We start from the raw sequence: 104,250 nt of genomic DNA, 5'->3' as shown, positions 1-104,250 counted from the left end.
ATTTTATGATCTGAGAATAGAGCGGCTGTCCGCTAAAATGTGTACTTTTACCCATGGTTAAATGTTTTTTTGTCGAATACAAATTAACCATTAAGGGCTGACTTTACAAAACGAAATCAGCCCTTTACTTTTTGCCCTCTCCAAAAGAACGGCATATCAATCAAAAAACTTTTATCGGACAGCAATAATACGCTATATAGATTTATCTTTACCATAAGGCGATTATGTCAAAATACCTATTTATAAGTATTGCTACTTACAAACAAAAAAGATATTTTTGCAACTGAGACAAAGGAACATAACTGTAATTTAGGATGTTTATACTAGCATAATTCTTGTTCTGAAGCCGCACAGTCCAAGTAAAGGGTGTGCGCTTCTCATTAAAGCAGGAAATAAATAATTCCTAAGAACCAAATAAAAATAAAGAATGATGGATACAAAACAACTTACAGGTATTCCCGAAACAATGCTTACCACACTTTGGGCGAAGGCCACGGAGACAAAGCGACCAGATGCTTTGTTGAGGGATATTTATGCAACAGAGATCATCAAACATGTGGATTATGATTTCTCTAAATTTAAGAAGGGAAAATTCTCACAGGCTGGTGTTTGTGTTCGTGCAAAACTAATTGATGATGAAGTGATAACGTTCTTAAAAGAATATCCTGACGGTGTCGTAATACAATTGGGGGCAGGGCTTGACGCTCGATATCAACGTCTTGACTGTCCACACTGTGCTCATTGGTACGATCTCGATTTAGAAAAAGTTATCGATATACGGCGTTGTTTTATACCTGAGAATGAGACGAATACTTTTCTTTCAATGTCACTGTTCGACTACAAATGGATAGAAGAGGTAAAGAAGTATAATACCCCCGTGCTGATTATTCTTGAAGGAGTATTGATGTACTTTAAAGAAGAGCAGGTAAAAGCTTTTATAAACGAATTGTGTAGCCGCTTGGATAAAGCTACAATACTAATGGACATCTTATGTTATGTACTCGTAGGGAAAGCTAAACATCATGACGTAATCAGTAAGATGGATGATAATACGGAGTTCTTATGGTCCATACTGCATACCAAAGACATGGAGAAATGGAATAATCGTTTACATCTTATCCGTGAATACTTTATGAGCGATTACGATCATGGACGTTTTCCATTAATATTCCGCCTGCTTTATAAAATTCCGTATTGTTATATTCGCTTCAATCAGCGTATAGTGCGATTGGATATTTATTGAATAGTAAAAGGTCATCTTTCAGATAGAGAAAGATGACCTTTTTTGTGATAATCAAGTAAATATCATAACTAAAAATAGTTTATTTTTAGTTAGAAAATAAAATAGTAACTATTCAGCGATAATAAACGTTGAATATCAAGAACTTATGAACTTAACATTGTGGCAAAAAGGCTTGAAATGACATTCTTTATTAGCATTTGTCTGTATCTATTTATGTAACTTATTGATAATCAATAATAGTTTATACATCTTATCTCTGAATAGTTACATAAAATAAATTATTTTTCTTTGTAATCTCTACTTTTTTGCCGTGTCATTGAGTAATTATCACTACTTAAAAGCTGCCTGTTCATCATAATGGTATTAACTTGTAACTAAAGTTTCCCACCCAAATAAATAGATAGAAAAATAACAGTTTGTCGAATTTTCTTTGTAAATTAGTAATCGCAAACAACTGATTTTAAAGACAAAACAACAAACTGTTATGGAAGCAAAAATAGAGAAAATAAGTGAGTTATCCAAACTTTTGAGTGTTAAAACTCGAATGAGTGATGATTTGTTTCATCTTTTGGCAAGTTTGGCATCGGTCACCTGTTATCTCGCCTGTTATTGGAGAAACAGGACGGGGTTTCGGCTTCGGAGTTAATCCTTTCTCTTTGCCTCTTCCGCATTTTAGGAAAGAGCATTCACAATATATGCAAGCATAAGATATACGAGCTTTCAAATCATGGCAAGAACTGTTTCTATCGCATGATGATTCGCCCGCAGATGGATTGGAGGCGCTTGATGAACCACTTTGCCTTGCGTTATATGTGCCTATTGCGTAAGTATGGCGAAGCACCTCTATCCGATACCACGACCTGTTTCATCATAGACGACACAGTGCTTGAGAAGAGTGGCGTGAGGATGGAAGGTATCAGTCGTGTTTTCGACCATATGAAAGGCAGATGCGTATTGGGCTACAAACTGCTACTTTGTGCCTTCTTTGACGGCAAGACAACCATACCCTTTGACTTTTCACTGCATCAAGAAAAGGGAAAACAAGGCGACTGCGGGCTGACAAAATAGCAACTCAGAAAGGCATATCATACCAAGAGGAATACGGGCAATCCTGATTATAAGCGCTTTCAAGAGTGTAAGATGTCCAAGATGGAAGTCGCCATGGACATGCTTCGCCGTGGATGGAAGATGGGGTTACATGCGAAGTATGTGCTTACCGATAGCTGGTTCACTTGCGAGCAACTTATGGCATGTGTTAGAAGCATAGGTAAAGGGGCGATGCACTTTGTCGGACTTGCTAAAATGGGAAAGACGAAATACACAATATTAGGCAGGAAGAAAAATGCTGCAGAACTCATTGCCACCTATGAACGTGAACGAGGAAAGAACTATCGTAAATACAAATGTCGATATATTCAGTTCAACGGCAACTTAGGAGATATACCAGTTAGAATCTTCTTCATCAAGTATGGTAGAAACTCCACATGGAACGTCCTGCTCACCACGGATACTGCGATGTCTTTCGTAAAAGCCTTTGAAGTATATCAGATCAGATGGAACATAGAGGTGATGAACAAGGAGACTAAGCAGTATCTCGGATTAGGAAGTTATCAAGGTTGCGACTTCAATGGTCAGATAGCCGATGCTACGCTGTGTTACCTTACATATACCGTCATGGCTTTGGAAAAGAGGTTCACAGAATATCAAACCATGGGCGAACTCTTTTCAGACATGGAGGGTGATCTCATGGCACTCACGTTATGGAGGCGAGTTCTTGCCTGTATCGAACGCATTCTTCGCATTTTAGGAGAAGTGCTTGGGATGACGCCCCAACAGCTTATGGCTACAATCAGCGGCAGTGACAAAGAGATGAGCAAAATCCTTGTAATGGCTGAAGCGTTAAAAAAGTGGGATGAAGTATATGGACAGACTACATAATTCCTGTTAGGCATGTGTTAAAAGTCAATGGATATGGGGAACGACAGGCAAAGGTGAATGAGAAAAGCCTGTGTTTTAAGGGGTGGGAAACTTTAGTAACAAAAAAACAAAAGAAATAATATTTTTTTTCATACACCTTAATTCCGCAGCATAAATTCTTGTAAGAACTCCAAGTGTCTGAGAAACAAAGTTCTCAAAACACTTGGATATGTCAGGAATTTCACCTATCTTGGTGCTGTAAACATAACAAGTAAGCAAAAATCTGACATGACAAAGGTAGCAATTAAAAACGAGAATATCACTTCTTTCGGTGGAATTTATCACATTATGGACGTTTTTTCAAAGTTGGGCTTTGAAAAACTTACTGAATCTGTATTGGGCAAACGTGGAAGTAGCGGCAAAGCATTCTGTTATGGAAGTGTTTTCGGCTCTCTCTTCTTCAGTTACCTTTGTGGTGGAGAATGCCTTGAGGACATCAATGTGCTTATCGGACAGTTCAGGCAGAGACCTGGTACGCTATTACCCAGTGCCGACACCGTGGGGCGCGGACTGAAGGAGCTTGCCGAAGAGAATATTGTCTATAAGAGCGAAACCTCCGGCAGGTCTTACAGTTTCAACACTGCAGAGAAGCTGAACACCTTACTTTTACGGATGATACGAAGAATGGGGCTTATAAAGGCAGGCAGCCATGTTGACCTGGACTTTGACCACCAGTTTGTTCCTGCCCACAAGTTCGATGCAAAGTATTCCTACAAGCAGGATTTTGGCTATTTCCCTGGTTGGGCTTCCATCGGGGGCATCATAGTCGGAGGTGAGAACCGTGACGGCAACACCAATGTGAGATTCCATCAAGAGGACAGCATGTCTTTGTACTCTCACATTCCCCATTGGTTTGGGTGGGGGATTTTACGCCTATGCAAGCCCCCCCAAAAAAAACTCGCATCAATGTATAAAGCTCAAAAAAGTCATCTCAATGTATAAAATTATATCACAAGGAATAATACTGCGGAATTAAGGTCTTATTAAAGTTTATGTATTCAACACTATTTGTTTTTCTTATTTTGCAGGTTATTCTGCATCAAACTATCTGCCTTTTGCTTCAATTCCATGTCATAATCATCTGCTTTTTCCTTGATTAGTTTGATAATCTTTTCATTGCGATGAATGTCAAATACATCGTTAAGCCATAGGATTTCCTTTGGGCTACATCCTCCCCAAACTCTGATGATTCGGAATTTCAAGGCATCATCCTTGTATTTCTGTTTACTTTGCCACAAGAAGTAATTGCCGACCAGAGAAACAAAACAAAGCATAGATATTGCCACCACAGTAATAAAGACTTTCGACGACTTGATGTCAAAGCTGTGTCTATGGATATGCTCTTGTTGCTTTGGCTGCTCTTTCTGCTCCTGCCACTCGTGCAACATGGTCAAGACGCTTGCCACCAATTTGTCCATGGATTTAGCCTCCTCGTCCTTGATGCGCACTTGCACACCAATATACTTGTTAATCACTTCTTTTGTTCGCTGTTCATACTGATTGAGCAATTCCTGTTCCTGCTGTTCGTCACGTTGTACAAGTGTGGAGGAAACATGAGGAGAGACCGGACAGTTCTCTTTTTCTTTCAATACTTTTAGTTCCTTGTAAGTTGTCTCCAGTTTGTTTTTGATTTCCTCAAAGAGGACGAATGTATTATTATCTGCCATAGTTATAAATGTATTTTACGTTTTTTCTTTTTCTTCTTTTTGTCAAGTGTGTTGTAAACCTCCGCAGGGACTGTGCCATGAGTTTGGAACAATCCCAATCCTCCTTCTATAAGGTCGTTGGCTATTTCGCTTGTAACATCTGCAACATTAGAGATAAGATTTATCGTTCCTTGTATCTGCTGTTTGTGTTCTCTATCATTCTGTTGCAGGCCAAAGTCTATCTTGGAATAACTGAAACCCCTATCCACTTTAGAGCCATTGAAATGATAGCCGTTCTTTTCAAAAATAATCCCCTGCACTTCCTGTGAGTTGCCTTTGTACTTAAAGCGGACATCTATATCTTGTTTTTCCAAGTGAGCAAGAAGGTCTTTCCAATTCCTGCACCGAGCAATCTCTGCTTTCAACGTTTGATAGATTTCATATTTGGTCTTATCGGGTTCTTTTAAGCGGTGTTCCTTGACTTTGCTCTTGGCAAAATATAAACAGTATTTGTCTATCTTTCCGATAATTTAATGTACCTTTGTATTCCGTAAAACAAAAGCAGTGGCCTATGGAATGTCGAAATGAAGAAATTGATTGTAAACAATCTAAAAACATATATTCAATGAAAGACTATTCATATATCATAGATGAAGCGTGTACTGGAGAAAAAACTCCAAAACTCGTCCGGCAAATCATACCGATCTTGGTCGGATGGGCAAAAAGGAAAGAAACAAATCATACTTATGGTGATTTGAGCAGGTTGCTTGGCTATCAAGATTGGCAACGTATTGGCCATCAACTCGGTAGTGTTCAGTTGGTCTTCCAACAATTGCAGGAAGAAGCCGGTTTGGAGAAAATACCCACTCTGAATGCATTAGTCTCAAATGCGAAGGCAGGTATACCTTCCGGAGGCTTTAGTTATGTGCATCCTAAGTATGACGAGATGGATTTCACGGAAAAGCAGATTATTGTGGAAAACGCAAATAATGAAGCTTTTAACTACGAGAAGTGGGATTATGTGTTGGCTTTACTTGGATTAAAACCTTATCTTAGCCAAGCTGATGAAGATATTATTCGTTCTGGTGCATTTGGATTTGGAGGAGAGAGGAAAGAGCACAAACTGATGAAAGAGTTTATTGCTGCCCATCCAGAAGCTATTGACAAGCAAATAAGCGAAGAAGGTATCTTGGAACATATATTATTGTCAGGTGACAGAGTAGATGTTTTCTTCCCCAAAGCAAATGTTGCGGTAGAGGTCAAGCCCAAACTCGCTCCTAATGCTGATATTCTCCGTGGGCTTTTCCAATGCGTAAAATACAAAGCAATATTGGATGCTGAAGCCGAAGTTAAAGGTGAAATACCTGATAGCGAGATAATCTTAGTCATTGGTGGAAAACTTTCCCAATCAAATAGGAATGTGCAAGAATGCCTTGATATAGAAGTCATTGAAGAATTTAAATACAAAAGCCTTTACAGAAAAACATAATAACTAGTATAACCCTATACGGCGTAGCTATAGTGTACAAAATAAGTTGACAACTTCTAATCCCTAAAGGAGTAAAAAGTTATGAGTCAGCACAATGAAGCCAATAGTACCTATTTTGTTAAATCAGTATGTTGCAAGTGGCATGCGCATACATGATTTCTCATCGTATTATGGCATCTAAAGATTGGTTTTGCAATTAAAAGACAATTATCAATTAATTATGAATTCAAAAAAAGACCACTACAACGGCATTTGAACTTAACAAACGATATGGGTAAAGTCGATTTCCAATTAAGGACCAAAGTTGTCAATTAATTCCTGTACACAGTATTCCTATTCATATTACTAAATGATTTCTTCCGAATCAACGGTTTTGGACACGTTTGTCCAACCAATTAGACACGTCTGTCCATCTCATTGGACAAGTTAGTCCAAACGATTGGACAAACGTGTCCAATATCCCATGTCTTATATATTTCCATAAGAACATGTTAAGGAACTGTCGGCCGTATCTCAAGTATAGGGGGCTCGGAGCCTACTCGTATCTTGCCAACCGCATCAGTGCGGGATACTGTTCTTCATAGCGGTCGAATTCGATGGCAGAGCCGTCGTAGCCCATTTCGGTAAAGGCGAGGCGGACGTCTTGTTGCTCTTCCTCGGTGATGGCGCGGCGCAGCTGCTTCACCTTGTAATAAACGTCAGCGCCGAAGCACGACATGACTTTCCATTTTGCTCCGTGCAGGTCGGCAGCGCGCACGTTGTCGTAGATGCGGGAGATGCCCCACGCGTAGCGTTCCTTGTGGTCGGGGTCGAAGAGCGGACAGGGCTGCGCGCCCGTTATCACAGCCGGGTTCACTATCCTATAGGTTTCATTCCTATTCCCTGCCAGCATCTTGTAGGCAGTATGGTGCAGGCATTTGCCTGCTTTCTCACAATGGGTATCTGCGCAGTGCGCAAAGTCGGTGTCTAATTGGTTGTATTCTTCTTGGGTCATTGAACTGTTTCTTTTTGTTTTTTACCATCGTCACTAGAGATATTATTAAGCTTCAACTCTGAACTGTAGTTCCAGAAATAGTTAATGCTATCTTCTTTGTCTAGTTTTTTGGCTGCAAATCCTTTGCATAGGAATATTACAACACAAGACAACAAGATTATAATAAAAACTAAAACAAATCTCCACAAAATATTATCCTCTAAGAAAGTCAAAATATTATCAATGATACCATAATCTTTGATTGTCTGTTTATCTTTTTCATTAAAAATGAAAGCCTCTTTAATAAAAGTTAGGAACCAGCTGATTGTAATAATTAAGCTAACCATTTGATTTACCTTTGAAACAGAGAAAGGATAATGCCCCGTTACTTTGTATATAGAATCTTTACGGCTTTTTATGATACCAAATATAGGAGTTCCTAAATACGTACTTAATTCCTCAATATGAGCCTCCCAATTCTCTTGCCAAAACTTACTCCCTCGATTTGCCATATACCATAAAAGAGATAATAAGAAGCCTAAAGCAGCAATAAATAAAGATACCCAATGTGATTTTGAATTTGAAAAAACATTATAATATCCAACAAAGATAGCACCAATAAAGAGAACAAAATAGGCTGTGCGTTTCCAATATAAATCAATCTCAAACTTTCTTGTATCAAGTGCTATTTCAAAAGCTTCCTTTATCAGGTCTTTATCACTTTCTTTCCCTAAAGTGCTGATACCTGCGGAAGTATAACACGTTATATATTCCTCTTTTGATATACTTTCTCCTTTTCTCTTTGTATTTGGATCTTGTGTCATAGTGTTTGATGATTCTAAAAAGCCCCAATGGCATTGCTACCATTGGGGCACGGTTATAATTCTTATTTACTTCACTTCTTCAAAATCTGCGTCTTGGATGGTGTCATCCTGCTTTGGCTGCTCTTGCTGGCCGGCTTCGGCGCCTGGTTGAGGACCTGTCTGTTGGTACATCTCAGCGCTGGCGGCTTGCCAAGCATTGTTGAGTTCGGCAGTTGCGGTGTCGATGGCGGCGAGGTCTTGCGCCTTGTGCGCATCCTTGAGTTTTTGGAGTGCAGCTTCGATCGGCGCCTTCTTGTCGGCCGGGAGTTTCTCACCAAGTTCTTTCAATTGATTCTCCGTAGAGAAAATCATACTGTCTGCTTGGTTCAGTTTGTCGATCCGTTCTTTCTCCTTCTTGTCCGCTTCCGCGTTTGCGTCGGCTTCAGCTTTCATTCGGTCGATCTCCTCTTTTGTCAGACCGCTTGAAGCTTCGATACGAATACTTTGCTCTTTGCCCGTTGCTTTGTCTTTTGCACTGACGTTCAAGATACCGTTGGCGTCAATATCAAAGGTTACTTCGATTTGCGGAACGCCGCGGCGAGCAGGCGTGATGCCCGTTAAGTTGAAGCGGCCAATGCTTTTGTTCTGCGCCGCCATAGGACGCTCGCCTTGAAGTACGTGGATCGTCACCTCCGGCTGGTTATCTTCGGCTGTAGAGAATACTTGGCTCTTCTTGGCCGGTATTGTCGTGTTGGCATCGATGAGTTTCGTCATCACGCCACCGAGCGTTTCGATACCGAGTGAGAGCGGCGTTACGTCCAAGAGGACTACATCGCCCACACCGCTTTCCTTATTAAGGATTGCGCCTTGAATGGCAGCGCCCACGGCTACCACCTCGTCCGGGTTAACGCCTTTGGAGGGCGCTTTGCCGAAGAAACTTTCTACCATTTGCTGCACAGCGGGGATACGGCTTGAACCGCCGACGAGGATCACCTCGTTGATGTCGCTCGGTTGCAGACCTGCAGCTTTCAAGGCTTCCTGACACGGCACCTTGCAATCTTCTATCAACTGGTGAGACAAAGCCTCAAACTTTGCCCGTGTGAGTGTCTTTACCAAGTGCTTGGGCACGCCGCCCACCGGCATAATATAAGGCAAGTTGATTTCCGTTGTCGTCGAAGAAGACAATTCAATCTTCGCCTTTTCCGCAGCTTCCTTCAAGCGCTGCATAGCCATCGGGTCGGTCGTCAAGTCGGCACCCTCGTCGTTCTTAAATTCCTCTACCAACCAATTGATAATGACGTGGTCGAAGTCGTCGCCGCCCAAGTGCGTATTACCATTGGTCGAGAGCACTTCAAATACGCCGCCGCCCAATTCAAGAATAGAAATGTCAAACGTACCGCCGCCTAAGTCGAACACGGCAATCTTTGCGTCCTGCTTTGTCTTGTCCAAACCATAAGCCAAAGCTGCTGCCGTAGGCTCGTTCACGATACGGCGCACGTTGAGACCGGCGATCTGACCGGCTTCTTTTGTAGCCTGACGTTGCGCATCGCCGAAATAAGCCGGCACAGTGATGACTGCGTCCTTTACCTCTTCGCCCAAGAAGTCCTCAGCCGTCTTCTTCATTTTCTGAAGAATCATTGCTGAAATCTCCTGCGGCGTATAGAGTCTGTCGTCTATTTTCACGCGCGGCGTATTGTTTTCGCCCTTCACTACCTCATAAGGTACACGCTTTATTTCTTGCTGCACCTGATCGAAAGTTTCACCCATAAAACGTTTGATCGAATAGACCGTACGTGTCGGGTTCGTAATTGCTTGTCGCTTGGCGGGGTCGCCCACCTTGCGTTCTCCGCCATCAACAAAGGCTACGACAGAAGGCGTCGTGCGCTTTCCTTCGCTGTTGGCTATTACTTGAGGTTCATTGCCTTCAAAAACGGCCACACAACTGTTGGTCGTTCCTAAGTCGATACCAATAATCTTTCCCATAGTTATATTTTGTTTTATTGTTGTTACTTATTTATCTGCCCACTAAAATACAAGTGGCGTGCCAAACCTGATATTTGAGGCGTGATATTTGAAATTTCTTTCGCTTTATCACCCTTTGGGGCGAGTATGTCCCTAAATAAGCAAGCGTTGTGCCAAAATGTAATCTTGTCAGTGTATTTTGCGGATCAGTTTGTCTTACTTTGTTGCGATACCCCCTGACGATACGTGGCAGATGAGGCTATCGGTCAATATTATGATGCGATGGCAAGAGGTGGATGCTATGTTTGCAGGAAGTCTGTCCTTGTAGTTTTGTAGTATTACTGAAGAATGGCTGACAAGAGGGCAATGGTGCGAAGCGGCCATTTATTTATTGGCGCGCATAATGCCTTGTTGTTTCGTTTGCCGGGAGCAAACGATAGTTTGGCAGGAAGAAACGATGGTTTGCCGTCACCAAACGATAGTTTGCCGGGAGCAAACAACGGGAAAGCAAGTTGGGCGCATTCCATATAAAAGGTGAATGCGTGGAGAACGTAGAGATTTCGAGGTAGATTCAGGCTCTGTAGGGTCTACAATAGCAATTTCGCAATGGCAGCACAGGCTTCCGCATCGGCTAGCGCGTGGTGATGCTGTTCAAGTTGGTAACCGCAGGCGGCAGCCACGGTGTGGAGCTGATGATTGTCTAAATGGGGGAGTGCGTGGCGCGCGGCTGTCAGCGTATCCAAGAATGTATAGTCGGGATAATCCATTTGATAGACCTGAAAGACGGCTTTAAGGCAGCCCTGATCGAAGCGGCAGTTGTGCGCTACCAAGGGTAGCCCTTCGATAAGCGGTGCGATCTCAGTCCAAACCTTGCTAAACACAGGTGCATTTTCCGTGTCAGATTGACGCAATCCGTGAATGCGTGAGTTCCAATAACAATAATAGTTTGGCTCAGGGCGGATAAGCGCGTAAAAAGAATCGACCTGCTCGCCGCCTCTTACGACGACGAGGCCGATCGAGCAGACACTGCTGCGCGCTTGATTGGCCGTTTCAAAATCTATTGCAGCAAAGTCTAACATACTTTCAGTTGTATATAAATAATAGCGGATGAAGCATTGCGCCAAAGGTAGTCATATTCTTAAGTAACTTGACGTTGTGGGATGTATTTTTGCGTAAGGCTGCGCGCTTTTAAGATATTAGCACGCTTTTTGAGGTGCAACTAATGGGGAAATGGGGCATTTGCTTTAATTTTGCACACGCGAAGAACTAAAAAGTGGCATCGCCGCCATTTGGTACTTTGCATTAGGGCCTCAATCGTAAGGCCTCAATGCGCGCAAGTCGGCCGATCGGCGAAAAATAGAAAACAAATAAAGAATTATTTCGTATGAAATGGTCTATCACGACGACAAAAGAGGGTAAAAACTACCTCTTTCCTTTTCTGCTTATTACCTCACTCTTCTTTATGTGGGGTTTTGCTCATAGTATGCTGGACGTATTGAATAAGCATTTCCAACTATCACTCAATATTTCTATGATGCAGTCGGCGCTGGTGCAGAACGCCGTCTACGGCGGCTACTTCTTGATGGCGCTGCCTGCGGGTAAGTTGATCAGTCGCTTTGGTTATCGGGCCGGCGTTTTGACCGGCTTAGGCTTGTTTGGGCTCGGTGCATTGCTTTTCGTGCCCGGTAGTCTGCTTCCATCAGCCAATTTGTTTTCCTTTTACTTCTTTGTCGGCTGTTTGTTTATCTTAGGTTGCGGCTTAACTTGCTTGGAGACGTCGGCAAACCCATACGTTACGGTACTGGGTGCGCCTGAAGGAGCAGAACGCCGCATCAACTTCGCCCAATCTTTTAATGGTTTGGGCTGGATTCTTGGTCCTTTAGTGGGTATCTTTCTCTTTCGCTCCGGTGCGCAAGACGATGACGTCGTACTGCCTTATGCCGTGATCGGTATTATTGTCTGGCTGGCTGTTTTTGCTTTTGCACGTGTGAAATGGCCGGAAGTGGGTAGCGAAGAATCCGAAGCAAGCGAAGAACTTGTGGGGCGTAGTCTTTGGCAACAGCGTCATTTTACGTTCGGACTTGTAGCCCTCTTCCTCTACGTTGCGGCCCAGACCGGTATCAATAGTTTTTTCATCAATTTTACGACGACTTCCGAAGTGGGACTTTCGAATCAGACCGCTACACTTTTGTTGTCGTTTGGTTGTATGGGACTCTTTATGGTCGGCCGCTTGACGGGGAGTTGGCTAATGGGACGCATACGTCCTGAACGCTTGCTCGCGTTTTATGCTTTGTTGGCTATGGGCGGCACGATGCTAATCGTCTTCTTTGGCGGGAACATCGGCGTGGTGGCCTTATTGGGCGTTTACTTCTGCGAAAGTATAATGTTTCCGACGATTTTTGCCCTCTCCATTCGCGGATTACGCCAGGCAACAAAGCGCGCTTCGTCTTATCTTATTATGACGATAGTGGGCGGTGCCGCTGCACCAACGCTGATGGCTGCCATAGCGGAGCAAACGTCGATGGCTTTTGCCTTTATCGTCCCTTTAATCTGTTTTGTCGTTATTTTTGTTTATGCTGCGAAGTATAAACAATGGGGTAGTGGTAGTTGAGTAAGGATTAACGGAGTGGTGAGGTGGATGAAAAACTCATCTTTTGCAGATTAAGTGTAGTCTATTCTACATCGGCTACACATTATATAATATATAGTAAAGCCGGAGCAGGTCTGAAGATTACTGCTCCGGCTTCGTCATATTACATACCTACGGCTTGTGCGCCCTGGTTGTTCTTTTGCTTGATTACGTCTTGGTTGGAGATCGTGTGATCTGCTTTCTTGACGGCTGCTTTCAAATGGCCGATGCGCCAGGTTGCGCCGACGGCAAACACCATATTCTCGTGCATGGTGAAACGCTGAATGTTGGTGAAGTCTTTTCCGATGGTTTCGTTCGTCATTTTTAATTGTGGGAAGAAAAGATTAGCTCCCACCAACGTTACCGTTAAGCGGTCGTCCTTTAAGAAAGAGCGCGTGAGCGAAAGGCTGTTGAAATGAAATGTGGGTTGCGAGCCTTGTAGCGTGTATCTGCCGCGGAAGTAACCACCCGTGACGCCCAATTTTAGTTTCCACCAAAGATCCTGCGTCAGATTAGCGAAGACCGAGCCGCTATAACCGTGATTGTGCTCGCCGCTTGCGTATGATTTGTAGTCATCATAGTTGAGGGCAGCGTTGACGTTGAGGCGCGTAGTTTTTGTCGCGTTCCACATTACATTGAGGTTGAACGTACCGATTTTTGCGTGAGTGCGGTTGCCATAGGTTGAGTTGAGCAAGCGTCCGTCAAAGAAACTATAATTGGACATTTCGTTGGTCGTTGTCGTATATTTGAGCGAGGCCATTAGGGTTAGGACGCGCCCAAAGCGATTATAGCCCAATTCGAAATTGTGCCAACGTGTGCTGGTCAGATTCGGATTACCATAACTCAGCATTCCCGGAAAGTTGCGAGCCACATAGGGCGAGAGAGCATCTATGCTCGGTCTGTTAATACGCAGGTTATAGTTGGCTTTTATAATTTGGGTGGGGGAGAGATTCCAACTTGCACTGACTGATGGCACGAGATCGTTGAGCGTCTTGGAGAAAGATGGCTTTGAACCATCAGGATACTTTACTTCAATGCGTGAAGTCTCGAAGCGTAGGCCGATGCGCAAGGCGAGTGCGTCGCGCTGATAAGCCCATTCGCCATAAGCTGCGCCGATATTGTTGTTGTGACGATAATGAGAAGAACGAGAAGGGTCCGGCGTCAATGGCGTTGACGTTTCAGAAGGGCGCGTAAGTTCGTCGAAATCGCTGACGTTTCTGCGCGCGATATACTTTACGCCGGTCGACAGCGTCTGACTTGCTGAAAGCGGTGTGGTAAAGTCGATTTGCCCCGTGTGTTCCGGCGACTTCATTGTGCCTTTTGTGAGTTGGTCAAGCAGTCCGGCTTGATTTACGACTTGATGAAACCAATAGAAGTTGTCAGCTGTCGTCTTCCCATTACTATAATGGTAAGAGAGCGTCAGCTTTTGCTGCGGGTGCTTAAAGGCGTGCTGGTAGTCAACGCCGATCTCAATGTTGTCCATTCCATTTTTCAGTGTGCCTGAGCGATGATTGCCGCCCAAGTAGGTGACGCCGTCCTTGAGTAAGCGTGTTTCGCCCGTTACATCTTGATTTTGCCGGAACCCCCACCAGTTGCTTGAAACGCTGAGTAAGTTGTGTGCATCAAATTCATAACTAGCTTCGAGGCTACCCATATTTCCGTGTGAGCGTTGTGTGGCTGTGCCCTCGTTGTGAAAGAGTAAGTAGCCGGGAGCGGAGATTGTTTTTCGCTCAATTAAAAGATCAGTTGGGATGGATTTGCTTTGAAAAAGATTAAGATTGCCGGAGAGCGTCAGCTTACCTTGCTTGACCATTGCAAACAAACTTTCGTTTATGCCTCGCTGACTCGCGCGAATGCCGGGCGTTAACGTGTAGCCGTTCGTGTTGTCTTGCGTCTGCATAATAATGTTGAGAATACCGGAAACTCCCTCTGCGTCGTATTTTGCGCCGGGGTTAGTGATTACTTCCACGCTTTTTACCGCCGATGCCGGGTAACTTTTGAATATTTCTCCGGGATTGCTGCTCATGAGTTTGTTGGGCTGGCCATTAACGTAAACTTTGAAACTCCCACTGCCGTTAACCGTAATTTTATCTTGCCCATCAACGGTCACAAGTGGCACTTTTCGCAGCATATCCAAAAGACTTTGTGTCTTGGATTCCGGATCATCTTTTACGGCATAATTGATGCGATCGCCCGTAGCTTTCACCAAAGGCGCTTTAGCTGTAACTACGGCCGTCTTTAAATCGCTTTCGCTCATAAATAATGCGAGTCGGCCCAAATCAACTTGTTTTTCTTCAGCCAAAACAAAGTCGCGGCTGCAAAATCCTTTGCTCAAAGCGGCAGCTTCGAGCGTATATCGGCCCGCTTGCGTGCAAGTAAGGCTGAAAACGCCTTGTTCATCTGCTACGCCGGTGGCTATTGGGTGCTTGTGCTTCCCTTCTTGATAGAGTCTGATTGTGGCATAAGGTTCTGGCTGTGCGTTGGCAGAATCAACAACAAGGCCTTTGATGGTATAGCTTGCAACTGTTTGTGCTTGTGTCGGTAAGGTGGAAATCAGCACAAGCGCTAAAACCGCAGCGTACATTACGGTATTAAAGGTGTGTTTCATATCATATTCTTTATTGTTAGTTCGCTATTTCGGTGTAAGCAGAAAGGGATAATACAGCAAAGATCGTCGTTTGGAAATCCCGCTATGAGAAGCTCTTAAAAAGGTTTGGCTACACAAATCGCGAGGTTTCTTTCTGTATTAGTTTGCTATTACACAGCAAAAGTAAAGGATTTGATTATCCTAACAAAGGATTCCTAAGTTTTTTTGAGAAAAGCGTTGAAGAAATTATTGGCTTTTGATTCGACAAAGAGAGGAAAAACTGCTGTTTAGTCGCGCATAATTTCGGCTTGTCGACGTATACTTTCTTCATGAATAGCTTCAAAAATGGCCTTGATGAATTGAGGCGTCATTCCGTGAGATGTCCCATGTTCAAAATTGCGTTTTAGGATTTCGTCGTAGCGTCGAGCTTGCACGATAGTTAGATTATGTGCTTTCTTATAAGCTCCTATTTTGCTGCTAACGGCCATTCGTTCAGCAAGCAGATGAATGAGAGAACTATCAAGGCGATCTATTTGTGCTCGCATCTCATCTAATTGTACCGCTTCATTCCTTCGATCTCGTATGACAAGCTGATTGAGTAAGGACTTCAAAACAGTGGGCGTGATTTGCTGGGCGGCGTCGCTCCAAGCCTTTTCGGGCGAACAATGCGTTTCGATGATCAGACCATCAAAACCTAAATCGAGTCCTTGTTGTGCCAAAGGGGCAATCAGTGAACGTTGACCTCCTATGTGACTTGGGTCTCCAATAATAGGTAAATCCGGGAAGCGGCGACGCAACTCAATGGGGACACTCCACATAGGCTCGTTGCGATATATTTTTTTTTCGTAGGTAGAGAAGCCGCGATGGATGACGCCGAGGCGCTTTATGCCCACTTGGTTCAGGCGTAGGAGTCCGCCAATCCATAGCTCGATATCGGGGTTAACAGGGTTTTTCACCAGGATCGGAATGTTGACACCGCGCAAAGCGTCTGCCATGTCTTGCAGTGCAAATGGGCTTGTCGCCGTGCGTGCACCAATCCACAGCAAACCTACGCCCGCTTTAAGTGCAGCTTCGATGTGCGTTGGCGTTGCCACTTCCGTAGCCGTGATCATCCCCAGTTCTTCGTTGACACGGCGCAGCCAAGGGAGCGCTTCCAAGCCTTTTCCCTCAAAGCCACCGGGCTTGGTGCGCGGCTTCCAAATGCCGGCACGAAAGATTCGAACACCAAAGTCCGCCAATTCGCGTGCTGTCTGCATTACTTGTGCTTCCGTTTCTGCGGCGCAAGGGCCCGCGATCAAGAGCGTTTTTTCGCCGCAAGGGGCGGCTGGTAAGGCGAGAGGGCGTAAATCTAAGTCCATAAATAATCTTTCGTTTTTACTTGTGCAAAAGTACAGAGATTGCGGCTTTCATTTTCTTCTTTCTCTCATTTTTTATGAGGAGTTTTGCGGCTTTATCCCATTAAAGGCTATATTTTCTTTGCGGCCGCTGTTTCTTGTGCTAACTTTGCATCACGTAGAAGAGGCTAAAAGTGTGAAGTTATGCACTTTGCTCCTGCTAATTTTGATTATGGACGAACGAAGTGATTTTATAGACGCATTGTTGCACTACGCTACGGCGCAATTATCGCATCAAGATCGTACGGTCGACTATTGTCGTGGCGCTATCAAAATCTTAGATGCTCGCAATCACCTCTTCGCTTTCGTCTCTGTCGACAATACTGACGAGGAAAATGCAATTTATGCGCTGCGCGATTTGTGTCGTGTTGATCCTGATACGCTGGATACGATAGTTGATCGCGGCAAAATCGCATCCCTTGCCCGTACTTATTTTGATTAAAACAACAACGATGAGGCGCTGTAACGACGCATACGAAGTTGCAGCACACCTTGAATAGATTAAAGTATGGAAGAACCAAAAGACGAGCTTACGTATCGTAGAAGAATGCCAATACAGATACGTTTTAATGACGCAGATTCTTACGGTCACGTCAACAATAATGCGTATTTCAGCTATTACGACTTAGGTAAGATGGATTACCTTAATTCAGTAATGGGGGCAGATGGGAAAGCACACGGCGTTGTGCCGATTGTAGCCAATATCAGTGCAGATTTTTTTCATCCCGTCTTTTATGGAGATGAGATCGTTGTAGAAACCTGCATCCCTCGTATAGGTAGAAAGAGTTTCACCTTGCAGCAGCGTGCAGTCAACCTAAAAACCAATACGGTTGTCTGTCGTTGCTCTACAGTGATGGTTTGTTATTCTTTGAAAGAAAAGAAAAGCGTAGAGGTGCCGGCCGATTTCCGAGCGGCAATTGAGCGCTTTGAGAGAGACGAATAAGTTTCTGCGAGGCGTCAAATCTTGCTCTCGTTGTGCGGTCATAAGTCTGTGAAACTTTAGAAATGAAACAGCACGTACTACTTGTCGATAATTTGTCCGAAGCAGTCGGCCGCCTGCAGCAGGGAGGCTATGACCGCATCTTTGTGCTGACCGATACGCAGACAGAGCGCCTTTGCCGTCCTTTATTAGGCGATAGCACTTCACTTTTTTCGCCTGATATCATTATAGCTTCGACCGATGCCCACAAAGATTTGGAGGCACTGTCCCAAGTGTGGACTTTTTTGCAAACACATGGGGCTACGCGCCACTCATTAATAATATGTCTGGGCGGCGGGATGGTTACTGACTTGGGCGGTTTTGCTGCGGCCACCTTCAAGCGTGGGATCGACTTCATCAATGTCCCGACTACGTTGCTGGCTATGGTCGATGCCGCTGTCGGCGGTAAGACGGGCGTTAATTTTAACGGACTGAAAAACGAGATCGGCGTCTTTTGTCCGGCTCAGCGTGTATGGATACATACGCCGTTCCTGCGCACACTCGATGCCGTCAATCTTCGCTCGGGCTATGCAGAGATGCTGAAGCACGCCTTATTAAATAATGTGCAAGCGTGGGCGGAACATTTGGATTTCGATTTGGCTGCGCCCGATTTTGAACGCCTGCAGAAGATGGTAGGCGAGAGTATCGCACTCAAACAGCGCATTGTCGCCGAAGATCCTCAAGAACACGGCTTGCGTAAAGCGCTAAACTTTGGCCACACAGTTGGCCATGCTTTTGAGACCTTGTCGCTTCGTCGCCAGTCTCCGCAACTACACGGTTCTTGTGTCGCACAAGGAATGATTTGCGAACTCTATTTGAGTCACGTGCATCGGGATTTCCCGCTTGAGCGCTTGCGGCAAACTGTGCGCTACTTAATCGAGAATTATGGTCGCTTCGAGTTCTCGTGCGACGACTATGATACACTTTACGAACTAATGCTTCACGATAAGAAAAACGTTGGTGGAGTCATCAACTTTACCTTCTTGGGTGATGTGGGGCGTATTTTTACAGACCAACACGCCGAGCGCGAAGAAATCTATGAGGCTTTTGATTTCCTACGCGAAGGTTAGGGGTAAATAAAGATAAATCACGACTGCACAATGTGGTCGAAATAAAATCAATACAACAATATGAAACGTTCAACTTTAATTCTTACGCTGGCGCTGGCCTTGGTCGGAAGTGCTACGTCTGTGGGCTTTTTGCAGGCAGCGCCGAAAGTAGTCGCCAACGCTCAAACGGTAGCGCCGAATGGGCGTCAATTGACGAAACTTGGTCTGACCGGAGCTCAACTGGAGCAGAAACACGACGGCATTTGGGCCGTTTCGCTCAAAGGCAAGGCCCTTGGCTATGTGATCAACTCTACGCCTTTTGCTGCTAATGTGCAAGGCTATCGCGGCCCTGTGCCGGTTTTGGTTTATGTGGACAATTCCGGCAAATGCAAGAAGGTGTATGCACTGCCCAACAACGAGACGCCTTCTTTCTTCGACAAGGCCGTGACGGTGCAAAATCAGTTTAAGGGCAAGGCTGCCAAGAAAGCCGCGACGATGAGTGTAGATGCGGTCAGTGGCGCTACTTTTTCCAGCAAGGCTTTGGCTGCAAACGTCAAGGCGGCACTGGATGCGTATAGCAAATACGTAAAATAATGTAATGAACAAATGGATTATAACCGGCGAGCGGCTTCTTTCGCTGCTCGCCGTTTTTCTTCTTTTAGCGGCTACGGCCGTTAGTGCCGGCAAATGGTTTGGCCGGCCGCTCGCGATGGCGCAGGAGGAGCATAAGGCCGTTCCGGCATCTTTCGTAGCTCCAACGCCGCAGCAATTGGCCGCACTCGGACTGAAGGAGGCTGTGCTGACGGAAAAGGATACGGCGATCTGGCGCGTAACAACACCCGCCGGGCAGAACGAGGGTACGATTTTTCGAACGGACCATTTTGCGCCGGATGTGAAAGGCTTTGCCGGCCCTGTGCCGCTCTTCGTCTTTATCGACAAAGATAGTATTGTGCGGCAGATACTGCCACTTGACAATACGGAGACGCCCTCATTCTTCACCCAAGCTGCTAAGGTTTTGGAGGCGTGGCAGGGGAAAAAGGCGCACGATTTGGTGCAAGCCAAGGTCGATGCCGTTAGTGGCGCCACCTTCTCAAGTCGAGCGATCAATCTCAACGTGCAGGCAGCCCTTGTAGCCTATGAGCAGCAAAAAGTTGACGCTTTCCCTATGCCGGCTTTGGGTTGGCCTAAGACCATTGTCGTTTTCTTGGTCTTGGGTTTTGGCCTTTTGGCCGCTACGGTTTTGCGTGGCAAGAAGTGGGTGCGCCTTTTAGCGCTTAGCCTCAATGTCCTCGTCTGCGGCTTCTGGTGCGGACAGTTTATTTCTGTTTCCCTACTGCGCGGGTGGCTGATGAACGGCTTTGATCCGCTACTCGTGCTGCCCACTTTCGCTATGCTGTTGCTCGCCATCTTGATGCCATATTTCGGCAAAAAGAATTATTACTGCCAATGGGTGTGTCCTTACGGCGCACTCCAAGATTTGGCTTTACGCCTGCCCTTGCCTAAGGTGCGTATTCCGGCTAAGGCCTACAAGCGCTTGCGTAATTTGCGCTTCTATGTGTTTATGGTGCTCTTGGTCTTACTCTGGTTTGGCTATGGAGCTTGGCTGTTAGATTACGAGCCTTTCTCCGGTTTCCTTTTCAGTGTTGCACCGCTTGGCGTAGTGATTTTCTCGGCCTCATTTATTGGGTTGAGCTTATTTATCCCGCGGCCGTGGTGCACGTTCTTCTGCCCCGTGGGCACACTGCTCAATTTGGCTGAGGACCTCGATAAAAAACCGAATAACGTTAAGAAGAAATGAACAAATATAAGATTATCTCTATCGTCCTGGCCCTTGCTTTCATCGTGGCTTTAGTGCGTTCGTTGGCCTTTTCGGGCGAGGCTGCTACGCCTGTTGACAAAGTTGTGTTCGATAACATTATGACGCGTACCAGCGTGCGCGAATATGCTGACCGGCCGGTGCGGCGCACGCTCTTGGATAGTTTGGCGCGGGCCGGAATGGCCGCACCTACGGCCGTTGATATGCGACCTTGGAAGTATGTCATCGTAGATGATAAGCAGACGCTTCAAACGTTGGGCAACAATCTGCCTTATGCCGGTTTCGCAGCGCAAGCTCCGGCAGCCATTGTGGTGTGTGGCGATACTGCTGTTGTTGATAAGCAGGGCCGGTCGAGTCGATTCTGGGTTGAGGATTGTTCGGCTGCCACTGAGAACATCCTTTTGGCCGCTCACAGCTTCGGACTTGGAGCGGTCTGGGCGGCCGTTTATCCGAATGAGGAATTGGTAGATAAGGTGGCCGACATACTTTCACTTCCCGACAATGCAATTCCCCTCAATGTTATTGTGATCGGCTATCCGAAAGCACCATCTACGCCCAAGGATAAGTTTAAAAAAGAAAACATCCATTATAATACGTGGTAAGCACATAGGCATTTGAAGCACGTCATAGGCCTATGGCTGTAAAGTATGCTGCAATGTTTCTCTGCGAAGTGTTGCAGTTTTTTTTATGCGCGCCGTCTTTTGCTTAAGCATCGTCTGCTATCGGCTCATTCGTCACCCATCTCAATGTCTTAACGCTCCTTGGTTTGCGATGGCAACAACCTGTTGGTGAGGCAACTGCTGATCCTTTATGGAGAAGACCGGCGGCCGAAAACGTAAGTCGCGCCCAATGCGCCGCGCACTTCACGTGGCGCGCCTTATTGTTTATGTCGTCAGGCTGCCGGCTTATATGATGCGCGCCCACTACCGCTATAATGCTACTTGATCTGCAATGGCGAGAAGTAGGGCGGGCGTTTCGCTGCTTTTCTTTGGAAAATGGGCAAGGCAAGTCCTATTATTGCGCGTCCGGTGTTGATTTACGCGTTTTTTATCGTGATGAAAAAGCCTTCTTATCGTGAGCGTACGTGTCTACTCTCACGAGCGTACGATCGTTTCACCGTGGTGAAAATTTGAGAAGGTTAAATCTGCGCGTTCAATAATCGGGTGCAAGGTTTCAAAAGTGGGACTTTGTGCAGCGAAAATTCAAGAGAAAGGGTGGGCGAATAGACTTTTCTGGCCGCCTACTGCGTACGAGCCGACTGTCATCGGTTCGGCCTTTTTGTCGTTTCTACTACTGCAAAAAGAGTCCGATGCAAGCGGCACCGGACTCCAAAGTTGAGTAGATTATGTTAATTGCTAATTGTATGTACAATAAGAATTTACTCTTAAGTAAAGAGGTTTACGATCAGAAAATAAATAAGTGGTAAGAACAAAGCCGGAAGCAGATTGACCGTCTTGCAGTCTTTAATGTGCAAAATGCCGAGGCCGGCTGCTGCGATTAAGACACCACCGACAATATTAGTCTCCGTCATGATTTTAGCCGTGATTTCAGAGTTCGCCCCCGTAACCAAACCGGCCGAGAACTTGCCGATCAGGAAGAACGACGACATCCAGATAAACACCGGTACGGACGTGAGCGAAATACCTACGCCGTAAGAGGAAGACAAAACGATGCAGGTGACAAAATTCAGCGTGGCCGCCGTCATCAGGTAGGTATCGTCGCCGTAGATGGCGCTTCGGATTGGTCCGACCATAGCCAGTGTGCCCACGCAACATAGAAGTACGGCCGTCGTAATACCATCTGAGAGATTGGCAGAGCCCATGTTCTTGGGCGTAGCCTTGCCCACCTTTTTCGAATAATGCTCCATACGTGCATCCAGCTTGAGAAACGAACCTATAACTCCGCCGAAGGCCAAACACATGATGAACAAGACGGGCGTTGTGCTTTTCTGCATATCTTGAATAGCCAGATAGATACCCAGAACCAAGACCGCGATGCCCATACCCGTACTTAAGGCATTGAGATATTGCTCGTTAACTTTACGTTTTGTAAGGCCGCCGATGATACTGCCGCCTATTATCGCTGCGATATTTATGAATATAGCAAACATAGTGTTAGACTTTTGCTGCAAAATTACGATAACGCCGCCGAATAAAAGAGAAAAAAGGAAGTAAAATTTGTGCTCTCGCATTGTTTTTTTGTCGCTGCTTCGCGAAAGTCTTTAGTGCGATGCTTCTGATCGCTCTCTGTTGCCTGATAAATCGGGTAGAATTACTTCCGGAAAAATTGGAGGTGAGAGAGAATGCGCTTGGGGCATCAAGGGGTAGGCGCTCTTTCTTGCTTATGACTTCTATAAAAAATGTAATCAAAAGGTTCTCATCTAAAAAATAATGTTAACTTTGTGGCGAATCAAGTTAACGCTATAAAAGTTGAGTTCTGTTTTGCGCCATCAAGGAAATCATAAGATGGCAAGCAGACTAACGAATTCTAATAGTTGGAACCACTAATTTATAAACCTCAAAACAATGAAAAAATTTTGTACTTACTGTCTTGTGGCTTTGTTGGCTATGCTCTGTCTGCCGACTAACTTGGCCGCACAAGGGTGGAATTATGATTTTGAAATGGCTAAAGCCGATGGAATCGGAGATCGGCCGAATCATTACGACGTCCTCTTAAACGGCATTTCGTGGTCGATGTATGCGGTCCGGAGATCGGGTAGCTCAAGCGACTTTGCGAATGGTAAAGTATCGGCTCGCATCTACGGCAGTCGAATGTCGATGAAGGAAATGCCTTACTTGGTGATGAAAGAAGACAAGGTGGGTGGCTTAGGTGTGATTGAATTTTCCTACCGTGCTTACGAAGAGCACGCAACTTCGCAGGTCGCGTGGTGTGTTCAAGTTTCGGAGGACGAAGGTGAACACTGGGAGACCTTAGGTCAGCCTTTTACGCCCACAATGGACGTTGAACGTTTTCACGCAAAGGCTAATGTCGAAACCGGACGCGTGCGAATCGTTCGGGCTGACTATGCCGTCTTCGATTATGCCGCGGCGAAAGGCTTTGATGCGGCGTTTAATCTTGACGATATCAGTATTACGGATTACGAAGCCGGAGCGCCTGAGCGCCCATCCATACAGACGGGAGAGGATCGCTTGAATTTTGGGCAGGTAGCTAAGGGTGAAACAAAGACAATCAAACTTAGCGTCGCGTATAAGAACTTATCGGCTGACGTAGCTTTGTCCTTGACCGGCGAAGATGCAAAATTCTTTAGCCTATCCAAGGATAAATTTGCCGTGAGTGAGCCCAATGGGAACGCAGAAGTTGATGTGACGTTCGCGCCTCAAGCTGCCGGCCCTCAGCAAGCAGTTTTGCAGCTCCAATCCGGAGAAACCATTGCTGAAGTTCAGCTTACCGGCACCGGCATTCGGAAGGCGGGTGACTTTACTTACAGTGGCGGCAGCGGAACTCAGGAAGACCCGTACCTAATTTCAAACTCGGGCGACATAGAAGACCTTTCGCTGGCCGTCGATACTGAAACTGATTACGACGGAAAGTACTTTAAGCTCACCAATGATGTAGATATGGAGGCGGTAAAGGCGATGAAACCGATCGGCAACAACTTCGGCGCCGAAGGAACTGCACTTAAGGCCTTCAGCGGTACGTTTGACGGCGACAATCATACGATTTCAAACCTCACGATGCGTTTCTCCGGCCGCTTTAATTTGGGTGTCGGGCTCTTTGGTATTGTCAAAAATGCGAAGATTTCCAACTTAACGCTCACCAACTGCTATTTTGAGGCCGACGCAATCGTAGCAAGCGTTGCTTCCGTCTTAGTTGGGTCAGAAATTATCAATTGCCACGCGGGTGAAAACGTAACCGTCAAGGCGCGCCTTAAGCCTTATGCGGGTGGTATCGCGACTTCGTCCTTCTTGACCCCATCTTCAATTGTGGCCTGCACATCTCGCGCTAACGTAGACGCGTCAGACGTGGCCATTGGTGGAATCTTGGGTATGAGTAGTGCGTCCGGAACAACCATCAGTCGATGCATCAATTACGGTAATGTAAATACGCGCAACAATTTTGCAGGTGGTATTGTCGGCTATGTGGAAAGCGGCCGCCTAAATATTGTTGACTGCCTCAATGCCGGCGAGATCAGCGCCGCATCTTGTGCCGGCGGACTTTTAGGAATGGCTTTGCAGGGCGCTTCGATTGATATTCGTAATACTTATAACATTGGCCGCGTGACGGCAACTGATCCTGCGGGCGCTTTAGGCCCAATTTTCCCTGCTGCGGCGCTCACTGACGGCCTTACGCTTGATGTACAGAATTGCTATTACGACGAAGCGCTCTTCAGCGGCGTATCTTCCGGTACGGGGTGCGCACTTTCGGAAATGCGGAGTCAAGCTTTTGCTGACAAACTTAATGCCGGGCGCTCGGAGATCGTATGGAAGCGTTTTGTTGGTGTGAACAACGAATTGCCCGTTCCGTGCGGCGAAGGAGAAGTCATAGATGGGCTTATGCAGCAAGCGTTGGCGGCCTCCTATATTCAGATTGAGGCCGGTCAAATTAAGACTGCAGCCGGCGTGCGTCTTTTAGGCGTGTGCGATGTCGCAGGCCGTCAGTATGCACCTGCATCTAAGTTGGCCGCAGGTACATATATTGTGACCTTTATGCCTGTTCAGGGTGCGCAAAAGCCTATGTCGGTAAAGATAATCGTACCTGTACGCTAAAAACATAAGTATAATCATAAACGAATATTGATAATGAAAACTATAAGACCAATCCGTTTCCTCCTTGCCTGCGTTCTGCTGCTCTTTGCTGCTGATCATTTGCAAGCGCGAACGAATAACGACGACCATGGCGTTTTAGTAGCCAACACGCTATCCATACCTTTTAATCGCACGTATCGCATGTATGTCAAGAAGTATAATACGGCGACGCAAAACCACATAAGCAAAGGCGAGCGCATCGTGATTCGTTATGCCTCAGAAGACAGTACGATCGTATTACCTCAAGGCAACGCTTTCAAATCTGTTGGTGACGGAAGCGTCCGGCTAAAATTGCTCATCTCAGGTGCCTATCCCGGCACACTCGATGCTTTTGATCCCAATAATATCTTGGATGAAATACCTTTTACGGTTGAAGTAAAAGACCACGTAGATATGCCTTTTCCCCAGTTTAGTGTGAGTTGGGGGCAAGAAAAATCGAAAACGATGAGCGAAATGCTGCAAAGCGGAGCCTATACAAACTATACCGCAGATTATTGGGCTATGAATCCGAAGATTGGCGAGCAAGATCGTGCCGGCTTGGAGATATTCTCCACGCAGAATGCCGAGTTTCCGTTTTTGATGCTCGCTTTTACGCCCGACGAGGACGAACTTTGCGCCGTATATCTCTTGGCCGCTTCTTGGGAACGTGTGACAACGCCGCAAATAAGTGAGGTCTACAAACTTCTTGCGGCCAATGGTTTTAAGGATCGAGGTATGAATCCGGATACGCATTGCTGGCAAATGTACAACCCCACCTCAAAAACCTTGGCTACGTGCGGACTTATGATCGTGCAAGGTTGTGGCTATTGCTACGTAGGTCTTTCTTATTTGCCGGAAGATCCGGATCCTTCGAGCATTCAGATGGCGCGCGCCGATCAGCCCAACATTGTTTGCGAGATGAAAGATGGATTGTTGAGCATCGAAGCCGAGCAATACGTCGGCCGGCAGTTGGCTATTTATACGCTTGATGGGAAATGCTTGCGCGTAGCTACGATTCGCCGTGGCGTAAATCAAGTGGGCAACTTACCTCGTCAGCCGCTTTTCTTGCGAATAGACCAATGTGCAGCCGTAAAAATCCTGCCCTAATACGCCTACAACGCCTTTTGAATGCACGCCTTTTGACGTATAAAGCATAGAAAGGCGCGTGTAGTTTAATAGTTACCAACAACGATACCCTTAAAGCTCAATTGCGCACTTCAGGGTATCGTTGTTCTTCGTTTTGGGAAGAACAAACTGAGCCTTTAGGCACAGATGAAATGAAGGACGAAGGCTTAAAGGATGCAGAGCACTATTCATTTGCCACCGATATTTCTACTATCGTCAAGCATTTTTGAAAAACAACGGGTGGGCTATCTTTTCTTGCAAACGCTATCCCCGCATAGTGTGCCGCCTTTTTGCTTGCCGATCAGTAGGCTTGGTCAGAGCACTCTTCTCGATTGTCTTTTTCGGTTTATATTTGATTTTTCAACCACGAAAACTTGAAAAATTGAAGCCCATCTCTTGCATGCAGACTTTACTATCGTGAGCGTAGACCTTTCTTCTCACGATAATACAGTTGTACGCTCACGAGCGTACAACCTTTTGCTCACGAGCGTAAGCTGAAGAGACGCTTCGTAAGCAGTTAGTATGCCTGCTCTTTACGTGGGAAAAAGAGGCTTGATGTGGCCCTTTTGTAGACTTATAGCGTAAGATGCTGTGAAGGTGCGCGTAATTGCAGGCGCTCAGTATGGCTAAGGAAAATGGGCTGACGTTATATTCGTACAAGTTGCGCTCAATAAAGCATTTTCCGAGCTGAGGCGGGCCGCTTATGGTTGAAAAATGCTACTGCTTATACGCCTTGTGAGCTGTGGAGTATAAACAAAAAAATAGCGGACGTTCTTATTCAGAAATCGTCCGCTATTGTTAACGTAAGCTTCGTTTTGAGCCTCTTGTCGGATTCGAACCAACGACCCCGAGATTACAAATCACGTGCTCTGGCCAGCTGAGCTAAAGAGGCGGGGTGGGTAAGCTCTCTGCATCGCGCCGCTACAACCAACTACCTTTGCTGCGGTCAAGCCCTGGAGGATTCGAAGGGAGCTGGCCGTACAGCACTTACCCATTTTCTGGATGCAAAAGTAAGCTATCCTTTCTTTACGACCAAATATTTTCAAGGATTTGTTGGCTTTAGCCCCATCTTTTCTGCTTCTTGGAGTACGAAAGCCAAGGCTTCCTCATAAGAATTGGGCACTTTCCCATCTAAAATAGCGTCTTTGAGCGCAGCTTTTAAGAGGCCCACTTCGCGGCACGGAGGCAAGGAAAAGCGGCGCATAATCTCATCGCCGGTCACAGGGGGCTGGAAATTGCGAATGCGATCCTTTTCTTCGATGGCTACCAACTTCTCGCGTACCAACTTGAAATTGTTCAAAAAATTTCGCTTGCGCTGTGCGTTTTTACTCGTTACGTCGGCCTCGCACAAGAGCATCAAGTCGTCAATATCATCTCCGGCATCAAAAAGCAAGCGGCGCACTGCACTGTCCGTGACAATGTCGTCAGCAATAACGATGGGCCGCATGTGTAAGCCAACCATTTTCTTGACGTATTTCATACGTTCGTCGAGCGGAAGTTTGAGTCGGCGAAAAAGAGCCGGCGTCATCTTCTCTCCTACAAAGTTGTGGTTGTGGAAAGTCCAACCCACGGCCGGCTCCCATCGCTTGGTCTTCGCCTTACCTATATCGTGGAGCAAGGCAGCCCAGCGCAGCCAAACGTTATCCGTGCGCCGCGCTACGTTGTCCAATACTTCGAGCGTGTGGTAGAAGTTGTTTTTGTGTGATTTTCCATTGCGCGTCTCGACATTGTCCAATGCGCTCAATTCGGGCAGGATGATCGGGAGCAAACCGCTGCGTTGCAGTTCGACAAAACCGATGGAAGGCAAAGGAGCGCGCATGATTTTGTTTAGTTCTTCGATGATTCGCTCGCCGCTGATGATGCTTAAGCGCTCGGCATTGCGCTCCAAGGCTGCAAAAGTTTCATCGTCGATGCGAAAATTGAGTTGCGTGGCGAAGCGCACACAACGCATCATACGCAGCGGGTCGTCGGAGAAAGTAATATCCGGATCAGTGGGCGTACGCAACAAGCCATCTTCCAAATCCCACAAACCATCAAAAGGATCAACCAGTTCGCCATAGCGCGCAGTATTGAGGCAGACGGCCAAAGCGTTGATCGTAAAATCGCGACGCATTTGATCGTCTTCGAGTGTTCCGTCTTCTACGATTGGTTTGCGCGAGTCGTGACTGTAACTTTCGCGACGTGCGCCGACAAATTCTATTTCTTGATGATGATATTTCACTTGCGCTGTCCCGAAATTTTTGAAGACAGAAAGGTGAGCTGCGCGCCCCAAACGCTTCGTCAAGGCTTCGGCCATTGCGATTCCGGAACCGACGACCACAATATCAATATCATTTGTTGGGCGTTCGAGAAAAAGGTCGCGCACATAGCCACCTACGACGTAGCACTCAAGCTGCAACCGGTCGGCCGTTTGCGCTAATTCTCTGAAAAGCGGCTCACGATCGAGCAGTTGTATGATATCGGTTGGGGTTAAATGTCTCATTCAATTTTGTTTTACGACTGCAAAATTAGGATTTCGGTACACAGTGGGCAAGAAAAAACGTGTCAAAGCGCCAATGCGCAAAGACACGATTAAACATTCTTATCATCCATACCATATTATATATAGTATGGCGATGCATCTCCATAGGTTACTTCAACACAACAAGAATCTCTTTATCGCTTTCGGTAACGTCGATCTTGTCTTCGCGAAGTAGCCAGCCAAGTCCAAGGTAAAGCTCCTTATCGGCACGAACTTTGATATACTTCTTAAGTTCTTTACCGGTGAGCTTACCATTCTCATTCAAAGCCACCCAAATTTTGCCGGCTAATTCTCCTACTTTTTCAGTAAACATAAGTCTAATTTTATAGTATAACGGTACTTTCTTCTTTTAGCTTACAACACCGCTTGTCGCATTTGAATCTTTGGCGCGTCTTATCTTTATCGTTCGCGCTTATCTCCTATTGCAAATATAGGATTTTCCACCTATTCTTGCTATGATTATGGAAAGAAAAGCACGATGAAAAGCCCTTTTTTGTACTAAATATAGAATAAATGGCCTATTTCTCGTAAATTTGCAAACCATATCTTACGATTTATTTATGCTTTCTGTTCTTATTCCAACCTATAATTGCGATTGCTCCACCTTGGTTAGTGACTTAGCGCATCAGGGGTTGGAATTGATGGAAAATACAAAGGAGGGCTTTGATTTTGAAATAATCGTCCTCGACGACTGCTCAACACTTGAGCCGCTCAATGCTGTAGCTGAGAAGGTTAATGCGCTTCCGCATTGTCGCTGGATAAGGGCCGAACGCAACAGTGGGCCGGCTGCATCGCGCAATCATCTGATTGATTTGGCGCGTTTCCCGTATCTCTTATTTATAGATAGCGATGCGCAAGTGTGTACGGCGGACTTCTTGGTGCGTTATTGGGAGGTGCGCGATCAGGCAAAGGTCGTTTGCGGCCGCCTCTACACGCCTTCCGGACCTGCGCCTGAAGGGCATGAATTGCGTAGCCGCTATGAACTATCGGCGGAAAGGCTTCGGCCGGCCGATGTGCGTCAAAAGCAGCCGTATCGTTTCTTCACGATGTTTAATGCGATGTTTGCGCGAGAAGTTTTCGATGCGGTGCGCTTCGATCCGCGCTGTACGGATTATGGTTATGAAGATGCGCTTTTGGGATTGGAACTTCGATCCGCGCATTTTTCGATTCTGCATATCGACAATCCACTTATACACACAGGTATTGATTCGAACGAAAGTTTTCTGAAGAAAACGGAGACGGCATTACGTACACTCAGCAAATTAGGTGAGCCGATGCAAAGCGAAAGTGGACCATCGCGCCTCTATCTTCAAGCAAAAAGGCTTGGCTTGAGCGGTTTGCTGCGTTGGACATTGGGCTTTTGGAGCCGGCACATGCGCCATTACTTATTAGAAAGTAAGCGCCCCTTGTTGTTTATCTTCTCTCTCTATAAATTATGGTACTACGCCGATTTGCAAAAATCGAAGCGCAAGGCTACCAAGTCGAACGGCGGCGGAAATTGATCAGCACGGGGGCTTCTTCTTGCTGAGGAAGCGGCTGTGACTGCTTGTTGTTCTTCTTTTTGCGTAGCTTCAAGAGGTCTCTAAAATTGATGAAGTCGCGCTGTAGTAGCAGACCAACGCCCTGCGTCGTCAGCGAGGACTTGGTATAGTAGCGATCGTTGGTTTCGCTATAGGCTTTTAAACTCACGCCTCCTCCGGGCGTCAGCAAATAACGCAGATCAAAGTCGCCTATAAAGTTTGTATTGTTGATTGGCTTATCGCGATAACCGAAATTTCCATTGATGATAAGCCGATTATTTAATAGACGGCCGCTTAACAAGCCTTCGACCTCCATATCTTTCCAGCCAACAAGGCCCGTCTGAACGTTAGCACCAAAGGACCAATTAGAATTGCCTATCGCATTTTGCAACACGTTGTTCAATTGGTCACTTAGCGTGTTAGATAGGAAGCTCTTCATTGCGGCCGTGCTCTGCGTCTGCCTTGTTCCGGCGTTTGTTTGATCATAATCGTAAGTGTAAAAACGCCCAATGCTTAAAAGATATAGCACCTGCATATTCATATCCTCCTCCGAACTGATCAGATTTCGCACCATCTGCTTCTCATCTTCGTTAACCGTGGGAAGATCGAGGTCAAAAGAAACTTGCGGGTTGCCGGCTTTACCCTTAATGTTTAGCAAACAATTGACGCGCACCGTATTTCGACTGAAGTTGTTACCAATATTTAAATCGCTCAGTGAGGCAGATTTCACCGTATATACAGCTTGCATATCCAGATCACCTTGGAATGGATCGCCCGCAAAAATCATTTTACTCCCCGGCGTCAGCGTAAAATTCTTACGAATCAGATCCTGCACACTGATCCTATACGATCCACCATCAATCTTATAAGTGCCATACATTTTAAACGCACCTTTATTATACCAATTCGCACGAATAGGTCCCGATCCGTGGAGAGTGAGCACGTTGCCCGCTTTCTCGTCCGTTACGATCTTCAGTGTTGCTTCCGGACGTACATCAAACAAGAAATTAAGTTTAATATCCGTCAGCTGAGTCATCGTTTTTATGCCGGCAACAGCTCCTTGCTTTACAAGTGAATCCTTTCCATTATGCAGACGCAACAAGGCATTGTCGCCCTTCTCCGGCGCATCGGCAGTATAGGTCAGTGTTGTGCCTTCTTCAGTGCGCATATCCAAATCGGCCTCAAATAGTCCCGGCCGTCCGCTCAAGTGTGCGCTACCTGAGCCATAAGCTGTAGCATAAAAAGGTAAGTCTGCTGATTGTGAGCGCTTATATACTAAGAGGTCTTCTGCAGAAATATTGAAATCATACGTCAAGTTATGCAAATGGTTGTGGCGTAAATAGCCCTGCGCGACGCCCTTTCCTTTTTCTCCATCTGAAATGGGAATTTCATTGAAGCTAAACAAGCCGGGGCGTATCACGACGCGCCCACCATCGACCTTATAATGTGCCCCCGTAGCTGCAATTTGCGCTTCCAGCTCCACCTCTTCTTCGCCTTTCAAGTCCAATTGTTTCAGCGGGCCAAAAAGTCGAACGTGTCCCGTTGCTTTTCCGCGCAGGTCATTAAAAATGTCGCCCACCCATCGGCGCAGGAAGCGCAGATCAGTCCCTGTTCCTTTTATGAAGAGGTCTAAATTCTTATGCAGGAGCGATACGTAGCCTTTCACATCAGTCACGCCTTCTTCCGGATTCAGAATATGAGCGTCTATGTTAATCTGTTTTTGTTTTGTGTCAAATCCACCTCGGATGTAAGCCGTCCCCATCGGCCCGTTGTTTATCAAAAAACGAGGTATCTTCAAACCTACGGAGACTATGGGGTAGCCGGCCGTTTCCGATACGCTGAGCGTGCCCGTTGCAGGTCCGGCGAAGGCCACGTCGTTAAAGTTTACAAGGTTCAAGATATAGTCTACATTCACCTTTTGCAAAGTTGCCACGATCGAGTCTTTAGGTGAGGGCGACAAGCGTCCGCTTATGGACAAACTGCGGTCGCCGTGCTGCAGCGAGAAGCCTTTTACGTCCAAGGTGCGGTCTACATAAGCCAATTCGCCTTTAGAGAAGGTCCACAAAGTATCGCCTACGGTCATCGTTGTCGGCACAAAATCTGTTCGGATCAAGCGCCCACGCAACGTTTGTTTGAACGTAGAGATCAATTTCATATCACCCTTAAACTCGTGCTCATCTGCGCTGGCCCAAGCTAAGTGTGTATGGAGTTTACCGCTATCTGTTTTCGCCTCCAGTGCCACTCTCATCTGCGTATTTCCTACCTCTTTTGCCGCTTGTGCCAAGCCTGTATAGCGCGTTCCTTCTCCTTGCAGATAAAAGCGCAAATCGGAAAGGGCAAAGTTGTTGTATGACAGAGTCGGCGCACTAATGATGACGGATGAGCGCGCGCTGCTGCTTAACTTGCCCTCTATTTTGATGCCCTTTTCGGCATATAAGGGGATGTGAAGAAAGCGATTGAGCATGTCTGTCTTTTTTACCTGTCCTTTAAAGGCCAATGTCGTTCGCGGAGACGCAATCGGTTTTGAGAAGAAGCCGGGTAAACTTCGGTCTAATAAAGAAAAGAGCAATTGCTTAATCGTAGCGGGCGCTATGGGCCCTTCTACCAGCAAGTCGGCAAAGTCACTTTTTAAGTCTAAGCGATTATGTTGTTTGGAGAGTTCTAATTGATTTAAGCGATAAGGGCTGTCAGTGCCGGAGAGCGTGAAGTCATTTACCTTGATATGGCCCGTGAGTTGCTTCAAATCATCTACTGCCATTTTGACGTGACCGGAGAATGAGGATGCACCAAAATAGCGGGTCAAGTTCAATCTTCCCGGGTTCAATTGTTTCACGTCTGCTTCCAAGCGTATCGCTTCCAAGTTTGTCCCACGTAAGCGAGCCTGCACCGTTCCGTTTAAGTCGGCCGCAGGGTCTTTCGCCATAAGCTGAAGTTGCAAATCGTCGTTTCGCTTATTGATGGTTGCTTGCAGATTGTTGTAGAAATGCCCACGATATTGCCCGCTTTCAAGCGCAAGTTTTAGGTCGGCTTTACTACCATCGCGTGCCATGCTACCCGATAGGGTGGCGTAGAGCTGATCCGGCAAATCCTGATTCTGCGCTATGATTGTTGGCCGTAGGGCTTTTACTTTTAAGTTGCCTTCGTAGTGTCCATTAAAAGCCAGTCGGCCTTCTACGCTTCCTACGGCCGTCTTCAACGTGCCTGCAACGCGATTGATGCCGCCTTCCTCCCAACGTAGTCGACCTGTATAGTCGACATAGGCCAGCGTCTTTAGGAAAGCGGGTAGGGGGCGGTGCAAAAAATGTAGAAAGGCTTGCGAGATAAGACCCTCGCGAAGATTCAGCGTTTTGATATTTGCATCCGCACTCACGATGCGTCCATTTCTGCGACTGAGTTTGCCGCTCAGCGCCAGCAGCAAGTTGTTATGCTCTTCGTGGACGTACCAGTTTTCGAGCACGATTTCTTTGGCATTGACGGCAAACAGTCCGCGCGCCGTCAGAGTGTGTGTAAAACCGCGCAAGCGAGGTACAAGAAAACCGAAGTCTGTCGTCGTGAATTGGGCGTTATCAATACGGCCGGCCAAATACAGGGTTTTGAAGAAGTCGTCCGGTTTATAAAAAGCCAGCAGGCGTGGAAAACCAATATTTGTGCCTGGCAACTGCAGGTCAAAGTCTTGTATATCAGCGCGCGTCTTGTTAGCAGCCAAGCGCAGGCTCAGGCGGCGCAAGTCTAAACCGCTCTGCTCGCGCAGAGAAAGCTCACGCACACGTATGTTGATGCTATCCGGCGTCAGATGCTTTAAGCTAACGTTAGCATTGATGTCGGAAACAACTAAGTGGTTCAAATTCAATTTTTCCGGACTTCGAGGGGCGTACAAGGCGTGATAGCTTGCTTTGCAGCGCCTCAAGATCAGCGAGTTGATGCGCAAGTCAAGATTAGAGGGCGATTGATCTTTGGAGCGGAAAGCATCGAGCAAAAATTGAAAATTGGGCGCTTTATCCGGACTTTCTTTGTAGAGGTTTACTTGCGCATCGAGCAGCGAAACCGTACGCAGCGAAACACGCCCTTGAAATAAGGAGCGAAATTCAATCTTAGCCGACATAAGATCAGCACGCAGCAATTCTTTTCCGCGCTGATCGGCTAAGTAGACATCAGTTAGGATCAAACGATTAAACAGGCCCAACCGAACACCACCAATTTTGACCTGCGTATGCAGACGGTCTGAAAGTTGCTGAGAAACAAGCCGGCTCACCCAGCGATCAGCCGGAGAAAAGTTGAAGATAATCAATAGTAGAAGGTAGAGAGACAATAATCCCCCTACGACCCATCGCGCTATTTTTCCCAACTTCTTAATATGCCGACTTCTATATTAGTCGCAAAGTTACGATAAAAAGATGGAAAATAAGGCCATCTCACATTTCATAACTATCTGTCAACGTAGTAGACAAGAAGGATGTAAACAAAATTAACGACAGCCCTAAATGTGGCGTTTTCGTAAAGACTTTTTTCCTCTTCCCTTTGATGGATCTTTAAGAAGCACACCATTATTTAGCTTGCGCTCGTGAGCGCAAACCTTTTTCATCGTGAGCGCAAGCTCTTTTCCTCGTGAGCGTAAGCTCTTTTTCTCGTGAGCGCAAACGGGCTATTTCAATTTTGCGCGCCATTTTCGTGGGGCAAAATTGTTCTTAATCAGGCTCCTGTGTTTCTGCAGTGGGAGCTGCTAAGTTTTCCTTCGCCTTGTCTAAATATTGTAGCGCTACCGGATCGTCTGTCTTTAGTTGCTGCAAGAGTCGCTGCCAAATTGTAGCGGCCTCTTTGTAGATTTTGTTTCTTCCCAAAAGGAACGTATAACGCAGCAAATGGTCTTGATCCGTCGGATCTTCTAACCCTCGCCGGATGATCGTGAGGGCTACGGACGTTTGCTTTTGAGCTAAGGCTGCTTCAGCTATTTGTAGGCGGACGTCTTGCACGTCTATGTTGGCTGAATTTGCACTCATCATCGTTTCTAAGGCCTCTTCGTAGCGCTCGGCATAGAGGAGAACCGAGCTTAGATGGGTCACAATGCGCAGATGATCCACGCTGTCTTGCGGGCAACGCAAGGCTGCTTCTCTGAAAAGGCGAATGGAGGTGTCGTAAAGATGTAGTCCGCCCATTTGTTCAGCCAAGAGGAGGTATACTAAGTAGTCGTCCGGATTGCTATCCAGAAAGTCTTGAACCAAGGTTGAGGCCTCGGCACTTTTACGTAGTCCGATGAGCGATAGTATCTTAATACGCGTGGCGCGACTATTGTCGGCGTTGATCGTAAGAGCGTAGTCGCAACTATCAACTGCCTCTTCAAACTTCTCGGCCTTATATTGCACTTCTGCCAATTGTACCCAAGAGATGTCGTCGTATGGATCTAAGTCGATCATTTTATTGATGGCGTCGATTGCTGCATCGAAGGATCTTAGATTGCAATAAGCCTCTCCTTGGAGTTCGTAAAGATGTTTTTGGTCTTGATAGCCATCCGGCAGCGCTTTAAGGAGGCGCAGGGCGCGATCATAAAGCCCATAGTCGAGTAGAAGTTCGATATAGTCAACGTGAAATTCGACACCAAACTCGTCGTCTTTGAGCTTGAAAGTCTCCGTGAAGATTTTCTCCGCTGAATTAGCATCCAGCTTGCAGAGCATCTTTTCGATATAAAAAAGAGCCACTTCCTTCTCGTTGGGTTCGGAGAGTTGGTGGATGATTTCCTCTGCCTCTTGCCAGCGCAGCCTGTCTTTCAGACGATAAGCCTTGGTCAAGAGCAGATCGTCATTGTTGGGATGGAGTCGAAGTGCAATTCGCAAGCACTCATCTGCTTCTTCGAGTTTGCCTTGCTTGATATAATATTCCAGAATATCAATTAAGGATTCGGCTTCCATATAGAAAGGCTCTCCGGATGCAATCAAGCGTTCGTATTCTTCGATGAGCGCTTGCAGAGAATGGTCTGGATTGGGCATGATTATAGAATGAAGTGGGAGAGGGGTAAAATAAAGTGGAAAGAGAGCCAAATGATATAGCTCCCTTCCCACGCTCATTTGTCTGTATTTAGTTCTTTTTGCCCCAGCTGTCTTTAAGTCCTACGGTCTTATTGAAGATCAGATGGTCGGGCGTAGAGTCTTTATCGTAAGTAAAGTAGCCGATGCGCTGGAATTGCAGGTACTTGTTGGCCGTTTGTTCAGCCGCATAGCGCTCTACATAGCAATTGGTGAATACTTTTTTAGAGTCCGGATTAACGAGTTCGCGGAAGTCTCGCTCGTCCTCAGACGGGTTTTCTACGGAGAAGAGACGGTCGTATTCGCGCACTTCAGCCGGTAGGCAGTGGGCGGCACTCAGCCAATGGAGTGTGCCTTTTACTTTTCGGTTAGCGCCTTCCATTCCGCTGTGACTTTCAGGATCGTATTCGCAATATACTTCTACGACGTTGCCGGCTTCGTCTTTCTTGCAGCCTGTGCAACGCACGATGTAGGCATTCTTTAAGCGAACTTCTTTGCCGGGAACCATACGGAAGAATTTCTTGGGTGCATCTTCCATAAAGTCTTCACGCTCCATCCAAAGTTCGCGACTAAAGGTGATTGTATGCGTGCCTTCTGCCTCGTTTTCGGGATTGTTGACGGCAATCATCTCTTCTTCCTTGCCCTCAGGATAGTTGGTGACGATGAGTTTTACGGGGTGGAGCACAGCACTCAAGCGCAGGGCGCGCGTATTTAGGTCTTCGCGGGCGGCGGCTTCAAGCATTGCAAAGTCGTTGAGCGCATCAAACTTCGTATAGCCAATCATATCGATAAACTTACGCACAGCTTGTGGCGAATAACCACGCCGGCGAAGTCCGCAAACGGTCGGCATACGCGGATCATCCCAACCATCGACAATGTGCTCTTGCACTAAAGCCAGAAGTTTGCGCTTACTCATCATTGTATAAGTGAGGTTGAGCCGATTAAACTCGTATTGGCGCGGTCGATGATCGTTCAGGTCTTTTCCGTTTTTAAGTTCGTCTATAAAATAGTCGTATAAAGGGCGATGGGGAACAAACTCAAGCGTGCAGATAGAGTGAGTGACGCCTTCAAAATAGTCGCTCTGCCCGTGCGCAAAGTCGTACATCGGATAAGCTTTCCATTGATCGCCCGTGCGATGATGGTGCTTATTGATCACACGATAGATGACCGGATCGCGGAAGTGCATATTAGGATTAGCCATATCTATCTTGGCGCGCAGAACCATTGCGCCCTCGGGCACTTCGCCTGTGTTCATCTTCTCAAAGAGCGCCAAACTTTCTTCAATCGGCCTGTCGCGATAAGGACTGGGCTTCCCTGGCTCTGTCGGCGTGCCTTTTTGTGCGGCAATCTCTTCACTGGATTGCTCGTCAATATAAGCTTTTCCCTCCTTAATCAGACGTACTGCAAAGTCCCACAGTTGTTGGAAGTAATCGGAGGCATAATAGATGTTATCCCATTGAAATCCTAACCATTTAATGTCTTCTAAGATTGCCTCTACATATTCTGTGTCTTCCTTCTGCGGATTGGTGTCGTCGAATCGCAGATTACATTTCCCGCCAAAGCGTTCTGCTATGCCGAAATCCATACAGATTGCCTTCGCGTGGCCTATGTGGAGATAGCCGTTGGGCTCGGGCGGGAAGCGTGTTTGCAGCCGACCGTCGTTTTTGCCTTCTTTCAGGTCGTTGTCAACGATCTGCTCAATAAAGTTCATTCGTTCCTTGATCTCGTTCGTGTTCTCGTTGTGCGTACACATACTCTTGCTGTTAAGTGTGAATGGATAACCTTTCTGTCGTGCGGTTTAGTTGCCCATTTCTGAAATAAACTTGATACGGACAAGGCGTATTTCCTCCTCAGAATAATCTTCGCCTAATTCGTTGATGGCCACTTCTAAATCGTCTGTCTCACTCTTTTTGAAATAGTCGTAGATATCGTGGACGTGATCTTCGTCCATAACTTCATTGATAAAGTAGTCGATGTTGATCTTTGTGCCGGAGTAGACGATACTCTCAACCTCTGAAAGCATCTCATCAAATTCGACGCCGTTAGAGACTGCCAAATCGTCGAGTGCCACCTTGCGGTCGATGCTCTGAATGATAGCCACCTTAAACTTTGATTTCTTGGGCACGGTGCGAATGCGAATATCCTCCGGGCGCTCTATTTCATTGTCTATACAATATTGTTTTATGAGCTGGCAAAACTCATCGCCGTATCGCTTTGCTTTACCTGATCCTACGCCCGGAATGTTTTGTAGTTCGTCTGTCGTCTGTGGGAAGACGGTAGCCATTGCTTGGAGTGAAGGATCTTGAAAGATTATATAAGGTGGCAAGTTTAATTCTTTAGATTTCTTTTTGCGCAAATCTTTCAGCATCTCATACAGCTCCGGCGCCACGGTAGTTTCCGCACCGTTTTGCATTGGTTCGCTTTCTGCCGCATCTTTATATTCGTGGTCTTCCACAATCTTGAAGCTGACCGGATGAGAGAGAAAATGCTCTCCCTTATCTGTTACATTAAGAATGCCATAGTTGTCGACTTCCTTAGACAAATAGCCGGCGATCAATCCTTGACGGATGACGGCATTCCACGTTTTTTCCGAGTAGTTTTCGCCACAACCAAATTCTTCTAATTGCTCGTGCTTGTGAGCCAAGACTTCTTCAGTCTCATTACCCAGCAAGATATCTTTTATGTAATCGTCGCGAAAATTCTCTCGGACAGCGAGCACGACTTCCAAGACGCGACACAATAAATCTTTTGCTTCCACTTTCTTTTTCGGATGTAAGCAATTGTCGCAATTGCCACAGTTCTCTTTTTTATAATCTTCTCCAAAATAATGCAAGAGCATCTTACGGCGACATACAGATGATTCCGCATAAGCTGCTGTTTCCTTGAGTAGCAGCCGGCCTATTTCTTGTTCGGCCAAAGGCTTGCCCTCCATAAATTTTTCCAATTTCTTAAGATCGTCAGGAGAGTAGAATGCTAAGCATACGCCCTCTCCGCCATCGCGGCCTGCACGGCCTGTCTCTTGATAGTAACCCTCCAAACTCTTTGGAATGTCATAATGAATCACAAAGCGCACGTCAGGTTTATCTATACCCATACCGAAGGCGATTGTCGCAACAATGATGTCAATTGACTCCATCAAGAAATCGTCCTGCGTTTGCGAGCGCGTCTGCGGATCCATTCCTGCGTGATAGGCTGCAGCTTTTATATTGTTGGCGCGAAGCACCTCAGCCAATTCTTCTACTTTCTTACGACTCAGGCAGTAAATAATGCCACTCTTGCCTTTGTTGTGGTGGATATAAGTGATAATGTCCTTATCAATGTCTTTTGTCTTTGAGCGCACTTCGTAATAGAGGTTAGGACGGTTGAAGCTGCTCTTAAACTCTTTGGCATTGAGGATGCCCAAGTTTTTCTTTATATCAAGTCGAACTTTATCCGTAGCTGTAGCTGTAAGTGCAATGATCGGGGCGCGTCCTATTTCGTCTATGATAGGGCGAATCTTTCTATATTCAGGGCGAAAATCGTGTCCCCATTCTGAAATACAATGCGCCTCATCTATCGCATAGAAGGATATCTTGACCGACTGTAAAAATTCTACCTGCTCGCGCTTTGTCAGGCTTTCCGGAGCGACGTAAAGCAGCTTTGTCTTGCCGGTCCTAATGTCGTCTTTAACCTGATCTATGGCGCCTTTTGTGAGCGATGAGTTAATAAAATGGGCGATACCATCGTCTTCGCTCGTATGGCGGATAGCGTCTACCTGATTCTTCATCAAAGCAATCAATGGGGAGATAATAATGGCTACGCCGTCCATCAGTAGCGAGGGAAGCTGATAGCAGAGCGATTTGCCACCACCTGTTGGCATCAATACGAAAACGTCTTCGCCGTTGAGTAGTGTGCGAATGATTGCTTCTTGGTTGCTCTTGAAAGAGTCGAATCCAAAGTATGATAGCAGTTTTTCTTGTAGATTCAGTTTTCCGTCCATTGTAATCCTTCGATACGGTTGCGTTCCTCTTCGTTTTCAACCCTTTCTCCGTTAGCAGTTAGAGAGTTAAGCCTTCTCTGAGGGACTATCAGGAACAAAGTTAAAAAGAACTTTTGAATACGCGGAACTTTCTGCAAATTTTTACGACAAAATCAACAAAGATTTATTTCCCCTTTTTCGCTCCGGTATCTTAGACTTATTTGCTGTTCAACTCTTTTGCCGACTGTAGAGATTTTTATATCGGTACGCAGAGACCGCTGCAGGTAGAAAAGTTTTAATAGTTAATCGGTATCAAGTATGCATTCCCGAAGGAAACCATTACTCTGACACTGATCGCTATCAAGTGATTGACAAAAGGGGTAAGGTGGGGAGCCAGAAAGCGCAGAGATATTGCCAATTTGCGTTTGTCGGCTGATAAAGTAGCATTAAGCAAGAGAACTTGGCTTCTTATTGCAGGTCAAAAAGGAGACGTATCCGGGCGGAGCCTCTAAAAGCGAATGGCTATATTTCCTATTCGTCTTGGCTTTTCCGTCCAAAAAGTGTAACTTCGCCCCCGTTTGATTAAGAAAACCCAATGAAAAGTTTAGCTTGTCTATTTCTTGTGTTGCTCGGTTTGGGGAGGTGCAACGATCCTCACCCCGATTGGTCCGAGGCACGCCGTGCTGATGAAGCCCAGGGCCAGATCTTGCTTAATAAAGCGCGCAAGCAGATTAAGGCCGGTCAATTAAAAGAGGCCAAGCTCTCCGTCGCTCAGATTCGTGAGCAGCATATGCTGGCTATAAATGCTCGTAAGGAGGGCATCCTGCTGATGGATTCTATCGAATTGCAAACGGCTCGGCAGACGCTTTCATACGTAGACCGCGTTATTCAAGCCGGTGAGAAGTCGGATTCTTTGCTAGGAGTCTTTGATCGTCTTTGCGAGCAGGTGAAATTTTATGAGCGTAAGTTAGATCACGATACTAAGCAATTGTAAGCTGATCCTTGCTCCTTGATAGTGCAACAAAACGCATGCAAGAAGATTTCCTTAATGAAAGTCAGCGCCAGGCCGTGCAATATTGCGACGGCCCTTCGCTTATTATAGCCGGAGCAGGCTCGGGCAAGACGCGCGTGTTGACTTACAAGGTTGCTTATCTACTGCAGAATGGCTATCAACCTTGGGAAATCTTAGCACTGACGTTTACCAACAAGGCGGCGAGAGAGATGCGCGAGCGCATTGCCCAACTCGTAGAGCCTGCGGCTGTCGCGATGCTGTGGGCGGGTACGTTTCACTCAATCTTTGCTCGCATTTTGCGCATAGAGCACGCCGCACTCGGCTTGCCTTCAACTTTCTCAATCTATGATGCTGCCGATGCCAAGAGCTTGGTGAAGTCTATCATTCGCGAGTTGAAATTAGATGATAAAATCTATCGCCCAGGAACGGTAGCTGCGCGTATTTCCGACGCTAAGAATCATCTGATGCTGCCCGACGAATATGCTGCCGATGTCGACCGAATGAATCGCGACAAGCGAGACGGTCTCACGGAGTTAGTGCGCATATACAATATATATATAGAACGTTGCCGCCAAGCCAATGCCTTAGATTTCGACGATCTTCTACTGCGTACCTATCTTCTCTTTCACGATCGTCCGGATATTTGCGAAAAATACGTCCGAAAGTTTCGCTACGTCTTGGTCGACGAGTATCAAGACACCAATGCCGTGCAGTATCGCATCATCCGTTATTTATGTCCCGGCGAGGCCCGCTTGTGTGTCGTAGGTGACGATGCACAGAGCATCTATGCTTTTCGCGGAGCAGATATAGGTAACATTCTCAACTTTCAGACCCATTATCCGAGTGCGAAACTAATAAAATTGGAGCGCAACTATCGATCGACGGAGAATATAGTACAGGCTGCCAATTCAATAATCAGTCGCAATAAAAACCGCATTCCCAAAACGATTTATAGCGAGAACGGCGCGGGCGATAAAGTATGCATCATTTCGGCCTATACAGATAAAGATGAGAGCGCGAAGGTTGTGAAAGAAATCTTCAAGTTGCGTCGTCAGCACCACATTAGTTTAGACCAAGTAGCCATCCTTTATCGTACGAATGCGCAGAGTAGGGCCTTTGAAGATGCACTTCGCAATGCGGCTTTGCCTTATCGCGTCTATGGCGGCTTGTCCTTTTATCAGCGCAAAGAAATTAAAGATATTATTGCTTATTGTCGAGTCGTTTGCAATCCGCAAGACGAAGAGGCTTTGCTACGCATTGTTAATTATCCCACGCGGGGCATCGGACAGACGACGATGAGCAAACTTATAGCTGCGGCAAGAGGAAATGGCGAGCCTTTGTGGAGCGTTCTGTTAGCGCCCGATAAGTTTGGCGTCGCTTTGAATCGGCGGACTTTGGAGAAACTCTATGCCTTTGCCGAACTTATACGGAGTTTTCAGGCGCGGGCCGATGTGATGGGCGTCTACGATTTAGTTTCCGAGCTGCTTGAAGCGTCCGGCATCACGCAAGAGTTGCAGGGCGACCGCACGCCCGAAGGTTTGAGTAAGTGGGAGAACATTCAGGAGTTGCTCAACTCAATCAAAGGCTTTGAGAGCGAACAAGAGACCGGCGTAGTCCTTTTAGCCGATTATCTACCGCAAGTCGTTTTGCTGACAGATCAAGATCAGCAAGATGATGATGAGCCAAAGGTGACGCTGATGACGGTCCACGCTGCAAAGGGCTTGGAATTTGAGGCCGTTTTTGTTACGGGCTTGGAAGACGGACTCTTTCCCGGAACAGCCGCCAAGTATAGTGCGCGCGAATTAGAAGAGGAACGCAGACTCTTTTATGTGGCTGTTACGCGGGCTAAGGCGCATTGCTTCATCACTTACGCCAAGACGCGTTATATTTATGGGCGCTTGGAATTCTGCGAGCCCAGCCTCTTCTTGCAGGAAATCGATCCGCAGTATGTCGAGACAGACAGTTCGTCCGCGAGAGATTTTTCTTCGTTCGGCCACCTCAATAATGGGCGTATGGCGGGCTTGTTTGATGCTGCTAAGGTTGACCGTAAGCCGGCGCCGTCAGACTTTCATTCGCCTACAAGCTCATCTTTTGTTGCGGATAAGGCTTTTAGTCATCGTTCATCCGCCTTTGAAGCCGACTCCTCACGCACGACTGTTCAACAAGGCCGCTTGCGCCGCTTATCGCAAGCCGCTACAACGGTGAAAAATACAGATGCCGAGAGCGAAAGTTCTGGATTGCAAGTGGGCGCAACGATACTTCACGAGCGTTTCGGGCGCGGAGTGGTCCGCAGCATTGAAGGTCACGGCATCAATATGAAGGCTGTGGTCGACTTTGAACAGAATGGGACGAAAAATTTATTGTTGAAATACGCAAAGTTCAAACTGTTGACCGATGAGTGAACTTTTTCGTCTCCTTTGCGCTTTATCCTTGGTTTTGAGATAAAGCAAATTTTCCATTTTATTCTTTGTTTTATTTAGTTGCCCCTAATCGCGGCAAACAATGAGGCTGCAAATAGTCCTTTAAGTCTTTTCTGCGATGAGGAAGTTTGCGCCGAGGCCTGCTGTTGCCTGGATTAAGCAAGAATAAAACACCAATTATAGTTGATGACAAACAAACTTCTGCGCCCGCCGGACGCAAAAGCGTAATGTCCCCTCGTGATGGTACGAATGTCCCCTCGTGAAGGTATAGATCTACGCTCGTGATGAAAAAGGCTTGCGCTCGTGAAGAGAAAATATAGGAAGAAGAACTTCGTCATCTATATTTCGATACTTCATCTTATAATAGTTTGATTTTCAAATAAAAAAAGGCAATGTTATAATGTCGCTGTGGGGCTTGGCAGATTGCCAATGAGTGGATAAGTTGAATTGCTGCGGCGTGCTTTGTTGCTTTTTTATGTGCCTTTCATCGTTTTATGATTTGTCGGAGACTATCGCAAAGCAAAGTTACATCAACTGAATTTGACGCTTTCAAAGTCCCGCTCCTGTGGGTGAAAAATAAAAAATCGCGAGTCGCAGATGAGAAATAATGCACAAAAACTTTGTTTTCGTGCGGATAATTCCTATTTTTGCGGCCGTTTAGACCAATTTACAGGAAAATGAAGAAAATTTACTCAGCGCTATTTGGCTTTATGGTCAGCGCGATACCGTCGTTAGCCGGCGGCTACTTGACCAATACGAATCAAAGTGTGGCCTTTCTACGCAATCCGGCCAGAATTGGTGCCATCGGAATTGATGGTGCTTACTCGAACCCTGCGGGCATAGGCTTTTTAGGCAAGGGTTGGCATTTGTCATTTAACATTCAAAGCGCTTATCAGACGCGAGATATTTACTCTACATTTGGAACTTCGCTGAAGCCTTTTGCGCTGGGCGAGGGTAATAACCCGAACGGAGAAAAGCTGTTTGAAGGACGGGCAAAAGCTCCCTTCTTCCCGACATTCGATGTTGCGAAAGTGTACGACAAATGGTTTTTCTCCGCGCATCTGGGCATTACCGGAGGTGGCGGAAAAGGGAAGTTTACACACGGTTTGGGCTCTTTTGAGAGTCAGGCAGCAATGCTTCCGCTCCTGATTAACGCCATTGTGCCCGGTAGCGTCAAAGGTTATGCCGTAGACGCTTATATGCACGGTCGCCAATATTATTGGGGCGCGCAGTTGAATGCGGGTTACAAACTCACTGATGAGCTTTCCGTGAGTGGCGGCTTTCGTTTTATCTACGCAGATTGCCAATATTATGGCCGCGTAGACAACATGTCGGTTATTACAGCCGGAGGTCAGAAAGTGCTTGCCGGAGATCTGCTGCGCAAAGTTGGAATGACGAATCTGGCGCGCCTCACTGATAATCGCTCGCTCAACTGTTCTACATCTGGTTTCGGACTTACGCCGATTATTGGCGTCGATTGGAAGTTTGGAAAATGGAATCTCTCCGCTCGTTATGAGTTTAAGACGCGCCTACGCTTGAAGAATGAGACCGGTGTAAACTCCAGCGGCTTAGAAGAGTTTGATGATGGTCGCATTATTCCGGCCGACATTCCCGCTATTTTAGCCTTGGGTGGTCAATACGAAGTGTTGCCGACGCTGCGCTTGAATGCTGGAATGCATTACTACTTTGACAAGCAGGCTACACAATATAAACATAGAGAAAAACACCTTGCCGGTGGCGGTTGGGAAGTATTAGCCGGTGTAGAATGGGATGTAAATGATCGTTTGACGCTGAGCCTTGGTGGACAAAGTACGAACTACGGCCTCGGGAAAAACTCCAAATTCATTTCAGATATGAGTTTCGTGACCAATTCTACCTCTGTCGGCTTAGGCGCAAAGGTGAAGATTCGCAAGAATATGGCGCTCAATGTCGCTTATTTCAAGACTTTCTACCAGTCTTATACGAAGTCGATGGACGATTATAATGGTTTGAAGGCCAACTTTGCATCTGTCATTGGTAAAATGGCGCAAAGCGGACAACTTACAGCGGCAGAGTTGGCGGCCGTCCAAAATATCAGTACAAGTTTGCAAAACTTTAATTCTTCCGGCCGCGATCGCTTTAAACGCACCAACGATGTGATCGGCGTAGGACTTGAATTAGATTTCTAAACATACGACAACGACTTTCCAAAACACCTTGGAAAGTCGTTGTTTTTAATTCGCCGTAGCGCCGGTCTCCCCAAGAATAGAGCTTGGTTGCACTTCTTGGTTAATCTGTAAGATTCGTGCTTCTGCATTTTGCATTCTCTGCGTCTCTCGGATTGAGCATTTAGTGACTAAAGCTTGCAAGCAGCGTGAAAATAAGCCGTGAGAGACAGCCAAAATCGTTTCTCCATCGTGGTGCGTCAGCAAATGATGTATAAAAGCCGCGCCTCTCTCCGCCATATGTTCAACAGTTTCAGCCGAAGGCGGTAGGTTTTGTCGATCTACCTCAGCCACTTTCATTCCCGTAGCCGTTCCCCAGTCTCTTTCGCGCAATAAAGGCGTTGTCTGCATAGGCAATTGTAGTTCTTTGTTTAGGATCAAAGCCGTCTCGATCGTACGATTAAGATCACTAACGTACATCTGCGAAAAAGGAATTCCGGTTAACTTCGTTGCGAGTTCTTCTGCTTGCTGCTTTCCGAGCTTCGAAAGATGGCCGGGCATCAATCCTTGCAGAATTTGCTCCACATTTTCGATCGTTTCTCCGTGGCGAACAAGGTATAAACTTACCATAATACTATTTTTTAACGCGAAAATAAAGAATTAAATCCTTATCTTTGCGCCAAGTCATATAATTATGAAGAACTTTTTGCAAGGACGCTTCTTCAGAGCGGTGTGTGCTCTGGCGCTCGGTGTCTTAATTATAATCTACTCAGATGTGATGCCGACTTGGCTCGTCCAAGCCGTGGGCGTTGGATTCTTGTTTCCCGGACTCTATGCCATAGTATCCTATTTTTTAAGTAAGAGAGACGCGGCCCCATTACCGCCTTTACTCGTCTATACCGGACTTGGCACGCTTCTCTTAGGCTTAGTTATGTTCTTGCATCCTGATTTGTTCATACGTTTGATTATGAATATTGTTGCCGTGATGATGATGCTGGGCGGGACGATGCAAATTTATGCCTTGAGCGTAGCGCGTAAGCGCGGAGCGGTGGTCAAATTTCCCCTTTACATCTTGCCTTTCCTGATTTTTTGTGCAGGTTTATTCGTGTTGATCTATTATAGAGAAGTGGCGAGTCTGCCGTTTATCCTTTTAGGCATTGCTTGTATGCTTTATGCGCTGCAAGAATGTTGGTTGGCACTCTCACTGCCAAAAGCAGATAAGGCTTTAACACATTGATGTATGATAGAATCTTCTGCAGAACACAATACACGTCTGACGCGGACTTGGATTTATTTAGCCCTACTGATCTTTATCGTCGGACTAACCATTTTCCCTTTCTTAGGTTTGCAAGATTTCAATACGAAAGGCGAGCCACGCGAAGCCGTAGTTGCTTCGACGATGTTGGAAACCGGCAATTGGATTCTTCCGCGAAACAATGGTGGCGAGACAGCTTATAAACCGCCGATGTTGCATTGGTGTGTAGCAACGCTTTCTGCTCCTTTGGGAAAGGTCTCTGAATATACGGCGCGCATACCCTCAGCTGCGGCTGCTACGGTCTTGGCGCTGATGACTTTCCTCTTTTTTGCAAAGCGCAGTGATGTGCAACAGGGCTTTTGGGCCTCACTTATTTTTCTTACAACCTTTGAAGTGCATCGCGCCGCAGTCACTTGCCGCGTCGATATGCTTTTAACCCTGTTTATCGTAGGCGCACTTTTCCAACTTTATCAATGGTATGAGCGCGATATGAAAGGCGTGCCGCTGTTGGCAATCCTTTTTATGAGCGCGGGGATGCTCGCCAAAGGCCCAGTGGCCGTGTTTCTGCCTTGTTTTGTCACCTTTATTTTTCTGTGGATTCAATCTACAGAAGTCTTGTGGCGCATCGTGCTGCGTTTGATGGGCGTGGCGCTTTTGGCCCTCTTGCTTCCCGCTATTTGGTATTATGCAGCTTACTTGCAGGGTGGAGAATCATTCTTGCAGTTAGTATATGAAGAAAACGTCCTACGCTTCTTGGGTAAGATGACTTATGCTTCACACGAAAACGGGTGGTATTATTATTTCCCCATATTGGCTGCCGGTCTGCTACCTTATACTTTGACCTTGTTATTTGCTATATTTGGGCGCCCCCGCAATGGGGCAAAATACAAGCCGGTGGTAAAAATCAATTTCGTGCGCCGCATTACGGAAGGTTTGCGCAGTATGAACAGCGTAGAACTCTTTTCCTTTTTAAGCATCCTGCTGATTTTTATCTTTTATTGCATTCCGAAGAGCAAGCGAAGCGTTTATATTTTACCTATTTATCCCTTCCTTTCTTTTTACATAGCCAAACTTTTTGCTTATTTACGCAATGAAAAACCTTTTGCCCTACGCGTAACGGGTGCACTGCTTGCCGCGATTGCATTTATCGTACCCTTTGGCGTGCTCGCAGTATGTGAAGGATGGATAAAACCATCTATTTTTCACGGCAAACACGCTGTCGAAAATGCGTTTTTGATGCAGAATCTGGCGGCGATGGACTTTGGTTTCCTGCGCTTGTTGTTTATTATTGCACCGATAATTGCTGCCATTTATTACTTATTTCATTTCCGTGACAGGTTTCGCATCGTTCAGGCCATTTTCATCTTGGTTTTTGGCCTCTATATTTCACTCGAAGGCCTGTTCCTTCCATTGATCCTCAACCCGCGCTCGGATAAAAATGTCGCTGTCCGACTGGAGCAAATCTCGCATCAAACGCAGCGTCCTGTCTATGCGTATGTTCACAGTACGGACGCAAATAATCCGCTTCACTTTTTTACTATTAATTTCTATATGAGGAATCGCTTGCACGCCTTCGACGGAAAGCAAGCAGAAGGACAAATAATCGTGGGAGAAGAAGACTTAAAACAGCTGGAAGCACAATATCCCGCTTTCGTATTTACCCAAAAGGAAAACCTGCATCACCGCAGTTGCGACGTAGGTCAAAATATAGGCTTGTACACGTTTGCGCGCAAAGCGACTGACGTGCAGTTGTAGACTATAATATGATTTATATGAGGCAGCAAATGCCGCCTTTTTTAGCCAAAATTCGCCTTTGTTTGTTGTCAGTACAAACAAAGGCGAATTTTGTGTCAAGGTATGCTTTATAAAGTCTTTATAGGCGGTTCATCCTTTTCAGAATATAAATAATGAATCCCCAAAAGACAGCCCAAGCTATTAATAACTGGATGTTAGTCCACAGACTTGGCGCATCAAAGCAAAAGATGAGTGAAAATACCATCAAAAAACCAATGAGCAGGGATAGAATGATAGAGAAAAACGTCTTCATTGTGTTTGCTTAATTCAGCCTTTCGGCGCATTACCGTGTCTAAAAGTCAAGACAAAAATAGTATATTTTTTCGACATGTCATCTATGAAACCGCTAATTCTCTTGCTACGTTAGCAATCGCTGTAATCCGTCGCATAAAAGTCTGCTTATTGCCGCTACACAACTTGAAGATATTTAGCACAAAGCTTAGTTGGTGTATGTCCGCTCGTGATGGTACGTATTTCCTCTCACGAGCGCAAAGGTGTACGCTCACGAGAGGACACTCTTTTTATCACGATCGTAAATGAAGAAAAAGCGATGTTCTTGTTGGAAACCCAATGCAAGTGGTTTAAAACTAAGTTGGAAGGCTTAGAAGATGAAGCATAGCGCGACAGGCGTTGCGGCGTCTATCGCGCTACATAAGATGGCAGATTGCGAAAGTTTGTCAGACTTTTTGCTCAATAATATATCGCGGGCGGCGTTTGACCTCGGCGTAGATTTTTCCTACGTATTCCCCAATCGTACCCAAGGCCAAGAGGATCGTACCTCCGATAAACCAGAGTGAAATCGTCAAGCTGGTCCATCCGGGAAGCGTTTGCCCCTTAAAATAAACAATCAAACTATAAACGATAGCCAACAGAGAAAACAGCAAAAACAACCCGCCGAGATAAACAATAAGCCGCAGCGGCTTGATAGAAAAGGACGTGATGCCGTCGAGTGCAAAGCTCATCATTTTGCGGAAGGGATATTTCGACTCTCCGGCTTGACGTGCGCGGCGGTCATAATAGACTAAGCTGTGCGGATATCCGAGCGAGTAGACCATTCCTCGCAGAAAGAGGTTGCGCTCCGGGAAGTCCATCAACGATAGCACAGCGCGCCGACTCATTAAGCGAAAATCCGCATGATTATACAGGACATCACCGCCCAGCAAACGCACGAATTTGTAGAAAGCCAGCGCCGTCCATTTTTTGAAAAAAGAGTCAGTAGGCCGGTTGCGGCGAACGCCATAGACAATATCATTGCCATCAAGAAAGCGCGCCACCATCTTCTCAATCACCGTCACATCATCCTGCAAATCGGCATCGATACTGACCATCGCATCTGCTGATTTCGCGGCCACATCCAAGCCGGCCCAGAGCGCACGCTGATGCCCGACGTTGTGCGCCAACTTCAAACCGTGGATATGCGTATCTTCAGCTGCAAATTTCTGAATCATTTCCCACGTGGCATCTTTGCTGCCGTCGTCAACATAAAGCACGTCGGCTTTGAGTTCGAATGCGCTCTCCAGTTGCTTGACCACGGCTGTCAGTTGCTGCGTCGTGTCGATCAAAACCTCTTCCTCGTTGTAACAGGGAACGACAATGGTTATCTTCATAAGGATACAAATGCGTTTATAAATGTGCGTCGGGTGGGCGAGGGGCGCACTTGGTGCCTCCATTCTCCGCTTTACCACCTATCTTTTGCAAAGATAGTGTAAAAGAGCTGTAAGCAAGTAAACTGAGGGCGCTTTCTTTGTGTGTAATAGGCACGACCTCTTGTGTTGAGTGGAGGGCAGAAATACGAAAAAGCCTTTTATTTTAAGGCGGCTTTGCAACTTAGTGGGTCGCTAAAATGGAGATTTTTGCTTTTTATGCTATCTTTGCGCTAAAATAATAGGACAAAATTCATGTTTGATAATTTGAGTGAACGGCTGGAACGGTCGTTTAAGATACTGAAAGGCGAGGGCCGCATCACCGAGATTAATGTTGCCGAAACATTGAAGGATGTACGCCGCGCCTTGCTGGATGCCGACGTTAACTATAAAGTTGCCAAATCTTTTACAGACGATGTAAAAGAAAAAGCTCTGGGTCAGCACGTTTTGACGGCCGTTAAACCGGGCCAATTGCTGGTTAAGATTGTGCACGATGAGCTTGCACGCTTAATGGGAGGCACGGCTGCTGATTTTAATATCGAAGGCCATCCCGCCGTAGTCTTAATGTCGGGTCTGCAAGGTTCGGGTAAGACGACGATGAGCGGTAAGTTGGCTTTGATGATGAAGACTAAAAAACGCCGCCGCCCCTTGCTCGTGGCTTGCGACGTGTATCGCCCGGCCGCCATTGACCAGTTGCATACGCTTGGTGAGCAGATTGATGTGCCCGTTTATAGTGAGCGTGACAACCAAGACCCGGTAAGTATTGCCCTAAACGCGATCAAAGAAGCCAAAGCTAAGAGTTACGACCTCGTGATCGTGGATACGGCCGGCCGCTTGGCTATCGACGAGAAGATGATGACGGAGATCGCGACTATTAAAGAGCATATACGGCCAAATGAGACGCTCTTCGTTGTCGATTCTATGACCGGACAGGACGCTGTTAATACTGCGAAGGAATTTAATGACCGTTTGGATTTCGATGGCGTCGTATTAACGAAGTTGGATGGCGATACGCGTGGTGGTGCGGCGTTAAGTATTCGCACGGTAGTCAATAAGCCGATAAAGTTTATCGGAACCGGAGAAAAACTTGAAGCGCTTGATATCTTCCATCCCGAGCGTATGGCCGACCGTATCTTGGGTATGGGCGACGTTGTTTCGTTGGTAGAGCGTGCCCAAGAGCAATATGACGAGGCTGAAGCCAAGCGTTTGCAGCGCAAGATACAGAAGAATCAGTTTGACTTCGACGATTTCTTAGCCCAGATTTATCAGATCAAAAAAATGGGTAACTTGAAGGAGCTCGCGTCTATGATTCCGGGCGTTGGCAAAGCGTTGAAGAATATAGATATTGACGATGATGCCTTCAAGGGAATAGAGGCAATCATCCTTTCAATGACGCCAAAAGAGCGCAAACACCCTGAAATATTAAACACATCACGCCGTATGCGCATCGCAAAAGGATCCGGTACAACGCAACAGGACGTTAATCGACTCCTAAAGCAGTTTGAGCAGACGCGAAAGATGATGAAGATGATGACAGGCTCAAAGATGGGCAAGATGATGGCGCAGATGCCGAAAGGAAAAATGCCTAATCTGCCCGAAAATTTCCCACAATAAAAGATTTTATTCAAGAGAGGTGTAACCCAACTTCTCCTTTGTTCACATAATAATCCACATACGATGAAAATTCTTGATGGCAAAGCCACGGCTGCTGCGATTAAAGCAGAAATTGCCGAGGAAGTAAAAAGAATTGTTGAGGCCGGCGGCAAACGCCCCCATTTGGCTGCAGTGCTCGTCGGACACGACGGTGGCAGTGAAACCTACGTAAATAATAAAGTTAAGGCCTGCGAGGTATGCGGCTTCGAGTCTTCACTGATTCGTTTTGAAGAAGACGTGACGGAAGAAGAGTTGCTCAATTGCGTAAAGCGTCTCAATGAAGACGACAACGTAGATGGCTTTATCGTACAATTGCCCTTGCCGGCTCACATTTCAGAGCAAAAGGTGATCGAAGCCATAGATTATCGCAAGGACGTAGATGGTTTCCATCCGATAAATGTAGGTCGCTTGATGTTAGGCTTGCCGTGCTTTGTCTCTGCTACGCCGCTCGGTATCCTCGAACTTTTGCAGCGCAACAATATCCCGACGAAGGGAAAGAAATGCGTTATTGTAGGCCGTAGTAATATTGTAGGCAAGCCTTTGGCTACGCTTATGATGCAGAAAGGCTATGGAGATGCTACGGTGACGGTTTGTCATAGTCGGACGGCCAATTTAGCAGAAGAGTGCCGCCAAGCAGATATTCTTGTTGGCGCAATGGGCCGCCCAGAATTTATCACAGCAGAGATGGTAAAAGAAGGCGCTGTGGTTATCGATGTCGGTACAACGCGCGTTAAAGATGAAACGCGTAAGAGCGGCTTCCGCTTGTCGGGAGATGTGAAGTATGACGAAGTAGCTCCGAAGTGCGAATGGATTACGCCTGTGCCCGGTGGTGTCGGACCGATGACGATTTGTATGCTGATGCTCAATACGCTGGCTGCCGGCAAACATACATATTATAAATAAAGGAAGTTTCCCGAGTTTTTTCGGAGAACTTACATTTGATTTACGCTTCTCTATTATTGCCTGCGTGGTGCATTTTTATGCGCCGGGCGATGGTAGAGAAGCGTTTCTTTATCCTTTTGTGTGCTATTTTGACTGTTGTTTGCGCGAAAAGCCTTATCTTTGCCACGAAATGAAAATAAAGGAAGTCGCTGAGGCCCTTGAAAGGTTCGCGCCCCTGCCGCTACAAGAAGACTATGATAATGCCGGCTTGCAGATTGGATTAACAGAGGTGGAAGCATCAGGGGCTTTATTGTGTTTAGACGTGACGGAAGCCGTCATAGAAGAGGCTGCTGCGAAAGGTTGTAATCTTATCGTGGCGCATCATCCTTTGCTCTTTCGCGGACTGAAGCAGGTGAGTGATACGACGCAGGTTGAACGCTGCGTGCGCTTGGCTATCAAGCGCGATATCGCTATTTATGCAGCCCATACCAATTTGGATAATGCGCGCGGAGGCGTTAATTATGAGATTGCCGAGCGCTTAGGACTGCACGATGTAGACTTCTTACGTCCCGAAGGTGAAGGAGGAAGCGGACTTATAGGACGTCTGGCTATGCCGGAAGAGCCATATAGCTTTCTAAAGCGGGCAAAAAATGCTTTTGCGGTCCTTTGCTTGAAGCATAATCAAGGGCCGGCGCGTCCGGTGCAAACGATTGCCGTGTGTGGCGGGTCGGGGGACTTCCTACTCTCAGATGCTATTGCGGCAGGGGCTGACGTGTTCCTGACAGGCGAGATGCATTATCACGCTTATTTTGGCCACGAAAACCAGATTTGGATTGGTGTGGCAGGGCATTATGAGACGGAACAATATACGATTCAGCTGCTTCGACGCATTTTGGAGCACAATTGTCCCGGCTTACCTTTATATGAGACAACGATAAATACGAATCCGATAAAATACATGGTATGATCAAGTGAGACGATGCAGCGCCGACTGCACGTTAAGCTAAGGTCGACATTAAACCTTTTCGAATTATGGCAAAGAAAGATGTTGCAGAAATGTCTGTAGAGCAGAAATTGAAAACGCTTTACCAGTTGCAAACAACCCTCTCTGAGGTTGATAAGATCAAAACGCTTCGTGGCGAACTCCCGCTTGAGGTGCAAGACTTGGAGGATGAGATCGCCGGATTTACTACGCGCCTCAATAAGTATGAAGAAGAGGTCGCTTCAAGAGAGGCTGATATCGAAATGAAGCAACACAAGATAGCGGAAGCCAAAAGTTTGATGGATCGCTATCAAGAGCAGCAAAAGGATGTGAAGAATAATCGCGAGTATGATATGCTTTCGAAAGAAATCGAATTTCAAACACTCGAGATTGAGCTCCAGAATAAGAAGATTGGCGAGGCGCGTGTAGGTATTGAGAAGCGCTTGCAGGAGATTGAAGAGTGCAAGGCAGTGCTTGATGATCGCCAACAAGCTTTAGCCGAGAAAAAAGCTGAACTCGACGATATCGTTGCGGAGACTAAAGCACAGGAAGAGAAGTTGCGCGAAAAAGGTAAAACGCTTGAAGTTCAGATCGAACCGCGCTTGCTGACGGCTTTTAAGCGCATACGTAAAAACAGCCGTAACGGTTTAGGCATTGTCTATGTGCAGCGCGATGCTTGCGGCGGTTGCTTCAATAAGATTCCGCCTCAGCGTCAATTGGATATCCGTATGCGCAAGAAAATCATTGTCTGCGAATATTGCGGCCGCATTATGATCGACCCCGAACTTGCCGGTGTTAAGCCTGCCGAGACACAGGAGGAGAAACCGAAGCGTCGTCGCAAGACCACGACTACACGCAAAACAAAAACGGAAGAATAATCCTTCCACTTAATAGGATAAGAGCGCCTGAGAGTTTTCCGCTTTCAGGCGCTCATTTTTGCGTATACACACTCTAATTATATTGAGCTATATTTCGTAAATAACGTGAGTTCGATGAATTATAAGTGTCTATAGATTTGGCGATTAGCGAAATTTGTTGTAATTTTAAGGTGTTGATATACATAGAATTACAAACAAAAATTGCTATGATCACCGAAGCCAAAGTTTTTCACTTCGTTCAAGGAAACTCCTGAAATATTTTGTATGGCAGACGACTTCTGCAAGTTTTTTGATGCTATGACAACAAAATATGCGCTAAAACCTGCCGGAAAAAGAAAATATCATCGAAGTTCCACGATGTCAAAGGCAGAAGTCATGCTGATAATGATTCTTTTCCACGATTCCGGTTATCGCTGCTTTAAACATTTCTATCTTGAAAAAGTATGCAAGCATCTTCGCCATCTGTTTCCAAAGGAGCCGTGCATCAATCTGCAAAGGACCATTGATACACAGCTTGCTTTGTTCTGAATTCGTCGAACTCACGTTACATTAGGTTGAGTGCTCTAAAAATAATTCCTTGTGCAAACTGTACCTTACTCAATAGTTTGGAACAAACTATTTGATTGATATCTATATGTTCACATTCTATTCCATCCCTTAGAAGGAACCCTTTTAAGTATGCAGGATTAAACATTGGAAATGTTGAGAACGTGTTTAATATGAGAGTTTTCATTTATGTTGTTTTTGCAAAATACAATTGATTAAAAAAGTAGCATTCTTATTCTGGCATACTCCATTGGTTAGTTTGTAAGGATAACTCGGAGGATTTTCTGCGGTTATCTCAAAACAATAGTTCCTTTTAACTCCTGATAATTTCAAAGATGTAACATCTATATCATGTGTTGCTAATACTGTTGTAATCCCATTTTCTACAAAGAAACTCAAAAGTTTTTTAGTCCCTTCTAACTTGTCTATAGAATTAGTTCCTTTAAGCACTTCATCCAGAAAAAGAATTACGTTAGGAGTGTTTAATGCAACGTCTATAGCTTTGTCCAGTCTTATTATTTCAGATTGAAAATAGGATATCCCACCTTTAATATCATCACGAGTTCTCATACTTGTAAATATTTGCGAGTTGGGATTAAAATAGAACTTATCAGCAGGAACACGACATCCATTTTTTGCCAAAATAAGATTAAGAGCTATCGTTCTTAAAAACGTACTTTTACCAGACATATTAGCTCCCGTTATAATAGAAATAGAACCTTTTGAAATCGAGAAATCATTTCCGACACCTGAGTTTCCCAAAAAAGGATGCTTCCCATTTTTCATATTGATTAGCATATTCTCTTGCGGCTTTGCAATGCAATAATCAGCGTGATTAAAATTGAATTGAGCAAAGCTTGCTAAAGCCTCAATCTTCCCTATACTTTCTAACAACGTAGGAAGGCTTGCTAATCTTCTTACTTTCCATCGCTGAAATTTCAGAACTTCCATAACGTCTATCGACAGAAAACCATTCAGAAGCAACCATAAAAAAGGATTCGCCCTCAAAGCATATATACTTTCAATTCGCTGAATTGATTTTAAATCCTCAAGATACTCTTGAGCTATATCACGAATTTCCCGAAGCTCCGAAGCCTTAAAGTTATAAGCGGAAATCTTTTTAATGACAGGCATATAACCTTTATTGAAGTCTATTATTGATTTGGAAACACAAAAGGCTGTTTTAAGCTTACTGCTTAACGCTATCGTTATAAATAATTGTAATACAAATAATACTGTTAAGGTTGCCGATGTGATAGAACTTATTTTTCCTACAAGTATGTAGCTAAGAATAAGATACAGAATCAACAAAAAACTACAAATAGGAAATATTTGAAGCCATTTAATGTTTTTATCTGGCATCGTATTCACATTAGAGTACATGCTAGTTCCCATCACTTTAGACTTAAAGTGAGGAGTTGATAAATAATCCTCACGAAAATCTGACGACAACATAAGCTCGTTTATTGCATCCTGGTCTATATCGTTCTTAGATATTCTTGTGTTCACATTGATCAGCCTGTGTGCAAGAGCTTTCTCACCAGGCACTGTTGTGGTTCGGTTTAATCTTTGAAACAAAGACCCAGGGCCAAATATATCTAAATCATAAGAATATGGCGAGTGTATATCTATATACTCACTGCCGTCTTGAAAAGAAAACTCATTACCCAAATATCCAATCTCATCTTCGTAAAATTGTATCATCTGTTGGTTATGCTCTCTTTTTCTATCAACTCTATTATCTGCATACACAAAAAATAGATAAACAAGAAGGCATATGACCGAGAGAGACAACCATATATTCGGGAAACCATCCAGTCCATTCCATCCAGCAATAAGCATAAGACAAAATGATATTAATTTTCCCCAAACCAAAAGATGGCTTTTCTTAGATAAAACTCTTTGTGCAACCAATAGTTTATTAACCTTATCTACATAATATAATTTACTCATTCTTAGTTTAAAGGGTTTATGTTATTGTCTTTTAGAAGACGATATGCTTGTGATTGGGCAACACCTGAATAAACGTGGTGATGTATTTGGGGCGGAGTGCATATCTTGCCAAAAAGATGCTTAATAAAGTATTTGTATAATGTTTTATCAGACCAAAATCCATAGTATATATTCTCAACAAAAGCACCAGACATCACTTTGGGATAATATGATGTTTGCCCTAGCTCAATAATTTTACTTCCTGTTTCTTCAGCTATTTCAACAGTCTTAAATATTGTATTTAACGTGAGTTCGACGAATTATAAGTGTCTATAGATTTGGTGATTAGCGAAATTTGTTGTAATTTTAAAGTGTTGATATACATAGAACTACAAACAAAAATCGCTATGATCACCGAAGCCAAAGTTACTGAAATATTTTGTATGGCAGACGACTTCTGCAAGTTTTTTGATGCAATGACAGCAAAATATACGCTAAAACCTACCGGAAAAAGAAAATATCATCGAAATTCTACAATGTCAAAGGCAGAAGTCATGCTGATAATGATTCTTTTCCACGATTCCGGTTATCGCTGCTTTAAACATTTCTATCTTGAAAAAGTATGCAAGCATCTTCGCCATCTGTTTCCCAATGTTGTTTCTTATAACCGTTTAGTAGAATTGGAAAGGGAGGTAGCCGTACCCCTTAAGCTTGTTTATCAAGAAGGTCCTCTTGGGCAAATGCACGGGCATAAGCTTTGTTGACAGTACACCATTGCGTGTCTGCAAGAATCAGAGAATACATATTCACAAAGTTTTCAAAGGCATAGCCCAAAGAGGTAAATGCTCTATGGGTTGGTTCTTCGGTTTCAAATTGCATTTGATTTGCAATGAGAAAGGAGAGCTTCTCAACTTTATGATAACGCCAGGAGATATTGATGACCGTAAGCCTTTGGAGTACAAAGCATTCATAGATCTTATATATGGTAAGCTATTTGGTGACAAGGGCTACATCGGCAAGAACCTCTTTCAAAGGCTTTTCGTTGACGGAATACAGCTTATTATCAAATTGAAAAGTAACATGAAAGGAGCTTTAATGAGTGTTTCAGACAGACTTTTACTCAGAAAAAGAGCCATTATAGAAACGGTGAATGATGAACTTAAGAACATCGCACAAGTGGAACACTCCGGACATAGATGCTTTGACAATTTCATCGTCAACTTATTAGGGGCTATTGCTGCCTATTGCCTGTTTCCAAAGAAGCCGTGCATCAATCTGCAAAGGACTATTGATACACAGCTTGCTTTGTTCTAAATTCGTCGAACTCACGTTAAATAGGTAAAAATAGAGCCGGCAAGCGCATAGATTGGTTGCAATCTACGCAAAGCGTTGTCGTAATATGTGTAAATAATTAGTGCGGAGATATAGTCATTCGATTTTTTACCGTGGTGAAAAAATAGTTTCACCACGGTGAGGCTGATTTTTCGCCACGGTGAAACAAAATTATCACCACGGTGAAAATTTAATTAGATGCGTATGTAAGAGTTGCGATAACTATCTAAAATCTTTGAGAATGCGCACAGAAGAATCGGTTTCAAGTATCGTTCTTTAACTAGAAAGAAGAGTGCGGGGCTTCGGTTATGGGAAAGGGAAAAGATAGCCCTTTGCTGCTTAAAAATGATAGCCGTTTATAGGGTGGACTAGGAGGCTGTTTTACCGGCAATGTGTTCGACAAAAAAGAGAGCGTGCCAATCGGCACGCTCTCTTCAAGGGATATGTTGTAGTAAATTATCCTCCAAAATTGTCATACATAATGCTTTCAGGCTCTACGCCAAGACTGTCGAGCATCTTAACGACAGCGTTAGACATCGGACCGGGACCACACATGTAGTACTCGATATCTTCGGGCGCTTCGTGGTCTTTGAGGTATTCTTTCATCATTACTTCGTGCACGAAGCCCGCAGTATATTTCACGCCGGCTGCATCCGCTTCCGGATCGGGGCGGTCAAGTGCTAAGTAGAACTTGAAGTTGGGGAATTCCTTTTCTAATTCTAAGAAATCTTTCAAGTAGAAGACTTCAGACAAAGAGCGTGCACCATAGAAATAGCTCATTTTACGATCACGCGTATTGAGCGTCTTTGTCATGTGCATAATCTGCGCGCGGAGGGGAGCCATACCGGCGCCGCCACCGACCCAAATCATTTCCTTCTTACTGTCGAAGCGCGGATGGAAGTCGCCATAGGGACCACTCATCATAACTTTATCTCCGGGTTTAAGCGAGAAGATATAGCTGGATGCGATACCCGGCATAACGTCCATCATACCTCCACCTTGGCTCTTAGGACGGAAAGGAGGCGTTGCGATACGTACCGTCAGCATAAAGCGGTCGCCTTCTGCCGGATAGTTGGCCATTGAGTAGGCGCGTATAGTAGGCTCGGTATTTTCGCACTTGAGGTTGAGAATGCCAAATTGCTCCCAAGTTTTAATATAGCGTTCGCCGATAGAGGCCTTATCAATGTCTTTATCGAAGTCCATCTTGAACGTGGGGATCTTAATTTGTGCATAAGAGCCGGGAATGAAGTCCATATGTTCTCCTTCGGGAAGAGCGACAATAAACTCTTTGATGAAAGAAGCCACATTGTTGTTGGAAATAACGGTACATTCGTATTCTTTTACGCCTAAAACGCTCTCAGGTACTTGGATAGAGATGTCTCCCTTTACTTTACATTGGCAGCCGAGGCGGAATCCTTCTTTTATCTCTTTACGTGTGAAGTGACCTTTCTCAACATCGAGAATTTCACCTCCGCCTTCGACAACTTGTACTTTACACTGGCCGCAAGATCCCTTACCGCCGCAAGCAGAGGAAAGATATACGCCATTCTCAGAGAGGGTGGAAAGGAGTGAGCTACCTTGAGCTACTTCTAACTTCTCTTTGTCGTTAATGGTGATAGCAACCGTTCCGCTCGGCATAAGGTAGTGCTTAGCCGTTAAAAGTATAACCACGAGAACAAGAATGATCCCGAGGAAGACTGCAATACTGCTTATAATAAATGTAATGTCCATCGTGATTTAGATTTTCAAGCCGCTAAAGCACATAAATGCCATTGACATCAGGCCTACCGTTATAAATATAATACCTAATCCTTGCAAAGGTCTGGGGACATTCGTATAAGCCATCTTTTCACGAATCGCTGCTAAAGCGACGATGGCCATCAGCCAGCCAATACCTGAACTAAAGGCATAGATAAATGCATCAAATAATGAGCCGATATATTGCGAGCTCGTAGGATCCATGTCTATACGCTGCTGCATAAAGAGAGAGGCTCCCATAATAGCACAATTGACGGCAATCAAAGGTAGGAAGATACCTAATGCAGAATAGAGGGAGGGCGAAAAACGCTCTACAAACATTTCTACAAGCTGCGTCATACCTGCAATAACAGCAATGAAGAGTATGAAAGAAAGGTAAGTAAGATCTACGTCGCCAAAGATTCCCCCCGGTTGTAATACTTTCGTTTGCAATAAGTAGTCGACCGGTACTGTAACCACTAAAACGAATGTTACGGCAACACCTAAGCCGAAAGAGGTCTTTACATTTTTGCTTACAGCCAAGTATGAGCACATACCCAAGAAGGAAGCGAATATCATATTATCCACAAAAATACTGCGGACGAAAAGACTAAGTGCGTGTTCCATTTTGATTATGAAATTGACTGTTAATTATTCAGATCTTCTTCTTTTACGATACTTCTGTGCGCCCAGATGACGCAGCCTAAGATGATCATAGCCATTGTAGGCATCGTCATCATACCGTTGTCAACGTAGCCTGCATCGTAAAAGCTTTGAGGTATGATAGAGAAGCCGAAGAGCGTGCCACTACCAAAAAGCTCTCTGACGCCACCAACGACCACTAAGATCCAAGCGTAGCCCAGGCCGCTGCCGATACCATCAAGGAAGCTCTCCCAAGGTTTGTTCATCATTGCAAAAGCTTCGAGTCGCCCCATCAAGATGCAGTTGGTAATGATAAGGCCGACGTAGACGCTAAGCTGTACGCTTACATCATAAACAAAGGCTTTCAGGATCATACTCACGATGGTAACCAATGCGGCTACGACAACGAGCTGAATGATGATACGAATGCGATTCGGGATAGTTTTGCGTATCAGTGAAATAATTACGTTGCTGAATGCAGTGATCACCGTAACAGATAAGCCCATTACTATAGCAGGTTCCAGCTGCGCGGTGACAGCAAGTGCAGAACAGATACCCAATACCTGTATTAAGATCGGGTTGTTCAAGTTTAAAGGTCCGGAGAATACTTTGCGATTCTCTTTTGAAAATAAGCTGCCCATTACTTGTCGTTATTTTGTAAGAAGGCTTTGTAGAAGCCCAAGTATTCTTTAATCATATTCTCAACCCCGTTTGTGGTCAAAGTCGCTCCGGTAATACCATCGCATTGCGTGGTTTTATCTGAGGCTGCTCCGGCTTTCACAACTTGCAGCGTAATTTCGCCGTTGTCGCTGTAAGCTTGCTTCTTTTGGAAAGTATTTTGGAAATCCTCATCCTTAATACGAGAACCAAGACCAGCCGTCTCACTTTCGTGATCGAAATAGGTCCCAAAAACGGTCTTCTTGTCTTTGTTGAGCGCAATGAATCCCCAGATTGGTCCCCAAAGGCCTTTACCTACCATTGGGAGAACATACTTTGTCTCTCCATTGACCTTACATATATATATAGGTAGGTTGTCTTTCGACATATCCTTTCTGCTGACGGTGAAGCCATCTTTATCCTTCTGCGTGCCATCTTTAAGGATATTGCCTTGAGATGTGATGATTTCATCAGCGACCACTACTTCTTTGTATTTCTCTTCGACTTGCTCTTTGCTGACGTTTCTGACGTTTAGTGCAGCTAAGATCTGCTGTTTTTTGTCGATGCGTTCGTTGGCTTCTGAGCGGCTTTTCAAAGCGCTATAGCAGAAAGCTAAGAGGAAAGCGACAATTACTACGACAACAATCGAGTAAACAATCGTGTAAACGTTGCTGTTTGTATTCAGTTTCATAGCGTATTACTTTTAGCGCGTTTAGCTCTCCTCTTAATATTGCTTTCTACGAAGCAATAGTCAATGAAAGGAGCCCATACATTCATAAACAAGATAGCCAGCATCATACCTTCCGGGAAACCGGGGTTCAATACGCGGATGATGATAGCCAAAGCACCAATGAAAAAGCCATAGATGAATTTTCCTTTCTCTGTTCTGGCACTCGTCACCGGGTCTGTTGCCATAAAGACTGCACCGAAGCAGAAACCGCCCAAAGCCAAATGTTCGTACCAAGGGATGTTTGCAATCGCGTTGTCTTGAATATGTAAACTATTGAACAAGAAAGCGACTAAACCACCTCCGATGAATACGCTCAACATCGTCCGCCAAGAAGCAATGCGTGTCCATAATAAGATGACTGCGCCAATGAGAATCGCGATAACGCTTGTTTCACCGATAGATCCGGGCATAAGTCCGACGACCATATCTGTAAACGTCGTAGAGAAAGGCTGATTCGTGCTGGCTTGCGTCAGCGGAGTAGCCATCGTTACTGCGTCTGTAAGGTTCGGGTTGCCTAATCCGAAGAAAGTATCTTTGGCAATCCAAATCTTATCGCCGGTCATATTGCCCGAATAAGAGAAGAAGAGGAAAGCACGTGCAACTAAGGCCGGATTAAAGAAGTTCATGCCCGTACCACCAAAGATTTCTTTAGCGAAGATGACGGAGAATGCTACAGCTACGGCCAGCATCCACAAAGGCAACTCGATAGGCACAATCATAGGGATCAGCAAACCGGTTACGAGGTAGCCCTCGTTGATCTCTTCATGTTTATATTGTGCTACGGCAAATTCGATACCTAAGCCGACCGCATAAGATACGACGATCTTGGGCAGCATAATGAGGAAGCCGTAAGCAAACATTTCCCAAAAGCTTGCGCCTACGACAGCCGGGGGCGTCATATAAGTTTGGTAACCGATGTTGTACATCCCAAAGAACAGGGCCGGCAGCAACGCAATAATGACAAACGTCATAATACGTTTTGAATCGATGGCATCGTGGATGCTCACACCGACCTTTGCAGTCGTATTCGGCACCAATACAAAGGTCTCCATACCTTCAAAGACCGAGTGGAAAGCGTGCAACTTCCCGCCTTCTTCAAAGTGAGGCCTGAGTTTGTCGAAAAATGATTGAAGCATTGTGTTTCGTTATTGGATTTGCACCCATAAAGGGCGAATCAATTTATTATTTAGCTATTTTCCTTTCTTAAAATATCCAGGCCTTCACGCACAATGCGCTGCAATTCGAGCTTGGAAGAGTCGATATATTCTGCCACGGCAAAGTCTTCGGGCGCTACTTCGTAGATACCCAATGCTTCTTGGCGGTCAATATCGCCCGTAATGATGGCTTTGATCAAAAAGCTTGGCAAAACATCCATCGGGAATACGCGTTCATATTCCGCACTCATAATCATATGGCGTTGCCCGCCTTTGATACGACAGTCGGGATTGTATTTTTTCTTCCCAAAGAGCCAAGAGAAATAGCTGCGACTGGTAGAAAACTCGTTGAAGCGAGGCGCAATCCAGCCAAAAACTTCGTGTACGTTGTCGCCTTCGGGCAGAGCGCAAACTTCCGTAGTGTGAGCGCCGACGTAGCCTTCTAAGTCTGCTTTGCGGCCCACAAGCGGGTTGCCGTCGATAATACGAACGTGTTCCGCGGTCTTCAGTTGCTCTTTAAGTAGGGTTTTCAATGAGGCACCCAACTTAATTTCATAATAGCTCGGGTCTTGAACCTCAGCTCCGGCCACAGCGATGCGGCGCGTGAAATCTAACTTTCCGGTTTGTGCATAACGACCAATGAAGATGACCTCTTCGGCTCCGATCGTCCAGACTATATCTCCTTTGTTAATGGGGGAGATATGGTTGATTTGTACGCCAACGTTTCCTGATGGATTGGGACCATCAAAGACGTTAACGTCAACGCCGTCAGTCGGGACAAAGTCTTGACCGACTTGATCCGGAGAAATACCCAAATGCACTTTTGCCAAACGGGAGAGCACTGTTAAACCAGCCTTAAAAGCTGCTTCCTGACCTTTTACGACAAAGGAAAAGTCGGCGGCTAAAGGCATCTTGCTAAAGGCCGAAACGAAAATAGCTTTAGGTGTGTCTTTGGGCGATGCTGTGATCGCGTAAGGCCGTTGTTGAAGAAATGCAAAAAGACCGGTTTCCAGCAATTTTTCAGTTACTGTTTCCGGCGTGTCTTTGTCCAAATTTAATGGCGTAATCGCTTTCTCCTGTTGCTCTGCATCCGGAGTAATAATAATGCGTAAGAGTTTGCGACGTTCGCCGCGCACAATCGATGTCACTGTACCACTAACGGGAGCTACGAACTTTATGCGCTCTGTTTCTTTATCCGCAAACAGCGTATCGCCAATCTTAACGTGATCGTTTTCTTTCACCTGAAGGCGAGGAACAATCCCAAGAAAATCTGTTGGCTGCAAGGCGTATGTAGCAGATGGCGCCGCTTGTTTTAACGTAAGCGGTGCTTCTCCTATAAGCCTCAAGTTCAACCCTTTCTTAAGCTTGATTATGGGTTTCATACATATCGGTTTATTTGACGTCTGCAAAATTAGGATAAAATAGCCGAAACTCCACAAGAAAAGGCCGAATTTTCTGGAGTATACTTTACAGAAAGAACATTTTACGCGTTCCGAGTCTTATCCTAAAGTCGTTATGTGTCACTTATTCGTTTGGGAATAAGAGATATAATCTAACTTTCATTTTGTTTTATTCATTTTACTCACTCTTTTTCTATCAGACTTGTTCTTTATGTAATTTCATGGAGGATTAAGCAGGGCAGAAGTATCGTCTTTCCATTGGCTACGCTCCGGCTTCTCATCCGTCTCTCTATCTTTTTGCGCAAACAAACAGATGTGTGCTTACACGTGACAAAGTCTAGGGTAATGGCTTTTTGATATTGCCAATTTATATCTGTCATAGTTTGTTGAATCGTTAGTTTTCAAATCTGTGAAAGGAGTTTTTTTGTGATAGATCTAAAAACAGCCGCTTTTCGGTCGCAAACGATTGTTGTTTGCTGCCGCCAAACGATAGTTTGCCGAGACCAAACGATGGTTTGCTGGGGCCAAACGATAGTTTGTTGGGACCAAACAAAAGCACTATGAGGCCAAACAATAGTATAATAAGATGTGTAGAGGAGGAGACGGGGCCATTGTTTGTGATTAGTGCTCGTGCAGTAGTCTTTCTTCATTCCTTGCCTCTTTTTAGCCCTATTTCTTGCGTTCGTATATACGAAGCTTGGGACTATATGTGGCGTGATGGAGCAGATATGTGAATGTATAGGCAAACTGAGATGTTTATAGTATAGCACACGCAGCTTTTGCTCCCGTCTTTTGCAGCGGGTTGGTTTGTTTTTTCAGAGGGCGGTGGCGAGTGGTCAGCAATGGATAGATAATATTTGCTATCTATTGAACTCGTAAGTCGGTCTGCTTGTTGAGAAAAGTAATTTGCGGCAGTGGAGGGGAGGAAAGAAGAGGCAAAACAGCGTAAGTGCTTATTGATAGGGGCAATAAGTACTTGTATATCAATAGACAAGAAGCCTAACTCCTGTTTGAAGAAGCAGGGTGGAGGAGAATAGAAAGTTAAAGTGCATCATAGTTGGGCACTTCAGAGAGATATTTGATGCTGTTGTCGGTATAATTTAATTGGCAACAATAATGTGTTAATCCATTACTGACGATAAGGTAATCAGCTCGCAACTTGCTATTGTAAGCAGAAATCTGCTTAAATACTTTTTCGGTAATAGGCACCTTGGGAGCCTTATATTCTATAATCATGCGGGGACGGGATCCGTCGCGATCAAAAAGAACCGTATCGCAACGGCGTAGGCTGCCATTGAGCGGCAGACTGATTTCGTTTTGAAGCAGTGCGGAGGGATAACCTTTTAGCTCAACTAAATAATGTACGAAATGTTGGCGGACCCATTCTTCGGGCGTGAGTCGCACATAACGTTTGCGGAGAAAATCAAATATATCGTAGCTCCCGTCAAGACGCTGCTTGATTTTTGTATTATAAGTAGGGAGATTTAATGAAATCATTTTTCTAATTTTGCACACTAAAGAATATTGTCTGCTGATGAAAAGACTTAAATAATAAACCTTTCTAAGGGGACAATGCAAAAGTACGAATTTATGATGACACGTGAAGGAATTGTCGGGAATTGGCTGCAGCGCTATACCGGAATGAAATTGGAGGATTTTGGAGAGCATATTCTTCTTACGAACTTTAATCATTATGTGGATCTTTTCTGTGATCAGATGGAGACAAAATCGGTTGGGTTTGGCGCTAATATGAGGGCCGTGACGGCAAATGGGATTACTATGATTAATTTTGGTATCGGGAGTCCCAATGCTGCGCTGATTATGGATTTGCTGAGTGCGGTGCATCCTAAAGCTTGCCTTTTCTTAGGAAAATGTGGCGGCATTTCGGATAAAACTCGCTTGGGCGATTATATTTTGCCCTTGGCCGGTATTCGTGGAGAAGGAACTTCGAATGACTACTTCCCGCCAGAGGTGCCTGCGCTTCCGGCTTTTATGCTGCAACGTGCAGTCTCAACAGCGCTACGAGACAATAATCATGATTATTGGACGGGGACGGTTTACACAACGAACCGACGAGTTTGGGAGCACGACGAACGTTTTAAAACCTATTTGCGGGAGACGCGGGCAATGGCCGTAGATATGGAGACGGCTACGCTTTTCTCTTGCGGCTTTTATAATCATATTCCTACAGGAGCTTTGTTGTTGGTGTCTGATAATCCGATGGAGGCTGATGGCATTAAGACGGAAGCCAGCGATAGAAAGGTAACAAATAACTTTTCTGAGACGCACGTCAGGATTGGTATAGAGGCCATGCAGCTTATTATGGATCAACGACGCACGGTAAGGCATCTGAAATTTGACTGGTAAGATGGCTTTTGTCGCAAAAAAGAATGCCGGTCCTACGTATGAGAGCATCGCTCGGGAAATAAACGCTGGGGTTTTTAAGCCCGTTTATTTCTTAATGGGAGAGGAGAGCTACTACATTGATCGCCTTGCTGATTTGCTCGTATTAAAGGCTTTGCGCCCTGAAGAGCGTGATTTTAATTTAATCACGCTTTATGGGGCCGATGTTGTAATAGATAATGTCTTGGATGCAGCCAAAGGCTTTCCGATGGGGGCGCCTCGGCTTGTTGTGCTAGTAAAGGAAGCTCAGAATATAAAAGACTATGAGCGACTAGAATATTATCTCAAGCAGCCGCAGGCCTCTACCATTTTAGTGTTTTGTTATAAAAATGGTACGATAGATCGACGCAAGAAGGGTATAGCCCTTTTAGGAAAGGTTGGCGTTCTTTTTGAATCAAAGCGCTTATATGATTCGCAGTTGCCATCTTTTATCAATGCTTATCTTGCATCTAAGCAGAGGAAGATAGAACCAGCCGCCTTACAATTATTAATAGAGTATGTTGGCGCAGATCTTAACCGTATGGCGGCAGAGCTAGATAAGCTTTGTCTTTCTTCACCATCAACGGCGCTTTCAATCTCTGTTGCTTCTGTGGCTGCGATCATCGGGGTGAGTAAAGAATACAATCTTTACGAGCTACAGGATGCGCTTGCTCAAAAGGATGTACTGAAGGCTTATAAAATTGAGAAATATTTTGACGGAAATCCTAAGGAATTTCCAATTCAACGAACCTTGCCAACTTTGTTTCGCTTCTTTTCAAATTTGATGTTAGCGTATTATTCTATGGATAAAACGGAGAGTGGAATAGCGTCGTGGGTCGGAGTGAGCGATTGGCAGTTCAGAAAAACGTATGCAGTCGCTATGCGAAATTATAGAGCTGAAAAAGTGATGCGGATTGTTGCTGAAATTCGTCGTACAGATGCTCGCTCAAAAGGGGTAGGGAGCACAACAATTTCTTCAGGAGAGTTGATGAAGGAGCTTCTCTCGTTTATTCTTTATTGAGTATTTTATGTAAAATATTTTCTTGCTAAATAGATGGCGTAAAGCGGCAACTTTGAAATTTCAAAGTTGCCGCTTTAATTTGTCGCTTACATCGTTTAGACTAAAATGTCTGCGCTTTCAGAACTGCCTTTTCTATCAAAATGGTTTCCTGTTGAAATTAGAACTGTGTATTACTTGCAGATTTTTAATCATAATAGTGCTCAATCATACTCTGAATGGCTCAATTTCGTATAGATTGCAATCTATACATTTCAATTCTTTCATGAAGATTACTTTTTAGCGCCATTTATTTATGGTGCTTATTTTGCGTTTACTTCAATATAATCAATGCATTAAGTAGTTTTTCTTGTCTCCTGATTGTAATAAATGCTTTTAGCTTGCCTCCCCCTGATTGTTTTTAAAAGAGCTTCTTTCTATGATTTCGTATTAAAATTTAGGGGTACAAAGATTACAAAATAAGATATTGAAATTGTAATCAATACTTCATTCTTCCGCGCTTAAGTATTGGTATATAAATCAAAATATAGGAGAGAATTAATGGTGCTGAATATGGGCGTCAACATTTAAATATGTAAACATTGATTTAGTGCGCAGCTATTATTTTGTGTACTGAATAATAATTGGTTGTGAATGATTTTAGTATAAACATATGATTACCAGTGCTTATGTGTGGAATAAATAAAAGTGTTTTACAAGAGAAATACTTATTTTTTATCGCGTAAGCGATATTTGATCTAATTCTTAGCCTGTAGTGTTGTGTAAGAATGCTGATAACGAGTTTATTATGCTTATTATCTATAGTGTATTAAGACGTTATTTTGAGGGGTTATAGTTTATACATCTAATATTAAGCGCTTGTATACTTAGGCTGGTCTTGGTTTGTAAATAAGGGTTGGGTTGTAAATTAAATATTGGATTTGATTTTTATCTTTTCAATACTTGACGGGATTCTTGAAATGTGTATCTTTGCATAATTGAAAATATAAAATGTAAAACGGCACCTTTTTACCTAAAAATGGTAGTTGTGCTCTTAATTTAGCTCAAAATGGAAATGAAGGATCGTATTCGTCAACTAATGGATGACCAAAATTTGTCTCAGCAAGAATTTGCGCAGCGATTAAATTTGTCTGCGGCTTCTTTATCAAGTATATTTACCGGAAGAACTAACCCTACTAATAAGCATGTTTTAGCAATTCATCATGCCTTTCCAGAAGTAAATGTGAATTGGCTTTTATTTGGTGAAGGGGATAAGTTTAATGATGCTTCAGTTTTATCTTCTCCCTCCAAACAACAAGAAATAATTGAACCAATTTTTAATGAAGGGGGGATAGATTCTCCTTATCAAGCTGATTCAGAAGTATCTTTCTTTAATCAACTCGCAGTTTCACCTCAACAAAATCAAGTGCCTGCAGCGCCCAAATTAGAACCTGTTTACAAGGGTTCTTCACCGAACGCGATAACGATGAACAATCTTGACAAACATAAGCGAGAAATTAAAGAGATTCGCGTATTCTTTGATGACGGGACTTATGAAATTTTTGTTCCCGCCAAACGTTGAGTCTTAATTTTTGGCTTCCTGCAAAGCAAGTTTGTTAGTTAACCTAAAAGGCTTGTTTTCATTATTGCGATCTCTTGCTTGCATAGGCCATCCCTCGGCCCGCACGTGATATAGAGGGCGAGTGCCTTTACTGCTCTTTATTTAAGATTGTAGATAAGGCTGTACGGCGCATTGTATGCTTTTGTGTACGCTATTTTAGAATAGGTGCGGCTTTTAAGCTGATTCAGTTTTATTTTCTTCCCGCGGTTTCTTGTTTCTCTCCAGCAATAATCCGCTTGATTTACACATACTAGCGCCGATGTTTTATTATACAATGAGTGAGGCGGCATAAAGCATCCTAATCGCGCGAAAACAACTGACTCAGATGCATTGCAAGCGTCACAAAGACTCGCTATAAAGAGTACTTTTAGGTGGTAAAGTTCTGTTTAGATGCGCCCCGAAACGATTTATGTGCTCTATAAAGTCTTAAAGCGCGAGGGGCTGACCGATAATATTGGCTTGAGAATCTGCATTCATTCGCACAAGTTTAAGAAAGTTGTCCCTGCTTCATCCATTTTTTTAGATTCTTTTGAGGAAATAGGGTTGAAAACCTTTGTTTGGTTTTCGACCCTATTGTTTAAAGTCCAGCCAAGCATTGCCGTCCTGCGGGTTTGTCTCAACTAGTAGTCTCAAGCTGTCAAGATAAACCGTCGGATCTATTTCGTCATCTTCAATGCTATCAATGGCGATGGATTCTGCGTTGAAATCCATAGAGTCCGTCACGTATTGCGCCGAGGTCGGGATACTCAAACTTGCAAGGAATAGCAAGATTATCAAATGTTTAATTCTTTTCATAAAGAAAATTAGTTTGGTAAGTTGGCCTGAGTTCGACGAATTCAGCTTATTTTAATAAGTCTTCATATTCTGGATTCCCTTTCAGGCTGCTCAACCACGGGAGATCTCGGAGTCCTGCATACCAATAATCGCCCTCTTTGATGCCATTTCGAAGCACCTCTATGGCTTTTGCGGTCTCACCTTGAAGCGCATAGAACCCTGCAATTTCAAAGAAGTATTCGTTGTTGGGGTCATTTGCTAAGAATTCATCCATATCTTGGCGTGCTTGGGCGGCATCGCCCCAAAAATACTGTGCAATGATATTAGCCACAGATATTGTTACATCAATTTTAAGCGCAAACGTTCGCCAATTGGCCTGCAAACTGAGCGAGTCAGATCGAGCCGGAAGCGCTTTGTGCGGCTGATCAAGCAGCCATCCGTACCAGACCGCCATCATTTGACGCTTGTAAAAATCTTCTGATGCTTCGAAAGCTATTTGTAGATCAGCCAAAGCTTTCGAATTGAGTTGAGCGTTTTTCCCTTGACCTTGCAAGATGTAAGTCATAGCCCGCAATTCGTGAGTCATAGGGACTCCATACCAGTCAATCTTCTTGCCAATCTTGATACATTTATTTACGGCTTTAATTGCTGCCTCATAATTTCCTTGTGCGCCGTAGAGCTTGCAGAGAAGGCTGTAGGGTTCTACCAAGCCTCTTTCGTCACCCTTTTGTTCTTGGATTAATTTGTTTACCAATTCAATAGATTTTTCCCATTGACGCATTCCATAGTAGCCAAAGATTAACACGAACGCCAAATCCTCGTAGGGCCTTTGCTCGTAAGCTGCTTCTAAGTGGGGAAGGGCCTCCTTAGACCTATTGCAAAGCATCAAAAGCATTCCTTCATAGTAGTGCCATTGAGGTTCCTGCGGTTTGGCCTTAATTTTTTGTAGAATATAATTTTCAATAGCTTGAACCGTGCTAGCACCTAGCTTTTTCCACTCTTTGAAGAAAAATAAGGGTATAGTAGCTTCGTTCGCTAATTCTTCAGCTAATATTACGGTGAAAGCCGAATCTACAAGCGCTTGTGTAAAATCTATCGGCATCAATCCCGCCTTAATGCGTGCTTCGTTTTCAGAGGCATAGATCGAATTTCCGTATGCTGCTAATTTCATATAGGAATCCGCCAGAAGAAATGCAGTTCCGTATTTGTTATCGGAAATGTCATAGGCTAATTTGATTCGTTCCCAAGCGCGATAATTGCGCATCTCTGTACTTATTTTTATTGAATCTTCCACGCTTGCTACCCGTTCAGCGGCGTTAATCAGCGCTTCTACATAATCTTCAGAGTGGTGTGTGCGAATATATTCGTAGTTGATCGAGTCATAGTATTCAGCCATATCGTAGTCATCTTCCTCGTAGTAAGCCTGGGCTAAGCCGTTTTTGATTATTACATTTTGCGGCAGACGCTGCAGCATCGTTTTCAATAGTTCTATGCGCTTGTTTCCGGAAAAGCCAAACTTAACCAGCCGACAGGCTCTTTCCATGTCATCCGAGTTGGCGGCTGATAGGAGAGAAACGCATTTCTGTAGCGCCTGTTCAAAGAGCGTTGTGTCAGCATCCTGGTACCAATAGGCCTCTGCCAAGTTTAGCCAAGCTTTTCCGTCCTGCGGGTTTTGCTCAACGAGTAGCCTCAGGCTATCAAGGGAAACCTTAAAATCCATCTCGATTTCTTCAATGCTATCTGCGACGACAGAATCTGAGTCGAGTTCCATAGCCTCCGGCACATATTGCGCCAAGGTAGGGATACTTAAACTTGCAAAGAATAGCAAGAGTAGCAGGTGTTTAATTCTTTTCATAAAGAATACTATTTAGTAAGTTGTATAAGTCAAAGATTGGGTTTCGTGCAAATGTAAACATTTAAAGACTTTTCATAAGTATTTCCTAACTAAAAAATTATATCTCCCTTTGTTAACCGGTGAGTTGCCCGTCTGCTGCGCTGCCATTGCCTTATTCGCTTCATTCGCACGCCCATCCGGCTGATTGTCTTCCGGTTTTGCTTCGTCTGCTTTTTGGCTGTGAGGCCTACTGATAAGCTAAAGGTATATTCGCTTCACATTCGCGACGCTTTTATCGTTGGAAATGAAAAGTAAGTCCCTGTTTTTTTAGGGTTATCGTCTGTTATTTAGATTTATCCCCATCGGCTTTCTACGCATAAAGCACGTAAGTCGCAGGTTTTTTATCGTGAGGAAAAAGGCTTCACGTCGTGAGCGCAAAGGTTTGTTCTCGTGAGCGCAAAGGTTTTTTATCACGAGCGCAAACGGCATACTCCAAAGCGCTTGGTGCTCATTCTGTAGCGGGCGCTGACTAAGGTGCGTACTTCCCAGTAGGTAAATGCTTCTAAAGCGTCCGGATGTGAACTAAAAGGCAAAAAATAGGCGCTTTTCAGTCGAGAAACAGATCTATTGCTTGCAGCTTTTGCCATCACCGCTTTGAGAGTTTGGCTTCGCTTGGTTGCAAGCGAAGTTGACGAACACAATCTCTGAGACCTGAGCTATCAATAATGTGCATCGTAGTTCTCAAAATAAGCGCTTACGAGCCTATATGCTGCCGGTAGCGAACAGAAGGCGTAACTATTCTTTGCAACTTAGAAAGTTAGTCGTACTTTTGCAGCATATTCAAGACGAATACAATATGGTTACAAGTCTGAAAACGGCAGCTCTGTTTGATTGCGATGGAGTTATTGTCAACACAGAGCCGCAGTATACGGCGTTTTGGACGACTATCGGACACGAATTTCTACCCTCGCGGGCAAATTTCGCGAAAGAGATCAAGGGCAATACGCTTATCAACGTCTTTAATTGCTATTTTTCCGGCAATGAAGCGCTTCAAGCAGAGATAAAAGCCCGCATCAAGCATTTTGAAGCCCACATGCGGTTTCCTTATGTGGAGGGCGTTGTGGCCTTTATACGCACGTTGCAGCAGCAGGGCATACCTACGGCCTGTGTGACGAGTTCAAATGAAGAAAAGATGGCCTCCCTTTATGCCGCATTGCCTGATTTTCAATCCTTATTCACACATATTTTTACGGCAGAGGACACGCGCCGCTCAAAGCCCGCCCCCGATTGCTATATAGCTGCGGCCAACTATTTTGGCTTAGCGCCCCAGACGTGTGTAGTCTTTGAGGACTCGCTGAGCGGACTGCAAGCCGGTCGCGATAGCGGGGCTAAAGTGGTCGGCTTGTCGACGGAAAATGCACCGGAACGCATTGCGCCCCTCTGCGACGTGGTGATCCCCGACTTTAATCAATTCACCTATTCCTCCTTTAGCGCTTTGCTGGGCTGAGGGCCTTATTTCTAAAGCTTATAATCAATCATGACTGCTTATTTGAATGATGATCGCCGCAAGGTGACGACAAAACGTTTGAAAGAGATGAAGGCCGACGGCCGAAAAATCGCGATGCTGACCTCTTATGATTATACCACGGCGCGCATTGTCGATGGTGCCGGCATTGATATCATACTCGTGGGCGATAGCGCTTCGAATGTGATGGCCGGCAACGTGACTACGCTCCCCATTACTGTGGATCAGATGATTTATCATGCGTCTGGCGTGGTGCGTGGCGTGAAGCGGGCCTTGGTCGTCTGCGACATGCCGTTCGGTTCTTACCAAGTCTGTGCCGATGATGGCGTTCGCAACGCTATTAGGATGATGAAAGAAAGTGGCTGCGACGCCTTAAAAGTTGAGGGTGGCGTAGAAATCCTCCCAACAATCAGAAAAATTCTCGACGCAGGTATACCTGTGATGGGCCATTTAGGACTAATACCACAGAGCATCAATAAGTTTGGGACGTATGCCGTAAGGGCGCAGGAAAAGGAGGAAAGCGATAAACTCTATGCCGATGCTTTGGCCTTGGCGGAGGTGGGTTGCTTTGCCATTGTCTTGGAAAAGATTCCGGCAACGTTGACGCAGCGCGTTGTTGAGGCCGTCGACATTCCTATTATCGGGATTGGCGGCGGTACGGCTGACGGACAAGTGCTCGTCATTGACGATATGCTGGGCAAGAATAAAGACGTTTCACCCAAGTTTCTCCGCCGTTATGCTGACCTAACGACGGTGATGACCGACGCGATTAAGCGCTATGTGAACGACGTAAAGACAGGAGATTTTCCCAATGAGAACGAGTGCTACTAATCCTTTGCGGAGCTTAAACTTTCAGAGACTTTGCTGGGCGAACCTCTTATTTTGGACTTTCGCTTTCGGCTTAATCCCTTATCTTTATTTACACTTTGGCGGCGATTTTCTGATCACGACCGGTTGTATCTTAGCTTTCACCGTCGGATTGATTGTTCCCGGTCCCTTCAATGCCTACATCGTTGAGCGCTTTTCACGTAAGGCCGTATTTTTGTGGAGTAGTATTTTGCAAGGCGTTTGCGCTTTGGCCCTCTTAGAGGCGAACTTGCCGCTCATTTATATATATGTCTTGTCTGCATGTTTTGGCGTCTTCTTCGAATTTGCGCAAAATGCACTCAATAATACGATCGTTAATGACCTTTTGCTCTCATCTAGTCGAACTTTAGGCGATAGTTTGTTGAGCTGGTTTGGGCGTTTCGGACTCCCGATTGGGTGGCTTTGCGTGCTTTATTTGCCGCAGTTACTTCGGCAACCGGCTTTGACGGACGCCTTGTTGTTCATTCCGCTGTGCTTGTCCATCTTTTTGGTTTTCTGTACAAAGATTCCGCTCAAAGCTCCTGTTAAAGTGCAGCTGATTTCTTGTGATCGCTTCTGGCGTTCTTGTGGTTGGCCTTTATTTCTTATGTGTTTAGTGGCCGCAGGTATAGAGGGAATGTTGTTGGCTCTTGTGCTGCAAACTCCTATCTCTGTTACGGTGAACGATATGCTATTTATTGGCGCCGGCCTTCTCGCTGCATTTTTCGTGCGCAAGACAGTTTTTGTCGAGGCGGACGATCGTGCCGAAATGTTTGTCGGACTTCTGTTGTATTTAGCTGCACTCCTGTTGCTCGCGCAGCCACTTTCTTCGATTCATAACGCAGCATACGCGCTTTTTGGTGCGGGTTGCGGCCTTACAGCCTCACGTCTGCTGATGTATTTCCTGAAATTGTCCGGGCATTGTCAGCGCGGAACGTCGCAGAACACCTTTATGCTGGGCTGGCGCATAGGTTTTGCTATCGGTTGGAGCGTCGTAGCTTTTTGTTATGATGGACTTTCGGTCAGCACATTGTATTATGCGGGCGCCGGAGTTGTCGTGGGTTTACTTTGCGTGTATTTGGTTTTGGTGCATCCTTGGTTTAATAAGCACAAAGATCGAGATTTTCGTTTCAAAGAAGTATAATGCAGACATTATGATTGAGTATCCTTTTTGCAAAATCAATATCGGACTGAACATTGTCAGTAAGCGCGCCGACGGATATCACAACTTGGAGACGATTTTCTATCCGGTACCGCTCACAGACGTACTGGAATTTAAACAACTCCAACACAGTGACGATCCGTATCGGTTTCAGCAGGTCGGCCATCGTTTGGAAGGGCCGGCAGAAAGCAATTTAGTCATTCGAGTTTATGAACAGTTGCGCGCCGAGTTTGATTTGCCATCGCTGGATATTTACTTAAACAAACGCATTCCTTCCGGTGCCGGTCTTGGAGGCGGCAGTAGCGACGCCGCCTTTATGATGCGAATGCTCAATACCGAGTTTCAGTTAGGTTTATCCGACAAACAAATGGAAGAGCGTGTAGCTGCGTTTGGCGCCGATTGCGCTTTCTTCATTCAAGGTAAGCCTTCGTTCGCCACAGGTATAGGCAACGAACTCACCCCCATAGATTTTACCTTAAAAGGTTGGACTTTAGTCTTGGTAAAACCCCAAGAGGCAGTCTCAACAAAGGCGGCTTATGCTGCGATTTGCCCACGTCCGGCTGACAAATTCTTGCCGGATTCCGTGCAGCGCCCGGTAGAAGAATGGAAAGATCTGATAAAAAACGACTTTGAAGCGACCGTCTTCCCCCAGTTTCCAAAAATAGCGGCCATAAAAGAGACGCTCTACGATATGGGCGCAGTTTACGCCGCTATGTCCGGCAGTGGCAGTTGCGTATTCGGATTATTCAGGCGCAAACAAGAAGCCGTGCGCAAAGTATTTTCGGATTGCTTCGTTTACCAATCCTTGATTCGTCAATGATTTGCTACTTTTCAGGGACAGGCAACACGCGTTTGGTCGCCGAGGCCTTGGGCGCCTTGCTTGATGACGCAATTACGCCCATTACAACGGCACCTCCCGTTATCGAGGACGTAACTTTGGGCTTAGTATTCCCCATTTACGCTTGGGGAATGCCCGAGATCTTTGCCAAATGGCTTAAAGACGTGAAAATTTCCGCCCAAGTTTCGTACATATATATGGTATGTACCTGCGGCGATGACATAGGTTGTACGGACAAAACTTTGAGAAAGAGTTTGCTCATCCATCATCAGCGCTCACTGCAAGCAGCTTTTTCGCTGCGTATGCCCAATACCTACGTATCCCTTCCCGGTTTCGACGTTGATAGTGAGGCTTTGGCCGAGCAGAAACTTGCTGTGGCGCGCGAAGAGCTTAAAGTGATAACTGAGCACATCCGCCTTCGCCACCAAATCGTGCAAGTTGTACCCGGCCGATTCCCGCGCTTGAAGACCTATCTCTTAAGGCCATTTTTCAATCGCTTTTTATTGAGTGATAAGCCCTTTTCCGCTACACCCGACTGCATCACTTGTCGTACCTGCGAACGCGTCTGTCCGGTGCAGAATATTGCTTTCACATCCTCCCGTCCAGAGTGGGGCGGCCGCTGTACGGGTTGTTTGGCCTGTTATCACCATTGCCCGCAGCATTGCATCCATTACGGGAAAAAGACCTACGGTAAAGGACAGTATAAAGTGCCAAAGACTTTATAGTAAGCTTTTATTTTGTTTTTTAGAAGACTATTTCCCGACAATTTCAGTTGGTCTCTTTCCCGCTATGCTCTTCTTTATGAGCCATGAAGACCAATTTCCTATGGATTCGCACCTTATTACCAATAATTCTTCCTATTTTTGCCCAAAAGCATGTTACTGTAATGGGTCATAAGTGCAGAAGTATACCGGCCCGTAAGCAGCGAATATTCCGGAAAATCAAAGCCGGTTAACCCTACCACTGAAATAAAAACACACATAACAAATCTTTGACCAATGGATAAACGATATGATTTTGACCAAATCATAGAACGCAAAGGTTCCAACGATATGAAGCACGAGTTTATGCCGCTTATCTGGCATCGTGATGACCTTTCGCCTATGTGGGTTGCGGATATGGACTTCGCATCTCCCGATTTTATTTTAGACGCCCTGAAAAAACGCTTAGAACATCCTATTTTAGGCTACACCTCGTTCCCAAAAGGCTATTGGGAAACTATAGCTAAATGGATAGCAGATCACCATAGTTGGCAGACGCAGCCCGATTGGTATCGCTTTATTTCAGGTATTGTAAAAGGCATTGGCTATGTGCTCAACGTCTTTACCAAGCCCGGCGATAAGGTGATCATACAATCGCCCGTCTATCACCCCTTCCATCTCGTGCCGGAGGGAAACCAATTGAAGGTTGTCAACAATCCGCTCCGTATGAATCCGGATGGACGCTACGAAATGGACTTTGAGCAACTCGAAGAGTGCTATGACGAGCAATGCAAGGTCTTTATTTTATGCAACCCTCATAATCCCGGCGGACGCTGTTGGGATTACGCGACGCTCAAACGCTTGGCCGATTTCTGTTATTCGCATCATATGGTGGTTATTTCTGACGAAATACACTGCGATATGGCCATTTTCGGCCACAAACACATTCCTTTTGCGCACGTTTCTCAGGAAGCGGCGGAGATTAGTATCACTTTCGGCGCGCCGAGTAAGACATTTAACATCGCCGGCTTGGTTAGCTCTTACGCCATCGTTCCCAACGAGCAGTTGCGTAAGAAATTCTTCGGCTGGCTCGATGGTAATACCATCTCTGAAGGAAATATTTTCTCGCCCATTGCGACAATGGCAGCCTATGAGCAAGGCGAAACTTGGCGCCGGCAAATGTTGGCTTACGTAGAAGAGAATATTTTGGCCGTCGAAGCTTTCTGTGAGCGCTATATGCCGCAGATTCGCCCCATTCGCCCCGAAGCGAGCTTCCTCATCTGGCTTGATTGCCGCGCGTTAGGCTTAGATCACGATCAGTTGCAGCAACTTTTTGTCGACAAGGCCCGATTGGCGCTCAACGATGGAGAGATGTTTGGCCCGGGAGGTGAAGGTTTTATGCGCATGAATGTGGGTTCGCCGCGCGCATATATCCTTCAGTGTTTAGAGCAGTTGAAAACGGCAGTAGAAAGTTTGGAAAAATAATCTCAGTACCTTTTATATATTTAGCAGACAACTGCTCACGAGAGGCGCATCGTTTGGGTGCGCCTCTGTTTGTTTGCGTTTGGCTTGACTCGCTCACAAATATAAAGGAGAAGAGCAATGCATGTAAGCGTAAAGCACTGAGCGTGGCGCGCGAAAGTCGCATGAGTTTAATGTCCTCTCGTGAGCGTAGACCTTTTTTATCACGAGCGCACACTCGTACCCTCACGAGCGTACAACTTTACGCTCACGATAAAAAGCGCTGACGGAGGAATATTGTGCTGGCAAATGTTTGTTGTTCAGCCTTTAGTTGTCCAACTTATTTTCTTTCAAACAGGAAGCGGAGCATCGCTTTCATAGCTTGCTGCCGAATCGTGGCAGACGTGATGCATTCGAAAGGGACGGTCATCATAATAGCTCGACGCTGTTTGCCTTGAAAAGCAACGCCGCAGGGGGTGCGGTCAGAGAAAGTAAACGCAGTAAAAGCGTTGTTGTCTGTTGGGAGGATCAAATCGCAGTTTTGAATGGTGTAATGATCTTCGTTAAGTTGGTTATAGAAGGGTAAAGTTAGGTTTAAACCGATCAAACTATCGGTATTCTCAATCGTTTTCGAGCCAATTAGCTTTGCTTTGAAAACTTTACTCAAGAAATGCTTTGCCGCAGAGGTTTGCTCATCAGAGGCAATGTAAGCGCCGCTTACCAATAAGTTGCCCCCATTGTGTGCATATTCTTCCATTTTATGCCGAACATTGGCCGGAAAGGCTTCATAGGGGCGCAGATTGTAAGAGGTGTTTTTTTCTAATCCGGCTATGTAATCTACGGCATCAAAGTGTTTCCAGTCGATAGTCGGAGCTGCTGCTTTAGAACAGGATACGAAAGATACATCGCCCATAGCTTGTATGGCCGCGCCGTGCGTTTCGGGGTAATTAAATGTGTTGCCGGCAATTTGTTTCCCCATCAACTCTTGTCCACAATAGCCCAAACCGCTCGGGCCTTCAAGCCCTTCAGCCGCACGATCAAAGTTCTTTTGATAACCGGCAAAGGCCGTGGTGTACAAATAGGGCACGCCTATATCTTGGCGCAGATCAAAGCCTAAACTATCGAGCGTCTCTATCGGACAAGGGCCACTTAGGCGTGTAAAACCATTGACGATTAGGACCGTATGCTTTGATTCTTTGGCTTTATATAGGGTCAGCGCTTCGCTTGGAAAGCTCTCTCCGCCACTGTTGACGGCTGTTACTTGGAAACTATAACGCACGCCGGGCGTAATATTTAGACGAACGGATGTGCTATTTACGATTTGACCGTTGTCAAATTCGTTGTCGCCTTGCTTTATATACAACACGTATTTGTCAGGAACGGCACTTGGTTCTAACGAATCGGGCGTAGCTTGCCAATTTAATAAGGCCGCATCGCCCTCGGGTGAGAGTAGGGCAGAGAAATTGCGGATCGGGAGCGGCGCTACTACGGGCTGATCGATTTTGTGCGAGGCGGATACGTAGCGAAGTATGGCCTTGTAAATCGCACGCGCCATCGTGAATTTGAAATTTGGATCATGGCCAAACTTCATGTCAGAGAAATTCTGATGAGACATTGTCTCCAAGATCGCAGAAGGGACGTTTGGCATCCTTGTTTCGGCATAATTGCGGTCCCAAAGCTCGCGCCGCGTCCACGCAACATTGTACGTCTTGCCCAAATCTCGGACTATGCCCGTCAAAAGTATGTCGGCGAAATCGGCCGACGCTTTACGCGAAAGTCCGGATGGGTATATCGTCGATCCGTTTCCATCTTGCGTCGTGCAAATGCCTAACGTGCCGAAAATACTTCCATCTTTCCTGTAGCCGGCATCGCTGTGGATCGCCAAAGATAGCTCGAAAGGAACGCGCTTTCCGGACTGTGTCGGTAAATAGTCGCTCCCTCCCGCGAAATAGTTCAATAGATTTGGCCTGCAACGTAGATCGTCTTTATAATCATCGAATCCTGCTTCCGTATTAAAGAGAGAGTCGGGCAGGCCGGCCCATTGTGCTTGATAGCGGGCAGCTTCTAAGAAGCGCGGAAGACCACTTGTGAACGCCGTGCCGCGTTCGTCTTGCGCGAAGCCGCCCCCAAAGCGAACGCCGTCCGCAGTAACGACGCCGCGATAGCTACTTTGGTTGCTTAAAACCACGCGTCCGGAGTGGTTTTCCCCTTCATCGAAAGGGAAAGTTCCGAGATAGACCCACGTACTCCCGCCCATCTGCTGGTTAACGTTGATTTGCGTGCGCCCGCCCTTATGATAAACCGTGTAGTGTGCGTCCGGGACGCTGTTGGGCAAGGATGCGTAAGACACATACACGGCATAGTCTCCCTTGCGTGGGATGCGGGGCGACCAAGTTGCGGTTGAGAGGCTCGTATGTCCTTTTATGGCGACTACTTGTCGAGCTGTGCCCAAGCGAAAAGGGAAAATGCTGTCGTTAATCAAGCCTTCTGGACGCGCAAAGCCGATCGAGTCGGCCACAGTTTGCCACTTCGCGTTAGCGGTATAAGTTTCTGTATACGTCCCTCCAGAGTTCCGGTTATCATTATCAACAATCGTCTCGTGAAATTGCACATCTCGTTCCCTCGGACTATAAACTACAGCTCCCGCTTTCTCAAGCATAGGAAACAAGAATGGGTAAACGAAAGATTGCGTAAAGATATCTTCAGTCGTACAATAGATATAGGGCCGCTGCCATTGCCATCTATCGTTTTTATAATAGCGTCCGTGGCTCGGCCATACCATTAAATGGCGCCCTTGTAGTCCTGCCGAAACCGTATATGGGGCCGACACGTTTTTTGTCCAAGGATAGCCCTTGTAATTGATTGAGCCCCAGTTGCGCGCATCGTCGATCTGTCCTTCTCGGTAAAGGTTAGGAATCAGTTGCTCTATGTTTTCACCCTTCGCGTTAAAGATAAAAATGCTGTAAGTATTGTATGGCTGATACAACTTCCGCTGTAGGCGGCTGTAAATATTGCGTACGGAAGAAGGCGTAAAAGGTTGCGCACAAAAAGCTTCGTTGGCGTAGATGCTAATTTCCTTTTTTGCGTCGTTGATGATCGCGCTATCCATTCTGTAAAATGCAGATGGTTGATAGCCGCTCAAATGATAGGACGTGAAGAACTCGTGTAGGAGCGTGTCGATGTCTTGTGCCTGCGCCGAGCAGGCGCAAAAAAATAAGGAGATAAGGATCGTGCGCAAGCGAAGCATATTGCCGATTGATGAGGGTTTGTTGATGAAGTTTTTAAATAGATTCTACTTGAAATTTTTCCGGATGTCGGCCCTTAAAGGGACGATAATAATCCATAATCTCTTTCAAGTCCTTTTGCTCGTCAGAACCCGGACGGATCTCTTTATGGCAAACGATTCGCTTGTTCTGATAATCTACGGCAAAAAGCAAGATTGGCACATCGGCCTTTTGGGCAATATAATAAAAACCTCTTTTCCAATGCTCCACTTTAGAGCGTGTTCCTTCCGGCGTGACTGCAATGCGACAATGAGGGCGGCGCTTAAACTCCGCCGCCAGTTGATCAGTCATGCTCGTACGCTTGCTTCGGTTTACGGGAATGCCACCGATGCCTTTCAGCAGCAAGCCTAAGGGCCAGAAGAACCATTCTTTTTTCATTAGAAAAGAAGCTTTTTTTTCGGTAGTTCTGATGTATAGCTCGCCTAAGATAAAATCGAGGTTACTCGTATGCGGAGCTACGGCAAAGATGCACTTGTCCGGTATGGGCAAAGTTACATCTGCTGTCCAGCCCAACCATTTATAGAGAATGGTACGGCAAATCTGCTTGATCATATATGAGTCGTGAGTTGGTTTATCGCATGCAAAATTACAAAAAACAAGAAGTTTCGCTTGAAACTTCCTGAGTATGTTGCACGAAAATATGCTCTTGCAGCGCTATTTCCTATAAAACAGGGCTGCATGTAAGCAATAGATTTCAATAAAGGCTCAAATGATACCGCTTGTAGCCAGATTGAGGGCCACATAAGGCGAAATCAGTTGAGCGATAAGTCTGATTTTGTAGATGTCTCTATGAGTTCCGGTCTGAAACTACGAGCGAATTGGCGGATAAACTCTAATGTTTCCTCTCTAGGACTTGTCCGCAAAGGTAGAGATTCTGTCATAGACGATAACTTTATAGCGTGATTACTTAATTATGAAACGTAATTTTTTCGTTTTTAGTGTGATTCCTACTATTATTTTCTGCTTTTCTTGTCAGCTTTTTTGCTTTAGGAGGACTAAAGGACAACATTGCTGCTGAAGCCCATTTGAAAATAATTCATACCGGTAAGGAGGAGCACGAACAGAGTAGCTTGCAATTCATGAATATGGCCTATGTAGCTTCGTAAAGTAAGGATGCGTATCCTTTAAGTCGGAAAAAAAGCCTGCACGACAAGGTTTTGTATCACCTCCGACCAATCAACGAATCTTCCCTTCGTGAGCGTAAGCCTTTTTCATCACGAGCGTAAAGACGTACCATCACGATGGTACAATCTTACGCTCACGAGAGGAAATGGGTGAGGTGCGTAATTCGTGAGCAGGAAGTGCGTTGTTTGTTGTTTTTTCTGTACCTGCGATAGCTTGTTTTCTAATGTCGTGCTTTCGTTTTGCGTACTTTTCTTCACCATATTAAGAGGGTATAACCTAAACAGCGCACTGCATTTCATTTGCTTGGGGCGGAAACGATGTTTTATGCCTTTTCGGCCCAAAACATCCTGCAATCCTTTTGTGAAGTCGGGGCTTTGGCGTAACTTCGCCGACATGAATGCTGTAGATATTATATTTAAATATTTCCCTTCTCTGACTCCGGAACAAAGAGTGCAGTTTGAGCAGCTCGATGCTTTGTATCATGATTGGAATAGCAAGATCAACGTTATTTCGAGAAAAGACATTGACAATCTCTATGAGCACCATGTGCTCCATTCGCTGGGCATTGCGAAGGCCCTGCGCTTTCGTCCGGAAACGGAAGTGATGGATTTGGGTACGGGAGGCGGATTTCCCGGTATCCCCTTGGCCATTCTCTTTCCAGAAGTGCGATTTACGCTATTGGATAGCATCGGTAAGAAAATCAAAGTGGCATCGGCCGTCATCGAAGCTCTGAATTTGCAGAACGTGAAAGCCTTCCACAGAAACGTCATCGAAGAAAAGCAAAAATTTGACTTCATCGTCAGTCGAGCAGTGATGCCTTTGCCGGATATGGAGAAGTTGGTGCGCAAAAATATCAGTAAGACGCAGCGCAATGCCTTACCCAACGGCCTCGTTTGCTTGAAGGGCGGAGAATTGACCGAAGAGTTGCAGCACTATAAAAAGAAATCAGAGGTGTGGGACTTGAGCAATTATTTTGAAGAACCTTTCTTTGCCACTAAAAAGGTGGTTTATGTCACGCTATGCTAAAGATTAAACGCTTTATATTTAATATGGTGCAAGAAAATTGCTACGTCTTGCACGATGAAACGCAGGAAGGCGTCATCATAGATTGCGGCGCACTGATGCCGGAAGAGGAGGAAGCTCTGCGCGATTACATTGCCGCCGAAGGCATACAGGTGAAACACCTCTTGCATACGCACAGTCATTTTGATCATGTCTTTGGTGATCAATTTGTATACAGCACCTACGGCATAAAACCGGAGATGCATGAGCTGGAGGTAGCACTCTATGGTGATGTGAGCGGGCAAGTGGCGATGTTTTTGCATCGCAATATTTCGGTAGTTGTACCTCCGCTTGGCAATGTCTTTACCGGACGAGATGAGATAAAGTTTGGCAACCACACGCTTGAGATTATCGAGACGCCCGGCCATTCTCCGGGCGGCGTATGCTTTTATTGCCGGGCTGAAAAAGCTTTGTTCAGTGGCGATAGCTTATTTAAGCATGAAATAGGCCGATTCGATTTCCCTTATGGTGATGGGGCCGCACTCATAGACAATTTAAAGACAAAAATACTTACGCTTCCTGCGGATGTAAACGTGTATCCCGGTCACGGAGATGCAACGAGCATCGAAGAAGAACGGGCGTATAACCCTTATTTGCGGTAAAAACCGCTTTAAATAGGTAGGTTTGTACAGCGAAAAGAAGATTTCAGTCAGCTTAAATCACTATTATTAGGTATTGTAGAAAGATAGTCTCGACTATAACTTTGCAACGTTTAAAAATAATAGATACAACAATGAAGAAGATTGGAATTTTTTACGGCTCAACAACAGGTAATACAGAATCTGTTGCAAAAACGATCGCTGAAAAATTAGGCCTTGCAGACGGCGATGTACACGAAGTAAGCGAATTGAACGCAGATGCTGCTGCAGCTTATGATGTGTTGCTGCTCGGAAGCTCTACTTGGGGCGCCGGCGACTTGCAAGATGATTGGTATGATGGAGTAGACGTGCTGAAAGGCTTAGACTTGTCGGGTAAACAAGTGGCTTTGTTCGGCTGTGGCGACTCAGCATCTTATCCTGATACGTTCTGCGGTGCGTTGGGCGATATTTATAATGACATACAAGGAACCGGTGCATCGTTTATCGGAATGGTAGCAACCGATGGCTATACTTTCGATGAATCAGCTTCAGTCGTAGATGGTAAATTTGTTGGTTTGGCGATCGACGAAGACAACGAAAGCGACAAAACTGAAGAGCGCATCAACGCTTGGGTTGAACAGCTTAAGGGCGAGATGGGCGCTTAATCGCTCCGGTTTAGACTTACATAGACAATAACGAATAAGTGATAGCGGAAATCCATTGCTCCGTTGTCGCTTATTTGTATATTTGGACGGCTTATTCAGAGATAGGAAAATGCAAACAGATAAAACGCAGCAGCAAAAGCAATCAGCCGCTTCACAAAATTCACCGGCAGAATCATCATCTCAACCGCCACGAAAAAAAGAATCGTGGGGTGGCTTGGATATCTTTCGCTATATCGGCCCGGGTTTGTTGGTTACAGTAGGATTTATTGATCCCGGCAACTGGGCGAGCAATTTCGCGGCCGGATCTTCCTTCGGCTATTCTTTATTGTGGGTCGTTACGCTCTCTACAATAATGTTGATCGCCTTGCAGCACAATGTGGCGCACTTGGGGATCGTAACCGGATTGTGCTTAAGCGAATCTGCTGAAAAATATGCCCCAAAATGGATCGGCAGACCTATAATAATGAGTGCTATTTTAGCCAGCATTTCGACTTCTTTGGCTGAGATTCTGGGCAGCGCGATAGCCTTACAGATGCTTTTTGGCATTCCGATTATTATAGGATCTCTTATGGTGACCGTAGCCGTGGTCATTATGCTGTTTACAAACTCCTATCGGCGTGTAGAACGTGTGATTATTACTTTCGTATCGATCATTGGTTTGTCGTTTATCTATGAATTGTTTTTGGTAAAGATAGATTGGCCGGCAGCTATCGTTGGCTGGACAGTTCCTTCTGTGCCGCAGGGCTCGCTTTTAATTATCATGAGTGTGCTGGGAGCCGTAGTTATGCCGCACAATCTCTTTTTGCATTCAGAGGTAATTCAAAGTCGTGCGATCCATCTCAAAGGCGAGGCGCGCATTAAGAAGGCTTTGAAATACGAGTTCTTCGATACATTATTTTCTATGGTAATCGGGTGGGCGATCAATAGCGCTATGATTCTTTTGGCTGCGACAACGTTTTTCAATAATGGGACGATCGTCGAGGAACTCTCGCAAGCGCAGGCCTTATTGCATCCATTGTTGGGTTCAAACGCGGCTACCATCTTTGCCATCGCACTCTTGCTGGCCGGCATCGCAAGTACGATTACGAGCGGTATGGCTGCGGGCAGTATTTTCTCAGGATTGTTTGGCGAAGCCTATGATTCTACTTCCAAGTACTCAATGTATGGCATCCTTATTTCGCTTGTAGCCGCCCTCGTAATGATCTATTTTATAGGAAATCCCTTTCAAGGGTTACTTATTTCCCAAATGATATTAAGCGTACAGCTCCCTTTCACGGTCTTTCTTCAGGTTAGCCTGACTTCTTCAAAGCGTGTGATGGGAAAATACGCCAATAAGCCTTGGAATACAGTGTTCCTCTATTCCTTGGCTGTGATTGTGACGATTTTGAATGTGTGGTTATTGATTGAAAGTCTATAAACGACTTTCGCAGATTGATTTAGACTGTAATAGATAATGCATGCGGGCTCGATGTGCTTTATTTTACTACGGGTAATCCTAATTCTACCCAATGCAGATAGCCACCTTTCAAGTCTACCACTTGAAAGCCTTCAGCTTTGAGTTTGCCGGCAGCCGCCTGACTTCGACGTCCGCTCCGACAGTAGATGTAATAGGTCTTTTGCTTATTGAGTTTGGCTAAGCCATTTATGAAAACTGTTTGATTCAACCAATCCAAATTGATCGCTTGCGCCAAATGGCCTTCGGCAAATTCTTCCGGTTGGCGAACGTCTAAAATAATAGCGCTCGTATCAGCTTTAACGCGTTCGATAAACGCTTGTGATTCTAAGACTTCCACTTCGCTTTGTGATTGGGCGTTTGCGAAAAGGCCTAAGGCGGCTAAGATTGAGAAAAGCAATTTCTTCATAAGGACAATTGTTGAGCGTATTTGCGTCGACGCCGTTTTTACATTACACATTACGCAGTGCCGGTTAGGCTTGCTTACCTGCGTTGTTGAGCCTACAATATTATATATGAGGGGCGATTATAACTTGGTTTCCGCTTAGGAAATCGACAAATTTATATCATAATCCTTGGCCATCTTTCGCATATTCAAGACAGCATAGCGCATACGTCCCAAGGCCGTGTTAATACTTACGCCAATTTGATCCGCAATTTCCTTGAAGGAAAGGTTTTGATAGTAACGCATATACACAACCTCCCGTTGCGTGTCGGGTAGATGATTCATTAAGCGGCAAACGTCTGTAAACGTCTGCTCATTGGCCAATTGGTGCTCAATGGAAGCGTCAGAAAGGTGTGCGTTGTTGAAGATATTGTTACTTTGTTCTTCATCATAAACGAGCCCTTCGCTGCGTTCGGTGCGAAACTGGTCGATAATCAAATTATGAGCTATGCGCGTCAGCCAAGCATAAAACTTTCCTGTAGCTTTATATCTGTGTTGACGGATCGTCATAATTACTCTGACGAACGTTTCTTGAAAGAGATCGTCCGCGATGTCTGAATTTTTGACGATAAATAGAATGTACGTGTAAAGCCTGTCTTTGTAGCGTGCCAATAAGACATCGAAAGCTTCATCCTCGCCGGCCTCATATAATTTTATGAGTTCATCGTCCGCGTAGGAGCGTAGTTGTATCATTACTTAATACTGTTGGTTTGTGTAATGTTACTTCAATAGGCGCTTTCTTTTAATTGGTTTACGCGGCAAAGATATAAATTCTCATTTTATATGACAAAATAAATGGAAGCTTTTAACGTTGCGGAAGTCAGTAAGTGGCAGAATGCCTCATAGAAGACCTGAAAACAACGCTTTTCTTTTCCTATGATGACCTTCTATCATCAAACGTCTTCATTGTTTGGTGGCGGCAAACTATCGTTTGCTGTGAGCAAATCATTGTTTGCTGCGACCAAACTATCGTTTGCCGGCAGCAAACGATAGGGGTTGTAGACAAAAGATCTTGCTTGGCAGATTTGACGAGGGGAAAATCAGTTGATTTCTGTTAAGAAAAAACATGATGAGGAGTACATTTGAGCGTGCAGCGATTCTTATTCTTTCGCTCTGAATGATTTGTAGGTTACTTAGGTAATGAGCGCAGGGATTACCGGTTCTGAATAAAGCGCTTATTTTGCCTATTTGCACGTGATGAAGTGCGTTGTACATTATTGTTGGGAAGATTATGGGAAAGAATGTTTGGAAAAAGCGCGTTAGGCGATTAATTTTGCGGCTTGTTATGGAGACTCATCAAGATATATTTTTGCGTAGCAGGTTGCTGCTGGGGCGTGATTTTATGCAGTTGCTATCCCAAAAACGCTTGATCGTTTTTGGGATAGGCGGAGTGGGGAGCTGGTGCGTAGAAAGTCTTGTTCGCACGGGCCTAAGCCACATTACCTTGGTTGATTTTGACCGTATTAACCATTCCAATATAAATAGACAGGCTATGGCTACGTCAATTACTGTGGGACGTAACAAAGTAGACGTCTTAAAGGAGCGCTTGTTGGAGATCAATCCTGCGGCGCACATCGAAACCTTTTGCGAAACCTACTCGAAGGCGAACGCTCATTTGTTTGACTTGAATCAATATGACTTCGTTGTAGATGCTATTGATAGTTTGTCGGATAAAGCTGAACTGATCTTGCAAGCCAGCCGCTCGAAGGCCTATTTTATCTCGTCAATGGGCGCAGCCAGAAAGTTGGATCCCGGTAAAATCAAAGTGGCCGAATTTTGGAAAGTGTTTGGTTGCCCACTGGCTGCAGCTTTGCGTAGAAAATTTCGCCATGAAAAAGATTTCCCCGCTGTGAAGTTTCCTTGCGTCTTTAGCGATGAGGTTTTGGAAAACAAAGAAGGGCTACTCAATGAGGAACGTACGAACGGCTCATTGATACATATTACAGCCGGCTTCGGACTAAGAATAGCCTATTTGGTGATTGAGCGCCTGCGTCAAGAGTTGTCAGCAGAAAAATAAGCCTCCTTATCTTTGCAAAAGGTTAGTAATTGGCGGAAAACTTTATCTCGCTCTAAGAGTTGTGGATTGCCCACAAGGAAAAGTTGCTCTTTAGCCCGCGTCAAAGCCACGTTGAGCTTTCGATCTATCAAAGCTCCGTTTTCTTCAAACCGATTTGCGGTCAGAAAGTTTAGTTGCGCTTGGCGGTGTACCGTAAATCCGTAGATAATAATGGGGCGTTCGCTACCCTGATAACGCTCTACCGTGTCGACCGTATGATCATCTTCCAGTTGCGCCTTAATTAAAGCAATCTGATTGCGATAAGGGACGATGATTCCTATCGTATCCTTGCTGAAAGGCAAGTTGTTTTTATGATATAACTGCTTAATCGTTTTTACCAAGTGTATGATAAACGAAGCCTCCGTCTGATTTGTTTTTTCCGAAACGCTTTGTGCTTTAGGCGAAGCGGTAAAAAAGGCGACCCGATGTTGGGCTATGATGGTCTCTAATGGATCTTCATAAACGCAATAAGGGAGGCTTTGCTCCTGATGAGGGCAGGGGATGGGTGAAAGCAGATTGGCATAAAAGAAGCTGCCGGGGAAGTCGGCTATGGCCGGATGCATACGCCCCTGCTTTTTGAGATGGAAAACGAGATTAGGGTCAGTTTCATACGCTCGATAAAGGCGAGAGAAGAGCGAATCGCGACAATCTTTCAGACCGATGGATCTTAAAGATTGCTCATAGACAGCTGATTGCCGCTCTGTTTGCTTAACGATGGCCGGTAGTTGTTTATGGTCGCCGATAAATATGAATCGACGGATGCCCCATTGGCCTTGGCGTGTTTGAGCAGCTAACAAGGGGAGCAATTGAGGCTCCAAGAATTGCGAAGCCTCGTCGACGATCGCAAGCGAAAAGCTGCGGAGCAAGAATAGTTGGTTGTTGGCAATTAGGGTAGAGGTGGTGCCAACAAATATGCGATGACGCCCGATGATCGTAGAGACATCCGTAAGATTGTTTGCCGCCTGCAATTGTTCCTCTAATAGATAAGGGCGATAAGCAGGTTCGCAGGTGATGGACTTTCCGATTCGGACAAAATCTAAGTTGGCTTTCACTAATTTACTGCAGATCTCATCTACTGCCCGATTAGTATAAGCTGTCAAAAGAACAAGTGCAGAGGGATCCAAAAGCTCCTCTTGCAATATATTCATCAGTCCGAAGGAGGTTTTTCCCGTACCCGGAGGGCCCACAATCAAGAAGAAATCTTCTGCAGACAAGGCTCGCTCGACCAACTCATTAAAGGACCCGTATTCACCCTTGCGTTGGTAAGTGCGCACAGCCGGCTTTTGCTGTAGAAGCAGGACATCTCTGCGAGAGCTGGGCATTTGAAGAAAGGAGAATAAGCCTTGATATAGCGAGCGCGAGGTATCAGTAAGATCATGTTCAATCGCCCAAGCGTAACCTTTGGGTGTGGAAAATACGGATTGATTCTTCTGCGGCGCATTTAGCCTCAGCGTAATCTTCGTATCCGTAATTTCTTCTATGGTAGCGCGTATGACAATCGTCTTTCTTACGTCGGGCGTAGTTTCTCGTTTATACTTATAGACTACAACCTTGTCTCCCTTTCTGAAATTGGGAAGATAATTGTCGTTCACCGCAGTAACAGATAAGCTCAGTTGATCAAAGCCTTTCTTGGGCGTAAACTTATGACCACCTTCCAGCTTCAACTGCTCCAAGATATTGCCATTTTCCCTCTTCTCTTCAAGTGTAGCATTCCATAAAGAAGAGAAGCCATCTCCCGCCTGCGCCGAAGAACCCAGATGAGAGAGCAATTGTTCGCGCTCTATGAAACGGAAGAAGCGGAAGAAGTAGTCTTTCGCAAGTGTTGGCGCGTTTTGGATCGTTTGCAGTGTAGTTTGAAAGCCCGGTGCCAAGTAGTTTTGCCAGAATTTTTCGTTGATACCTACTTTTTCTCGGAGTTGTTCGACCTGAAGTTGCTCAATCATCGTGCGACCTCTTTCTTGCGAAAAAAGATATTCGTTGGCGACGATTTGATTGCGCAACTTGATAGCTCTTTCTAACAAACGCGGTGCCGGACCTTCACGACGTAGGCCCTCAGAATATTTAGAATAGAGTAGATAACAAGAGACGTCCGCGTTTTTAATATTGAAGTTGAAGTGAAGCAAAGCCAAATAAAGCAGCATTTGTACGTAATGAGCCTCTTGGTGAGTTTGTCTCCATTCGTCCCACTTACCGGCTTTTTGCTCGATAAGCAGTCGAAAATCCTCCTGCAATAAGTCCATACGCCCTTGTAAGCCTAACATTTCGCAAAAGAAAGAGGGCTCCAGTATCGCCTGATCCGTGCGAGCGAACGGGTCATCTTTCTTTATCGCTTGAATAGCTTTGTCGATATTCGCCTTTTGCTGTTTAGCCTCTTTATGGAAGGTGCTTAAGTCTTCAGCAGCCAAGAGACTTAAGGCGTTTTTTCGGAAGAAATTTAGCGCACTATTGGTATAATCTGTCTTTTCCGCTTGATTGAGGGCCTCATCAAGCAATTGGCCCGCGAAATTACCTAATAAGATGTAAGATTTATGGCTTATCGAAGGCTCAAACTTGGATAAAAGGTATTGTAAGGGCGAATAGGTGCTTATGCAAGCAGCCACGGCAGAGATATTTAATAGGCAATCCGGCTCTAATATAACGAGTTCGCAAGTGATATGCTCACCATTAAATTGTGGATGGATGAGGTTTAATTGGGCATTTGGGAACAAGAGTTGTTCTAAATACGCCCAATCTCCATTATTATCGTCACCTTGATAAGCCAGTTTAAAGACCTTATCACCGTATGATTTGAGGTGGACTTGTATCGTTGCTTCATTCCAATCTAAAACAAAGGCCCGCACGTAAGTTTGCTTAATCTCCCTGCGCTCCTGCTGTAATAAGAAAGTGGTCTTCGGGGCTATACCCCAACAATCCGGGATTTTGACTGTAAAAAGTTCTTCGATAAGAAAGGCAATAGCAGCGATCGACTCCTCTCTTTTTTGCTTTAATTCCGGTAAAGCCAACTGCTCTGCTCTTGCTCTAAAGGCATTGGCTAACAAAAAGGTCTCCTTACTTATTTTTCGCTTGATATATAAATAATGTAGCTGGGGATAGGGGCCTGAAAACTTTAAGTCGGATGCCTCCAATGCCTTCTCTAAAATGTCTCTAAGCAAATGACGCAAGCCGATATGAAACTCTCTGGGATCTTCTACCGTCCTTAAAATGTTGAGTTCGTCTAATGGTTCACAGCTATTCATTCTGAGTGTATTTTGATTGGAGTGGAGGAGAACTGATCAATGAAATAGCTTGTGGAAAGAGCGGTAGAGCCACCAGGCGCCTTTATGTATTGACTTTGTATACAGATACAACCATTTCAGTTGCCCCTTATATAATTGTATAGCGTCGTCTTGCTTCCCTTCTCTGGCGAGTTCGGCAGCCAAGATTACTTTTCGCGCTTCTAAGGCTTGCTGCTCTTTCGGTGATAATGGCAGTTGGCTTACCGCGTTTATGGCCGGCATAATTTGCCGGATAGTCTTTGCGAGTGAAGGACCGGTCAAACTATCTTCGTGCTGATATATCTTGTGGTAAGACTTGGACAACCAATGAATGCGAGGGCGATGAAGCAGTAGGCGAACGCCTAATTCCCAATCATTCCATTTAGGTAAGTCTTCATTCCAGCTTCCGGAGTCGACAAAGAACGCCTTTCGAATGATCATACCTTGTGTCGAAAGCATTCCGGTTAGGATTTGATCAGTTACCGAAGCGTTTGGATAAATCTTTCTGCAGCGCGCAGCCCCATTTGCAAAAATCATCTTTGTTGGCGCCGAGACAATATCATTATCTTCTAAGAATGGAAGCGCATCAGAAAGGAAGTCTTCGCTCATCTCATCGTCCGAATCGAAGAAGAATAAATACTCGCCTTGTGCTAACCTTACCCCTTCATTCCTTGCTGCCGAAGCACCTTGTTTGGAAGCTTTAGTTATTTGGATAGGAAAGGGAGCAACGCTAATCAAAGATTCGCAGACAGACATAGAATCATCGGTAGAGTTGTTGTCGATTAAAATAAGCTCTACCGGATTATAGACCTGCTTAAATATAGAAAGAAGCGTCCTTCGTAAGTAAGCAGCCCTGTTATGAAAGGGAACGATTATCGAAATGAGAGGATGGTTAGGAAGTCGCTTTGACATAATGAATACCGGTAAGCATATCTTTCAGAAAAGAGTAGCGTTGCTTTAAAGGGAGTCGACGTAGAGACAGAATGTATTTGAAACTACGTAAATAAGCGCCCATAGATCCGTGAATGCAATAAAGAATAGCTCCTTTAGATCTTCTGATGCCGACTTCCTCGTGAAATTTTGAGCCAGATGTCTCCGCAGGTGTTTTTACAATGACACAGGGAACATAGATTATCTCCAGCCCGGCTTTAGCCGCATCTTCAATAAATTTCTCTTCCTCCCCACAACTTAAAAAATCGGCTCCTAAACCAAAGCGCTCATCAAAGAATGGTAACTCTGCTTCTTTCTTCAAGGCGATTTCAACCGAACTTATGTAAAAACCTTTTGGGCGATTATGATAAAAGAACGAAGTTGGCGGATAGCGCTTGAGCGGGCGATTGTCCATATCTATCGCCTGAAAGGTAATGATGTCGGCTGTCGAGAAGCGTTCGAAGGCTTTTAAAATCTGGTTCAAGTAATCGATCGTGTAGCGATTGTCATCATCAGCAATTAGCAGAATATCTCCCGATGCATTGCGCAGCGCCACATTTCTATTTTTGGCTAAGCCTTTCCCGCAGCTTTTTATAATGCGAAGGTCTTCTCTCTCTGGAAGCGCGAACTCCGAGAGCACTGCCTCTGATGTTTGCTGCCAAGCGATCAGGTATCGAATATGTGGCTGTGGTTCTAAGAGTACGCGCAACGCATGCTCAATACGATGATCTATCGTACAGATTAAGACTTCTAAAATCTTTGATGGCATTATTCTGTCCTCTTCATATAGCGGATACCTTCTGAAAAATGTCTCATCATTGGCCAAAAATGACAATAGCCATCTTTTGCTGCTTGCAACGCAAAGTTGAAGCAAATCAGCCAAGCTTTCTTTCCATATTTATAATAGGTGACGGCACCGAAACTACGTTGCACGCCGGCGTCGATATATAGTAGCGATTTCTTTAGTAACGTTGAGGTTTCAACTGTTTTGATGGGGAAATAGCGCATCTTTAGTCCCGCCTTTACTGCATCTTCCATCCAGATTTCCTCTTCTCCGCACGTCAGAAATTTTGTACCGAGCCCAAAACGCTCGTCGAAGCGCAACCTATTTTGGACGCACTCCCGCTTAGCCGCGATCTCAATGGCAGATATCGTATAGCCCTGTGGCATTCCGGTCAGCCACATCTCTTCTTTAGGGTACTTCTTAAGGGGTTTGCCCGTATAAGTGCTGGCGTTGAAGAACGCTATATCTAAATCCGGATATTTCTCAAATACATTCCGAACCTCTTCAAAAGCATTTGGCGACAAGTGGGTATCATCATCGGCAAACATGATAAGGTCCGCCGAAGCCTTTTCTATGGCTAAGTTGCGATTAACGGACAGGCCTTGACCCTTATATTTGAAGATGGTTACATCTGTGCGCGCCAAGAGCAACTTTGGAATTAAATCTAAGTAGCGCTCATCAGAATACTGATAAGAAACTATGTAATGAATCCCCTCTTGAGGTGGAAGTAAGACATCATCCATACGTACGATGCCTTTGTTGTAAGAGCAGATTAAGATATCGATGGTCATGATGCTGAGTATGTTAAGTAAATTGGTTTATACAATTGGCTACGTATCGAGCTTCTTCGGTCGTCATCACAGGACTTATCGGAAGGCTGAGCTCTTCTTTTGCAATGCGCTCTGCAATGGGCAGATGTAGATCCTTATAAACTGAAAAAACTTTTTGCTGATGCAGTGGGAGAGGGTAGTGGATAAGCGTTTCTACGCCCAGCTGTCTTAAATGGTCTTGCAGCCTTTCTCTTTCTTGGCAAAGTATGGGATATATGTGAAACACACTATCCTTAACCTCACCCTTATAAGGCATTTTGACCTTCGGATTGCGAATCTCTTGATTATAAATTTCGGCTATTCTGCGACGATGTTCGTTGTCTTGTTCCAAACGCTCTAATTTCAGACTCAGAACAGCTGCTTGTATCTCATCCAACCTACTGTTTACGCCCATCACCTCGTGATAATATTTCTCCTTTGCCCCATAATTGGCCAAAGTTCTAATGAGATTGGCTAAATCATCATCGTTCGTAACGACGGCTCCGCCATCTCCTAAAGCACCCAAATTTTTACCCGGATAAAAGCTAAAGCCGGCAGCATCGCCTAATGTGCCTACTTTTTGCCCACCAACTACTGCTCCGTGACTCTGTGCGGCGTCTTCTATCACTTTTAGACCCATACTTTTAAATGATGAAACATCACAAGCGTGTCCATATAAATGCACCGGCAGGATAGCATGTGTATGTTGGGTGAGCTGTTGTCGGACTGATGCGGGATCTAACGTGTAAGTTGTCTCTGTTATGTCGCAAAAGCGTGGTTTTAAGCCAGCCCGTACGACCGCTTCGGCTGTGGCTATAAAGGTAAAGGCCGGCACGATTACTTCCGTTTCGCTGTCCCAGCCCTCTATGTGCTTCATCGCAGTCAAGATGAGCGTCAAAGCATCTAACCCGTTGCCCACACCGATGCAATGGCGCGCACCCAGGAAAGAGGCGAAGCGCGTTTCAAATTGTCGCACTGCCTCACCATTCAAATAACGACCGGAAAGGACGACTTTTCTGACGCTTGCCGAGAGTGCCGGTTCAAAACTTTCCGTGATGGCTTTTACATTTAAGAAAGGTATGTGCATAAATTCTCTAATTCGACGCTGTAAGCATCATAACAAACCCCTCGGCCGCCGAAGCCTTCTTTTTGAAAGAGCAGGCCTTGGTTCAGTATTGCGCCCTGCTGCTCCGTAGAAATCCCGAAGTCGAAGTAAGTTTTTCCTTCGTTTTTATACTTTTCAATCAATTGATCAAAAAGAAAGTCTAAAGCCCCCTCCATACGGCCGCGCTCACTGGCTGCAATATATTGGGCGTGCACTGTCTGTCCGGCTATGTAGAGTAGGGTGCCGGCCACCAGTTGCTCGCCTTCATATACACAGAATGCAGATATTTCTTTGGGAAACAGACTTCTTAAACGCAATATCTCATCAATGTTGTGTACGGGGGCTACTTGATGATAGGATTTCAAAGTTGCAGTTAGTAAATTCCAAAAATCGACAAGCATTTGCTCGTCTCCTCGACGTATCGCTAAGGCATTTTTCTTCGCTTTCTTCACTTTACGCCGCCGAAGTTCGCTAAATGCTAACGGATCAGTTAGGCTTATCGTAGAGGACAACGCACGACTGATCAATTGCCCTTTTGCGCGAAACAACCAATACAGCTCTTCTTGCGTCGAATAACGGTGATAGATGTATGGAATAGGCTTATAAATAAGCTGCTTATAGCCTTTTGCGATGTAATAGTCTGCCGTAGATCTGAGCATGTCTCTCACTTCTTCCGCTGAGGTCTTTTTGGCTAAAAGCAGACCTCCATAGGTCAAGCCGCCGTGTGAGTCGATGGTCGCCTCGTGTGGAAGCAAGTTGCAGGGCAGTAAGCCGCAACACGTGCCGCGTTCATTTAGAAAGAGCAAAGAACCATCTTCAAACCTACTTTGATGATATTCCATATAATCGCGATAAAAAAGGAACGTAGCATTGCGAGATTGTTTGACAAAACAATCCCACATCGTTTTCCTTTCAGTTGTATATGGAATAAGTTGCATCGTTATAGGCCTAACTCTTTTTTGAATTGAGACAAGTCGTTAATATATCCGTCCGTATCGTACGCTTCTGAAGCGAGACAAACACAGACGCAGTTGTCTGAAAAATCCTCTAATTGACACCAAACCATTGGCGGAATAAAGAGTCCCTCCGTCGGATCGTTGAGTATATACGCTTTTTGCTCACCCCGATCTATGGTTGTGATTTTTACGCTCCCATTTACGGCAAAGACAAGTTCTGCACAAGTACGATGAGCGTGGCAACCTCGCTGCTGACCTTCGGGTACGCCATAAATCCAAAAGACTCTTTTCGGATCAAAAGGGAGTGGGGGCGCCCCGGATTGCACGAAGCACAACTCTCCTCTGCTATCTTTGAAAGCAGGGAAAGAAATTAATTGCGCCGTATCTTTCTTTGTGGTAGCTGACATAGGGGTTAAACATCTTGGAATAAGTACAAAGATATATATTAATTAAGTTACAAACAAAGGGTAGGCTTTATTTCTTGTCGGAGTTGCCGGATTGGACTCCCGCCTATCGACGAATAGTCGAAAGTAGCGCTAATTGCCCATCGTTACGTGTTTTAACTAATGATGCCGCCCAAGCAGTCGCTGCTCGATACGGCTTGCCACAAGGCGTAACTCCCAACTATGAGCAAAAAGGGCAAGAATTTTTTCTACGCTCCACTTGATTTCACGCCACCAAAGATCATTTTGCGTTTGTACGCTCGTGAGCGTACAAACGTACGATCACGTGCGTACAACTTTGCGCTCGTGAGGGTACACCTTTTTTCTCGTGAGAGAAATGCCACAAAATACGCTGTGCCGCATAGGCGTTCAAGCTTTTTGATTGTTTTTCAAGCCTTATGGCTCGTTGATCGCTACGGGACTGGCCTTAATCGCTACTGTGTAAGTAAAATTAGTGCTTATAATGAGGTCTGTATGATCGGATGCGTAACGATGGAGGATGAAACCCTAAAGGGGATTGGTTAAGTGGCCATAAAACAATTGAGCGCATAACCCATAAAGGATTATACGCTCAATAATTGTTCTTATGAGAATTTATTTCACTTTCTCTACGATAGCCTTGAATGCTTGGGGATTGTTGACTGCTAAGTCTGCAAGCACTTTGCGGTTGATCTCGATACCGGCCTTATGTAAGTTGCCCATCAACTGAGAGTAAGAGAGACCCTCAAGGCGAGCTGCTGCATTGATACGTTGGATCCACAATGCGCGGAAATTGCGCTTCTTGTTGCGACGATCACGGAAAGCGTAAGTTAAACCTTTCTCCCATGTGTTTTTTGCAACGGTCCAAACATTTTTGCGGGCACCGTAATAACCGCGGGTTAACTTGAGGATTCTTTTTCTTTTAGCTCTCGAAGCTACGTGATTTACTGATCTTGGCATTTTCTTTCTTGTTTTGCGATGCTAGCGCCGCGCATAGGCGGACTTTGGAGCTAAACATCCGATTTGAAACTCTGGTGAATTAGCGGAGGCAAAGAAGTTCGCGTACCTGCTTAACGTTTGACTTGTGGGCAATGGCGGTGTGAACCAAATTGCGCTTTTGCTTCTTCGTCTTCTTGGTCAGGATGTGGCTGTGGTAGGCATGGCGTCTAACAACTTTGCCTGAGCCGGTAAGAACGAATCTTTTCTTCGCACTGGAGTTTGTCTTTACTTTTGGCATTTTCTTTATTATTTATGATTAAAGGCGGCTGCGTGAGATACCAAACACAGCGCGCACAACTTTTCTTGAACTAAAAATCCTCTCCTTCTACTTTTGGGCCGGCATATTCTTTCTTCGCTTTTTGCTGTGGAGCTTTCCGCTCTTCTTTGAAAGATGCAGATGCTTCAGCTTTTTCTGCCGGCTTTGGAGTTGCAGTCTTTTTGGGGGTTAAGAAGATAATCATTCGCTTACCTTCTAATACCGGCATCTGCTCGACCTTTCCGTATTCTTCCAAGTCGTTGGCAAAGCGCAGCAAAAGAACTTCTCCTTGCTCTTTAAACAAAATGCTGCGACCGCGAAAGAAGACATAGGCCTTCACTTTGTTGCCGTCGGATAAAAACTCCTTGGCGTGCTTGAGCTTGAAATCGTAGTCGTGCTCATCAGTCTGAGGACCGAAACGAATCTCTTTGACTTCAATCTTAACCTGTTTGGCCTTAAGCTCCTTCTGGTGCTTCTTCTGTTGATAGAGGAACTTACTATAATCTATAATACGACATACCGGTGGCTGAGCGTTAGGGGATATTTCAACCAAGTCGAGACCCTTTTGCTCCGCAAGTTGCAGGGCTTGACGGGTCGCAATTACCTGTGACTCTATATCATCACCCACGATGCGTACTTCCGGCACTCGGATTTGCCGGTTGATGCGATATTGCAACTTTTTCTTGTCGTTCTTCACTGATTTCTTTTATAAATTCGGCGGCAAAAGTAGTAAAAGATTAGTGAAGTACAAAGCAGATTCTATGTTTTTACCTTGTACTTCACTGATTTGCTCTTTTGATCAATATTTCTCAGTCAATTCGGCCACTTCTTTGAGCACTTTTTCGGCAAACATTGGAATCGTCATCGTTTCTTGCGTCCCTTCGCCTTGCTTTCTGACGTTTACGCTGCCATCGGCTTGCTCTTTTTCGCCGACAACCAAAAGATATGGGATGTGCTTCATTTCGTTGTCGCGAATCTTGCGCCCAACCTTCTCGTTTCGCTCGTCTATGTTGGCGCGAATCCCGGCAGCCTCTAATTGTTCTTTGACTTTGTGTGCATAGTCATTGAATCGCTCTGAAATAGGCAAGATAACACATTGATCAGGCATCAACCAGAGCGGGAAATGTCCGCCTGTATGTTCTATTAGTACGGCCGTAAATCGCTCTAAACTACCAAATGGCGCGCGGTGAATCATAACCGGACGATGCTTTTTGCTGTCTTCGCCCGTATATTCCAATTGGAAGCGCTCGGGAAGGTTGTAGTCGACTTGGATCGTGCCTAATTGCCAACGTCTTCCTAAAGCATCCTTAACCATAAAGTCGAGTTTCGGGCCGTAGAAAGCCGCTTCTCCATATTCTATCTTCGCCTGAAGTCCTTTCTCTTCGCAGGCTTCAATGATTGCTTGTTCGGCTTTGTCCCACACATCGTCTGAACCGATATATTTTTCGCGCTTTACTTTGTCGCGCAAAGAGATCTGTGCTTCAAATTGCTCAAAGTTGAGTGCGCGGAATACAATCATAATAATATCCATAACGCGAAGGAACTCCTGCTTAACCTGATCCGGGCGGCAGAATATGTGGGCATCGTCTTGCGTAAACCCGCGAACCCTGGTCAATCCGTGCAACTCACCACTCTGCTCATAGCGATACACTGTTCCAAACTCTGCAATGCGGAGCGGCAGATCTTTATAGGAATGAGGCTGCCAAGAATAAACGGCACAATGGTGGGGGCAGTTCATCGGCTTGAGCATATACTCTTCGCCCTCTTCCGGTGTATGAATTGCTTGGAAGCTGTCTTTGCCGTATTTAGCGTAGTGTCCGGACGTGACATAAAGATTTTTAGAACCGATATGTGGTGTTATTACCTCCATATATCCGAAACGCTTTTGAATCTTGCGCAAGAAACTCATCAACTGCTGGCGCAAAACAGTTCCCTTCGGCAACCATATCGGCAAGCCTTTACCTACCAGTTCCGAGAACATAAAGAGTTCCATTTCACGGCCTATTTTGCGATGGTCGCGGCGCTTTGCTTCCTCAAGAAGTTGCAGATACTCATCAAGCATCTTCTTTTTCGGGAAAGATACACCATAGACACGCGTCATCTGAGGCCGTTTTTCATCACCCCTCCAATAAGCACTGGAGACGGCCATAACCTTGATAGCCTTGATTGGAGCCGTATTAAGAAGGTGAGGGCCGCGGCAAAGGTCCGTATAGTTGCCTTGTGTGTAGGTCGTAATCGTACCATCAGCCAAGTCGGCTATTAATTCATTTTTATAATGTTGACCATGCTGCTCAAAAAAGTTTAGCGCATCTGTCTTAGAAATGCTTTTGCGCACGAGAGGTTCTTTTTTCTGAACCAATTCGTGCATCTTATTTTCTATTTTAGCAAAGTCTGCTTCAGTGATAGTCACGCCTTCAGGTGGCATAACATCATAATAAAAACCTTTTTCTATGGCTGGTCCGATACCAAACTGTGTGCCCGGCCACAATTCCTGCATTGCTTCTGCCATGAGGTGGGCACTCGTGTGCCAGAAAGCGTGTTTGCCTTCTTCATCATCCCATTTTAGAAGCTTTAGAGTGCAATCTTCGGTGAGCGGACGATTAAGTTCCACTATATTTCCATTGACACTGCATGCAAGAACTTCGCGCGCTAATTGCGCAGATAGGCGTTCAGCTATTTGTAGACCGGTAATTCCATCTTCAAACTCGCGGACAGAACCATCCGGGAAAGTAACTTTAATCATATGACCTCCTTGAATTTGATGCAAAGTTACAAAATATCGCCGTAATACTTGAGATAATTTGAGAGATTAAGGAGCTTTGTTTGCTTATTACACAGATACGGCACTCAACAATAAGTATAATCGCTCCCAATCTCTAAAAAATCCAACTCTTGAACGCATTAAAATATAATGATCCATTGATGTCTTATATCGTTTGAGGCACAATCTTTATTTATTCTCGTGATGAAAATGGTTTATGCTCGTGATGTGAAGCAATTTTTATCGTGATATGAAGCAATTTTTATCAAGAGAGAAAACCTTCGAATTTCGTCGAAAACTCTTTGAGGTCTTGTCTTCTTTGCTTTTTCTCCTGCTCTCCTTATTTCTATAATTTGTTCGCTTCATTTATATTTCCTTTTTCATTTCTTTCGACTTGCACCTCCTTATTCGTTATTCGTCTTTTCTCTCTCATTGCCTACATCTCCTATCTCATTATTCTTTGCGCCTCTTCTTATAGTTCTTCCAGTTTTTGCCTCCTCTTTCTTCTATTATATATAATGTGTACCTTTGGCTTCTGATTCTTTCTTTTTCAGATACTCGGTATTGTGCTTTTCGTTGTTTTTTGCGGTCTTCTGTAAAGTAGCTCTTGTGTAAGGTAGAAAAGCCTATTTAGTCAAAAAAAAGAAAAAACGTATGAAGTGGCGAATAGAAGAGCAGGGAGGGTGTCTCTCAATTAGGCTTTCTTTATTCTGCTATTTCTGCATGTCAAATTTTGCCATCTCCGGAATTATTTTCGTTTTTGCGTAAAAAAGTTTGTTGTGTGTTTGGTGGTAATGATATTTTGTTCTACTTTTGCACTCGCTTTCCAGCGCCGAGGCGCTTGGTTTAGCATCAAGAAAGCGATCTTTGAAAGAATTCCATAGACTTTTATGCAGAAGAAGCAGAAAGAGTTTCAATCCGATGATGCTTCGGCATTTTCTGGATTGTTATTCGGTAAGCAGTATGTTTTCTTGTAAAAGAGAAGTACAAGAATCGTCAAATTCCTTTTTACATTCAACTCGTTGAATCGGAAAAAGAAAAAATGAGATATACAATGTAGAGTTTGATCCTGGCTCAGGATGAACGCTAGCTACAGGCTTAACACATGCAAGTCGTGGGGCAGCGGATGCTTAGCTTGCTAAGTATGCCGGCGACCGGCGCACGGGTGAGTAACGCGTACCGAACCTGCCCATCACACAGGGATAGGCTTGCGAAAGCAAGATTAATATCTGATGGTCTCAATTTTATGCATGTATGATTGAGTAAAGCCTTCGGGCGGTGATGGATGGCGGTGCGTCCCATTAGGAAGTTGGCGGGGTAACGGCCCACCAATCCTTCGATGGGTAGGGGTTCTGAGAGGAAGGTCCCCCACATTGGAACTGAGATACGGTCCAAACTCCTACGGGAGGCAGCAGTGAGGAATATTGGTCAATGGGCGAGAGCCTGAACCAGCCAAGTAGCGTGCGGGATGAAGGCCCTTGTGGTCGTAAACCGCTTTTATCAGTGAATAAAGTGCATCACGTGTGGTGTCATTGCAGGTAGCTGAAGAAAAAGGACCGGCTAATTCCGTGCCAGCAGCCGCGGTAATACGGAAGGTCCGGGCGTTATCCGGAATTATTGGGTTTAAAGGGAGCGCAGGCGGGAGTGTAAGTCAGCTGTTAAATATCAGAGCCCAACTCTGTTATGCAGTTGAAACTATATTTCTTGAGTACGCGCAGGGATGGCGGAATTCAGGGTGTAGCGGTGAAATGCTTAGATATCCTGAAGAACTCCGATCGCGAAGGCAGCCATCCGGAGCGTAACTGACGCTGAGGCTCGAAGGTGCGGGTATCGAACAGGATTAGATACCCTGGTAGTCCGCACGGTAAACGATGAATACTCGCAGTTCGGCCGTTTAGGTCGAGTTGTCCAGCGAAAGCGTTAAGTATTCCACCTGGGG

The 104,250-nt window shown here is 45.2% G+C and carries 78 protein-coding genes, 1 tRNA gene, 5 pseudogenes and 1 other annotated feature; of the genes and pseudogenes, 40 read left to right on the top strand and 44 right to left on the bottom strand.

Features of this window, described 5'->3' with window-relative positions; all coding sequences use genetic code 11:
• Positions 1-427 precede the first annotated feature (427 nt).
• From GCWU000325_RS00675 to GCWU000325_RS00660, 3 genes and pseudogenes are all read left to right on the top strand, one after another.
• A complete protein-coding gene (locus GCWU000325_RS00675) occupies positions 428-1,243 on the top strand; it encodes a class I SAM-dependent methyltransferase (protein ID WP_006253949.1) in 816 nt (271 codons plus the stop codon).
• 484 nt (positions 1,244-1,727) lie between these two features.
• Positions 1,728-3,181, top strand: a pseudogene (locus GCWU000325_RS00670) (IS4 family transposase).
• Between the two features lie 267 nt (positions 3,182-3,448).
• Positions 3,449-4,045 (top strand): annotated as a pseudogene (locus tag GCWU000325_RS00660) (transposase family protein); the annotation flags it as partial.
• Between the two features lie 179 nt (positions 4,046-4,224).
• Here GCWU000325_RS00660 and GCWU000325_RS00655 read toward each other — a convergent pair.
• Both GCWU000325_RS00655 and GCWU000325_RS00650 read right to left on the bottom strand, forming a co-directional pair.
• The gene (locus GCWU000325_RS00655; protein ID WP_006253945.1) at positions 4,225-4,887 is read right to left on the bottom strand and encodes a hypothetical protein; all 663 of its coding nucleotides are present in this window, start codon (positions 4,885-4,887) and stop codon (positions 4,225-4,227) included.
• Positions 4,888-4,889: 2 nt separating this feature from the next.
• Positions 4,890-5,378 (bottom strand): annotated as a pseudogene (locus tag GCWU000325_RS00650) (relaxase/mobilization nuclease domain-containing protein); the annotation flags it as partial.
• Between the two features lie 113 nt (positions 5,379-5,491).
• On the opposite strand from GCWU000325_RS00650, the gene GCWU000325_RS00645 reads away from it, so the two are divergent.
• Positions 5,492-6,355 (top strand): hypothetical protein, encoded by an 864-nt coding sequence (locus GCWU000325_RS00645; RefSeq protein WP_244832860.1) that lies wholly within the window; start codon positions 5,492-5,494, stop codon positions 6,353-6,355.
• A 535-nt stretch (positions 6,356-6,890) separates the two neighbouring features.
• Here the strand turns inward: GCWU000325_RS00645 and GCWU000325_RS00640 are convergent.
• The 4 genes from GCWU000325_RS00640 to GCWU000325_RS00625 form a co-directional block, all read right to left on the bottom strand.
• Positions 6,891-7,349: a DUF6078 family protein gene (locus GCWU000325_RS00640; protein WP_006253942.1), complete on the bottom strand. Its 459-nt coding sequence runs from the start codon at positions 7,347-7,349 to the stop codon at positions 6,891-6,893.
• Positions 7,346-8,152 (bottom strand): RipA family octameric membrane protein, encoded by an 807-nt coding sequence (locus tag GCWU000325_RS10855; RefSeq protein WP_006253941.1) that lies wholly within the window; start codon positions 8,150-8,152, stop codon positions 7,346-7,348. Before GCWU000325_RS10855 ends, GCWU000325_RS00640 begins: the two co-directional genes overlap by 4 nt.
• Before the next feature lie 66 nt (positions 8,153-8,218).
• A complete protein-coding gene (dnaK, locus tag GCWU000325_RS00630) occupies positions 8,219-10,114 on the bottom strand; it encodes a molecular chaperone DnaK (protein WP_006253940.1) in 1,896 nt (631 codons plus the stop codon).
• A 566-nt stretch (positions 10,115-10,680) separates the two neighbouring features.
• Positions 10,681-11,172: a 3'-5' exonuclease gene (locus tag GCWU000325_RS00625; RefSeq protein ID WP_006253938.1), complete on the bottom strand. Its 492-nt coding sequence runs from the start codon at positions 11,170-11,172 to the stop codon at positions 10,681-10,683.
• A 305-nt stretch (positions 11,173-11,477) separates the two neighbouring features.
• Between GCWU000325_RS00625 and GCWU000325_RS00620 the strand changes: the two genes are divergently transcribed.
• Entirely contained in the window at positions 11,478-12,704 is a 1,227-nt protein-coding gene (locus GCWU000325_RS00620) for a sugar MFS transporter (protein WP_006253937.1), read from the top strand.
• A gap of 142 nt (positions 12,705-12,846) precedes the next feature.
• Here GCWU000325_RS00620 and GCWU000325_RS00615 read toward each other — a convergent pair whose 3' ends face one another.
• Positions 12,847-15,330 carry a TonB-dependent receptor gene (locus GCWU000325_RS00615; protein ID WP_006253936.1) on the bottom strand — a complete coding sequence of 828 codons (2,484 nt, stop codon included), beginning with the start codon at positions 15,328-15,330 and terminating at the stop codon, positions 12,847-12,849.
• A gap of 266 nt (positions 15,331-15,596) precedes the next feature.
• Positions 15,597-16,667, bottom strand: a complete 1,071-nt coding sequence (locus tag GCWU000325_RS00610) for a bifunctional 3-deoxy-7-phosphoheptulonate synthase/chorismate mutase type II (protein ID WP_006253935.1) — start codon at positions 16,665-16,667, stop codon at positions 15,597-15,599.
• A gap of 208 nt (positions 16,668-16,875) precedes the next feature.
• Between GCWU000325_RS00610 and GCWU000325_RS11765 the strand changes: the two genes are divergently transcribed.
• The 7 genes from GCWU000325_RS11765 to GCWU000325_RS12480 all read left to right on the top strand — a co-directional run bounded on the left by GCWU000325_RS11765 (position 16,876) and on the right by GCWU000325_RS12480 (position 21,492).
• The gene (locus tag GCWU000325_RS11765; protein WP_154646542.1) at positions 16,876-17,145 is read left to right on the top strand and encodes a hypothetical protein; all 270 of its coding nucleotides are present in this window, start codon (positions 16,876-16,878) and stop codon (positions 17,143-17,145) included.
• 66 nt (positions 17,146-17,211) lie between these two features.
• Positions 17,212-17,646 (top strand): acyl-CoA thioesterase, encoded by a 435-nt coding sequence (locus GCWU000325_RS00600; RefSeq protein WP_006253933.1) that lies wholly within the window; start codon positions 17,212-17,214, stop codon positions 17,644-17,646.
• A gap of 62 nt (positions 17,647-17,708) precedes the next feature.
• Entirely contained in the window at positions 17,709-18,752 is a 1,044-nt protein-coding gene (gene aroB / locus GCWU000325_RS00595; RefSeq protein WP_006253932.1) for a 3-dehydroquinate synthase, read from the top strand.
• Between the two features lie 60 nt (positions 18,753-18,812).
• Entirely contained in the window at positions 18,813-19,325 is a 513-nt protein-coding gene (locus GCWU000325_RS00590; protein ID WP_006253931.1) for an FMN-binding protein, read from the top strand.
• Between the two features lie 4 nt (positions 19,326-19,329).
• Complete coding sequence (locus GCWU000325_RS00585; protein ID WP_006253930.1) at positions 19,330-20,529, top strand: 4Fe-4S binding protein; 1,200 nt, start codon at positions 19,330-19,332, stop codon at positions 20,527-20,529.
• Positions 20,526-21,149 carry a nitroreductase family protein gene (locus GCWU000325_RS00580; RefSeq protein ID WP_006253929.1) on the top strand — a complete coding sequence of 208 codons (624 nt, stop codon included), beginning with the start codon at positions 20,526-20,528 and terminating at the stop codon, positions 21,147-21,149. Before GCWU000325_RS00585 ends, GCWU000325_RS00580 begins: the two co-directional genes overlap by 4 nt.
• A 208-nt stretch (positions 21,150-21,357) precedes the next feature.
• Positions 21,358-21,492, top strand: coding sequence for a hypothetical protein (locus tag GCWU000325_RS12480; protein ID WP_006253928.1), 135 nt, complete (start codon positions 21,358-21,360; stop codon positions 21,490-21,492).
• Positions 21,493-21,931: 439 nt separating this feature from the next.
• Here the strand turns inward: GCWU000325_RS12480 and GCWU000325_RS00575 are convergent, their stop codons facing one another.
• The gene (locus tag GCWU000325_RS00575; RefSeq protein WP_040599054.1) at positions 21,932-22,657 is read right to left on the bottom strand and encodes a DUF554 domain-containing protein; all 726 of its coding nucleotides are present in this window, start codon (positions 22,655-22,657) and stop codon (positions 21,932-21,934) included.
• Positions 22,658-23,072: 415 nt separating this feature from the next.
• On the opposite strand from GCWU000325_RS00575, the gene GCWU000325_RS00570 reads away from it, so the two are divergent.
• Together GCWU000325_RS00570 and GCWU000325_RS00565 are read left to right on the top strand one after the other, a co-directional pair.
• Positions 23,073-25,274 (top strand): hypothetical protein, encoded by a 2,202-nt coding sequence (locus tag GCWU000325_RS00570; protein ID WP_006253924.1) that lies wholly within the window; start codon positions 23,073-23,075, stop codon positions 25,272-25,274.
• Between the two features lie 33 nt (positions 25,275-25,307).
• Entirely contained in the window at positions 25,308-26,399 is a 1,092-nt protein-coding gene (locus GCWU000325_RS00565) for a hypothetical protein (RefSeq protein WP_006253923.1), read from the top strand.
• A gap of 836 nt (positions 26,400-27,235) precedes the next feature.
• Here the strand turns inward: GCWU000325_RS00565 and GCWU000325_RS00560 are convergent.
• The 3 genes from GCWU000325_RS00560 to GCWU000325_RS00550 form a co-directional block, all read right to left on the bottom strand.
• A tRNA-Thr gene (locus tag GCWU000325_RS00560) sits at positions 27,236-27,309 on the bottom strand.
• A gap of 150 nt (positions 27,310-27,459) precedes the next feature.
• A complete protein-coding gene (locus GCWU000325_RS00555) occupies positions 27,460-28,899 on the bottom strand; it encodes a CCA tRNA nucleotidyltransferase (RefSeq protein ID WP_006253919.1) in 1,440 nt (479 codons plus the stop codon).
• Positions 28,900-29,047: 148 nt separating this feature from the next.
• A complete protein-coding gene (locus GCWU000325_RS00550; RefSeq protein ID WP_006253918.1) occupies positions 29,048-29,251 on the bottom strand; it encodes a winged helix-turn-helix domain-containing protein in 204 nt (67 codons plus the stop codon).
• A gap of 247 nt (positions 29,252-29,498) precedes the next feature.
• On the opposite strand from GCWU000325_RS00550, the gene GCWU000325_RS00545 reads away from it, so the two are divergent.
• The gene (locus tag GCWU000325_RS00545) at positions 29,499-30,440 is read left to right on the top strand and encodes a glycosyltransferase family 2 protein (RefSeq protein ID WP_040598703.1); all 942 of its coding nucleotides are present in this window, start codon (positions 29,499-29,501) and stop codon (positions 30,438-30,440) included.
• Here the strand turns inward: GCWU000325_RS00545 and GCWU000325_RS00540 are convergent.
• From GCWU000325_RS00540 to recQ, 4 genes are all read right to left on the bottom strand, one after another.
• Positions 30,412-34,803 (bottom strand): translocation/assembly module TamB domain-containing protein, encoded by a 4,392-nt coding sequence (locus GCWU000325_RS00540; protein WP_006253916.1) that lies wholly within the window; start codon positions 34,801-34,803, stop codon positions 30,412-30,414. The two genes, GCWU000325_RS00545 and GCWU000325_RS00540, sit on opposite strands and share 29 nt — an antisense overlap.
• 340 nt (positions 34,804-35,143) lie before the next feature.
• Positions 35,144-36,439, bottom strand: a complete 1,296-nt coding sequence (locus tag GCWU000325_RS00535; RefSeq protein ID WP_040598699.1) for a tetratricopeptide repeat protein — start codon at positions 36,437-36,439, stop codon at positions 35,144-35,146.
• Positions 36,440-36,527: 88 nt separating this feature from the next.
• Complete coding sequence (locus GCWU000325_RS00530; RefSeq protein ID WP_006253912.1) at positions 36,528-38,228, bottom strand: glutamine--tRNA ligase/YqeY domain fusion protein; 1,701 nt, start codon at positions 38,226-38,228, stop codon at positions 36,528-36,530.
• Positions 38,229-38,273: 45 nt separating this feature from the next.
• Positions 38,274-40,454: a DNA helicase RecQ gene (gene recQ, locus GCWU000325_RS00525; protein WP_006253911.1), complete on the bottom strand. Its 2,181-nt coding sequence runs from the start codon at positions 40,452-40,454 to the stop codon at positions 38,274-38,276.
• Between the two features lie 574 nt (positions 40,455-41,028).
• On the opposite strand from recQ, the gene GCWU000325_RS00520 reads away from it, so the two are divergent.
• From GCWU000325_RS00520 to GCWU000325_RS00510, 3 genes are all read left to right on the top strand, one after another.
• Entirely contained in the window at positions 41,029-41,427 is a 399-nt protein-coding gene (locus GCWU000325_RS00520) for a hypothetical protein (protein WP_006253910.1), read from the top strand.
• 35 nt (positions 41,428-41,462) lie between these two features.
• Positions 41,463-43,847: an ATP-dependent helicase gene (locus tag GCWU000325_RS00515; RefSeq protein WP_006253909.1), complete on the top strand. Its 2,385-nt coding sequence runs from the start codon at positions 41,463-41,465 to the stop codon at positions 43,845-43,847.
• Between the two features lie 695 nt (positions 43,848-44,542).
• Positions 44,543-46,033 (top strand): hypothetical protein, encoded by a 1,491-nt coding sequence (locus tag GCWU000325_RS00510; RefSeq protein ID WP_006253907.1) that lies wholly within the window; start codon positions 44,543-44,545, stop codon positions 46,031-46,033.
• Positions 46,034-46,078: 45 nt separating this feature from the next.
• On the opposite strand, the gene GCWU000325_RS00505 is transcribed toward GCWU000325_RS00510, so the two are convergent.
• A complete protein-coding gene (locus tag GCWU000325_RS00505) occupies positions 46,079-46,639 on the bottom strand; it encodes a histidine phosphatase family protein (protein ID WP_006253906.1) in 561 nt (186 codons plus the stop codon).
• 64 nt (positions 46,640-46,703) lie between these two features.
• Here GCWU000325_RS00505 and GCWU000325_RS00500 point away from each other — a divergent pair, with 64 nt between their 5' ends.
• Together GCWU000325_RS00500 and GCWU000325_RS00495 are read left to right on the top strand one after the other, a co-directional pair.
• Entirely contained in the window at positions 46,704-47,246 is a 543-nt protein-coding gene (locus tag GCWU000325_RS00500) for a DUF308 domain-containing protein (RefSeq protein ID WP_006253905.1), read from the top strand.
• Between the two features lie 3 nt (positions 47,247-47,249).
• Positions 47,250-49,019, top strand: coding sequence for an ArnT family glycosyltransferase (locus tag GCWU000325_RS00495; protein WP_006253904.1), 1,770 nt, complete (start codon positions 47,250-47,252; stop codon positions 49,017-49,019).
• 716 nt (positions 49,020-49,735) lie between these two features.
• On the opposite strand, the gene GCWU000325_RS00490 is transcribed toward GCWU000325_RS00495, so the two are convergent.
• On the bottom strand, positions 49,736-50,665 hold the full coding sequence (locus GCWU000325_RS00490; protein ID WP_040599051.1) for a glycosyltransferase family 2 protein: 930 nt from the start codon (positions 50,663-50,665) through the stop codon (positions 49,736-49,738).
• A 291-nt stretch (positions 50,666-50,956) separates the two neighbouring features.
• Here GCWU000325_RS00490 and ffh point away from each other — a divergent pair, with 291 nt between their 5' ends.
• The 5 genes and pseudogenes from ffh to GCWU000325_RS00465 form a co-directional block, all read left to right on the top strand.
• Positions 50,957-52,315: a signal recognition particle protein gene (gene ffh, locus GCWU000325_RS00485; protein ID WP_006253900.1), complete on the top strand. Its 1,359-nt coding sequence runs from the start codon at positions 50,957-50,959 to the stop codon at positions 52,313-52,315.
• A 63-nt stretch (positions 52,316-52,378) separates the two neighbouring features.
• Positions 52,379-53,257 (top strand): bifunctional methylenetetrahydrofolate dehydrogenase/methenyltetrahydrofolate cyclohydrolase FolD, encoded by an 879-nt coding sequence (gene folD, locus GCWU000325_RS00480; protein WP_006253899.1) that lies wholly within the window; start codon positions 52,379-52,381, stop codon positions 53,255-53,257.
• Positions 53,258-53,426: 169 nt separating this feature from the next.
• Positions 53,427-54,203, top strand: coding sequence for a Nif3-like dinuclear metal center hexameric protein (locus GCWU000325_RS00475; RefSeq protein WP_006253898.1), 777 nt, complete (start codon positions 53,427-53,429; stop codon positions 54,201-54,203).
• A 65-nt stretch (positions 54,204-54,268) separates the two neighbouring features.
• On the top strand, positions 54,269-55,096 hold the full coding sequence (locus tag GCWU000325_RS00470) for a zinc ribbon domain-containing protein (RefSeq protein WP_006253897.1): 828 nt from the start codon (positions 54,269-54,271) through the stop codon (positions 55,094-55,096).
• A gap of 264 nt (positions 55,097-55,360) precedes the next feature.
• A pseudogene (locus GCWU000325_RS00465) lies at positions 55,361-55,621 on the top strand (IS982 family transposase); the annotation flags it as partial.
• Between the two features lie 204 nt (positions 55,622-55,825).
• Here the strand turns inward: GCWU000325_RS00465 and GCWU000325_RS00455 are convergent.
• Positions 55,826-57,595: a MutS-related protein gene (locus GCWU000325_RS00455; RefSeq protein WP_006253893.1), complete on the bottom strand. Its 1,770-nt coding sequence runs from the start codon at positions 57,593-57,595 to the stop codon at positions 55,826-55,828.
• A gap of 386 nt (positions 57,596-57,981) precedes the next feature.
• On the opposite strand from GCWU000325_RS00455, the pseudogene GCWU000325_RS12230 reads away from it, so the two are divergent.
• Positions 57,982-58,888, top strand: a pseudogene (locus GCWU000325_RS12230) (IS982 family transposase).
• Between the two features lie 474 nt (positions 58,889-59,362).
• Here GCWU000325_RS12230 and nqrF read toward each other — a convergent pair.
• The 7 genes from nqrF to GCWU000325_RS00415 all read right to left on the bottom strand — a co-directional run bounded on the left by nqrF (position 59,363) and on the right by GCWU000325_RS00415 (position 66,723).
• Positions 59,363-60,637, bottom strand: coding sequence for an NADH:ubiquinone reductase (Na(+)-transporting) subunit F (gene nqrF, locus GCWU000325_RS00445; RefSeq protein WP_006253888.1), 1,275 nt, complete (start codon positions 60,635-60,637; stop codon positions 59,363-59,365).
• 6 nt (positions 60,638-60,643) lie between these two features.
• Positions 60,644-61,270: an NADH:ubiquinone reductase (Na(+)-transporting) subunit E gene (gene nqrE / locus GCWU000325_RS00440; protein WP_006253887.1), complete on the bottom strand. Its 627-nt coding sequence runs from the start codon at positions 61,268-61,270 to the stop codon at positions 60,644-60,646.
• Between the two features lie 20 nt (positions 61,271-61,290).
• The gene (locus tag GCWU000325_RS00435; protein WP_006253886.1) at positions 61,291-61,926 is read right to left on the bottom strand and encodes an NADH:ubiquinone reductase (Na(+)-transporting) subunit D; all 636 of its coding nucleotides are present in this window, start codon (positions 61,924-61,926) and stop codon (positions 61,291-61,293) included.
• Positions 61,926-62,633 (bottom strand): NADH:ubiquinone reductase (Na(+)-transporting) subunit C, encoded by a 708-nt coding sequence (gene nqrC, locus GCWU000325_RS00430; protein ID WP_006253885.1) that lies wholly within the window; start codon positions 62,631-62,633, stop codon positions 61,926-61,928. Before nqrC ends, GCWU000325_RS00435 begins: the two co-directional genes overlap by 1 nt.
• A complete protein-coding gene (locus tag GCWU000325_RS00425) occupies positions 62,630-63,808 on the bottom strand; it encodes an NADH:ubiquinone reductase (Na(+)-transporting) subunit B (RefSeq protein WP_006253884.1) in 1,179 nt (392 codons plus the stop codon). The genes nqrC and GCWU000325_RS00425 overlap by 4 nt, the downstream gene beginning before the upstream one ends.
• Before the next feature lie 50 nt (positions 63,809-63,858).
• Positions 63,859-65,208 (bottom strand): Na(+)-translocating NADH-quinone reductase subunit A, encoded by a 1,350-nt coding sequence (locus GCWU000325_RS00420; protein ID WP_006253883.1) that lies wholly within the window; start codon positions 65,206-65,208, stop codon positions 63,859-63,861.
• Positions 65,209-66,267: 1,059 nt separating this feature from the next.
• Positions 66,268-66,723 carry a type I restriction enzyme HsdR N-terminal domain-containing protein gene (locus tag GCWU000325_RS00415; protein WP_006253878.1) on the bottom strand — a complete coding sequence of 152 codons (456 nt, stop codon included), beginning with the start codon at positions 66,721-66,723 and terminating at the stop codon, positions 66,268-66,270.
• 93 nt (positions 66,724-66,816) lie between these two features.
• Between GCWU000325_RS00415 and GCWU000325_RS00410 the strand changes: the two genes are divergently transcribed.
• The 3 genes from GCWU000325_RS00410 (at position 66,817) to GCWU000325_RS00400 (ending at position 70,187) form a co-directional block, all read left to right on the top strand.
• Positions 66,817-67,593, top strand: coding sequence for an AMP nucleosidase (locus GCWU000325_RS00410; protein WP_040599044.1), 777 nt, complete (start codon positions 66,817-66,819; stop codon positions 67,591-67,593).
• 1 nt (position 67,594) lies between these two features.
• Positions 67,595-68,629, top strand: a complete 1,035-nt coding sequence (gene holA, locus GCWU000325_RS00405; RefSeq protein WP_006253875.1) for a DNA polymerase III subunit delta — start codon at positions 67,595-67,597, stop codon at positions 68,627-68,629.
• Positions 68,630-69,674: 1,045 nt separating this feature from the next.
• Complete coding sequence (locus GCWU000325_RS00400; RefSeq protein ID WP_006253874.1) at positions 69,675-70,187, top strand: helix-turn-helix domain-containing protein; 513 nt, start codon at positions 69,675-69,677, stop codon at positions 70,185-70,187.
• A gap of 609 nt (positions 70,188-70,796) precedes the next feature.
• Here GCWU000325_RS00400 and GCWU000325_RS00395 read toward each other — a convergent pair.
• Both GCWU000325_RS00395 and GCWU000325_RS00390 read right to left on the bottom strand, forming a co-directional pair.
• Positions 70,797-71,021 carry a hypothetical protein gene (locus GCWU000325_RS00395; RefSeq protein WP_006253872.1) on the bottom strand — a complete coding sequence of 75 codons (225 nt, stop codon included), beginning with the start codon at positions 71,019-71,021 and terminating at the stop codon, positions 70,797-70,799.
• A 46-nt stretch (positions 71,022-71,067) separates the two neighbouring features.
• Positions 71,068-72,855 (bottom strand): tetratricopeptide repeat protein, encoded by a 1,788-nt coding sequence (locus GCWU000325_RS00390; RefSeq protein ID WP_006253871.1) that lies wholly within the window; start codon positions 72,853-72,855, stop codon positions 71,068-71,070.
• Between the two features lie 781 nt (positions 72,856-73,636).
• Here GCWU000325_RS00390 and GCWU000325_RS00385 point away from each other — a divergent pair.
• From GCWU000325_RS00385 to GCWU000325_RS00360, 6 genes are all read left to right on the top strand, one after another.
• Positions 73,637-74,341, top strand: coding sequence for an HAD family hydrolase (locus tag GCWU000325_RS00385; protein WP_244832858.1), 705 nt, complete (start codon positions 73,637-73,639; stop codon positions 74,339-74,341).
• A gap of 30 nt (positions 74,342-74,371) precedes the next feature.
• Positions 74,372-75,190, top strand: a complete 819-nt coding sequence (panB, locus tag GCWU000325_RS00380; RefSeq protein ID WP_006253867.1) for a 3-methyl-2-oxobutanoate hydroxymethyltransferase — start codon at positions 74,372-74,374, stop codon at positions 75,188-75,190.
• Complete coding sequence (locus GCWU000325_RS00375; RefSeq protein ID WP_006253866.1) at positions 75,171-76,349, top strand: MFS transporter; 1,179 nt, start codon at positions 75,171-75,173, stop codon at positions 76,347-76,349. Before panB ends, GCWU000325_RS00375 begins: the two co-directional genes overlap by 20 nt.
• Positions 76,350-76,359: 10 nt before the next feature.
• Positions 76,360-77,187, top strand: a complete 828-nt coding sequence (gene ispE, locus GCWU000325_RS00370; RefSeq protein WP_006253865.1) for a 4-(cytidine 5'-diphospho)-2-C-methyl-D-erythritol kinase — start codon at positions 76,360-76,362, stop codon at positions 77,185-77,187.
• On the top strand, positions 77,184-77,930 hold the full coding sequence (locus GCWU000325_RS00365) for an EFR1 family ferrodoxin (RefSeq protein ID WP_006253864.1): 747 nt from the start codon (positions 77,184-77,186) through the stop codon (positions 77,928-77,930). Before ispE ends, GCWU000325_RS00365 begins: the two co-directional genes overlap by 4 nt.
• Positions 77,931-78,203: 273 nt before the next feature.
• Positions 78,204-79,391, top strand: coding sequence for a MalY/PatB family protein (locus tag GCWU000325_RS00360; RefSeq protein WP_006253862.1), 1,188 nt, complete (start codon positions 78,204-78,206; stop codon positions 79,389-79,391).
• A gap of 316 nt (positions 79,392-79,707) precedes the next feature.
• On the opposite strand, the gene GCWU000325_RS00355 is transcribed toward GCWU000325_RS00360, so the two are convergent.
• The 3 genes from GCWU000325_RS00355 to GCWU000325_RS12475 all read right to left on the bottom strand — a co-directional run bounded on the left by GCWU000325_RS00355 (position 79,708) and on the right by GCWU000325_RS12475 (position 83,532).
• On the bottom strand, positions 79,708-82,614 hold the full coding sequence (locus tag GCWU000325_RS00355) for a golvesin C-terminal-like domain-containing protein (protein ID WP_006253860.1): 2,907 nt from the start codon (positions 82,612-82,614) through the stop codon (positions 79,708-79,710).
• Between the two features lie 34 nt (positions 82,615-82,648).
• Positions 82,649-83,203 carry a 1-acyl-sn-glycerol-3-phosphate acyltransferase gene (locus tag GCWU000325_RS00350; protein ID WP_006253859.1) on the bottom strand — a complete coding sequence of 185 codons (555 nt, stop codon included), beginning with the start codon at positions 83,201-83,203 and terminating at the stop codon, positions 82,649-82,651.
• A 200-nt stretch (positions 83,204-83,403) separates the two neighbouring features.
• Positions 83,404-83,532, bottom strand: coding sequence for a hypothetical protein (locus GCWU000325_RS12475; protein WP_006253858.1), 129 nt, complete (start codon positions 83,530-83,532; stop codon positions 83,404-83,406).
• A 637-nt stretch (positions 83,533-84,169) separates the two neighbouring features.
• Here GCWU000325_RS12475 and rsmG point away from each other — a divergent pair.
• The 4 genes from rsmG (at position 84,170) to GCWU000325_RS00330 (ending at position 87,498) form a co-directional block, all read left to right on the top strand.
• Positions 84,170-84,802, top strand: coding sequence for a 16S rRNA (guanine(527)-N(7))-methyltransferase RsmG (rsmG, locus tag GCWU000325_RS00345; RefSeq protein ID WP_006253856.1), 633 nt, complete (start codon positions 84,170-84,172; stop codon positions 84,800-84,802).
• Positions 84,796-85,440 (top strand): MBL fold metallo-hydrolase, encoded by a 645-nt coding sequence (locus tag GCWU000325_RS00340; RefSeq protein ID WP_006253855.1) that lies wholly within the window; start codon positions 84,796-84,798, stop codon positions 85,438-85,440. Before rsmG ends, GCWU000325_RS00340 begins: the two co-directional genes overlap by 7 nt.
• 131 nt (positions 85,441-85,571) lie before the next feature.
• Positions 85,572-86,081, top strand: coding sequence for a flavodoxin FldA (fldA, locus tag GCWU000325_RS00335; RefSeq protein WP_006253854.1), 510 nt, complete (start codon positions 85,572-85,574; stop codon positions 86,079-86,081).
• Positions 86,082-86,190: 109 nt separating this feature from the next.
• Positions 86,191-87,498, top strand: coding sequence for an Nramp family divalent metal transporter (locus tag GCWU000325_RS00330; protein WP_006253853.1), 1,308 nt, complete (start codon positions 86,191-86,193; stop codon positions 87,496-87,498).
• A gap of 58 nt (positions 87,499-87,556) precedes the next feature.
• On the opposite strand, the gene GCWU000325_RS00325 is transcribed toward GCWU000325_RS00330, so the two are convergent.
• Both GCWU000325_RS00325 and GCWU000325_RS00320 read right to left on the bottom strand, forming a co-directional pair.
• On the bottom strand, positions 87,557-87,943 hold the full coding sequence (locus GCWU000325_RS00325; RefSeq protein WP_006253852.1) for a rhodanese-like domain-containing protein: 387 nt from the start codon (positions 87,941-87,943) through the stop codon (positions 87,557-87,559).
• Positions 87,944-88,078: 135 nt separating this feature from the next.
• Positions 88,079-88,672, bottom strand: coding sequence for an RNA polymerase sigma factor (locus GCWU000325_RS00320; RefSeq protein WP_006253851.1), 594 nt, complete (start codon positions 88,670-88,672; stop codon positions 88,079-88,081).
• Between the two features lie 592 nt (positions 88,673-89,264).
• On the opposite strand from GCWU000325_RS00320, the gene GCWU000325_RS00310 reads away from it, so the two are divergent.
• Positions 89,265-89,996 carry a tRNA threonylcarbamoyladenosine dehydratase gene (locus tag GCWU000325_RS00310; protein ID WP_040599034.1) on the top strand — a complete coding sequence of 244 codons (732 nt, stop codon included), beginning with the start codon at positions 89,265-89,267 and terminating at the stop codon, positions 89,994-89,996.
• Here GCWU000325_RS00310 and GCWU000325_RS00305 read toward each other — a convergent pair.
• The 11 genes from GCWU000325_RS00305 to thrS all read right to left on the bottom strand — a co-directional run bounded on the left by GCWU000325_RS00305 (position 89,972) and on the right by thrS (position 102,293).
• Positions 89,972-93,271: a DEAD/DEAH box helicase gene (locus GCWU000325_RS00305; protein WP_006253849.1), complete on the bottom strand. Its 3,300-nt coding sequence runs from the start codon at positions 93,269-93,271 to the stop codon at positions 89,972-89,974. The genes GCWU000325_RS00310 and GCWU000325_RS00305 overlap by 25 nt on opposite strands.
• Positions 93,272-93,307: 36 nt before the next feature.
• The gene (locus tag GCWU000325_RS10850; protein ID WP_006253848.1) at positions 93,308-94,201 is read right to left on the bottom strand and encodes a glycosyltransferase; all 894 of its coding nucleotides are present in this window, start codon (positions 94,199-94,201) and stop codon (positions 93,308-93,310) included.
• Positions 94,182-94,988, bottom strand: coding sequence for a glycosyltransferase family 2 protein (locus tag GCWU000325_RS10845; RefSeq protein ID WP_006253847.1), 807 nt, complete (start codon positions 94,986-94,988; stop codon positions 94,182-94,184). The genes GCWU000325_RS10850 and GCWU000325_RS10845 overlap by 20 nt, the downstream gene beginning before the upstream one ends.
• Complete coding sequence (locus GCWU000325_RS00290) at positions 94,988-95,794, bottom strand: glycosyltransferase family 2 protein (protein ID WP_006253846.1); 807 nt, start codon at positions 95,792-95,794, stop codon at positions 94,988-94,990. The genes GCWU000325_RS10845 and GCWU000325_RS00290 overlap by 1 nt, the downstream gene beginning before the upstream one ends.
• A 13-nt stretch (positions 95,795-95,807) precedes the next feature.
• Positions 95,808-96,899: a DegT/DnrJ/EryC1/StrS family aminotransferase gene (locus GCWU000325_RS00285; RefSeq protein ID WP_006253845.1), complete on the bottom strand. Its 1,092-nt coding sequence runs from the start codon at positions 96,897-96,899 to the stop codon at positions 95,808-95,810.
• On the bottom strand, positions 96,881-97,855 hold the full coding sequence (locus GCWU000325_RS00280; RefSeq protein WP_006253844.1) for a GNAT family N-acetyltransferase: 975 nt from the start codon (positions 97,853-97,855) through the stop codon (positions 96,881-96,883). The genes GCWU000325_RS00285 and GCWU000325_RS00280 overlap by 19 nt, the downstream gene beginning before the upstream one ends.
• 2 nt (positions 97,856-97,857) lie before the next feature.
• Positions 97,858-98,280, bottom strand: a complete 423-nt coding sequence (locus tag GCWU000325_RS00275) for a sugar 3,4-ketoisomerase (RefSeq protein ID WP_006253843.1) — start codon at positions 98,278-98,280, stop codon at positions 97,858-97,860.
• 630 nt (positions 98,281-98,910) lie between these two features.
• A complete protein-coding gene (rplT, locus tag GCWU000325_RS00270) occupies positions 98,911-99,255 on the bottom strand; it encodes a 50S ribosomal protein L20 (RefSeq protein ID WP_006253840.1) in 345 nt (114 codons plus the stop codon).
• Positions 99,256-99,334: 79 nt separating this feature from the next.
• Entirely contained in the window at positions 99,335-99,532 is a 198-nt protein-coding gene (rpmI, locus tag GCWU000325_RS00265; protein WP_006253839.1) for a 50S ribosomal protein L35, read from the bottom strand.
• A 70-nt stretch (positions 99,533-99,602) separates the two neighbouring features.
• Entirely contained in the window at positions 99,603-100,247 is a 645-nt protein-coding gene (infC, locus tag GCWU000325_RS00260; RefSeq protein ID WP_006253838.1) for a translation initiation factor IF-3, read from the bottom strand.
• A gap of 102 nt (positions 100,248-100,349) precedes the next feature.
• On the bottom strand, positions 100,350-102,293 hold the full coding sequence (thrS, locus tag GCWU000325_RS00255) for a threonine--tRNA ligase (protein ID WP_006253837.1): 1,944 nt from the start codon (positions 102,291-102,293) through the stop codon (positions 100,350-100,352).
• A gap of 1,069 nt (positions 102,294-103,362) precedes the next feature.
• Positions 103,363-104,250: a sequence feature (16S ribosomal RNA rRNA prediction is too short), on the top strand.

This window comes from Alloprevotella tannerae ATCC 51259 (genome assembly GCF_000159995.1).
Taxonomy (GTDB): Bacteria; Bacteroidota; Bacteroidia; order Bacteroidales; family Bacteroidaceae; genus Alloprevotella; species Alloprevotella tannerae.
The sequence above is the reverse complement of the archived record's forward strand: the minus strand, read 5'-3'. Positions and strand labels throughout refer to the sequence as shown.

Excerpts from the sequence above, each read along its gene's own strand:
- GCWU000325_RS00675 (WP_006253949.1), top strand. The coding sequence starts at position 428 with ATGATGGATACAAAACAACTTACAGGTATTCCCGAAACAATGCTTACC.
- GCWU000325_RS00655 (WP_006253945.1), bottom strand. The coding sequence starts at position 4,887 with ATGGCAGATAATAATACATTCGTCCTCTTTGAGGAAATCAAAAACAAA.
- GCWU000325_RS00645 (WP_244832860.1), top strand. The coding sequence starts at position 5,492 with ATGAAAGACTATTCATATATCATAGATGAAGCGTGTACTGGAGAAAAA.
- GCWU000325_RS00640 (WP_006253942.1), bottom strand. The coding sequence starts at position 7,349 with ATGACCCAAGAAGAATACAACCAATTAGACACCGACTTTGCGCACTGC.
- GCWU000325_RS10855 (WP_006253941.1), bottom strand. The coding sequence starts at position 8,152 with ATGACACAAGATCCAAATACAAAGAGAAAAGGAGAAAGTATATCAAAA.
- dnaK (WP_006253940.1), bottom strand. The coding sequence starts at position 10,114 with ATGGGAAAGATTATTGGTATCGACTTAGGAACGACCAACAGTTGTGTG.
- GCWU000325_RS00625 (WP_006253938.1), bottom strand. The coding sequence starts at position 11,172 with ATGTTAGACTTTGCTGCAATAGATTTTGAAACGGCCAATCAAGCGCGC.
- GCWU000325_RS00620 (WP_006253937.1), top strand. The coding sequence starts at position 11,478 with ATGAAATGGTCTATCACGACGACAAAAGAGGGTAAAAACTACCTCTTT.
- GCWU000325_RS00615 (WP_006253936.1), bottom strand. The coding sequence starts at position 15,330 with ATGAAACACACCTTTAATACCGTAATGTACGCTGCGGTTTTAGCGCTT.
- GCWU000325_RS00610 (WP_006253935.1), bottom strand. The coding sequence starts at position 16,667 with ATGGACTTAGATTTACGCCCTCTCGCCTTACCAGCCGCCCCTTGCGGC.
- GCWU000325_RS11765 (WP_154646542.1), top strand. The coding sequence starts at position 16,876 with ATGGACGAACGAAGTGATTTTATAGACGCATTGTTGCACTACGCTACG.
- GCWU000325_RS00600 (WP_006253933.1), top strand. The coding sequence starts at position 17,212 with ATGGAAGAACCAAAAGACGAGCTTACGTATCGTAGAAGAATGCCAATA.
- aroB (WP_006253932.1), top strand. The coding sequence starts at position 17,709 with ATGAAACAGCACGTACTACTTGTCGATAATTTGTCCGAAGCAGTCGGC.
- GCWU000325_RS00590 (WP_006253931.1), top strand. The coding sequence starts at position 18,813 with ATGAAACGTTCAACTTTAATTCTTACGCTGGCGCTGGCCTTGGTCGGA.
- GCWU000325_RS00585 (WP_006253930.1), top strand. The coding sequence starts at position 19,330 with ATGAACAAATGGATTATAACCGGCGAGCGGCTTCTTTCGCTGCTCGCC.
- GCWU000325_RS00580 (WP_006253929.1), top strand. The coding sequence starts at position 20,526 with ATGAACAAATATAAGATTATCTCTATCGTCCTGGCCCTTGCTTTCATC.
- GCWU000325_RS12480 (WP_006253928.1), top strand. The coding sequence starts at position 21,358 with ATGGAGAAGACCGGCGGCCGAAAACGTAAGTCGCGCCCAATGCGCCGC.
- GCWU000325_RS00575 (WP_040599054.1), bottom strand. The coding sequence starts at position 22,657 with ATGTTTGCTATATTCATAAATATCGCAGCGATAATAGGCGGCAGTATC.
- GCWU000325_RS00570 (WP_006253924.1), top strand. The coding sequence starts at position 23,073 with ATGAAAAAATTTTGTACTTACTGTCTTGTGGCTTTGTTGGCTATGCTC.
- GCWU000325_RS00565 (WP_006253923.1), top strand. The coding sequence starts at position 25,308 with ATGAAAACTATAAGACCAATCCGTTTCCTCCTTGCCTGCGTTCTGCTG.
- GCWU000325_RS00555 (WP_006253919.1), bottom strand. The coding sequence starts at position 28,899 with ATGAGACATTTAACCCCAACCGATATCATACAACTGCTCGATCGTGAG.
- GCWU000325_RS00550 (WP_006253918.1), bottom strand. The coding sequence starts at position 29,251 with ATGTTTACTGAAAAAGTAGGAGAATTAGCCGGCAAAATTTGGGTGGCT.
- GCWU000325_RS00545 (WP_040598703.1), top strand. The coding sequence starts at position 29,499 with ATGCTTTCTGTTCTTATTCCAACCTATAATTGCGATTGCTCCACCTTG.
- GCWU000325_RS00535 (WP_040598699.1), bottom strand. The coding sequence starts at position 36,439 with ATGCCCAATCCAGACCATTCTCTGCAAGCGCTCATCGAAGAATACGAA.
- GCWU000325_RS00530 (WP_006253912.1), bottom strand. The coding sequence starts at position 38,228 with ATGTGTACGCACAACGAGAACACGAACGAGATCAAGGAACGAATGAAC.
- recQ (WP_006253911.1), bottom strand. The coding sequence starts at position 40,454 with ATGGACGGAAAACTGAATCTACAAGAAAAACTGCTATCATACTTTGGA.
- GCWU000325_RS00520 (WP_006253910.1), top strand. The coding sequence starts at position 41,029 with ATGAAAAGTTTAGCTTGTCTATTTCTTGTGTTGCTCGGTTTGGGGAGG.
- GCWU000325_RS00515 (WP_006253909.1), top strand. The coding sequence starts at position 41,463 with ATGCAAGAAGATTTCCTTAATGAAAGTCAGCGCCAGGCCGTGCAATAT.
- GCWU000325_RS00510 (WP_006253907.1), top strand. The coding sequence starts at position 44,543 with ATGAAGAAAATTTACTCAGCGCTATTTGGCTTTATGGTCAGCGCGATA.
- GCWU000325_RS00505 (WP_006253906.1), bottom strand. The coding sequence starts at position 46,639 with ATGGTAAGTTTATACCTTGTTCGCCACGGAGAAACGATCGAAAATGTG.
- GCWU000325_RS00500 (WP_006253905.1), top strand. The coding sequence starts at position 46,704 with ATGAAGAACTTTTTGCAAGGACGCTTCTTCAGAGCGGTGTGTGCTCTG.
- GCWU000325_RS00495 (WP_006253904.1), top strand. The coding sequence starts at position 47,250 with ATGATAGAATCTTCTGCAGAACACAATACACGTCTGACGCGGACTTGG.
- GCWU000325_RS00490 (WP_040599051.1), bottom strand. The coding sequence starts at position 50,665 with ATGAAGATAACCATTGTCGTTCCCTGTTACAACGAGGAAGAGGTTTTG.
- ffh (WP_006253900.1), top strand. The coding sequence starts at position 50,957 with ATGTTTGATAATTTGAGTGAACGGCTGGAACGGTCGTTTAAGATACTG.
- folD (WP_006253899.1), top strand. The coding sequence starts at position 52,379 with ATGAAAATTCTTGATGGCAAAGCCACGGCTGCTGCGATTAAAGCAGAA.
- GCWU000325_RS00475 (WP_006253898.1), top strand. The coding sequence starts at position 53,427 with ATGAAAATAAAGGAAGTCGCTGAGGCCCTTGAAAGGTTCGCGCCCCTG.
- GCWU000325_RS00470 (WP_006253897.1), top strand. The coding sequence starts at position 54,269 with ATGGCAAAGAAAGATGTTGCAGAAATGTCTGTAGAGCAGAAATTGAAA.
- GCWU000325_RS00455 (WP_006253893.1), bottom strand. The coding sequence starts at position 57,595 with ATGAGTAAATTATATTATGTAGATAAGGTTAATAAACTATTGGTTGCA.
- nqrF (WP_006253888.1), bottom strand. The coding sequence starts at position 60,637 with ATGGACATTACATTTATTATAAGCAGTATTGCAGTCTTCCTCGGGATC.
- nqrE (WP_006253887.1), bottom strand. The coding sequence starts at position 61,270 with ATGGAACACGCACTTAGTCTTTTCGTCCGCAGTATTTTTGTGGATAAT.
- GCWU000325_RS00435 (WP_006253886.1), bottom strand. The coding sequence starts at position 61,926 with ATGGGCAGCTTATTTTCAAAAGAGAATCGCAAAGTATTCTCCGGACCT.
- nqrC (WP_006253885.1), bottom strand. The coding sequence starts at position 62,633 with ATGAAACTGAATACAAACAGCAACGTTTACACGATTGTTTACTCGATT.
- GCWU000325_RS00425 (WP_006253884.1), bottom strand. The coding sequence starts at position 63,808 with ATGCTTCAATCATTTTTCGACAAACTCAGGCCTCACTTTGAAGAAGGC.
- GCWU000325_RS00420 (WP_006253883.1), bottom strand. The coding sequence starts at position 65,208 with ATGAAACCCATAATCAAGCTTAAGAAAGGGTTGAACTTGAGGCTTATA.
- GCWU000325_RS00415 (WP_006253878.1), bottom strand. The coding sequence starts at position 66,723 with ATGATTTCATTAAATCTCCCTACTTATAATACAAAAATCAAGCAGCGT.
- GCWU000325_RS00410 (WP_040599044.1), top strand. The coding sequence starts at position 66,817 with ATGATGACACGTGAAGGAATTGTCGGGAATTGGCTGCAGCGCTATACC.
- holA (WP_006253875.1), top strand. The coding sequence starts at position 67,595 with ATGGCTTTTGTCGCAAAAAAGAATGCCGGTCCTACGTATGAGAGCATC.
- GCWU000325_RS00400 (WP_006253874.1), top strand. The coding sequence starts at position 69,675 with ATGGAAATGAAGGATCGTATTCGTCAACTAATGGATGACCAAAATTTG.
- GCWU000325_RS00395 (WP_006253872.1), bottom strand. The coding sequence starts at position 71,021 with ATGAAAAGAATTAAACATTTGATAATCTTGCTATTCCTTGCAAGTTTG.
- GCWU000325_RS00390 (WP_006253871.1), bottom strand. The coding sequence starts at position 72,855 with ATGAAAAGAATTAAACACCTGCTACTCTTGCTATTCTTTGCAAGTTTA.
- panB (WP_006253867.1), top strand. The coding sequence starts at position 74,372 with ATGACTGCTTATTTGAATGATGATCGCCGCAAGGTGACGACAAAACGT.
- GCWU000325_RS00375 (WP_006253866.1), top strand. The coding sequence starts at position 75,171 with ATGAGAACGAGTGCTACTAATCCTTTGCGGAGCTTAAACTTTCAGAGA.
- ispE (WP_006253865.1), top strand. The coding sequence starts at position 76,360 with ATGATTGAGTATCCTTTTTGCAAAATCAATATCGGACTGAACATTGTC.
- GCWU000325_RS00365 (WP_006253864.1), top strand. The coding sequence starts at position 77,184 with ATGATTTGCTACTTTTCAGGGACAGGCAACACGCGTTTGGTCGCCGAG.
- GCWU000325_RS00360 (WP_006253862.1), top strand. The coding sequence starts at position 78,204 with ATGGATAAACGATATGATTTTGACCAAATCATAGAACGCAAAGGTTCC.
- GCWU000325_RS00355 (WP_006253860.1), bottom strand. The coding sequence starts at position 82,614 with ATGCTTCGCTTGCGCACGATCCTTATCTCCTTATTTTTTTGCGCCTGC.
- GCWU000325_RS00350 (WP_006253859.1), bottom strand. The coding sequence starts at position 83,203 with ATGATCAAGCAGATTTGCCGTACCATTCTCTATAAATGGTTGGGCTGG.
- GCWU000325_RS12475 (WP_006253858.1), bottom strand. The coding sequence starts at position 83,532 with ATGACAGAATCTCTACCTTTGCGGACAAGTCCTAGAGAGGAAACATTA.
- rsmG (WP_006253856.1), top strand. The coding sequence starts at position 84,170 with ATGAATGCTGTAGATATTATATTTAAATATTTCCCTTCTCTGACTCCG.
- GCWU000325_RS00340 (WP_006253855.1), top strand. The coding sequence starts at position 84,796 with ATGCTAAAGATTAAACGCTTTATATTTAATATGGTGCAAGAAAATTGC.
- fldA (WP_006253854.1), top strand. The coding sequence starts at position 85,572 with ATGAAGAAGATTGGAATTTTTTACGGCTCAACAACAGGTAATACAGAA.
- GCWU000325_RS00330 (WP_006253853.1), top strand. The coding sequence starts at position 86,191 with ATGCAAACAGATAAAACGCAGCAGCAAAAGCAATCAGCCGCTTCACAA.
- GCWU000325_RS00325 (WP_006253852.1), bottom strand. The coding sequence starts at position 87,943 with ATGAAGAAATTGCTTTTCTCAATCTTAGCCGCCTTAGGCCTTTTCGCA.
- GCWU000325_RS00320 (WP_006253851.1), bottom strand. The coding sequence starts at position 88,672 with ATGATACAACTACGCTCCTACGCGGACGATGAACTCATAAAATTATAT.
- GCWU000325_RS00310 (WP_040599034.1), top strand. The coding sequence starts at position 89,265 with ATGGAGACTCATCAAGATATATTTTTGCGTAGCAGGTTGCTGCTGGGG.
- GCWU000325_RS00305 (WP_006253849.1), bottom strand. The coding sequence starts at position 93,271 with ATGAATAGCTGTGAACCATTAGACGAACTCAACATTTTAAGGACGGTA.
- GCWU000325_RS10850 (WP_006253848.1), bottom strand. The coding sequence starts at position 94,201 with ATGTCAAAGCGACTTCCTAACCATCCTCTCATTTCGATAATCGTTCCC.
- GCWU000325_RS10845 (WP_006253847.1), bottom strand. The coding sequence starts at position 94,988 with ATGCCATCAAAGATTTTAGAAGTCTTAATCTGTACGATAGATCATCGT.
- GCWU000325_RS00290 (WP_006253846.1), bottom strand. The coding sequence starts at position 95,794 with ATGACCATCGATATCTTAATCTGCTCTTACAACAAAGGCATCGTACGT.
- GCWU000325_RS00285 (WP_006253845.1), bottom strand. The coding sequence starts at position 96,899 with ATGCACATACCTTTCTTAAATGTAAAAGCCATCACGGAAAGTTTTGAA.
- GCWU000325_RS00280 (WP_006253844.1), bottom strand. The coding sequence starts at position 97,855 with ATGCAACTTATTCCATATACAACTGAAAGGAAAACGATGTGGGATTGT.
- GCWU000325_RS00275 (WP_006253843.1), bottom strand. The coding sequence starts at position 98,280 with ATGTCAGCTACCACAAAGAAAGATACGGCGCAATTAATTTCTTTCCCT.
- rplT (WP_006253840.1), bottom strand. The coding sequence starts at position 99,255 with ATGCCAAGATCAGTAAATCACGTAGCTTCGAGAGCTAAAAGAAAAAGA.
- rpmI (WP_006253839.1), bottom strand. The coding sequence starts at position 99,532 with ATGCCAAAAGTAAAGACAAACTCCAGTGCGAAGAAAAGATTCGTTCTT.
- thrS (WP_006253837.1), bottom strand. The coding sequence starts at position 102,293 with ATGATTAAAGTTACTTTCCCGGATGGTTCTGTCCGCGAGTTTGAAGAT.